The 97,488-nt window shown below is 71.2% G+C and carries 84 protein-coding genes; 36 read left to right on the top strand and 48 right to left on the bottom strand.

The annotated features are described in order from the left end of the window. Positions 1-97: 97 nt before the first annotated feature. On the bottom strand, positions 98-385 hold the full coding sequence (locus tag ACFWYS_RS34450; RefSeq protein ID WP_384777341.1) for a WXG100 family type VII secretion target: 288 nt from the start codon (positions 383-385) through the stop codon (positions 98-100). 244 nt (positions 386-629) lie between these two features. On the opposite strand from ACFWYS_RS34450, the gene ACFWYS_RS34445 reads away from it, so the two are divergent. The 9 genes from ACFWYS_RS34445 (at position 630) to ACFWYS_RS34405 (ending at position 14,903) form a co-directional block, all read left to right on the top strand. Then, positions 630-5,387, top strand: a complete 4,758-nt coding sequence (locus ACFWYS_RS34445; protein ID WP_384777338.1) for an FtsK/SpoIIIE domain-containing protein — start codon at positions 630-632, stop codon at positions 5,385-5,387. Between the two features lie 47 nt (positions 5,388-5,434). Beyond that, positions 5,435-5,755: a hypothetical protein gene (locus ACFWYS_RS34440; RefSeq protein ID WP_384777335.1), complete on the top strand. Its 321-nt coding sequence runs from the start codon at positions 5,435-5,437 to the stop codon at positions 5,753-5,755. 3 nt (positions 5,756-5,758) lie between these two features. Further along, the gene (locus tag ACFWYS_RS34435; protein WP_384777332.1) at positions 5,759-7,051 is read left to right on the top strand and encodes a putative T7SS-secreted protein; all 1,293 of its coding nucleotides are present in this window, start codon (positions 5,759-5,761) and stop codon (positions 7,049-7,051) included. Positions 7,052-7,129: 78 nt separating this feature from the next. Further along, complete coding sequence (locus ACFWYS_RS34430; protein WP_384777329.1) at positions 7,130-7,516, top strand: hypothetical protein; 387 nt, start codon at positions 7,130-7,132, stop codon at positions 7,514-7,516. Next, the gene (locus ACFWYS_RS34425; protein ID WP_384777326.1) at positions 7,513-8,172 is read left to right on the top strand and encodes a hypothetical protein; all 660 of its coding nucleotides are present in this window, start codon (positions 7,513-7,515) and stop codon (positions 8,170-8,172) included. The genes ACFWYS_RS34430 and ACFWYS_RS34425 overlap by 4 nt, the downstream gene beginning before the upstream one ends. Then, positions 8,169-8,828: a hypothetical protein gene (locus ACFWYS_RS34420; RefSeq protein ID WP_384777323.1), complete on the top strand. Its 660-nt coding sequence runs from the start codon at positions 8,169-8,171 to the stop codon at positions 8,826-8,828. Before ACFWYS_RS34425 ends, ACFWYS_RS34420 begins: the two co-directional genes overlap by 4 nt. A gap of 431 nt (positions 8,829-9,259) precedes the next feature. Further along, positions 9,260-13,264, top strand: a complete 4,005-nt coding sequence (locus tag ACFWYS_RS34415; protein ID WP_384777320.1) for an AAA family ATPase — start codon at positions 9,260-9,262, stop codon at positions 13,262-13,264. A 210-nt stretch (positions 13,265-13,474) separates the two neighbouring features. Next, on the top strand, positions 13,475-14,101 hold the full coding sequence (locus tag ACFWYS_RS34410; protein WP_384777317.1) for a UTRA domain-containing protein: 627 nt from the start codon (positions 13,475-13,477) through the stop codon (positions 14,099-14,101). Positions 14,102-14,126: 25 nt separating this feature from the next. Beyond that, positions 14,127-14,903, top strand: a complete 777-nt coding sequence (locus ACFWYS_RS34405) for a glycosyltransferase family 2 protein (RefSeq protein ID WP_384777357.1) — start codon at positions 14,127-14,129, stop codon at positions 14,901-14,903. On the opposite strand, the gene ACFWYS_RS34400 is transcribed toward ACFWYS_RS34405, so the two are convergent. Together ACFWYS_RS34400 and ACFWYS_RS34395 are read right to left on the bottom strand one after the other, a co-directional pair. After that, on the bottom strand, positions 14,893-15,081 hold the full coding sequence (locus ACFWYS_RS34400) for a ferredoxin (protein ID WP_384777354.1): 189 nt from the start codon (positions 15,079-15,081) through the stop codon (positions 14,893-14,895). The genes ACFWYS_RS34405 and ACFWYS_RS34400 overlap by 11 nt on opposite strands. Positions 15,082-15,180: 99 nt before the next feature. Continuing rightward, positions 15,181-16,434, bottom strand: coding sequence for an amidohydrolase family protein (locus tag ACFWYS_RS34395; RefSeq protein ID WP_384777314.1), 1,254 nt, complete (start codon positions 16,432-16,434; stop codon positions 15,181-15,183). Positions 16,435-16,637: 203 nt separating this feature from the next. Between ACFWYS_RS34395 and ACFWYS_RS34390 the strand changes: the two genes are divergently transcribed. The 3 genes from ACFWYS_RS34390 to fxsT all read left to right on the top strand — a co-directional run bounded on the left by ACFWYS_RS34390 (position 16,638) and on the right by fxsT (position 22,769). Beyond that, positions 16,638-16,946 carry a trypco2 family protein gene (locus tag ACFWYS_RS34390; protein WP_384777312.1) on the top strand — a complete coding sequence of 103 codons (309 nt, stop codon included), beginning with the start codon at positions 16,638-16,640 and terminating at the stop codon, positions 16,944-16,946. A gap of 153 nt (positions 16,947-17,099) precedes the next feature. Beyond that, complete coding sequence (locus tag ACFWYS_RS34385) at positions 17,100-18,545, top strand: hypothetical protein (RefSeq protein ID WP_384777309.1); 1,446 nt, start codon at positions 17,100-17,102, stop codon at positions 18,543-18,545. 285 nt (positions 18,546-18,830) lie between these two features. After that, positions 18,831-22,769 carry an FxSxx-COOH system tetratricopeptide repeat protein gene (gene fxsT, locus ACFWYS_RS34380; RefSeq protein WP_384777306.1) on the top strand — a complete coding sequence of 1,313 codons (3,939 nt, stop codon included), beginning with the start codon at positions 18,831-18,833 and terminating at the stop codon, positions 22,767-22,769. A 129-nt stretch (positions 22,770-22,898) separates the two neighbouring features. Here fxsT and ACFWYS_RS34375 read toward each other — a convergent pair whose 3' ends face one another. The 5 genes from ACFWYS_RS34375 to ACFWYS_RS34355 form a co-directional block, all read right to left on the bottom strand. Next, positions 22,899-24,791 (bottom strand): HEXXH motif domain-containing protein, encoded by a 1,893-nt coding sequence (locus ACFWYS_RS34375; RefSeq protein ID WP_384777303.1) that lies wholly within the window; start codon positions 24,789-24,791, stop codon positions 22,899-22,901. A gap of 32 nt (positions 24,792-24,823) precedes the next feature. After that, positions 24,824-24,994: a hypothetical protein gene (locus ACFWYS_RS34370; RefSeq protein ID WP_384777300.1), complete on the bottom strand. Its 171-nt coding sequence runs from the start codon at positions 24,992-24,994 to the stop codon at positions 24,824-24,826. Positions 24,995-25,224: 230 nt separating this feature from the next. Beyond that, positions 25,225-26,295: a trypsin-like peptidase domain-containing protein gene (locus tag ACFWYS_RS34365; RefSeq protein WP_384777297.1), complete on the bottom strand. Its 1,071-nt coding sequence runs from the start codon at positions 26,293-26,295 to the stop codon at positions 25,225-25,227. A 38-nt stretch (positions 26,296-26,333) separates the two neighbouring features. Further along, positions 26,334-27,080 (bottom strand): TIGR03943 family putative permease subunit, encoded by a 747-nt coding sequence (locus ACFWYS_RS34360; protein WP_384777294.1) that lies wholly within the window; start codon positions 27,078-27,080, stop codon positions 26,334-26,336. Then, positions 27,077-28,117, bottom strand: a complete 1,041-nt coding sequence (locus tag ACFWYS_RS34355; protein WP_384777291.1) for a permease — start codon at positions 28,115-28,117, stop codon at positions 27,077-27,079. The genes ACFWYS_RS34360 and ACFWYS_RS34355 overlap by 4 nt, the downstream gene beginning before the upstream one ends. Before the next feature lie 182 nt (positions 28,118-28,299). Here ACFWYS_RS34355 and ACFWYS_RS34350 point away from each other — a divergent pair, with 182 nt between their 5' ends. Further along, positions 28,300-30,219, top strand: coding sequence for an NAD-binding protein (locus tag ACFWYS_RS34350; protein WP_384777351.1), 1,920 nt, complete (start codon positions 28,300-28,302; stop codon positions 30,217-30,219). Between the two features lie 79 nt (positions 30,220-30,298). Here the strand turns inward: ACFWYS_RS34350 and ACFWYS_RS34345 are convergent, their stop codons facing one another. Beyond that, positions 30,299-32,140: a prolyl oligopeptidase family serine peptidase gene (locus tag ACFWYS_RS34345; protein ID WP_384777288.1), complete on the bottom strand. Its 1,842-nt coding sequence runs from the start codon at positions 32,138-32,140 to the stop codon at positions 30,299-30,301. Positions 32,141-32,283: 143 nt separating this feature from the next. Here ACFWYS_RS34345 and ACFWYS_RS34340 point away from each other — a divergent pair, with 143 nt between their 5' ends. Further along, entirely contained in the window at positions 32,284-33,132 is an 849-nt protein-coding gene (locus tag ACFWYS_RS34340) for an SURF1 family protein (RefSeq protein WP_384777285.1), read from the top strand. A gap of 52 nt (positions 33,133-33,184) precedes the next feature. Here ACFWYS_RS34340 and ACFWYS_RS34335 read toward each other — a convergent pair whose 3' ends face one another. From ACFWYS_RS34335 to ACFWYS_RS34315, 5 genes are all read right to left on the bottom strand, one after another. Further along, the gene (locus tag ACFWYS_RS34335) at positions 33,185-34,213 is read right to left on the bottom strand and encodes a hypothetical protein (protein WP_384777347.1); all 1,029 of its coding nucleotides are present in this window, start codon (positions 34,211-34,213) and stop codon (positions 33,185-33,187) included. Between the two features lie 92 nt (positions 34,214-34,305). Continuing rightward, the gene (locus ACFWYS_RS34330; RefSeq protein WP_384777282.1) at positions 34,306-34,911 is read right to left on the bottom strand and encodes a SigE family RNA polymerase sigma factor; all 606 of its coding nucleotides are present in this window, start codon (positions 34,909-34,911) and stop codon (positions 34,306-34,308) included. Between the two features lie 498 nt (positions 34,912-35,409). Beyond that, positions 35,410-36,462 carry an aspartate-semialdehyde dehydrogenase gene (locus ACFWYS_RS34325; protein WP_384777279.1) on the bottom strand — a complete coding sequence of 351 codons (1,053 nt, stop codon included), beginning with the start codon at positions 36,460-36,462 and terminating at the stop codon, positions 35,410-35,412. Continuing rightward, positions 36,459-37,736, bottom strand: coding sequence for an aspartate kinase (locus ACFWYS_RS34320; RefSeq protein WP_272114448.1), 1,278 nt, complete (start codon positions 37,734-37,736; stop codon positions 36,459-36,461). Before ACFWYS_RS34320 ends, ACFWYS_RS34325 begins: the two co-directional genes overlap by 4 nt. 144 nt (positions 37,737-37,880) lie before the next feature. Beyond that, on the bottom strand, positions 37,881-39,962 hold the full coding sequence (locus ACFWYS_RS34315; protein WP_384777276.1) for a tetratricopeptide repeat protein: 2,082 nt from the start codon (positions 39,960-39,962) through the stop codon (positions 37,881-37,883). A gap of 99 nt (positions 39,963-40,061) precedes the next feature. Between ACFWYS_RS34315 and ACFWYS_RS34310 the strand changes: the two genes are divergently transcribed. The 4 genes from ACFWYS_RS34310 (at position 40,062) to ACFWYS_RS34295 (ending at position 44,180) form a co-directional block, all read left to right on the top strand. Further along, positions 40,062-40,832, top strand: a complete 771-nt coding sequence (locus ACFWYS_RS34310; protein WP_384777273.1) for a tRNA-dependent cyclodipeptide synthase — start codon at positions 40,062-40,064, stop codon at positions 40,830-40,832. Next, positions 40,822-42,009: a cytochrome P450 gene (locus tag ACFWYS_RS34305; protein WP_384777270.1), complete on the top strand. Its 1,188-nt coding sequence runs from the start codon at positions 40,822-40,824 to the stop codon at positions 42,007-42,009. Before ACFWYS_RS34310 ends, ACFWYS_RS34305 begins: the two co-directional genes overlap by 11 nt. Before the next feature lie 102 nt (positions 42,010-42,111). Beyond that, positions 42,112-42,813, top strand: coding sequence for a response regulator transcription factor (locus tag ACFWYS_RS34300; protein WP_384777267.1), 702 nt, complete (start codon positions 42,112-42,114; stop codon positions 42,811-42,813). Continuing rightward, a complete protein-coding gene (locus ACFWYS_RS34295) occupies positions 42,810-44,180 on the top strand; it encodes a sensor histidine kinase (RefSeq protein WP_384777265.1) in 1,371 nt (456 codons plus the stop codon). The genes ACFWYS_RS34300 and ACFWYS_RS34295 overlap by 4 nt, the downstream gene beginning before the upstream one ends. Here the strand turns inward: ACFWYS_RS34295 and ACFWYS_RS34290 are convergent. Then, complete coding sequence (locus ACFWYS_RS34290) at positions 44,146-44,661, bottom strand: SgcJ/EcaC family oxidoreductase (RefSeq protein WP_384777262.1); 516 nt, start codon at positions 44,659-44,661, stop codon at positions 44,146-44,148. The two genes, ACFWYS_RS34295 and ACFWYS_RS34290, sit on opposite strands and share 35 nt — an antisense overlap. Before the next feature lie 227 nt (positions 44,662-44,888). Here ACFWYS_RS34290 and ACFWYS_RS34285 point away from each other — a divergent pair, with 227 nt between their 5' ends. Next, positions 44,889-45,620, top strand: a complete 732-nt coding sequence (locus ACFWYS_RS34285; protein WP_384777259.1) for a TSUP family transporter — start codon at positions 44,889-44,891, stop codon at positions 45,618-45,620. Between the two features lie 48 nt (positions 45,621-45,668). Here the strand turns inward: ACFWYS_RS34285 and ACFWYS_RS34280 are convergent, their stop codons facing one another. The 6 genes from ACFWYS_RS34280 to ACFWYS_RS34255 form a co-directional block, all read right to left on the bottom strand. Next, on the bottom strand, positions 45,669-46,082 hold the full coding sequence (locus ACFWYS_RS34280) for a hypothetical protein (protein ID WP_384777256.1): 414 nt from the start codon (positions 46,080-46,082) through the stop codon (positions 45,669-45,671). A gap of 81 nt (positions 46,083-46,163) precedes the next feature. Next, a complete protein-coding gene (locus ACFWYS_RS34275) occupies positions 46,164-46,580 on the bottom strand; it encodes an SsgA family sporulation/cell division regulator (RefSeq protein WP_384777253.1) in 417 nt (138 codons plus the stop codon). Between the two features lie 146 nt (positions 46,581-46,726). Then, positions 46,727-49,189, bottom strand: a complete 2,463-nt coding sequence (locus ACFWYS_RS34270; RefSeq protein WP_384777250.1) for a tetratricopeptide repeat protein — start codon at positions 49,187-49,189, stop codon at positions 46,727-46,729. 122 nt (positions 49,190-49,311) lie between these two features. After that, a complete protein-coding gene (locus ACFWYS_RS34265; protein WP_384777247.1) occupies positions 49,312-49,971 on the bottom strand; it encodes a DUF5063 domain-containing protein in 660 nt (219 codons plus the stop codon). Continuing rightward, positions 49,964-50,563 carry a recombination mediator RecR gene (gene recR / locus ACFWYS_RS34260; protein WP_272114463.1) on the bottom strand — a complete coding sequence of 200 codons (600 nt, stop codon included), beginning with the start codon at positions 50,561-50,563 and terminating at the stop codon, positions 49,964-49,966. Before recR ends, ACFWYS_RS34265 begins: the two co-directional genes overlap by 8 nt. 91 nt (positions 50,564-50,654) lie before the next feature. Then, entirely contained in the window at positions 50,655-50,999 is a 345-nt protein-coding gene (locus ACFWYS_RS34255; RefSeq protein WP_272114464.1) for a YbaB/EbfC family nucleoid-associated protein, read from the bottom strand. Between the two features lie 293 nt (positions 51,000-51,292). Here ACFWYS_RS34255 and ACFWYS_RS34250 point away from each other — a divergent pair, with 293 nt between their 5' ends. Further along, entirely contained in the window at positions 51,293-52,045 is a 753-nt protein-coding gene (locus tag ACFWYS_RS34250) for an SLATT domain-containing protein (RefSeq protein ID WP_384777243.1), read from the top strand. Positions 52,046-52,118: 73 nt separating this feature from the next. Here ACFWYS_RS34250 and ACFWYS_RS34245 read toward each other — a convergent pair whose 3' ends face one another. The 6 genes from ACFWYS_RS34245 to ACFWYS_RS34220 all read right to left on the bottom strand — a co-directional run bounded on the left by ACFWYS_RS34245 (position 52,119) and on the right by ACFWYS_RS34220 (position 59,357). Beyond that, on the bottom strand, positions 52,119-52,997 hold the full coding sequence (locus ACFWYS_RS34245; RefSeq protein ID WP_384777240.1) for an alpha/beta fold hydrolase: 879 nt from the start codon (positions 52,995-52,997) through the stop codon (positions 52,119-52,121). Positions 52,998-53,092: 95 nt separating this feature from the next. After that, on the bottom strand, positions 53,093-54,499 hold the full coding sequence (locus tag ACFWYS_RS34240; protein WP_384777237.1) for a M28 family metallopeptidase: 1,407 nt from the start codon (positions 54,497-54,499) through the stop codon (positions 53,093-53,095). A 119-nt stretch (positions 54,500-54,618) separates the two neighbouring features. Further along, positions 54,619-56,169 (bottom strand): PstS family phosphate ABC transporter substrate-binding protein, encoded by a 1,551-nt coding sequence (locus tag ACFWYS_RS34235; protein WP_384777234.1) that lies wholly within the window; start codon positions 56,167-56,169, stop codon positions 54,619-54,621. Positions 56,170-56,226: 57 nt separating this feature from the next. Next, positions 56,227-58,197, bottom strand: coding sequence for a serine/threonine-protein kinase (locus ACFWYS_RS34230; RefSeq protein ID WP_384777231.1), 1,971 nt, complete (start codon positions 58,195-58,197; stop codon positions 56,227-56,229). 78 nt (positions 58,198-58,275) lie between these two features. Further along, positions 58,276-58,734, bottom strand: a complete 459-nt coding sequence (locus ACFWYS_RS34225; protein ID WP_384777228.1) for a MarR family winged helix-turn-helix transcriptional regulator — start codon at positions 58,732-58,734, stop codon at positions 58,276-58,278. Next, positions 58,731-59,357: a type 1 glutamine amidotransferase family protein gene (locus ACFWYS_RS34220; protein WP_384777226.1), complete on the bottom strand. Its 627-nt coding sequence runs from the start codon at positions 59,355-59,357 to the stop codon at positions 58,731-58,733. The genes ACFWYS_RS34225 and ACFWYS_RS34220 overlap by 4 nt, the downstream gene beginning before the upstream one ends. Before the next feature lie 109 nt (positions 59,358-59,466). Between ACFWYS_RS34220 and ACFWYS_RS34215 the strand changes: the two genes are divergently transcribed. The 5 genes from ACFWYS_RS34215 (at position 59,467) to ACFWYS_RS34195 (ending at position 65,394) form a co-directional block, all read left to right on the top strand. Beyond that, the gene (locus ACFWYS_RS34215; RefSeq protein ID WP_384777223.1) at positions 59,467-59,730 is read left to right on the top strand and encodes a hypothetical protein; all 264 of its coding nucleotides are present in this window, start codon (positions 59,467-59,469) and stop codon (positions 59,728-59,730) included. Between the two features lie 114 nt (positions 59,731-59,844). Further along, positions 59,845-61,200 carry an aspartate aminotransferase family protein gene (locus ACFWYS_RS34210; protein WP_384777220.1) on the top strand — a complete coding sequence of 452 codons (1,356 nt, stop codon included), beginning with the start codon at positions 59,845-59,847 and terminating at the stop codon, positions 61,198-61,200. A gap of 296 nt (positions 61,201-61,496) precedes the next feature. Beyond that, positions 61,497-62,198, top strand: coding sequence for a GntR family transcriptional regulator (locus tag ACFWYS_RS34205; protein ID WP_384777217.1), 702 nt, complete (start codon positions 61,497-61,499; stop codon positions 62,196-62,198). Beyond that, positions 62,195-64,675, top strand: a complete 2,481-nt coding sequence (locus ACFWYS_RS34200; RefSeq protein ID WP_384777214.1) for a dolichyl-phosphate beta-glucosyltransferase — start codon at positions 62,195-62,197, stop codon at positions 64,673-64,675. Before ACFWYS_RS34205 ends, ACFWYS_RS34200 begins: the two co-directional genes overlap by 4 nt. A gap of 68 nt (positions 64,676-64,743) precedes the next feature. After that, positions 64,744-65,394 carry a hypothetical protein gene (locus ACFWYS_RS34195; RefSeq protein WP_384777211.1) on the top strand — a complete coding sequence of 217 codons (651 nt, stop codon included), beginning with the start codon at positions 64,744-64,746 and terminating at the stop codon, positions 65,392-65,394. A 1-nt stretch (position 65,395) separates the two neighbouring features. Here the strand turns inward: ACFWYS_RS34195 and ACFWYS_RS34190 are convergent, their stop codons facing one another. The 5 genes from ACFWYS_RS34190 to ACFWYS_RS34170 all read right to left on the bottom strand — a co-directional run bounded on the left by ACFWYS_RS34190 (position 65,396) and on the right by ACFWYS_RS34170 (position 67,830). After that, positions 65,396-65,686, bottom strand: a complete 291-nt coding sequence (locus tag ACFWYS_RS34190; RefSeq protein ID WP_384777208.1) for a hypothetical protein — start codon at positions 65,684-65,686, stop codon at positions 65,396-65,398. Positions 65,687-65,798: 112 nt separating this feature from the next. After that, complete coding sequence (locus tag ACFWYS_RS34185; protein ID WP_384777205.1) at positions 65,799-66,242, bottom strand: hypothetical protein; 444 nt, start codon at positions 66,240-66,242, stop codon at positions 65,799-65,801. Next, a complete protein-coding gene (locus ACFWYS_RS34180) occupies positions 66,239-66,502 on the bottom strand; it encodes a hypothetical protein (RefSeq protein ID WP_384777202.1) in 264 nt (87 codons plus the stop codon). Before ACFWYS_RS34180 ends, ACFWYS_RS34185 begins: the two co-directional genes overlap by 4 nt. 115 nt (positions 66,503-66,617) lie before the next feature. Beyond that, positions 66,618-67,199: a hypothetical protein gene (locus ACFWYS_RS34175; RefSeq protein WP_384777199.1), complete on the bottom strand. Its 582-nt coding sequence runs from the start codon at positions 67,197-67,199 to the stop codon at positions 66,618-66,620. A gap of 235 nt (positions 67,200-67,434) precedes the next feature. Further along, positions 67,435-67,830: a hypothetical protein gene (locus ACFWYS_RS34170; protein WP_384777197.1), complete on the bottom strand. Its 396-nt coding sequence runs from the start codon at positions 67,828-67,830 to the stop codon at positions 67,435-67,437. Positions 67,831-67,946: 116 nt separating this feature from the next. On the opposite strand from ACFWYS_RS34170, the gene ACFWYS_RS34165 reads away from it, so the two are divergent. Further along, entirely contained in the window at positions 67,947-68,792 is an 846-nt protein-coding gene (locus tag ACFWYS_RS34165; protein WP_384777193.1) for a helix-turn-helix transcriptional regulator, read from the top strand. Further along, positions 68,789-68,995 carry a DUF397 domain-containing protein gene (locus tag ACFWYS_RS34160; protein ID WP_384777190.1) on the top strand — a complete coding sequence of 69 codons (207 nt, stop codon included), beginning with the start codon at positions 68,789-68,791 and terminating at the stop codon, positions 68,993-68,995. The genes ACFWYS_RS34165 and ACFWYS_RS34160 overlap by 4 nt, the downstream gene beginning before the upstream one ends. Here the strand turns inward: ACFWYS_RS34160 and ACFWYS_RS34155 are convergent, their stop codons facing one another. From ACFWYS_RS34155 to ACFWYS_RS34145, 3 genes are all read right to left on the bottom strand, one after another. Continuing rightward, positions 68,996-73,507, bottom strand: coding sequence for a caspase family protein (locus ACFWYS_RS34155; RefSeq protein ID WP_384777187.1), 4,512 nt, complete (start codon positions 73,505-73,507; stop codon positions 68,996-68,998). Then, positions 73,507-73,929, bottom strand: a complete 423-nt coding sequence (locus ACFWYS_RS34150) for a hypothetical protein (RefSeq protein ID WP_384777184.1) — start codon at positions 73,927-73,929, stop codon at positions 73,507-73,509. The genes ACFWYS_RS34155 and ACFWYS_RS34150 overlap by 1 nt, the downstream gene beginning before the upstream one ends. A 147-nt stretch (positions 73,930-74,076) precedes the next feature. Further along, positions 74,077-75,360 (bottom strand): adenylosuccinate synthase, encoded by a 1,284-nt coding sequence (locus ACFWYS_RS34145; protein ID WP_384777181.1) that lies wholly within the window; start codon positions 75,358-75,360, stop codon positions 74,077-74,079. 196 nt (positions 75,361-75,556) lie between these two features. Here ACFWYS_RS34145 and ACFWYS_RS34140 point away from each other — a divergent pair, with 196 nt between their 5' ends. Together ACFWYS_RS34140 and ACFWYS_RS34135 are read left to right on the top strand one after the other, a co-directional pair. Next, complete coding sequence (locus ACFWYS_RS34140; RefSeq protein ID WP_384777178.1) at positions 75,557-76,438, top strand: diacylglycerol kinase; 882 nt, start codon at positions 75,557-75,559, stop codon at positions 76,436-76,438. A gap of 66 nt (positions 76,439-76,504) precedes the next feature. Continuing rightward, positions 76,505-76,876, top strand: a complete 372-nt coding sequence (locus tag ACFWYS_RS34135) for a DUF6086 family protein (RefSeq protein ID WP_384777175.1) — start codon at positions 76,505-76,507, stop codon at positions 76,874-76,876. A 44-nt stretch (positions 76,877-76,920) separates the two neighbouring features. Here ACFWYS_RS34135 and ACFWYS_RS34130 read toward each other — a convergent pair whose 3' ends face one another. Further along, entirely contained in the window at positions 76,921-77,418 is a 498-nt protein-coding gene (locus ACFWYS_RS34130; protein ID WP_384777172.1) for a GbsR/MarR family transcriptional regulator, read from the bottom strand. Positions 77,419-77,521: 103 nt separating this feature from the next. On the opposite strand from ACFWYS_RS34130, the gene ACFWYS_RS34125 reads away from it, so the two are divergent. Together ACFWYS_RS34125 and ACFWYS_RS34120 are read left to right on the top strand one after the other, a co-directional pair. After that, positions 77,522-78,430: an ATP-binding cassette domain-containing protein gene (locus tag ACFWYS_RS34125; protein ID WP_384777169.1), complete on the top strand. Its 909-nt coding sequence runs from the start codon at positions 77,522-77,524 to the stop codon at positions 78,428-78,430. Next, positions 78,427-80,037 carry an ABC transporter permease gene (locus ACFWYS_RS34120; protein WP_384777165.1) on the top strand — a complete coding sequence of 537 codons (1,611 nt, stop codon included), beginning with the start codon at positions 78,427-78,429 and terminating at the stop codon, positions 80,035-80,037. The genes ACFWYS_RS34125 and ACFWYS_RS34120 overlap by 4 nt, the downstream gene beginning before the upstream one ends. Positions 80,038-80,084: 47 nt before the next feature. On the opposite strand, the gene ACFWYS_RS34115 is transcribed toward ACFWYS_RS34120, so the two are convergent. The 9 genes from ACFWYS_RS34115 to ACFWYS_RS34075 all read right to left on the bottom strand — a co-directional run bounded on the left by ACFWYS_RS34115 (position 80,085) and on the right by ACFWYS_RS34075 (position 89,664). Beyond that, complete coding sequence (locus ACFWYS_RS34115; protein ID WP_384777162.1) at positions 80,085-81,302, bottom strand: cytochrome P450; 1,218 nt, start codon at positions 81,300-81,302, stop codon at positions 80,085-80,087. Between the two features lie 52 nt (positions 81,303-81,354). Next, positions 81,355-81,789 (bottom strand): VOC family protein, encoded by a 435-nt coding sequence (locus ACFWYS_RS34110; RefSeq protein WP_384777159.1) that lies wholly within the window; start codon positions 81,787-81,789, stop codon positions 81,355-81,357. A gap of 31 nt (positions 81,790-81,820) precedes the next feature. Continuing rightward, positions 81,821-82,486, bottom strand: coding sequence for a response regulator (locus ACFWYS_RS34105; RefSeq protein WP_384777156.1), 666 nt, complete (start codon positions 82,484-82,486; stop codon positions 81,821-81,823). After that, positions 82,483-83,823 carry a sensor histidine kinase gene (locus tag ACFWYS_RS34100; protein ID WP_384777153.1) on the bottom strand — a complete coding sequence of 447 codons (1,341 nt, stop codon included), beginning with the start codon at positions 83,821-83,823 and terminating at the stop codon, positions 82,483-82,485. The genes ACFWYS_RS34105 and ACFWYS_RS34100 overlap by 4 nt, the downstream gene beginning before the upstream one ends. 135 nt (positions 83,824-83,958) lie before the next feature. Then, positions 83,959-84,633, bottom strand: a complete 675-nt coding sequence (locus tag ACFWYS_RS34095) for a response regulator (protein WP_384777150.1) — start codon at positions 84,631-84,633, stop codon at positions 83,959-83,961. Between the two features lie 16 nt (positions 84,634-84,649). After that, the gene (locus tag ACFWYS_RS34090; protein ID WP_384777147.1) at positions 84,650-86,005 is read right to left on the bottom strand and encodes a sensor histidine kinase; all 1,356 of its coding nucleotides are present in this window, start codon (positions 86,003-86,005) and stop codon (positions 84,650-84,652) included. Continuing rightward, positions 85,998-87,182 (bottom strand): acyltransferase, encoded by a 1,185-nt coding sequence (locus ACFWYS_RS34085; protein ID WP_384777344.1) that lies wholly within the window; start codon positions 87,180-87,182, stop codon positions 85,998-86,000. The genes ACFWYS_RS34090 and ACFWYS_RS34085 overlap by 8 nt, the downstream gene beginning before the upstream one ends. 143 nt (positions 87,183-87,325) lie before the next feature. Further along, positions 87,326-88,420 (bottom strand): alpha/beta hydrolase, encoded by a 1,095-nt coding sequence (locus ACFWYS_RS34080; protein WP_384777145.1) that lies wholly within the window; start codon positions 88,418-88,420, stop codon positions 87,326-87,328. A gap of 272 nt (positions 88,421-88,692) precedes the next feature. Further along, complete coding sequence (locus ACFWYS_RS34075) at positions 88,693-89,664, bottom strand: alpha/beta hydrolase (protein ID WP_384777142.1); 972 nt, start codon at positions 89,662-89,664, stop codon at positions 88,693-88,695. A gap of 219 nt (positions 89,665-89,883) precedes the next feature. Between ACFWYS_RS34075 and ACFWYS_RS34070 the strand changes: the two genes are divergently transcribed. After that, complete coding sequence (locus tag ACFWYS_RS34070) at positions 89,884-90,486, top strand: TetR/AcrR family transcriptional regulator (protein WP_384777140.1); 603 nt, start codon at positions 89,884-89,886, stop codon at positions 90,484-90,486. 12 nt (positions 90,487-90,498) lie between these two features. Here ACFWYS_RS34070 and kynU read toward each other — a convergent pair whose 3' ends face one another. The 3 genes from kynU to ACFWYS_RS34055 all read right to left on the bottom strand — a co-directional run bounded on the left by kynU (position 90,499) and on the right by ACFWYS_RS34055 (position 93,113). Then, positions 90,499-91,683 carry a kynureninase gene (kynU, locus tag ACFWYS_RS34065; RefSeq protein WP_384777137.1) on the bottom strand — a complete coding sequence of 395 codons (1,185 nt, stop codon included), beginning with the start codon at positions 91,681-91,683 and terminating at the stop codon, positions 90,499-90,501. After that, the gene (locus tag ACFWYS_RS34060; RefSeq protein WP_384777134.1) at positions 91,676-92,548 is read right to left on the bottom strand and encodes a tryptophan 2,3-dioxygenase family protein; all 873 of its coding nucleotides are present in this window, start codon (positions 92,546-92,548) and stop codon (positions 91,676-91,678) included. The genes kynU and ACFWYS_RS34060 overlap by 8 nt, the downstream gene beginning before the upstream one ends. A 151-nt stretch (positions 92,549-92,699) precedes the next feature. Then, positions 92,700-93,113, bottom strand: a complete 414-nt coding sequence (locus ACFWYS_RS34055) for a DUF3151 domain-containing protein (RefSeq protein WP_272114505.1) — start codon at positions 93,111-93,113, stop codon at positions 92,700-92,702. A gap of 120 nt (positions 93,114-93,233) precedes the next feature. Between ACFWYS_RS34055 and ACFWYS_RS34050 the strand changes: the two genes are divergently transcribed. The 4 genes from ACFWYS_RS34050 (at position 93,234) to ACFWYS_RS34035 (ending at position 97,390) form a co-directional block, all read left to right on the top strand. Next, entirely contained in the window at positions 93,234-94,031 is a 798-nt protein-coding gene (locus ACFWYS_RS34050; protein WP_384777131.1) for an aldose 1-epimerase, read from the top strand. A gap of 10 nt (positions 94,032-94,041) precedes the next feature. After that, positions 94,042-94,590: an orotate phosphoribosyltransferase gene (gene pyrE / locus ACFWYS_RS34045; RefSeq protein ID WP_384777128.1), complete on the top strand. Its 549-nt coding sequence runs from the start codon at positions 94,042-94,044 to the stop codon at positions 94,588-94,590. Between the two features lie 155 nt (positions 94,591-94,745). Next, on the top strand, positions 94,746-95,768 hold the full coding sequence (fbaA, locus tag ACFWYS_RS34040) for a class II fructose-bisphosphate aldolase (protein WP_384777126.1): 1,023 nt from the start codon (positions 94,746-94,748) through the stop codon (positions 95,766-95,768). A gap of 155 nt (positions 95,769-95,923) precedes the next feature. Beyond that, positions 95,924-97,390, top strand: coding sequence for an MFS transporter (locus ACFWYS_RS34035; RefSeq protein ID WP_384777123.1), 1,467 nt, complete (start codon positions 95,924-95,926; stop codon positions 97,388-97,390). Positions 97,391-97,488: the final 98 nt, after the last annotated feature.

Raw genomic sequence — 97,488 nt, 5'->3', positions numbered from 1 at the left:
CGGCCGATCCAGGCCGACACCACCCTCCCCTTGGCGCTGTACGCAGGAAGGCTCAACCGCGACAGTCGCCGAATTACTCGCCGAATTAACCGACGATTTACTTGCCGAGCTCCATGTCGAGGTTCTCGAAGGAGTCCGCCGCCTTCTCCAGGTACTGAGACAGGCCGTCGAGACCCTCGTTGGTCTTCGACATGCCCTGCTTGAACTCCTCGAAGTCCTGGCCGAACTTCTTCGACGCCTGCCGGGTGACGAAGCCGTTCTCAAGCAGGCTGTCGATGTAGCTCTTCAGGTCCTGGAGCTTCTCCTCGATGCGCTCCTTCTCGCGGTTCATCTTCTTCGCGGCGGCCCGCATGTCCTCATATGTGACATCGAGGTCTTTGGCCATTGCGCTCCCCTTTCTCGGTTGACGACCGCGAGGCTCCCCCTCCCGGCATGCATGTGGCGCGCACCGGTTCGGCACACGCCGCTGGGCATCCTAGTTGCCGACCCTCATGGGTTCACATTAGTGCCGTCACGGTGGTCACCGAATCTCCTTGAATCGGCAGCTCGTCGGGATATTACGAAACCGCAGGCCCAGTTGCCGAGACGATATTCTCTGCGTCGTAGAGAGGCATTCCGAGGAGGAGCAAGTGCGTTTGAAGCTGACGGTCGTAGACCCCCGTGTGAACGCCAGCAAAGACCTCGTCCTCGATGCCGACCCGGAGACCCGTGTCGACGCCGTCGCCCGAGAGCTGGCTGCTCGGGTGCGGGGCAGGGGCGAGGGCGGGGTCGCGGTCGGGCCCGGCTCGCTCGCCGCCGGGCAGCCCGGTCCCGTGCTCTACGTCGACAACCACCAGGTGGACCCCGCCCACACCGTCACCAGCTCCCCGCTGCGCGACGGCGCGGTGGTGAGCCTGGACGACCCCTCCGGCACGCTGCCCGGTGAACAGCCCGGTCTCATCGAGATCCGGGTGGCCGGCGGGCCCGACGCCGGAGCCGTCCACCGGCTCGGCGTCGGCCGGTACGACATAGGCTCCGGCCCCAACTGCCAACTGGTCATCGACGACCCGGAGTTCCCCCCGCGGGCCCTGACGCTCTACGTGGTCTCCGTGGACGACCTCCGGCTGACCGTGCACGACGGAAGGCAGCCGAGCGGGCAGCCGGGCCGGCCCGGTGCGGCGCCATATGGCGGCCAGGAGCCCCAGCTCGAAGTGCGCGTCGACGGCAAGCCGCTCGAAGGGCAGCAGCTGCGCGTCGACTCCCAGCTGGCCATCGGCAACACCCTGCTCGACGTGGCCCATTACACACCGCCGGACGCGGCCCTCAAGTGGTCCGACGACGGCTCCGGGCTCGACTACAACCGTCCGCCGCGGCTGCGCCCGCCGGAGCGCACGACCAAGTTCCGTCTGCCGGCGCCCCCGAAGGAGTTCGAGGCCCGGCCGCTGCCCTGGCTGATGGCGCTGTCCCCGCTCGCCATGGCCGTCACCATGGCGTTGGTGATGGGGCGCATGACGTACCTGCTGATCGCGCTCTTCAGCCCGCTGATCATGATCGGCAACTACTTCTGGGACAAGAAGCACGGCCGCAAGTCCCACGCCAAGCAGGTCAGGGAGTACGAGGAGCACAAGGCCCGGATCGAGCGCGACGCGCAGGAGGCGCTGGTCCTGGAGCGCGGCGACCGACGCCTCGACCACCCGGACCCCGGCACCGTCTGGGCCGGCACCACCGGCCCCCGCACCCGTCTGTGGGAGCGCCGCCGCAGCGACGCCGACCACCTGCTGCTGCGGGTGGGCACCGGCCGGCTGCCCTCCGCCATCGTCCTCGACGACCCCGAGCAGGACGACCACCGCCGCCAGGTCACCTGGGACATCGCCGACACCCCCGTCGCCCTGCATCTGGGCCGGCTCGGGGTGATCGGCTTCGCGGGTCCCGACGACACCGCGCGCGGCCTGGCGCGCTGGACGGTGGCGCAGGCAGCCGCTCTGCACAGCCCGCTGGACGTGCAGTTCTACGTGCTCACCGAGGTGAACGCGCAGGCCGGCTGGGACTGGGTCCGCTGGTTGCCGCATACCCGTCCGACGGCGCAGGACGCCAACGTCCTCATCGGGAACGACGCCGAGACCGTCGGCGCCCGTATCGGCGAACTCACCCAGATCCTCGATGCCAGGCAGAAGGCCGCCCAGGAGAACCGCGGCCAGGTGGGCTTCTCCGACCCCGACATCGTCATCGTCTGGGACGGCTCGCGTCGGCTGCGCTCGATGCCCGGTGTCGTACGGCTGCTGCAGGAGGGCCCGGCCGTATCGATGTACGCGATCTGCCTGGACGCCGAGGAGCGCTTCCTGCCGGGCGAGTGCAAGGGCATCGTGATCGCGGAGCCGCGCAACTCCCGGCACGCCCGGCACGAGCAGAAGGCCGGCGGCGGCGCGAGCGACGCTCTCGAAGCGCTGCGGCAGGCCGCCGAGGCGGAGGAGCGGAAGAAGGCGGCGGCCGAGGGCGGCAGGTCGCGCCGGAAGGAGAAGGGGAGAGGGAAGCGGACGAAGTCGGCCGCGCCCGACAATCCGGAGCTGACCAACACCGCCGCCGTGCTGCTCTCCCTCGACAACCAGAGCGGTGCCCACACGCCCGTGGCGCCGACGGCCCCGGATCAGGTCGATCCCTCCGTGCTGCGGCTGCGCGTGCAGCAGGAGGGCGAGGACAAAATCCTGGGCGTACGGCCCGACTTCGTCTCACCGGCCTGGTGCGCCCGGGTGGCCCGGGCGCTCGCCCCGCTGCGTGACATCAGCGGTGAGGCGACGGACAGCGCGCTGCCGGACGCCAGCCGGCTCCTCGACGTCATCGGGATGGAGCCGCCGACGGCCGGCGCGGTGGTCGCCCGTTGGCAGACCGGCGGGCAGTCCACGCTGGCGGTGGTCGGTGAGTCGTACGACGGGCCGTTCGGCATCGACATCCGCAAGGACGGGCCGCACGGCCTCATCGCTGGTACGACGGGTTCCGGCAAGTCCGAGCTGCTGCAGACGATCGTCGCCGCGCTCGCGGTGGCGAACACGCCGGAGAACATGACCTTCGTGCTCGTCGACTACAAGGGCGGCAGCGCGTTCAAGGACTGCGTCCACCTGCCGCACACCGTCGGCATGGTCACCGACCTCGACGCCCATCTCGTCGAGCGCGCCCTGGAGTCGCTCGGCGCCGAGCTGCACCGCCGCGAGCACATCCTGGCCCAGGTCGGGGCGAAGGACATCGAGGACTACCAGGACCTGGTGCGGCGTAATCCGGGTATGGCGCCGCTGCCCCGACTGCTGCTGGTCATCGACGAGTTCGCGTCCATGGTCCGCGACCTGCCGGACTTCGTCACCGGCCTGGTCAACATCGCGCAGCGCGGCCGTTCCCTCGGCATCCACCTGATGCTGGCCACCCAGCGGCCGTCGGGCGTGGTCTCGCCGGAGATCCGGGCCAACACCAACCTCCGTATCGCCCTGCGGGTCACCGACGGCGGCGAGTCGACGGACGTCATCGACTCGCCCGAGGCCGGCAACATCTCCAGGAACACCCCGGGCCGCGCCTACGTGCGCACCGGCGCGGCCTCCCTCATCCCCTTCCAGTCCGGCCGTGTCGGCGGCCGCCGCCCCGGCACCGTGGACCCGATGACCGTCGCCCCGTGGACCGGGGAGCTGGACTGGGCCGGCCTGGGCCGTGCGGCGCTGGCGAAGCCCGCGGCCGCGAAGAGCGAGGAAGAGGAGATCACCGATCTGAAGGTGCTCGTCGACGCCGTCCGGGAGGCCAACGCGCACCTGGGCATACCGCAGCAGCACAGCCCGTGGCTGCCGGCCCTCGCGGAGACCCTGCTGCCGCAGGACCTGCCGCCAGTGCAGGGACTGGGCGTACTGCCCGCGGCGGCCTACGGCATCGAGGACCTGCCGTCGAGCCAGGCTCGTCGCGCGGTCGCGATCGACTTCGCCACCTTCGGCCACCTGCTCATCGCGGGGGCGCCGCGCAGCGGCCGCTCCCAGGTGCTGCGGACGATCGCGGGCTCCCTGGCCCGCACCCTCTCCTGCGCCGACGTCCATCTGTACGGCATCGACTGCGGCAACGGCGCGCTGAACGCTCTGTCCAAGCTGCCGCACTGTGGCGCGGTGGTGGGCCGCAGCCAGAGCGAGCGGGCCGTCCGCCTGGTCCGCCGGCTGTCGGCGGAGGCGGGCAGGCGGCAGGAGTTGCTCGCTCAGTACGGCTTCGCGGACATCGGCGAGCAGCGCGCCGCCACGGCGGAGGGCGGGCGGCTGCCGCACATCGTGCTGCTGCTCGACCGCTGGGAGGGCTGGGTCTCCTCGCTCGGCGAGCTGGAACACGGCGAGCTGACCGACGAGTTGCTGACCCTGATGCGCGAAGGCGCGAGCGTCGGCATCCACTTGGTGATCACGGGCGACAGGCAACTGCTGACCGGCCGGATCTCCTCGCTTACGGAGGACAAGCTCGGCCTGCGCCTCGCGGACCGTACCGACTTCTCGATGCTGGGCATCAACAGCCGCAAGGTGCCGGACGAGATCCCGCCGGGCCGCGCGTTCCGCAACGAGACGGGTACGGAGATCCAGTTCGCGCTGCTCAGCGAGGACGCCACCGGGCAGGGGCAGAACGCGGCCCTCGTGGCCATCGGAGAGTGGGCGGCCCAGCGGGACGCGGCGGTGCCGCGGGCCCTGCGGCCGTTCCGGGTGGACTCGCTGCCCAGCAGCATCACCTTCAACGAGGCGTGGCAGCACGTCGATCCGGCGACGTCCGCCTCGCGGCTGTGGGGCCTGGTGGGCGTCGGCGGTGACGACTTGACGGCCTTCGGCCCGGACCTGGCGCAGGGCGTGCCGGGCTTCGTGATCGCGGGCCCGGCGAAGTCGGGGCGCTCGACCGTGCTGATGAACCTGGCGGCCACGTTCGTGGGCCGCCGCGCCGCCCGCCTGGTCATCGCCGCCCCGCGGACCTCCCCCCTGCGTGAACTGCGGGGCCACAAGGGTGTGCTGGCCGTTTTCACAGGCAGCGACATCGAGGAGGACGAGCTGAAGGAAGCCGTGGCGACGGCGTCCGTGGAGCGTCCGATCGTCGTCCTGATCGACGACGGCGAGCTGCTGGAGGACTGCGACGCGGAGGACGAGCTCAAGAGGCTGATCTCGCGGGGCGCCGAACGCGGCATCGGCATCGTCATCGCGGGTGACGAGGACGACGTCTGCTCGGGCTTCAGCGGCTGGCAGGTCGACCTGAAGAAGTCCAAGCGCGGTCTGCTGCTGTCCCCGCAGGACACGTCCAGCGGCGAACTGATCGGCGTGCGCCTGAGCCGGAGCGCGGTGGGCGGCCCGGTGAGCCCTGGTAAGGGCCTGCTGCATCTGGGGGGCGGGGAGGCGTTCACGGTGACGGTGCCGGCGGGTTGAGCCGCATCGTGCGCCTGTTGACGACGTAAGGCAAAGGGAGGGGACATATGGGCGGCCACGACCGGCTGGTTGTCGATTACACACTGCTGGGATCTTCGAAGAGCAATCTCCGGGACATCAGGAAGGTCCTGGAGGGCATCGACAGGCACCGCGACGACATACGCGATATCTGGGGCCACGACAGCATCGCCGGAAAGATGGACGAATTCGTCACCAACTGGGACAACTATCGACGCGAACTGCTGGAGAACGTCCAGGACCTGGGAAAGCACGTGGAGGGCGCGCTCAAGAGCTTCGAGAAACAGGATCTCGACCTGAAGAACGCGACCGAGAAGCACGGGAAGAACGCGAAAGCCGGGGGAAAGTAGGCAATGGGAACAGGTAAGGGAAGGCGGCGACCGGTCGACTGGCATCCGCTGGCGGAGAAGGACCCGGTCCCCGGCGATCCGGAGGACATCCGGCACGAGGTCTCGCGAATGAAGAACCTCGCCAAGACTCTCCGCGACCAGGCAGGCATCCTGCGCAAGGCCGCGGACGGCGATGCGCTGCAGGGGAAGTACGCCGACAAGATCCGTGAGAAGTCCGGCGATCTGGAGAAGCACTTTCGCGAGACGGCGGGCCGTTACGAACGCGTCGTCGGCGATCTCGGCCACTGGGCCAATGACTTGGAGGGTTACCAGGAGCGCGCGGACGGGATTCTCAGAGCCGCAAAGCAGGCCGACGAGGAACACGCCGCCGAGGTGAAGAAGAAGGAAGCCGAGGCGAAGAAGGACGGCAACAAGAAGCCGTCGGAGGACTCCGACCCCGACAGCCACCTGGCCTCGTACCGCAAGCAGTTGAACGACGTCGTCTCGGATCGCGACGCCAGCGCCGAGCGGTATGCCAAGAACATCGGCGAAGACATCTCGGACGTCATCAAGGACAGCGGCTGGGAGGACTTCAAGGACTGGGTGCACGAGAACGCGGATACGATCAAATCCGTTGTGGAAGTGCTGAGTTGGGCAGCGACGATCATCGGAATCGCTCTCCTCTTCTTCACGCCCGTCGGATGGCTGGCGACTGCTCTCACCGTGGCCGCGATCGGTCTCACCGCGCTCGTGGGTATCGGACACACGGCATTGGCTCTCGCTGGTGAAGGGAGCTGGACGGACGTCGCCATGGACGTCTTCGCGCTGGCCACGCTGGGGGTCGGCGCCGTCGCCATGAAGGGCGTGAAGGTCGCGTACACAGCGCTCAAGACCACCAGCAGGGCGGCGCGATTCCAGCGGTACACGAATCTGCGCAAGCTGCTCGACAAGAACGTCATGCGGTACGGCGCCGACTCGGCCCGCGGTGCGAAAGCGGTTCGCGCGAAGGACGCGCTGCGCCGGATCGGTTCGAGGGAGACACGGCCCACGACAACCCGACTGGACCGCCTGTTGAGTGGTGAGGGGGAGGTCGCCAGCGCGAGCAAGTTCTCCAGGCAGATGCGGGCCGAATTCGGCGGGAATGACGACGTGCGGAAGGCGGCCGACGCCATGGACAAGGCCGCAAGGAATTTCCAGATGAACTACAGGGCTGCCACTGGGGTGGACCTGGGAGACAAACTCGGGGAAAAAGTCGGCGGGGACGCGTATGGAGATGCAAAGGATGTCCTGACGCGTGAAGTCGGGAGCCGATGGTAGTCAACCCGAGGCGATTCCCGGTCAGTAGTGGCCGGGCATGACGCAATGCGAAGCGAATATCCCTGGGAGGGAAGAGCAGTGGCCGTACGCATGGGGAACAATCCAGAAGAAGCCAGGGCGACGAAAATCCTTGCCGCATGCACGTTGATACCGGTCCTCTGTGCCGCTTTCCAGGACCTCGGCAGCAAGTACGGCGGGATGGACTGGCTCACTACGGGCTACTTCGTGTGGCCGTTCATGATTGCCCCTGTGGCGTTTCTGCTCTTGTTCATCAAGAACCGGGAGCTCATCCGTGACCCACACAGGGGTGCCCACTTCGCCCAGACGATCAAGACGGTTTCCGGCTTGTTCCTGTTCCTGAACCTCATCGCCATCCTCTACAGCTGGCTGGCGGTGATTTCGGTGCTCAGTGCCCTGGCGATCCTGGTAGCCGGCCGACGGCTGAAGAAGCAGGCGTCGCCGTGACTGTGCCTCCCCGTGGCTACGAGCTCGTCCTGCCCCCCGGCTGGGTCCGTATCCCCCTGCGCGACGGCACGAAGGAAGCCCTGGAGAGCGTCCTCTTCTCGCACATGGGGCAGGTCCCGGAGGGCATCCCCCGGGACGAAGCCATGCGGTTCCGTCTGGATGTGCGCCGTCAGATCGAGAAGCAGGCCCGGGCGGCGAGGAGGAACGGCGGCCTTGATCTCTATCTGCCGGTGCTCCCGCGCGGGGGGATCTTTCTCATGGCCTCGTTCATCGTGGCCGAGATGCCGCTCGGCCAGGACCGTGCGGCGCCGCCGGAGGCAGTGCTCGCCCAGCTGGCCGGCGAGGACGGCACCGACGGATCGGCGGCCAGGGTCGAAGTGGCGGGGGCACCCGCCCTCCGTCGTTCCTACCAGTCCGTCCCAGGCACGGAAGAGCCGCGGTCAGCACCCGAAGCCGTACCGCAGGCCGCCGTGCAGCAGGCGGCCGTGCCGGCCCGCAGGATCGAGTACGTGATCCCCGTCGCGGACGACCCCGGTCGCTGGATCAGCATCAACTTCTCCACACCTGGCGACGGCGACCTCGACAGCGAGTTCACCGGAGTGCTGGTCGAGTTGTTCGATGCGGTGGTCGGAACCTTCAAGTGGAGTCATGAATGAGCTGGCTCAACGTCAAGCACGCCATGCAACTGGGCCCCTGGATCCGCGTTCCCCTCATGTGGCCGGAACCAGGACTTGAGGAGGTCGCGGAAGCGCAGACGCCCGAGGCATGGGCACGCTACTTCGCCGAAGCCTGGTGGGAGGATTGCGCGACCGACAAGCCGGAACCGGGCGAAGTCGACCTCCTGGCCAACATCCTCCTGATGTATGCGGACCGGGCCCCTGCGGCGTTCCCGGGTTTCGAGGTTCTCCTGCACCTCCCGCACCCGAGAGAGAACCCGCTTCCGGCGTATGTCGACCTGGTCGAGATCGAGGAGGGCGAGGACCGGGAGACGGCACTGCGCGCCCTGACCCACGCCGATGCGAGCTACGCGATCGAGCCCCCCATCGTCGAGGAGTTCGACTCCCCGCATCTGGGATCCGGCCTGCGAGTGCTGCGCTACTACCAGGACCAGGACGAGGACAGCAACGAGGTCCACGTCGGCCTGCGCTATGCCTGGCGCTACGAGAAGGGCATGGAGGCCGCGGACGTCCTGATCATCCTGGCCGATCCCGACGCCGGCCGGATCCTCAAGGCGCTCGACGATGTCGACACCTTCGCCCGCACCATCCGCATCAGCCCGGATGAGGAACTGGACACCTGGCAGACCTCATGACCCTGGCCGAGCCCGGTGTGGCCCTGGCCGACCCCTCTGCAGATCACTCGTCCCCTCTTCTCGCGTACGAGGAGTCCGCGGCGTCCGGCACCGGTCCCTCCCCTCGTGGGGACCGGTGCCGGACGGCGGGGCGGTGTCGATCCGGGATGTGACGGCGCCGTGTCGGTGATGCGGCGGGTCAGTGTGGATCGAGCGAGTGTGGAAGGTGACCGAGAACTTGCGGCGCCATGAGTGGTCTCCCCTAGCTCCGGGCTGGTGGCCTGCCTGAGCGAGGCGCGAACGTTGCGCTATTGGGTCGTGATCCTGCCATTCGGAAGGTACCGACGAGGAGGTTCCGGTCTCCGGACGCCGACTTAGCCGCAGGTCAGCCGTATAAAGTGAGTTTTCCGGTCCGGATGCCAAGGTGCGGCGGAAGTAGCGGAAGTGAAGGAGTGGAGGCTTTGAGTTCCGACCCCGGGGCGCGTACGGCCTTCGCGGAACGGCTGGCGCTGCTGTACAAGGAGGCCGGCAATCCTCCGCTCAAGAGCGTGGCCGAAGCCGTCGTCCGGTTGCAGCGGGTCGACGAGCGAGGGCGGCCCGTACGTGTGTCCGCTCAGCGGATCAGCGACTGGCGGCGGGCCAAGAACGTGCCCGCCCACTTCGCCGCGCTGGTGGCCGTACTGCACGTCCTGATCCCCCAGGCGCGGCGCGAGCGCCCCACTCCCGTCTCCCCCGGGCTGTACGACCTGGGCCAGTGGCAGCGGCTGTGGGAGCGGGCGACCTCCGGGGAAGAGGAGGAGCACACTCCGGTCGAGGCCCCCGCGGTGTCCGGCGGGGTGTGTCCGTATCGCGGACTCGCCTCGTACCGGCAGCAGGACGCCCGCTGGTTCTTCGGCCGCGAGCGCAGCACGGACGCCCTGGTCGACCAGCTCCGTACGGTGGAGAAGAGCGGCGGCCTCGTCATGCTCGTCGGCGCCTCCGGAGCCGGGAAGTCCTCCCTTCTGAACGCCGGCCTGGTCACGGCCCTGCGGAACGGTGCGCTGGGCTGTGAGGAGGAGAAGGACCGGAACGGCGGGGCCGGCGCTGTCGTGCAGTTCGTGCCGGGCAGTGATCCGCTCGCCGAGCTGACCCGACGTATACCGGAGCTCGCGGACGTCGTACCGGGGGTCTCGGACACCGCCGGTTCCTCCGAAGCCACCGACCTCGACCTCGTCCACGCCACCCAGGACGCCGTCCACACCTGGGCCCGGCGCGAGGCCACCGGCGCCACGCCACCCGTGCTCATCGTCGACCAGTTCGAGGAGACCTTCACCCTCTGCCCCGACGAGGCCACTCGCCGTACCTTCATCCAGGTCCTCAGCGCCGCCTGCACACCTCCCGAACCCGGCGACCCCGCCCCCGTGCTCGTCGTCCTCGGTGTCCGTGCCGACTTCTACGAGCAGTGTCTGGCGCACCCGGAGCTGGCCGACGCGTTGCAGCACCGGCACATGGTGCTCGGGCCGCTCACCACCTCGGAGCTGCGGGAAGCGGTGAACGGGCCCGCCAAGGCGGTGGGGCTGGAGCTGGAGCCGGGGCTGGCGGAGCTGATCGTGCGGGAGGTGAGTGCCGACGGGCCGCGCGGGACGCATGACGCGGGGGTGCTGCCGCTGCTGTCGCACGCGCTGCTCGCCACCTGGCAGCGGCGCAAGGCGGGGCGGCTGACGCTGGCCGGATATCGCGCGGCCGGGGGGATCCAGGGGGCGGTGGCGGCGACCGCCGAGCGTGCCTGGTCCGGGCTCGATCCTGCGGCGCGTACGGCCGCGCGGCTGCTGTTGCTCCGGCTGGTCCGGCTCGGCGAGGACACGCAGGCCACCCGGCGGCGCGGGACCCGGCGGCAACTGGCCGCGGAGTCGACGGATCCCGGCAAGACCGAGGAGTCGCTCGAAGCGCTGGTGCGGGCCCGGCTGGTGACGCTGGACGCGGAGACCGTGGAGATCACGCATGAGGCGCTGCTCCATGCCTGGCCGCGGCTGCGGGACTGGATCGGCGAGGACCGGCAGGGCAATCTGCTGCGGCAGCGGCTGGAGGAGGACGGCCGGGCCTGGGAGGAGTCCGACAGGGATACGTCCCTCTTGTACCGGGGGTCGCGGCTGGAGCAGGCCCACGGGTGGGCCCGTTCCGCCGGGGACACCTTCCTGACCCGCAGTGCCGTGGAGTTCCTGGCCGCCTCGGTCCGGCTGCGCCGGCGCACCGTCTGGCTCATGCGCAGCGCGGTCGCGGCGCTGGTCGCGCTGGCGATGGTGGCCGTCGGTGCGGCGGTGGTCGCCTTCCAGCAGCGGGACGAGGCAGTGTTCGCGCAGGTACTCGCCGAGGCCGACCGCGTCCAGCACACCGATCCGTCGCTGTCCGCCCAGCTCGACCTGGTGGCCCACCGGCTGCGCCCGGGCGACGAGGGCGCCGGCAACCGGCTGATCTCGATCGTCAACGCGCCCCTGGCCACCCCGCTGCTCGGCCACACGGGCGCCGTCTACCTGACCACGTTCAGCCCGAACGGCCGTCTCCTGGCCACCGCGAGCTACGACCGGACCGTACGCCTGTGGGACGTGAGCGACCGCTCCCGCCCCAAGCCCCTGGGCCGCCCCCTCACCGGTCACACCAGCTGGGTGAGCAGTGCCGTCTTCAGCCCCGACGGCCGCACCCTGGCCAGCGCCGGTGACGACGGCACGATCCGGCTGTGGGACGTGAGCGACCCCGCGCACCCTTCGCCCCTCGGAGCGCCCCTGACCGGCCACGAGGGCACGATCTACCTGGTGGCGTTCAGTCCGGACGGCCGCACCCTGGCCTCCGCCGGCGACGACAGCACCGTACGCCTGTGGAATGTGCGCGACCCGGCCCGGCCGAAGTCGCTCGGCGCGCTCACCGGGCACACCGCCGCCGTGCGGTCGGTGGCGTTCAGCCCCGACGGGCGCACGCTGGCGGCGGGCGGCGACGACGACACGATCCGGCTGTGGAACATGGCCGATCCCCGTCGCCCGGAGCCGGTCGGCAAGGCGCTGACCGGGCACACGGACCTCGTGCACTCGGTGGCCTTCAGCCCCGACGGCCGTACTCTCGCCAGCGGCAGCGCGGACGGCATGATCCGGCTGTGGAACGTCTCCGATCCGGCGGACGCGGCAGCGATCGGCGCACCGCTGACCGGGCACACCGGTCCCATCTGGTCCGTGGCCTTCAGCCCGGACGGCGGCCGGCTCGCCGCGGCCAGCGCGGACAGCACCGCGAGTCTGTGGAACGTCTCCGATCCGGCGTGGCCCTCGCAGGTCGGGGAGCCTCTCGCGGGCAGCAGCGGCGAGATGTTCGCCCTGGGGTTCAGCCCGGACGGCCGCACCCTCGCCACCGGCAGCGGTGACAGCAAGGTCCGCCTGTGGTCGGTACCCACGCTGGACATGACCGGCCGCACCGGTGCGTTCCGCCCGGACGGGAAGGTGTTCGCCACGGCCGCGCGCGACGGCAGGGTCCGGCTGTGGAACGTGTCGGCTCCCGACCGGCCCGTGTCCCTGAGCAAGCCGTTCATGCCCGCCGACGGCTACCAGCGTTCGATGACGTTCTCCCCCGACGGCCGCACCCTCGCCGTACGGACCGGACACCACACGCTGTACCTGTGGAATGTCACCGACCCGGCCCATCCGGTCCTGGCTGGGTCGCCCCTGGCCCTGCGCACCCGCTTCGCCGGCGCCGACTCACTGGCGTACAGCCCCGACGGCCGCACGCTGGCTACCGCCTACGAAGACCGCACCATCCGGTTGTGGGACGTCCGTGACCCGTCCCGTGCCGTTCCGCTCGGTGCCCCGCTGACCGGCCACAAGGGTTACGTCAACGCGCTCGCCTTCAGCCCCGACGGCTCCGTGCTCGCCAGTGGCAGCGCGGACAACACCATGCGGCTGTGGAACGTGTCCGACCCACGGCACGTCACCCGCCTCGGCAAGCCCCTCACGGGCCATGAGGGCCCCGTCAACTCGCTGATCTACAGCCCGGACGGCCACACCCTCGCCAGTGGCAGCGACGACGACACCGTACGGCTCTGGGACGTCACCGACCCCCGTACGGCGAGCGCGCAGGGCTCGCCCCTCACCGGGCACACCGAGGCGGTCGTGTCGCTGACGTTCAGCGCGGACGGCCGCACGCTGGCCAGCGGTGGGGACGACAACACGGTCCGGCTGTGGAACGTCACCCGGCCGTCCGACGCCTCGCCCATCGGGCAGGGGATGAGCCCCAACGCCAGGACGGGCAACTTCCTGGCGTTCAGCCCGGCGAGCCACATGCTCGGCGTCTCCAGCGGCTCCGACACCATCCGGCTGTGGAACCTGGACGTCGACGAGGCCATCCGCCGCGTCTGCTCGACCACACAGAACGTCCTGACGCGGGAGAAATGGCACGAGTACCTGCCCCGGCTGTCGTACGAGCCGCCGTGCGAGCCGTAGTTCCCACCGTCGGGACGGTCCGTTTCACTCAGTGACGGTGCCGAAACGGAAGTGGTATGACGCGGACTCGACGGACAGCGGTTTCCGTGATCCCGATCACAACCCCTCCCCACAGCCGATCAGTCGGCTCCCACGACGCAGGCAGCCTTGTTACTGTGGGGCCAGCCCGATCGCTGGTGCATCCCCCGTCGCCAGCGGTCGGGCCTTCGCATGTCCGGCGCCCGAGCGGCGCCCGAGCGGTCGTACGCTGATCAAGTGCGCACCCCGATCCGCCGTGACAACCACCGGCACCAGTGGGAGAAGGACCGGGCCCGCCGTCCGCTCGGCACCCGGGCCGCGACCGGGGCCACCGAGCGCGAGACCGGCCTGGAGCCGTGCGACCTCGTCTTCCATGCCTGCTATCGCGAGGTCCCCGCACCCCCGGACCTCGCGGACGCCTTCGCCGTACCGACGGGCACCCCGCTCCTGCAGCGCAGCTACCGGACCCGCTGCTCGGCCGAGACGGCCCCGTTCAGCCTCGTCACGTCCTATCTGATCCGCGACATGGTCGCCGCGAACCCCGAGCTCCTCGACGCCGCCAGGGAGCCCTGGCCGGGCGGCACCCAGCACCAGCTGCACACCGTCGGCATCGAGCTGGACCGGGTCGAGGAGCGGGTCACCGCGCGAGGGCCGACGCCTGAGGAGGCACGCGAGCTGGAGCTGCCGCCGGGAGCCTCGGTGCTGCTGCTGCGCAAGACGTCGTACGACACCCACGGCCGGGTGGTGGACGTCTCCGAGGCCACACTGCCCGGCGACCGTACGGAACTGCTCTTCACGACCCCGCTGGAAAGGTGGTGAGCGAAAGGTGGTGAGCGGAAAAGTGGTGAGTCCCGCCGTGACCCGGCGCGTCACCGTCGTCACCGCTGTCCACGGCCCTTCGGCGGCGTTCCTGCCGGAGGCCCACAAGTCGCTGACCGCACAGGAGTTGCCGGCGGGCTGGGAGTGGCACTGGGTGATCCGGGAGGACGGCAGGACGGACGAGGTCCGCCCGTACGTCCCCGACGACGCGCGCGTGACCTTCCGTCAGGGCCGCCCCGGGGGGCCCGGCATGGCGCGCACCATGGCGCTGGCGCACGCCGAGGGCGAGTACGTGAAGACCCTGGACGCCGACGACCAGCTCGCCCCGGGGACACTGGCCCGTGACGTGGCCGTCCTCGAAGCCCACCCCGCCGTCGGCTGGACGACCTCCCGGGTCCTGGACCTGCTGCCGGACGGCTCGACCGTGGGCTTCCCGTACGACCCCGCCGAAGGGCCCGTCGAGCGGGGCGCCGTGCTCGACTTCTGGGCGGCGCACGACTTCCGCGCCCAGGTCCACCCGGCGACCCTGTGCGTACGCCGGGACCTGCTGCTCGGCCTGGGCGGCTGGATGGCGCTCCCGGCCTCCGAGGACACCGGCCTGCTGCTGGCCCTCAACTCCGTGAGCCGGGGCTGGTTCTCGGCGGAGGTGGGCCTGCTCTACCGGAAGTGGGAGGGCCAGATGACGGGTCAGCCGTCCCATGTCGACCCGGCGGAACGGGCGGCGCGGATGGCGGTGGTGGAGGCCAGGGCACGGGCGCTGGCCTCGTTCGGGTGGAGCTGTCCGCCCGCCGCTACTCAGTAAGGGTGATGGCCTGGGACGGACAGTTCTCGACGGCCTCCCGCACCCGCGGGTCGTCGCCGCTGTGCTCCCGCCCCGGTCGCACCACCCCGTACTCGTCCACGAAGTCGAAGACCGACGGGGCGCGGTGCACGCACTCGGCGGAGCCGTAACAGAGGTTCGGGTCGATGGAGACCTTCATGACCTTCATCCGCGCTCCCGTCGTGGACCGTGGCCGGGTTGGAGCCTTCACAGGCTCCTACTGGACTGCCCAGCCCGTGAGCGTGCTCAACCCTCGTGCTCAACCCTCCTGGTCGGACTGGTCGGACCGGTCGAAGGGGAGGTCGAGCATCCGGATCGCGTTTCCGCGCAGCAGCTTGTAGGCGATCTCGTCGGGGAGCCCGCCGACGTGCTCCTCGGCGACCCGCTTGGTCTCCGGCCAGGTCGAGTCGACGTGCGGATAGTCCGTCTCGAAGGTGGCGTTGTCGACGCCGACCGTCTCGATCGCCTCGATGCCGTGCCTGTCCCGGAAGAAGCAGCAGAAGATCTGCCGGTAGTAGTACGTCGACGGCGGCTCCGGGATCAGGTCCTTCACGCCGCCCCACGCCCGGTGCTCCTCCCAGACGTCGTCCGCGCGCTCCAGGGCGTACGGGATCCAGCCCATCTGGCCCTCGCTGTAGGCGAGTTTGAGCCGGGGGAACTTCACCAGCACCCCGGAGAAGAGGAAGTCCATCATCGACGCCATGGCGTTGTTGAAGCTCAGTGAGGCCTGCACGGCGGGCGGGGCGTCGGGGGACGCGGCCGGCATCTGGGAGGAGGACCCGATGTGCATGTTGACCACCGTGCCGGTCTCCTCGCAGGCCGCGAAGAACGGGTCCCAGTAGCCGCAGTGGATGGACGGCAGCCCGAGATAGGTGGGGATCTCGCTGAAGGTGACGGCCCGCACGCCCCGGGCCGCGTTGCGGTGGATCTCCGCCACGGCCAGGTCGATGTCCCACAGCGGGATCAGGCACAGCGGGATCAGCCGGCCGCCGCTGTCGCCGCACCACTCCTCGACCATCCAGTCGTTGTAGGCGCGCACACAGGCCAGCCCGACCTCCTTGTCCTTGGCCTCGGCGAAGGTCTGGCCGCAGAAACGGGGGAAGGTCGGGAAGCAGAGCGAGGCCTCGACGTGGTTGATGTCCATGTCCTCAAGGCGGGCCTTCGGGTCCCAGCAGCCGCGCCGCATCTGCTCACGGGTGATGCCGTCGAGCGTCATCTCGTCCCGGCTGAATCCGACGGCCGCGATGATGCGCTTGTACGGGAACAGGTCGCCCTCGTACTCCCACCAGTCGGTGAGCTGGCCGTCCGGGTCGGTGGTGAACCGGTACTTCCCGCCGACGTACGCGAGTTCACCGATCCCCGCGGTGAGGGGCTTCGGGCCACGGTCCCGGTACTTGGCGGGGAGCCAGCTCTCGAAGAGGTGCGCGGGCTCGATCACATGATCGTCCACGCTGATGACCTTGGGCAGGTCCTTGGTGCTGCGGTCGGTGGTGCTGCGATCGGCGGTCGCCACGGCTGGCCCCCTCGTCCCGGCAGGCGGACCGTCCGACCCAGATCTGACGGTCCATCAGATTTGGTTTTCAGGGTAGGGGGGCCACCCGAGGACGGCAAGGGCCCATCCGGTCGGCACGAAGTCCGGCCACAAGGGGCTGTACGGCGGATCGGGCCGGCCGCAAGGGGCTGCCGGGCCGCACGCATGCCGATAGCATCGCCGGGGTGATCGAACTGGCGGAGATGGTGCGGGAGTTGAGGAATGAGCTGAACGCTGCGCTGGCGGACGGGTCGGCCGGGCCGGTGCGGTTCGAGCTCGGGACGGTGGAGATCGAGACGACGGTCATGGTGGGCCGCAGGGGCGGAGCGGGCGGGAAGGTGCGGTTCTGGGTCGTCGAGGCGGGCGGTGACGCGACTGCGGAGCAGTCACGGACGCACCGGATCAGCCTCACCCTGGAACCCAGGCTCGTGGCACCGGACGGAACGCGGCGCACGGTGCTGATCACCGGGGACGAGACCGACACGGAGCGCTGACTCCTCACCCCTTCTCACCCCCTGACGCCGCCGCAGCAGGGGCCGTACGCTGGATCGGCGACTGTCAGTGGGGACTTGATGACGACTGGTGGCGATCGGGAGGTCACGGGGGTGGAAGACGGGCGCAGCCCTGCACGGGTTCGCAACGAACTGATGGCCGAGGTCGCCGACGCGCTCCAGGAATCGGCCGCCATGCGGCACCCGAACAGTGCCGACTTATTGGTGACCATGCTGGGCCAGGAACTGGGCTCACCGGTGGAACCCCCGCGCAACGAGACACTGCGGCCGTGGCTGCTGCAGCTGGTCGAGCGGTGCACCCAGCTGCCCGACGGGCTGCCGTGCCTGGTGCGCTGCCTCGGCTATGTCGAGCAGGAGTCCGCCGCCGTGACGACGCTGCGGCCGCTGGTCGACGAGTGGGAGGCCGTGGACTTCTTCGACGGCGCCGATCTGCATCCGCTGCGGCCCGTCCTGCGGGAGCTGCGGTCGTCGTCCGCCCTCGCGGCCCTGGCGCGCCGTGCCAGCCGTTCGCGCACCCAGGAACTGCCCGCGTGGTGCGACTCGGGGTGGACGGTGTTCCTGCGGCTGGCCGGCGACAACTCCGGCGCGCGGGAACTGCCGGTGAGCATGGCGTTCCTGTCGCTGGCCGCCGACCACTTCATGGAGGACGGACAGGCGGCGGCGGCCGAGGAGCTGCGCCGCTGGGTCCGCCGGCAGGCGCGCGCCTGGGAGCTGGAGGACAAGCTGGCCCAGTGGCAGCGCGGCGGGGCCGCCCAACCGCCGCCTTCGCTGGTGCCGGCGTATCTGATGATCCAGTTCGAGCCGGACGGCGTGGACCCCGACCGCTACTACCTCTCGCACTGGCGGCAGTCGGACGCGGAGGGCTGGCACCCCGTCCCGGGCGAGACACTGCATCTGCACCGCGACGAGCTTCCCTCGGAGGTCGAGAACCTCATCGAGCAGACCGAGGAACGCTGGTCGGACCTGCGCCAGCCCGTGGTGCTCGAATTCATTCTCCCGTGGGAACTGCTCGGAGAACCGGTCGAGTGGTGGCACAAGGAGTCGCAGACCGCCTTCCCGACACCGCTGGTGATGGACTACGCGGTTCTCGTGCGTTCGTTCGAGCGCTTGCGCAAGGCGGCGTGGCACCGGCCGTGGCACAACAAGTGGCGCCAGTTCAAGGAGCGGCCCGCCGACACCCACTCGCACTGGAACCGTCCGGGCAACTCCCACTTCCATCTGGAGCGGGAGCTGAAGGAGGACGAACAGGCGGTCTGCCTGGTGCTCAGTGAACCGCCGGGCACCGACTCCCTGTCGAGCCGTCAGGAGTACCTCGCCGGACTGCGGTCGGGCGTGCCCGCGATGATCTGGCACCGCGGCGACTGCTCCGATCCCGCCTTCAAGGAGGCGGTGGCCGACCTCGTGCAGGACCGCGGGCTGGCCGGTCTGGTGGAGCGGGCCGGAAAATGGCGCAAGGAGGCTCTGGCCATGGGGCCGGAGGGCTGGGACAACCACGTGGGACGGCATCTTGCGATCCTGCTCGACGATCCGGAACGCAGACCCGGCCCGCCGGGTCCCGCCCATCCGCCGGTGAAGCCATGAGCCGGGGCGGGTCACGGCCGGCGCGGGTTCACGGTCCGCCCGCCCGCGGTGAGAGGGGCTGCCCCGACATGCAGCAGTGTGCATCGGCTGGTCCGCGTCTGTTTCGGACCGGCATTCCTGCCTTTACCATGCTCATGCACACACCCCGCGTGTGCCCCCGTACGCACTTGCTTCGGGTGGACACGCACTGCAAGGCTTTGCCCGTGGATGCCACGCATACCGGGGGTCTGCGCGACTCCTCAGCACCCGCACTCTCACCGTCACTTCGACGCCTTGAGAGCACACATGCACGATGACGACGGACGGCGACCGGCACGGGCTGCGCGAGCACGTGATGAGGCCGCTCAGTTCCTGAACCGACTCGGGCGGCCGGAGGGGCCGGAGCCCACGGAGGCGGTTCTCGTCATCGACACCCATCCGACGATGCGGGTGTGGGACTCCACGGCCGGTGAACTGGCCGACGAACTGGAGCGGGCGGGACGGTTCGACCGGGTCCGCGTGGTGCGCCTGCTGGGGACCGACGAGACGGATCCGGCGCGGGTGAGCACGGAGGAGCCGCTCGCCCCGGCCGACCGGGACGTACGCCGACTGGTGCTGGTGCTGACCGACGCCCTGGCGGCCGGCTGGCGGCTCGGTGCCGTACAGCCGCTGTTACGTGCGGCGGGGCGGACGTCGCCCGTCGCCGTGGTGCATCTGCTGCCCCAGCGGCTCTGGTTCCGCACCGGCCTGGACGTGGGCCGGGTACGCGTCCGTACGCCGCATGCCTGGGCGGCCAACCGGGAGTGGGACTGGGAGGAGCGCGAGGTCCCCGCCGGATTACGGGACGCCGAGGAGGCCGAACCCGAGGGCGACGCGGTGATCGTGCCCGTGCTCGCCCTGACCCACCGTTCGGCGGAGTCCCTCGCCCGGCTGCTGTCCGGACCGGCGCCCGAATGGCGGGATCTGCCCGCCATCCAGGCCCGGGAGTGGAAGCGCAGGCCCGACGCGGCCCGTGGCCTGCCCTGGGCGGAGGACGTGCCCGACCCGCACAGCACCGTGCCCGCCGCGGAACGGGTCTCCGACTTCCGGGCCGCCGCGAGCCCCACCGCGTTCATGCTCGCGACCCGGCTGGCGGCGGCGCCGTTGAGCCTGCCCGCCATCCGTGCCATCACCGGGACCGCTCCCGGCACGGGCCCCGTCCATGTCTCCGAACTGCTGCTGAGCGGACTGGTCCGGCCCACCCGGACGGAGGAGGACGGCCCGGCGGACGTGGTGTTCACCTTCGCCCCGAACACCCGTGAGGAACTGCTGGCCCAGGGACGCCGCAGCGCGACCGGGCGGGTCCTGCACGACGTGCGCGCGTTGTTCGCCCGCCACGCCACGACCCGCTCCCTGCTGCCCGACCCCGCCGAGCCGCTCGACACCCTGGCGATGCCGCGCGTCGACCGCCGCAACATCGCCTTCCTCCGCGTCGAGCTCACCGCCCTGAGGGCCCTGTCGGGGCGCTACGGCCAGCGTGCCGCGATGTTGGCGAGGGTGCTGAGCTGGCACGATCGGCGATACGCCGTCAGCCTGGAGAAACCGCCCCGTACTTCGACGGGACCCGCCCCTTCCGGTTCGGCCTCGGCGGCGGTCGAACCGGGTCCTCAGTTCCGGTCCGTTTCCGAAGGAGCCCCTCAGATGTCGACAACACCCCAGCGGACCGTGGAGGAGGACCGCGCGACACGGCCGCGTGTCTGGGGGAACCTGCCGCCTCGGAATCCGAACTTCACCGGTCGCGCCGCCCTGCTGGAACTGCTCGACCAGCGCCTGCAGGAGGGCACCACCACGGTGCTGCCCGAGGCGATCCACGGCATGGGCGGCGTCGGCAAGACGCAGCTGGCGATCGAGTACGCCTATCGCCACCAGGCGGAGTACGACATCGTGTGGTGGATCCCCGCCGAGCGGCCGGGGCAGATCGGCCAGGCGCTGGTGGAACTGGCCCAGCGCCTCGGTCTGGTCACCACCACCGAGGCCAACATCGCCGGACCGGCGGTCCGCGAGGCGCTGCGCGAGGGCCGGCCGTACTCCCGCTGGCTGCTCATCTTCGACAACGCCGACAACCCCGAGCAGGTCCGCCACTACTTCCCGCCGGGCGGCAACGGCACCATCCTCGTCACCTCCCGCAACCGGCGGTGGGGGCAGGTCGGCGGATCCCTCGAAGTGGACGTGTTCACCCGGGAGGAGAGCAAGGAGCTGCTGCGCCGCTCCGGGCCGCCGCTGCAGGACGACGAGGCGGACGCGCTGGCCGAGGCGCTGGGCGATCTGCCGCTGGCGCTGGAACAGGCCGCCGCCTGGCGTGCCGAGACGGGCATGCCCGCCTCCGAGTATCTGCGCCTGTTCGAGAACAAGCGCATGGAGCTGCTGGAAGTGGCCCCGCCGCCGGACTACCAACTGCCCGTCGCCGCCGCCTGGAACGTCTCCCTCGACCATCTGGAGACCCGCAGCCCCGCCGCACTGCGCCTGCTCCAGCTGTGCTCCTACTTCGCCCCCGACCCGATCTCCCGGTCCATCTTCTCGGGCCTCGGCAACAGCAGCATCTTCCCGGAGCTGGACGCCGCCCTGAACGACCCGATGAAACTGGCGCGCGCGATAAGGGAGGTGAACCGTTACTCGCTCGCCCGGATCGACCACCGTACGAACTCCATCGAGATGCACCGTCTGGTGCAGCTGGTCCTGAACAACCGCATGACCTCCGAGGAACAGACCCGTATGCGCCATGGAGCCCACACCCTGCTGGCGGCCGCCGACCCCAAGTCGCCCAACGATCCGGCGAGCTGGGCCCGGTACGCGGAGCTCTACAGCCATGTGATCGCCGCGGAGGCCATCAAGTCCGACCAGCCGTGGGTGCGCCAGCTGGTCAGGAACATCGCCGAGTACCTCTACTACTGGGGCGACCACGAGGTGTCGCTCGACTTCTCCGAGCAGGCCTGGCAGTCCTGGCTCACCATCTTCGGCGAGGAGGACCAGCAGACGCTGCTGATGGGGCAGTGGCTCTGCTACATGTACTGGGTCGTGGGCCGGTTCGACGACGCGGGCGCACTGGTGACCCATCTGCGCGAGGTCTACGAACGCACCGCCCCCGCCGAGGGCGAGGACATCCGGGAGGACGCGCTCGACGCCGTCCAGCTGGAAGCCGCCGTACGCCGGGTCGAGGGCAGGTTCGCCACCGGCGCCGAGCTCGACAAGATCGCGTACGAACGAGCCCGCAGGGCCTTCGGCGAAGAGGACCCGACGACCCTCAACATCGCCCACAACCTCGGCGTGAGCCTGCGTCTGGCCGGTGACTTCCGCCAGGCCCTGGACCTCGACCGGCGCACCCTGAACCTGAAACTGCGCCTGTTCGGCCGGGACGACCGGCGCACCCTGCTCACCGAGAACAGCGTGGCCATCGACGTACGCGAGACGGGCGACTACGTCGGTGCGCGCACCCTGCAGGATGCCGTGCTGGCCGCCTACCGGGACGTGATCGGGCCGGGGAACCCCGCGACGATCGAGGCGATGCGCCAGCTCAGCGAGGCCTGCCGCAAGGAGGGCAACCACAACCTCTCGCTGGAGCTGGCCACCGAGGTGCACGCCAAGTTCACCCGCCGCTACGGCGACACCCACCCCCAGTCGCTGGCCGCCGCGCTGACCCTGTCGGTGGCACTGCGCCAGAACGGCGATCTGCAGGCGGCCCGGACCCGGGGCCTGAAGGCCTGCGAGGGCTACCGGAAGATCTACGACCCCCATCACCCGCACGTCCTGTCCGCCGATGTCGACCTGGCCGTCACCCTGCGCCTGCTCGGCGAGGCCGAGGAGGCGCGGCGCCTGGACGAGACGGCGCTCACCTCGCTCACCGACCGGCTCGGCGCGGACCATCCGCTCGCCCTCATCTGCGCCGTCAACCTGGCCAGCGACCTGGCCGCGCTCGGCCGGTTCGAGGACGCGCGGAGCCGGGGCGAGGACTCGCTGGCCCTGTGCCGCACCACCTTCGGCGAGGACCACCCGACCACGCTGGCCTGCGCCGGCAACCTGGCGCTGGACCTCGTCTCCGTCGGCGCGGAGGCCCAGGGCAGCACCCTGCGCGCGGACACCATGGAGCGCATGGAGCGGGTGCTCGACGCGCCCCGGCTGCGCGCGGAGCAGGGCACTCCGCACCCGGCCACCGTGGAGTTCAGGGACCACCGACGGGCCAACTGCGACATCGATCCACTGCCGTTGTGACCGGGCGGGGCCACGCGGCCCTGTCCGGTTGATCGGTCCGGCTGCAAGCAGCAGCGCGGGGGACGGAGGACGAGCCGGGCCCCGCGGCGTCGGCATGATCCACCGGACGGGCGCCTCAGCCCCGGGGCTTCACCGGCTCTCGGCCGGGCCGGCCCCCAGCCAGGCCGCCAGCCGGACCGGGTCGGTGCCCCGTCCCGTCGTCGCCTCCAGGGCGTCCCGCACGGCTCGGGCGCGCTCCGGGAAGGTGAGCAGCAGGCGGGACGCGGACTCGTGGGCCGGGTCGCCGGCCAGGGCCCGCCCGAGGCCTGCCCAGGCGGCGGCCGGGGCGTCCTTGCCGGTCAGGCGGGCGGTGAAGGCGTCCCGGGCCCCGCTGAGGTCCCCGCGGGCCAGCAGTATGTCGGCCGAGTCGACGCCGTGGATGCCCCCGCCTCCCCCGCCGCCGTCGCCGACCTCGCCGTCCTCGTCGTAGCGGGCGACGCCTTGCCGCCAGGTTCCCTCGGGCTCGCTGAGCCGGTGCCGGGCGAGGACGGCGGCGCTGTCCAGGAAGCGGACCTCGGGGTCCGGGACCGGCACGGGCTCGGCGGCCAGGGTGGCCGGGGGCTGTGCGTCGCCGCGCTGCCAGGCCCGTACGGCGTCCTCGACGGCCGCGGCCTCGGGCCGCAGATGGTGGGCCCGCCAGCGGGCCAGATGGTCGTGGGCGGCGTCCTCGGCGAGCCGCAGTTCCGCGGCGGGCACCTCGTCGGACATCCACGGCGCGCAGCGCTCGGCGAGGCACTCCACGACCCGCCGCCCCAGCGGTGTCAGCCGCTCGTGTCCGCGGACCCGGTTCAGCGTGGACCACACCTGGCCGCGCCAGAGCGCGAACTCGAAGTGCGCCAGCGGGGCGTACTCGGGGTCGGCGGTGTGCCGGTGGGCGCGCCAGAACCTGGTCACCCCGAGGAAGGCGTAGATGCCCTGGAGCAGACCGCCCAGCGGACGGGGGTCGTCGCGCCAGGGGGCGTAGAACAGCTCTTCCGGGGCCTGGGCGTCCCCTGTCGGCACGGTCAGTGGTCCCAGGTGGATCAGGCCGCCCAGTTTGATGTGCTGGAACTCGTGCACCAGAGTCGCGGCAAGCTGGGCGACGTTGTCCGGGCGGGAGGCCACGACCCCGCCGAACGCGGCGGCGGCCGTGCAGCTGTAAGGCCGAAACCTTTCTCTCGCCGGTGTGGGCGCTATCGACAGCAGCCCGTGGCGCATCGCCCCGGCGCTCACCGGATCGTCGCGCCGCAGCACCTCCCAGGCATCGGTGAGGAGCGACTCCCACGTCCGCGCCTCCGCCTCGGACAAGGGGCGCGGATCGCTGGGGCGCGGGAACGTGCGATAGCGGTCCAGTTCCTCCAGCACCAGGGACTTCGCGCTCTCCGCGGGCCCCAGCGTCATCCGGCGCACCGGCAGCCAGTGCGGGCCACGCCGGTCCCAGCCGGGCGCGACCTCCACGGCACCGCTCGCGCCGGTGATCCGTAACCGGCCCGCGCGGCCCGTGACCCGGCCGGTGCTCCACGGTTCGGTGTCCGGCAGGACCGCGCAGCCCAGGGTCGGCAGCGGCAGCAGCCCGCTCCGCACGGGAACGGTGATCGAGAAGTCCAGTCCCGCCCTCGCCCCCGCGGCGGCCGCCAGCGCCGCCAGGTATCCCGTGACCGCCCACTGCGGTGCGTCCTCGTCGGCCGCCCATCCCCTGACCCTGCGCACCGCGAGGGAGACCCACATCCCGGTGTTGGGGGACATCAGCACGTCCTCGAACACCTCGGGCGCCCGCAGTTGGGCGCGCTCCAGCAGGGCCCATGCCTCCGCAGGGGGTTCGGGGAGTCGGGACAGCTCGTCGTTCAGCGCCCGCAGCAACAGCAGGCGGCGGCTGCGCTCCGCGCCGTGCAGTGCCGTCAGCACCGCGCCGTCGCCCTCGCCGTGGGCGAGCGCCAGAACGCCGGCCGCCGAGAGCCGGTGGAAGGGCAGGCGGTCCCGTGTCGTCGTGGCTTCAGCGGCCACGGATGCCCCGTCGCACCGAGGCGGTCATGTCGTCAGGCGTCGAAGCGGGACCCGTTGTAGCCCCCGACGGTGATCCCCTGCGGGCCGTCGATGTCGTGCAGCAGCTCTTCCAGCGACTCGCCGAAGGCGGTGCCGTCCATGCGGCGCAGCGCTTCAAGAGAGACCCCCGAGAGATCGACGAGACCGGACTCGACGGCAGGCATCGTTCGCTCCACGGCTGCCAAGTCCCCTCCCGTATCCACCAGTCAGCGCTGTCGGTGCCTCATCCATGATGGCCCAGCAGGACACATGTCGAAACCCCATGTCCCGGCCGCGCCCACGACATCAAGTCATCGAACGGACCGCGCCATAGGGACGTGCCAGGGGCAAACGGGCGGTCGCTCCACCCGATGCGCCACGTCACCCGATGCGCCACATCACCCGTCGCGCCACGTCACAAGCCGCGCCGCGCCAGCCCGGCCGCCGCCCGGTCCATGCGGTCCACCTCCGGCGACGGCCCCTCCAGCAGACGTACGGCTTCCAGGAGCTGGTCGAGGGTGCCCGGGTAGCGCAGACAGGTGCGGACGATGCCGTAGACGTCCATCCGCAGCCTGGGGTCGCGGGGGCTGTGGGCGGCGACGCGGTCGTCGATGCTGTCCAGCAGAAGGGTCGTACCGGTGCCGCCGCGCAGCATCGGAAGGGCCGTCAGGGCGTCGACGAGTTCCGCCAGTTCACGCAGGGGCAGATCGGCGGGCAGGCCGGTGAGGGCGGGGACCGGGCGGGCGCCCTGGGCGGCGTCGGCGAGGGCGAGCGCTGGGCGCGGGGGCAGTCCGCCGTAATGCCGGAGCAGTTCCAGTTCGGCGGGGGTCAGTGTGTCGTACCAGCGTTCCACCCGTCCGGCCGCGAGCCTGCCCAGGCCGTCCGAGCGGTGATGGGCCCGCACCACGCCGATCACCCGGCCGCCGCACCACACCACGGCACCCGACATGCCCTCCCAGGGCGAGCGGTCCGGCTCGACGTCGGCGGGCGGGGTGACGACGGCCAGCTCCAGGGTGCCCTCACGGCGGTTGGAGAGCACGGAGACCGTGCCCGAGACATGGCACGAGTCCCGGTACTGACTGGGCGATCCGTCGTCCAGCAGGTGCGCGGTGTCCTCGCGGAGCTTGAAGCGGGGGAAGCCCATCGCGCTGAAGGGCAGCGTCACATCGGCGTCGGGCACCGCCGCGTAGGGGGGTGGACCGGCCGGGGGCGCGTCGGCCGGGAGGCCGGTGATCTCCAGCAGCGCCACGTCGGCGGACTCGGCCAGCAGCACGACGCGGGCGGCGGCGCTCCACTCCCCCGGGCGGTCCGCGTCGAAGCGCACCCGGAGCGATGCGAGCGGGCCCGCGACGACATGGGCGGCCGTCAGCACGGTCGCCCCGCCGACCCGGTATCCGGAACCGCGTCGCCCGGGCAGCCCGTCCGGCCGCCGCACCAGTATCTCGGCGACCCGCGCCGCCTCCAGTCCCCGCGCCCGCTCCCCCACAGCGGCCCCCTACCCCTCGGGGGTCAGGGGTACGCGGCTCAGTTGTTCCAGCTCTCGTCGTACGGATCCTTCGGCGCCGTCACCGGCTTCGCCTCCGTGACCTCGATGAACGGGATCGGGCCGCCGTTGACCGGGTCCTCGGCGCGGCGCGCGGTGTAGGTGCCGGTGATCCGCAGCCAGGTGTCCGGTTGCAGGACCGGCGGGACCTGGCCGGTGAGGGCGACCTTGACCGGCTGTGCGTCCGCGGCACAGCAGTTGAGGGCCATGCGGACGAGGTAGGGGGTGCCGTCGTGGTCCAGGGCCAGGAAGCCGGTGAGCTGGACCCGGCGGCCCTGGAGGGTACGGCCGTGGTCGTAGACGGCGCGGCCCGCGTAGTCGACGACGCTCAGGGGCAGGGGGTCAGCGGCGGGGAGCGCCGGGTAGGCGAGGGGTTCCTGGAGGGCGGTGCCGGTGCGGGTGGCGCTGTAGGAGCCGAGGGCGGGTGGGGCGACCAGGATCAGGGCGAAGAGGGGGAGGACCAGGAGCCAGGCGACCCGGGGTTCGAGGTGGGGGTGGGGGTCGTGGTGCCCGTGGCTGTCCTGATGGTCGGCCGGCTGCTCGCGGCGCGCCCGCTTCCGTTCGTACCAGACCGTCGCCACCGCCGCCGCGATCAGTACCGCGCCGGCCGCCAGTACCAGTGGGCGCAGGCCCTGTTTGACGTAGCGCAGGTAGAGGTCGGTGGTGCCGGCGTGCAGCAGGGACGCGCCGAGCAGGAACAGGACGGCCGACTGGGCCTGGCGGTTCACAGGATCACCCACCCCGTGAGGACCGAGACGGCCACCGCGAGCGCGAAGGTGGCCGGGGCGAAGCGCAGGGCGAAGGCGCGGCCGAAGGTGCCCGCCTGCATCGCGAACAGTTTGAGGTCGATCATCGGGCCCACGACGAGGAAGGTGAGCCGGGCCGTCAGCGAGAACTGCGACAGTGACGCCGCCACGAACGCGTCCGCCTCCGAGCAGATCGACAGGACGACGGCGAGGACCGCGAGGGCGAGGACCGACAGCACCGGGTTGCCGGCCGCCGCGCGCAGCCAGCTCTCCGGGGCCACCGCCTTGAGGGTGGCCGCCGCCATCGCGCCGATCACCAGGAAGCCGCCGGCGTGCATCACGTCGTGCCGGACGGAGCCCCAGAAGGCCTCGCCCCTGGTCTGGCCCTCGTGGGACGGATGGGAAGGCGGCTTCAGCCAGTCGGTGCGGCCCAGGCGCAGCCACAGCCAGCCCATCGTGCAGGCCACCAGCAGGCTCGCGACCAGGCGGGCGAGGACCATCTCCGGGTTGCCGGCGAAGGCGACCGCCGTCGCCGTCAGCACGATCGGGTTGATCGCCGGGGCGGACAGCAGGAACGCCAGGGCCGCGGCCGGGGTCACTCCGCGCCGGACCAGCGCCCCGGCCACCGGCACGGACGCGCACTCGCAGCCCGGCAGCACCGCGCCCGCCGCCGAGGCGACCGGGACGGCGAGGGCGGGGCGGCCGGGCAGGGCGCGGGCGAAGAAGGACGGCGGGACGAACACCGCGATCGCCGCCGAGAGCAGCACACCGAGGACCAGGAAGGGCAGCGCCTGGACGATCACCGCGACGAACACCGTCGTCCAGCTCTGCATGACCGGGGCGGAGAGCGCGCGGCGGATCGGGCTCTGCAGCAGCACCAGCGTCAGGAGCAGCATGGTGAGGAAGAGGGGGGAGTTGAGGTGCCGGCCCTCTTCCGCGGTCCGCCGGGGGTCCCTTCGGTCTTCGGTCCCGCCGTCCGTTCCCGGTGGGGACTGCGGGGCCGCTCTGGTGGTCGCCACGGGCGAGGTACCTCCGGTGGTGCGGAAGGGCGCTGGTTTCCCTCCCCTCCGGTACGGCCGGAGGGGCCCGGGCGTTCAGTCGCGGAACCGCCGCTTCTGGAACCACCCGTCACTATCCGGCAGTCTTTCCCCTCGTGGGGAGCGTTCCGAATCAGGGCATGGCGAGTGACACCACCGCGCACATGGTGGTGTGCGGCGACGACGGGCTCGCGCACCGGCTGGCCGCCGAGTTGCGCGGGGTGTACGGCGAGCAGGTCACGCTTGTCGTGCCGCCCTCCCAGCGCACGGAACGACCACCCGTCGTGGGCCGGGCCAGGGCCGCGTCGGCGGCGCTGCTGGACCGGATGGTCAGCGCGGCCGTCAACCGGGCGGGCGGTGGCGCCGTGGGCGGTGCCGAACCGGCCGGGAGCGTACGGGTGGTGGAGGCCGCGGAGGCCACCGAGGCCAAGCTCGCCGAGGCGGGCGTGGAACGGGCCGACGCGCTCGCCCTCGTCTATGACGACGACGAGACCAACATCCGCGCCGCCCTCACCGCCCGCCGCCTCAACCCCCGGCTGCGGCTCGTCCTGCGCCTGTACAACCGCCGGCTGGGACAGCACATCGAGGAACTCCTCGACCAGGCCGCCACCTTGGCGACCGGTGTCGGCGACGCGGGGCTGGACGCCTCCACCACCGTGCTGTCCGACGCCGACACGGCCGCCCCCGCGCTGGCCGCGACCGCCGTCGTCGGCACCACCAAGGTCGTACAGACCGACGGTCTGCTGCTGCGCGCCGTGGAGCGTCCGCCGCTGCGGCCCGGTCAGTCACCTCCGTCCGGGCTGGCCACGCTGGCCGTGCTGTCCAGCAACGAACCGGCCGGAGCGGACGGTTCGGACGGCAACGGGGAGCAGGGGCCGCTGCTGCTGCCGGAGGCGGCGGCGGTGCGGGAGGCCACGGGGCGGGGGACGGTCGTCCTGGAGCAGGTCTCGTACGTTGGTCCCTCGATGCCGTCGAGCGGGGGCGGGCGGGGTCTCCTGCCGTCGTTCGGCTCGCTGTTCTCGCGGCGGTTGCGGTGGTCGCTGGCCGGGCTGGTGGGGTGTGTGGCGGCGTTGGCCGTGGCGCTGACGGTGGTGACCGGTGAACACCCGCTCTACGCCACCTACATGACCCTCCTCGACCTCTTCGCCATCAACGAACCCGCGCTCCACCAGAACCTGGCCCGGCAGATCCTGCAACTCCTGTCCGGCCTGATGGGCCTGCTGCTGCTTCCGGTGCTGCTGGCCGCGGTGCTTGAGGCCCTCGGCACCTTCCGCACCACGTCCGCGCTGCGCAAACCGCCGCGCGGGCTCGGTGGCCATGTGGTGCTGCTCGGGCTGGGGAAGATCGGCACCCGGGTGCTGACACGGCTGCGGGAGCTGAACATTCCCGTGGTGTGCGTCGAGGCCGACCCCGATGCGCGCGGGCTCGCCACGGCCCGCCGGCTGCGGGTGCCGGTGGTGCTCGGGGACGTCACACAGGAGGGCGTCCTGGAGGCGGCCAAGATCCACCGGGCGCATGCGCTGCTGGCCGTGACCAGCGCGGACACCACGAACCTTGAGGCCGCGCTGTACGCACGGTCCGTACGCCCCGATCTTCGCGTGGTGCTGCGGCTGTACGACGACGACTTCGCCACCGCCGTGTACCGCACCCTGCGCGCCGCGCACCCCCATGCGTCCACCCGCAGCCGCAGCGTGACGCATCTGGCCGCGCCCGCGTTCGCCGGGGCGATGATGGGGCGGCAGATCCTGGGGGCGATTCCCGTCGAGCGGCGGGTGCTGCTGTTCGCCGCCGTGGACGTGGCCGGTCATCCCCAGCTGGAGGACAAGACCGTCGGCGAGGCCTTCCGGCCGGGCTCCTGGCGGGTGCTCGCGGTGGACCGGACGCCTCGGGAGGAACGCCGGGAGGAACCGGCGGCGGAGGAGTCCTACGAGGAGAACCGGGCCGGCGACGGGGCGTCGGGGTGGGAATGGGACCTGCCGGACACTCAGGTGCTCCAGAAGAACGACCGGGTCGTACTGGCCGCCACCCGGCGGGGGTTGGCGGAGCTGCTGGGCAGGCGGTCCCGGGAGCGGGCGGGGGCGTAGGCCGAGCGGGCGGGGGGCAGGCCGTTCTCTCCGCCCCCGCCGCTCGCCCGTCCCATCCCTCAGGGACGGGCAGGGACGCTCAGCTGCTCAAATGCCGCTCCGCGAAGTCCAGTTCCAGCCGTACCTGCTTGATCCGCTCGTCCACCACCAGTGACCCGTGCCCGGCGTCGTAGCGGTACACCTCGTGGGTCGCGCCCCGGTTCTCCAGGCGCTTCACGTAGTTGTCGATCTGGCGGATGGGGCAGCGTGGGTCGTTCACACCCGCCGAGATGTAGACCGGGGACGTCACCTTGTCGACGTAGGTCAGCGGTGACGACGCCTCGTAGCGCTCCGGAACCTCCTCCGGGGTGCCGCCGAGGAGCGTGCGGTCCATGGCCTTCAGGGCTTCCATCTCGTCGTGGTACGCCGTGACGTAGTCGGCGACCGGGACCGCCGCGATGCCCAGGGTCCAGGCGTCCGGCCGGGTGCCGAGGCCCAGGAGGGTGAGGTAGCCGCCCCAGGAACCGCCGGTCAGGATCAGACGGGCCGGGTCGGCGAGGCCCGACGTCACCGCCCACTCGCGGACCGCCTCGATGTCCTCCAGCTCGATCAGGCCGACCCGGTGCTTGAGGGCGTCCGTCCAGGCCCGGCCGTAGCCCGTCGAGCCGCGGTAGTTGACGCGTACGACCGCGTAGCCGTGGTCCACCCAGGCCGCGGGGCCCGCCGCGAACGAGTCGCTGTCGTGCCAGGTGGGGCCGCCGTGGATGTCGAAGACGGTCGGCAGCGGGCCCGCCGCCCCCGCCGGCCGCTGCACCAGGGCGTGGATGCGGCCGCCCGGGCCCTCCACCCACACGTCCTCCACCGGGACCGAGCCGGGGGACTTCATGCCGGGCGGGTCCAGGACCACGCGGCCCGTCGTCGAGCGCACCGTCGACGGCTCCGCCGCCGACGACCACAGATACTCCACGCTGCCGTCCGGGCGGGCCGTCGCCCCGGACACCGAGCCGGCCGGGGTCGGGATCCGCTCCAGCTCACGCCGGGCCAGGTCGTAGCGGAACAGCTCGCTGCGCGCCTCGAAGCTGTGCACGATGAGCAGACCGGTCCCGTCCGGGTACCACTCGGCGCTCACGTCACCGGGCAGCTCCAGCGCGAGGTCCGTCTCCTCGCCCGTCGCCACGTCCCACACCAGCGGCTCCCAGCGGCCGCGCCTCTGGTGCCCGATGAGCAGGCGCGCGTCACCGTCCACCGGGGCGAAGCCGAGGACCTCCAGGCCCAGCTCCTCGGTGCCGCCCTTGGTGTCGTCGAGCTCGGCGACCGCCGTGCCGTCGGGGCGCAGCACACGCAGGGCCGAGTGCATCGCGTCGCCGTGCTCGGTGTGCTCGACGGCGATCAGCGTGCCGTCGTGGGAGAGGTCGCCGACGCCCGCCGACTCACGGTGGCGGTAGATCTCCACCGGGGGCTCGGCGGCCCTGGCCAGATGGATCGTCGTGCCGTCCTCGTCCGTCGAGCGGCCCACGACCGCCGTACGGCCGTCCCGGGCCAGGGCCAGGCCCGCCGGGTACGACGGGTCCAGGCCCGGTGCCGCGAGCTCGTCCTCGCCGCCGTCGAAGCGCTGGCGGCGCCAGACGCCGAACTCGTCGCCGTCCTTGTCGTCGAACCACCAGATCCACGCGCCCTCCGGGGAGAGCACACCGTCCGTCGTGCCGTTCGGCCGGTCGGTGACCTGGCGCTGCTCACCCGTCGCGCGGTCCCAGGCGTACAGCTCGTAGGTCCCTGTGGCGTTCGACACGAACAAGGAGCGGTCCGGGGCGTCCTCCGCCCAGTCGGGCAGCGACACCCGGGGCGCCCGGAAGCGCTTCTCCCAGTCCGGCATGCCCTTGTCCCGCACGGCCTCGTCCTGCATGTCGTGATCCCGTGAATCGGACCCGTGGCTCTCAGTCATGGCCCCATAGTGCCTGGCCCGACCGACAATCCGCTGCCGAGGTCCCCAGCCTGTGGATAACTTCGCGGCGTTCCCTTCCACGACCTCCACGGCTTCCGACCCCGCGGCCGAGCCCGGCGCGGCAGCCCCGTACCGTTGAGGGCGTGTACCGGTTTCTGCTGACGCCCCGTTGGTGGGGGATCAACGTCTTCGTACTGCTCGCCATCCCCTTCTGCGTGTTCATGGGGTCCTGGCAGCTGAGCCGGTTCGAGGCACGGGTCGAGGACCATCGCAACGCCGGTGAGCAGGCCGCGGAGAACAAGCAGGAGGCGGCCCGTCCGCTGGCCGAGCTGCTGCCCGTGGACAAGGCGACCGTCGGCAGGCAGGTCACCGCGCACGGACGCTACGACAAGCAGCTGCTCGTGCCCGACCGGGAGCTGGACGGCAAGCGCGGCTTCTACGTCATGACGCTGCTGCGCACCGACGACGGCAGGGCCCTGCCGGTCGTCCGGGGCTGGCTGCCCGGCGACGCCGACCGGGCCGAGGCCCCCGCCGCGCCCACCGGCGAGGTCACGGTCACCGGCGCGCTCCAGGCCTCCGAGGTGCCGGGCGAGAACGGCGTGCCGTCACAGGGTGGCCTGCCGTCCGGTCAGACGGGCGCGATCAGCGCGGCGTCGCTGGTGAACCTGGTGCCGTACGACGTCTACGACGCCTGGGTCACCCTCGCCGAGGCCGACTCCGGCATGAAGCCGGTCCCGGTGGCCGCCGCCAACGACACCGGCCTCGACCTCAAGGCGTTCCAGAACCTCGGCTACACCGGTGAGTGGTTCGTCTTCGCGGGCTTCGTGGTCTTCATGTGGTTCCGCCTGCTCCGCCGCGAGGTGGAGTTCGCCCGGGACGCAGAGCTGGGGCTGGTGCCTCAGGACGCGGACGACGCGGGCGGTGCGGACGGCGGGGACGGCGCGGGCGGCGAGAACGAGGGGCGCCCGCAGGAGCGGGCCAACGCCTCCTAGCAGCCGCTTCAGCCGCCGCCCCGCAGGACCTACACCCCCGTCAGCGCAGGACCTACACCCCCGTCAGCACACCCGTCCAGTAGATGGTTCCCGCGCACGCGTTGGACACCGTCACCGCGGCCGTCGGCGCTCCCGCCTCCGTCGTGTTGGTGATCGTGACGCTTCCGTCGGCCGTGGTCTCGCCCGTCATCAGCTGTGTGGAGGTGCCCGTGTCGCCGCCCGTGGAGGTGCCCTCCGTGGTGCCGGTGTCCTGGGTCGGGGTCGGGTCGGGCGTGGGGTCGGTCGTGGGGTCGGGCGTCGTGGGGCAGGTCTCCGAAGGGACCCAGGCGAACTTCACCGCGTACGAGTCGCCCGGCTTGAGGACGAGCGAGGTGAGTTCCTGGGAGGGGTCGGGCAGACCCGCCGCCGCGTCACCGGCGACATGCCGGGCCACGGAGATCTTCGTGGCGTCGGCCGCGCCACCCGGCGCGAAGCTCACGGTGCCCGGGCTGCTCACGATGCAGTCGGCGGCGGAGCCGTTGCTGAAGCGGAAGGTGCCGTACACCGTGCCGGCCGAGTCGGGGACGTCGGCCGTCTCGGCGGCCTTGACGAGCTGCTCGGCGGTGCACGCCGACACGCCCGCCGGGGTGGTCGCCATGGGGTTGTCGGGCCTGCCGGAGCCGGTGCCCGGACCGGTGCCCGTGCCCTTGTCCTCCTCCTTGTCGCTCCCCTTGCCCTGGTCCTGGGTCTTGCCCGAGGAGCCGCCGGAGGTGCTCTCGCCGCCTTCCGTCTCCTTGCCGTGCCCGGCACCGCCCTGGGCCTGCTCGCCATGGCCGGCGTTGGACGAGTTGACGCTGGCGTCGGTGACGTTGGAGACGTGCACCAGGGCCGGGACGGCGGTGCCGACGAAGAGGCACGCGGCCGCCATACCGACGAGGGCCTGCCGCTTGCGCGCCCGCCGTGCGGGTACCGCCCGCCGCAGATGGTCCAGCGTGCCGTCGCGCGGCTCGATCTCGTCGACCGCGTGCTGCAGCATGCGGCGCAGTGCCAGCTCGTCCGAGTCGAGCCCGTCGGGGCCCTGGTCGTCGGGGCCGTGGTTCACAGTTCCGTTCCCAGCGTGCGATTGCTTCGGCTCTTGCTTGTACGGCGTGTCCGGCCACCCCAGGGGCTCACGCCGGCCGTCATGGTCGTCGCTCATGCCGGTGCCTCCATGGCGACCCGCAGCGCCGCGATGCCGCGCGAGCCGTACGCCTTCACCGAGCCCAGGGAGATGCCGAGCGTCTCGGCGACCTGCGCCTCGGTCATGTCCGCGAAGTACCTCAGGACCAGTACCTCGCGCTGCCGTCGCTGCAGGCCCTTCATGGCCTTGATCAGCGAGTCGCGCTCCAGCTGGTCGTAGGCCCCCTCCTCCGCGCTCGCCATGTCGGGCATCGGCTTGGACAGCAGCTTCAGTCCGAGTATCCGGCGGCGCAGGGCGGAGCGGGACAGGTTGACGACGGTCTGGCGGAGGTAGGCCAGCGTCTTCTCCGGGTCACGGACGCGCTTGCGCGCGGAGTGGACGCGGATGAACGCCTCCTGGACGACGTCCTCGCAGGAGGCGGTGTCGTCGAGGAGCAGAGCCGCGAGCCCCAGCAGCGAGCGGTAGTGCGCCCGGTAGGTCTCGGTGAGATGGTCGACGGTCGTGCCGGCCGCCGCGGCGTTCTCGGCGTGCTCGGCGCCGTCGCGCTGACTGGGAACGCGGGTCGGCCGCGCTGCGGGCATGGGCGCGATCACCGGCATGCCGCCGGCCGTGCCGGACATGCGGGGTCTGACGGGCCGGCGGGGCGGCCGTAGGGCCGTTCCGCGGGTCGCCGCACTGAAGTCGAGTACCTCTGCCACGCCAGTTGGACACGTCTCCCCCCGCGAGGGTTGTACGTGCCGGACGTCACTTTTGCGACAGTCCCCGCAACCGACCCTCCGGCCCCCGCGGCCGGCCGTCTCGTGCCAGGCAGCACAGCTGACCGTGCGTCAAACGCCCACATGCCTACCCGCTCTTCCTTTATGTCCCAGATGAACTGGGCGTCCCCACGCCCGGCCCATGGCGTCCCCACGCCAGAAAAACGCGTCTCCACGCCCCATGAGGGCGACCGCAAAGACGCTCCCCGCCCTGCAAGCGGTTGCAGAGCGGGGAGGAAAATCTTCGGCTGCCGACGGTGCCCGGTTCAAGTGGTCCGGACCATCGATCGGCTCACACTTTTCACATAGATCCTACAAACGATTCCGTCAGGCCCCAGGGAGATTTACGGCACGAGGCCGGTCTCACACGAACTCCGCCGCCACCAGCTCCGCGATCTGCGCGGTGTTGAGCGCCGCGCCCTTGCGCAGGTTGTCGCCGCAGACGAAGAGTTCGAGCGCCGTGGGATCGTCGAGCGCGCGCCGCACCCGGCCGACCCAGGTCGGATCCGTGCCCACCACATCGGCGGGCGTCGGGAACTCCCCGGCCGTCGGGTCGTCGTAGAGCACGACCCCGGGTGTGGTGGCCAGGATCTCGCGTGCCTTGGCGACGGTGACCTCGCCCTCGAAGCGGGCGTGCACGGTCAGCGAGTGCCCGGTCAGCACCGGCACCCGCACACAGGTCACCGCGACCGGCAGCTTCGGCAGCCCGAGGATCTTGCGGGACTCGTCCCGCACCTTCATCTCCTCCGACGACCAGCCGTCCTCGCGCAGCGACCCGGCCCACGGGACGACGTTCAGCGCGACCGGCTCCGGGAACGGCCCGGTGTTGTCGCCGACGGCCCGCCGTACATCGCCGGGGGTGGTCCCCAGTTCCGTGCCCGCGACCAGGGACATCTGCTGCCGGAGCGTCTCCACGCCGGCCCGCCCGGCCCCGCTCACCGCCTGGTAGGACGACACCACCAGCTCGTGCAGCCCGAACTCGGCGTGCAGCGCGCCCAGGGCCACGATCATGGAGAGGGTGGTGCAGTTGGGGTTGGCGACGATGCCGCGCGGCCGCATCCGTACGGTGTGCGGATTGACCTCGGGAACGACGAGGGGCACCTCCGGGTTCATCCGGAAGGCGCCCGAGTTGTCGACCACCACCGCGCCCTTGGCGGCGGCGATCGGCGCCCAGCGGGCGGCCACCTCGTCCGGTACGTCGAACATCGCGACGTCGACCCCGGCGAAGGCCTCCTCGGTGAGCGCCACCACCTCGACCTCCTCACCGCGCACGGCCAGCTTGCGGCCGGCCGAGCGCGGTGAGGCGATCAGACGGATCTCACCCCAGATGTCCGCGCGCTGGGACAGGATCTGGAGCATGACCGAGCCGACGGCTCCGGTCGCACCCACGACCGCGAGCGTCGGTCGGTGAGTCATCGCCCGGTGCCTCCGTAGACCACGGCCTCGTCGCTGTCGGAGTCCAGGCCGAAGGCGGAGTGCACGGCGCGGACGGCCTCGTTGACGTCGTCGGCGCGGGTGACGACCGAGATGCGGATCTCGGAGGTGGAGATCAGCTCGATGTTCACGCCCGCGTCGGACAGCGCCTTGAAGAAGTCGGCCGTGACACCCGGGTTGGTCTTCATACCGGCGCCGACCAGGGAGATCTTGCCGATCTGGTCGTCGTAGCGCAGGGAGTCGAAGCCGATGCCGGCCTTGTTCTTCTCCAGGGCGTCGATGGCCTTGCGGCCCTCGGACTTCGGCAGCGTGAAGGAGATGTCCGTCAGACCGGTGGAGGCCGCGGACACGTTCTGCACGATCATGTCGATGTTGATCTCGGCGTCGGAGATCGCGCGGAAGATCGCGGCCGCCTCGCCCGGCTTGTCCGGCACGCCGACGACCGTGACCTTGGCCTCGGAGGTGTCGTGCGCGACACCGGAGATGATGGCCTGCTCCACCTGCTTGTCCCCTTGCTCGATCGGCTCGCTGCTGACCCACGTGCCCTGCAGCCCACTGAAGCTGGACCGCACATGGATCGGGATGTTGTAACGACGGGCGTACTCCACACACCGGTGGAGCAGCACCTTCGAGCCGGACGCCGCCAGCTCCAGCATGTCCTCGAAGGCGATCCAGTCGATCTTCTTCGCCTTCTTGACCACGCGCGGGTCGGCGGTGAACACGCCGTCGACGTCGGTGTAGATCTCACAGACCTCGGCGTCGAGGGCGGCGGCCAGCGCGACGGCGGTGGTGTCGGACCCGCCACGGCCCAGCGTGGTGATGTCCTTGGAGTCCTGGCTCACGCCCTGGAACCCGGCGACGATGGCGATGTTGCCGTCGTCCAGCGAGTCACGGATCCGGCCCGGTGTGACGTCGATGATCCGGGCTTTGTTGTGGACCGAGTCGGTGATGACACCTGCCTGGCTGCCGGTGAACGACTGGGCGGAGTGGCCCAGGTTTTTGATCGCCATGGCCAGCAGGGCCATGGAGATCCGCTCTCCCGCGGTCAGCAGCATGTCGAGCTCGCGCCCGGCAGGGATCGGGGATACCTGCTCGGCGAGATCGATCAGCTCGTCCGTCGTGTCGCCCATCGCGGAAACCACGGCGACCACCTGGTGGCCGTTCTTCTTGGCTTCCACGATCCGCTTGGCGACGCGCTTGATGCCCTCGGCATCGGCTACGGAGGAGCCTCCGTACTTCTGCACGACAAGGCCCACGTGCGCTCCTCGCTCAGTCCGTGTGTGTCGGCTCAGTTTACCGAGCGTCCGAATTCGACCTTGGGGTTCCCAGATGGTGAGATTCAGTCGCTCGGGGTCGTGTCTGCCCGGTGAGCAGCCCCGCACTCCGGAAAGTGGGGCAGGTCACTCGGGGGGTGACAGGCTCTTTCGGGCCTCCGCCAGGTCGGCGCGGACCTTGCGGGTGTCCTGGTGATCCTCACCGAGGCTGCGCACGCAGTCGTCCAGGACCTGTTCAAGGACGGCGACGGCCTCGCTCGCTCTGCCCGCCCGGTGGTATGCACATCCAAGGTTCTGGCGCGACGCCAAGGTCTGCCAGTGGGACGCGCCCAGCACGCGCGCGTGATCGTCGGCGCTGCGACGCAGCAGCTCGATCGCCCGTTCCATGTCCCCGGAGTCCTGATAGGCCGCGGCAAGGTTGTTGCGGGCGGTCAGCGTCGCCGGATGATCCTCCCCGAGCATGCGTACGGACTCCGCCACGTACTGCCGTAGTGGGGACACCGCACTCGTCGCGTCACCCACCGCGACGAGACTGGTCAGCAAGGCGACCCGGGCTCTGAGCGTGCGGAGGTCGTCGGGGCCCGCGGTGCGCTGCAGCTGACGCAGCGAGCGCGCGTACAGGTCCATGGCGACCACCCAGTTGCCGGCGTCGTAATGCACGTTCCCGAGGCAGCCGTACAGCATCCCGAGCTGGGGGTCGTCCTCGCCCAGGAGCCGCGCGCCGTCCTCGCATGTCCGCTCCAGCAGGGGGATCGCGACGGAGAAGTTCCCCGCCGCCGCGTGTGCCTGGGCAAGGCCCGTTGCCACGACCAGCGTTGCGGGGTCTTCGGGGCCCAACAGCCGTACGAAGGTGTTGAAGGCACGGTCCAGGAGACGTATCGCCTGTCGCGCCTCCCCCTGAGCCATGAGGAACGACCCCGCAACGGTCTCGATGCGGCCCAGTTCCTCCGTGTCGTCGTCCGCCTTCACATGGTCGACCAACGCCTCGACATGAGTGATCAGAGCACGCCAGGTGGGCCACGTGCCGACCTCCTCGGACTGCTCGGGCAGGGCCATGAGGAGCAGCCGGATCGCCTGGTTTCGGTAGGTCACGATCCCCTCGGGCCCCGAGATCGCGTGCTCACCGGGCGTCCGGGCCACGGCCTGCACCAGGCGGTGGACGGAGACCGTGTCCCCCCGCATCGAGATCATGCTGTGGGCGGCGAGGCGGCCCAGTGCACGGGTGAGCTCCACCGGATTCGCCCCCGACTCCAGCAGGCTCCTGGGAATGCCGTCCGGCGCGAACCAGGCAAGGACGTGCAGGAGGACGACCGACGCCCCACCGCCCTCGGCCAGCCGGCTCAGCGTCACCCTCCAGACCCGGGCCACCGTCCGCTCCGGGTCCCCGCCCTCGGCCGCCGTCCCGAACATGTCGGCCGGATACTCGGCCAGCAGCTCCAGATACCGCCGTGCCGAGGTCCCCGCCTCCCGGCAGAACGCCGCCGCCTGCTCCACCGCCAGCGGCAGGTTCCCCAGTTCCCCGACGAGTTCGGACACGTCCGCACCGTCCCCGCCCGGACAGATGCGCTCGAACAACTCCGCCGCGTGCCCGGTGTCGAGCACGTCCAGGTCCACACACGTGGCCATCCCATGCCACCCTGTCCCCCGTCGGCTGGTGATCACGAACCGTCCGCCCGGCGTCCGCTCCAGCAACGGCAGCAGATCCGCCGGTTCACTCACGTTGTCGAGGACGATCAGCCAGCCGTCGTGCGTGGCCAGCCACTGCAACGCCCGCTCGCGCAGGGCTTGCTGAGGCAGTACGTCCACCAGCTCCGGCTGCATGGCCATCGCGAGCCCGGTCAGCCCCGCGTCGATCGCGGCGGGCGTGTCGGCGGTGATCCACCACACGGGATTGAGATCAGCCGCCACGCGCCGCGCCCACTTCGCCACCAGCGTGGATTTGCCGATCCCCCCGAGCCCGTGCACGCACACCACGCCCGACGCCCCGTCCAGCAGTGCGAGTTCCCGGTCCCGCCCCACGAACAACCTCGTGGGAGAAGGCAGTTTGACCAGCCGATTCCCCAACTCCCCCATCGGCACGAGGGCCTCCGCAGGCAATACGGTCGCCTCGTCGATCCGCTGGGAGAACTGCACGGCGTGATCCCCCGTGGCGACATTGGCCGCGCTCCCGCCGACCCCGACCGCCCGCTCCCCCGACACGTCCACCATTGACGCTCTCCGTAGTCGCCCGCTAACTTCGCGTCGTCGTCGCCACACCAGGGGCACAAGGCTCCATCGGGACTTGCGACGCGCAAGGATTCTCCTCCTTTGACGACTGCGACCGCAGCAGAGATCCAGCACGTCACCTCAGTCGATTCGCCGGCCGGCCTCTTCCAGGTCGAGCCCTTCACACCCCACTGCGAAGTCATCCGCACCGCGGGCGATCACGCCGTCATCGGCGTCTCCCCCGGCAACAGCTACTTCTCCGCGCAACGTGTCCACGACCTCGCCCGCTGGGGCCTCGCCCTGTTCGAGCGAGTGGACTTCGTCTACACGGATCTGTACGTGGCCGAGATGTACGCGGCGTCCGGCTATCCGCCCGACGACGCGCGCCGCAAGGCGGTGAAGAACCTGCGTGGTGTACGCGCCAAGGTCCTCGGCGCCGTGCAGGCCTTGGACCCCGGCGGCGACCGTCTCCGGGCCCACGCGATGTCCGACTTCCGCGGCAACCCGGCGTACCGCGAGATCCACGACCGTCTCCAGGCCCGCCTCACCACCGACGACGAGTTCCGCACGACCTGCGCGAAGCTCGTGGACTCCTTCCTGGCCGAGAAGGTGAGCCGGGTGACCGAGGCGCAGCGCGAGGTCTGCCTCGCCTATGTCTGCGCCGAGGCACCCCTCTTCCTGGACACCCCCGCCATCCTCGGCGTCCCCTCCTCCCTGAACTGCTACCACCAGCTCCTGCCGATGGCCGAGCTCCTGTACTCCCGGGGCGCCGGTCTGCGTGCCTCCCGCAACCAGGGCCACGCCATCGTCACGCCGGCCGAGGGAACCGACGCCGAGGGAACCCACACGGACGGGGCCACCGATGCTCACTGAAGACCTGCTCGACTTCCCGTTCTCCTGGCGGGGCGACCAACTCCCGTATGAAGTCGAGGAGTTGCGTACCCGCACCCCCGTGCGCCGGGTTCGCACCATCGCCGGCGACGAGGCCTGGCTCGTGTCGTCGTACGACCTGTGCAAGCAGGTCCTCGAAGACCCCCGCTTCAGCCTGAAGGACACCTCCGCCCCCGACGTCCCCCGCCAGTACGCGCTGACGATCCCGCCCGAGGTCGTCAACAACATGGGGAACATCACCGGCGCCGGACTGCGCAAGGCCGTGCTCAAGGCGCTCAATCCGAAGAGCCCCGGGCTCGCGGAGTGGATGCGGTCGTACGCCGTCGAGCTCGTCGACGGGCTGATCGGCGAGGGCGCCCCGGCGGACCTGCGCGGCGGCTTCGCCGACCCGTACTCGGCCGGCATGCACTGCCGCATCCTCGGCATCCCGGACTCGGACGCGCCCCGGCTGATGCGGAGCCTGGACCTCGCGTTCATGAACTCGGCCTGTCCGGTCGCGGGCGCCCGGCTCAACTGGGACCGGGACATCGCGTACATGGCGCATCGGCTGGACGACCCGGCGACGACCGGGCTGATGGCCGAACTCGCCGCCCTGCGCGCCGACCCGGACTACGACCACCTCACCGACGAGATGCTCGCGACGGTCGGGGTGACCATGTTCGGCGCGGGCGTCATCTCCACCTCGGGCTTCCTGACCATGGCCCTGGTGTCGCTGATCCAGCACCCGGACCTCCAGGCCGAACTCGTCGCGGACCCCGGAAAGATCCCGGCCGCCGTGGACGAGCTCCTGCGCATCAACCTGTCCATCGGCGACGGCCTGCCCCGCCTCGCGCTGACCGACGTACGGCTGGGAGACGTGGACGTGAAGGCCGGTGACCTGGTCCTCGTCCTCGTCGAGGGCGCGAACTTCGACCCGGCCGCCTTCCCCGACCCCCACACGGTCGACCTCGCCCGCGAGAACGCCACCGCCCACCTCTCCTTCGGCGGCGGCCGCCACTACTGCCCCGCCACCGCGCTCGGCCGCAAACACGCGGAGATCGCCCTGCGCACCCTGCTGGAGCGGCTGCCGACACTGCGGCTCGCGGTGCCGATCGAGCAGCTGGTGTGGCGGACCGGGTTCATGAAGCGGATACCGGAGCGGCTGCCGATCATGTGGTAGTTGCTCGGTAGCCACTCGGCAGCCACCGATTTGCCCGCTTATCTCCTGGTCACGGGCTCGGCGACCGGTCGTCTTTAAAGTTCAACCACTATGGTTCCGCCTGTGCGCGTACTTCTGGTGGAAGACGACGAACCGGTCGCCGAGTCGCTCCGGCGAGGACTCCTGCGCTACGGCTTCGAGGTGGCATGGGTCAGCACGGGCGCCGCGGCGCTCAGCCATGACGCCCCCTACGACGTCGTACTCCTCGATCTCGGACTGCCCGACACCGACGGTCTCGACGTCTGCAAGGCGCTGCGCGAGCGCGGTGACGTGCCGATCATCGTGATCAGCGCCCGCAGCGACGAGACGGACCGGGTGGTCGGCCTGGAGCTCGGCGCCGACGACTACGTGTCCAAGCCGTTCGGGGTCCGCGAGGTCATCGCGCGGATACGAGCCGTGATGCGCCGTGTGCAGCCCCGTACCGCCGCTGCCGCCGAGGCCGCCGGCCCGGACCGGTACGGCGACCGCCTCGTCATCGACCGCAAGGCGGCCCGCGTCCGCCTGGACGGCACGGAGGTGGGCCTCGCACCCAAGGAGTACGACCTGCTGGCCTTCCTCACCGAGGAGCCCGGGGCGCTGATGTCGCGCGAGCAGATCATGGAGGCGGTCTGGGACGCGAACTGGTTCGGGCCGACGAAGACGCTGGACGTGCATGTGGCGGCGCTGCGGCGCAAGCTCGCCGGGGCCGTCACCATCGAGGCGGTGCGGGGGGTCGGGTTCCGTCTGGAGATCGTCAAGGACGGCAGTGACGGCGGCGCCTCGTGATCCGCCAGCTCGTCCGCAGCTACATCCTGCTCGTCGCGGTCGCCGTCGCCCTGTTCACCGTGCCGGTGGCCTTCTCGCTCACCGCCCAGTTGCGGAGCGAGACCAAGGGGTCCGTGATGCGGGAGGCCAACACCATGGCGATCCTGCTGGGCAACGGCGACCCCGCCTCCTGCCAGGCCCTCCAGCAGATGGCGACCGCCTACGGCGACAAGACGCCCGGTGAGGTCCAGGTGACCGGCGACCCGGACTGTGCGCCGGGCCTGTCGCGTCCGACCCGCGACGCGGCCCTGACCAAGGCGCTCAAGGAGGGGGAGCCCACGACCGACTGGGGATCCTCCTTCATCTGGGGCCCCCAGATGGAGACCACGGTCCCCGCCCGCGCGACCGGCTCGGAACAGGTCAGCGGTGCCGTACGCGTCCTGTACTCGACCGACGGCATGACCAACCGCCTGTGGCAGATCTGGGGCTTCCGGGCCGGACTCGCGGTGGTCGTGCTCGGCGTGGCCGCCGTGATCGGCGCCGCGGTGGCCCGCCGTATCACCCGGCCGCTGCGCCAGCTCAACGACATGGCGAGCAAGTTCAGCGACGGTGATCTGACCGCGCGTTCCCCGGTGACCGGCCCGCCGGAGACCCAGACGCTGGCGCGCACCCTCAACCAGGGCGCGGAGCGCCTGGACACGCTGGTCGCGGCGCAGCGCATCTTCGTGGCGGACGCCTCGCATCAGCTCCGTACTCCTCTCACCGCGTTGCGGCTGTCGCTGGACAACATCGCGGACGGCGTGGACGACGACTTCGTCAAGGAGGACGTGGAGCAGGCCACGGCCGAGGTCGTGCGGATGAGCCGGCTGGTGAACGGCCTGCTGGTGCTGGCGCGCGCGGAGGCCAAGGTGGCGGCCTCGGAGCCGCTCGCCCTGTGGGAGATCGTGCGGGAGCGGCTGGACGTGTGGAGGCCGGCCGCCGACGAGCGCGGAGTCACCATCGCGCTCAGGGGGAGTGCCGACGGCCGGCTGCTTGTGCTGGCCAGCCCCGGTCATCTGGACCAGGTGCTGGACAACGTGCTCTCGAACGCCCTGGAGGTGTCACCGGACGGCGGCACGATCACCGTCCGGGTGGAGCCGAGGGGCGATGAGGTGGTGCTCTCGGTTCTGGACGAGGGGCCCGGTATGTCGGACGCCGAGAAGTCCCGGGCCTTCGACCGCTTCTGGCGCGGCCAGGGCCTGACCGGGAAGTCCGGTTCCGGGCTCGGCCTCGCCGTCGTCAAGCAGTTGGTGACCGACGACGGCGGGACCGTGGCCCTCGGGGACTCGCCCGAGGGCGGGCTGAAGGTGACGATCAGCCTTCGGGCATCTTCGAGGAGTGGTGGTTGACGATGAGCCACTCGCCGTTCCGCTTCTCGTACTCGTAGGTGTAGCGGGCCTTCACGACGCTCTTCTCGCCGGTCTCGGGGTCGGTGAGCGTGAACTGGTAGACACCGGCGTCGAGCGCGGAGTTCCCGTCGAGGACGTTGACGTGCGTCTCGATCTTCTTGCCGACCGGCTTGTTCGCCAGGAAGTGCTCGAAGTAGTCGACTATGGCGGCGCGGTCGGCGCGGACCTTGTTGGACACGGTCGGCAGCAGCACCGCGTCCTTCGCGTACAGGTCCGCGACCGTCTCCGGGTCGCCGGTCTGCAGTGCCTTGTTCCAGGTGTCGAACAGCCCGACGACCTGCTTCTCGCTCGGCCGCTTGCTCCCGCCCCACGAGGGGCCGGCGACAGCGGCACCGGCGGCGACCGTGCCGACGGTGACCACGGCGGTGGCGGTGACAATGGCTACGCGCTTGCGTACGGACTTACCGGCCCTACGAGTCATTGCATCTCCAGAGGTGGTCTGATGGATTTGCCTCCCTCCGCGTCCTGTTGGGCGCTTGCCTCTGCGGTGGAAGTGACTCCAGATTCGCCGGACACCGGTTAGGGCCCGTGCAGCGGACGTACAGGCCGGGGACAACACGCTTCCAATTCACGCCGGGTAGCGATCGCACTACGCACCGGCCGCGGGCGGACGGTGCCCGCACGGGGCCACGGGGAGGGAGGCCTGCCATGACGACCGGATGGACGGGCGACGCACTGCTCGCGGCCATCGTCCTGCTCGGCTCCTCCGTCCAATGGCTCACGGGGATGGGCTTCGCCCTGGTCGCCGTACCGGCACTGGTCCTGCTGCTGGGCCCCGCGGAGGGCGTTGCCCTCGCCAACTGCGCGGCGGGGGCGATCAGCGTCGTGGGGTTGGCGGGTGGTTGGCGTCGGATACGGGTGGGTGCGATGGTGCCGCTGTGCGTGGCGGCGGCACTGACGGTCCCGGCGGGGGCCTGGCTGACCCGCCGACTCCCCTCCCCCGTACTCCTGTTGACCATGGGCGCGCTGGTGACCCTCGCCGTACTGCTGGTCCTGCACGGCACCCGCGTCCCCGCCCTGCGCGGCAGGCAGGGTGCGGTCGTGGCGGGTGCGGTGGGCGGGTTCATGAACTCCGCGGCGGGGGTGGGGGGTCCGCCGGTGTCCCTGTACGCGGTCAACGCGGGCTGGACGGTGCGGGAGTTCGTGCCGAACGCTCAGTTGTACGGGGTGGTCGTGAACGCGTTCTCGGTGGGGGCGAACGGGGTGCCGGAGCTGGGCCGGGCACAGTGGGGGGCTGTCGTCGGCGCGATGGTCGTGGGCGCCATGATCGGCCGGGGCCTCGCGGAACGCATACCCGAGAAGCGAGCCCGCCTGCTGGTGTTGTCACTGGCACTGGCGGGCGGGGCCACGGCTGTCACGAAGGGGGCGTGGGGGCTGTGACCACGACGAACGCATTCGAACGGCCCCCGGACGCCTCCGCGGACCCGCTCACGCGTCCCCCGTCGACACCGACCCGATGTCACCGCCGGCCGCGACGGAACGCTCCCCGGAGGCGGTGACGGGCCCGTTCGCCGGCCGGGAGGGCGAGGTGGGCATCGTGGGCGGCGGTGCGGCGGAGGTCCCGTCCCCGGTGGAGACCGACCCGATGCCGCCGCCCGCCGCGACCGAGCGGTTGCCGCTCGCGGTCACGGAGGACGTGGGTGCGGGTGCGGGGGTCCGCGCCGGTCCGAGCAGGGCGTAGAGCGTCACCGCCAGCCCGAGCAGCCCCGCCGCTGCCCCGGCCACACTCGCCCACGGATCGGCGGCGTCGACGTCCAGCGCACCGCCCACGACCAACCCCACGGCTCCCGCCACGCAGAGCCCGATTCCCGTCCACACCAACGCCCTTGACCGATTCGCCATACGACCATCATGGAGGAGTACGGACGTCACGACCGCCCGATACGGGCACGCGGCACCGTGCTGCGGGTGCCGAGCCGTGGATCACACCCGCCCCCCGAAGAGCGTGACGAGGCCGTGGTCCAGTTCCGCGCCCACGGTCTCCTCGCCGGGGGCGAGCACGGTGTAGGTGCGGGCCAGGAAGCGGTACAGGTCGGAGGTGGCGAAACGCAGCACGGCCGTGCCCACCGGGGAGTGGAACTCGACGTAGGTGTGGGACGCCCCGCACGGCCGGACGCGCACGGTGCCGAGCCCGGCGGGCGCGTGCAGTCCCTCGCTCAGCAGGACGCGGGCGAACGTCCAGGTCGTGACCTCGCCGTCGAGCGTGACATGGGGCGGGAAGTCGAGGTGGACGGCCAGCGGGTCGGCGGAGGTGTAGCGGAGGGTCGCCGGTATCGCGATGTCCTGGTCCGCGGCGGTTATCAGATGGGCGCCGGTCGGCTGCTCCAGGGTGACGTGCATGGTCGGGCTCCGTTCGGGGGGCGGCGGGGCACCGGTCGGGGGAACCGATCGATGTGCCTGTGAGAGCGCCGGAGGGGGCCTGGCATTACGCCACTTCAGAAGCCTTTTCCTGTAACCTGCGTCACACCCGACGCGCGCGGAACGCCTCACGCATCCGGCGTCTTACCGTCCGGACCTGTGTCCAGGAACGGGCTCAGCGTCGGCATGCCCCCCTTCCGCAGTTCTTCCCTCGCCGCCTCCATCCAGCTCATGAAGGCGGTCAACCTGCCCTCGTCCTCAGGGTCGAGAAGCTCCCGAAAGCCTGCCACCACCTCTGCCGTCGCCTCCGGGCTCGCCTCGCCCTCCGGTCCGATGCTCTGCATCATGGAGAGCGTCGTGGACATCACCCTCGCCACGGTCGCCGCGGGATGGCCGCTCCCCAGGGTCTGCTCCGCGTCGGCCGCACTCCGTCCGGCATGGGCGAGCGCGCTGTCCATGTCCCCGGCCAGCATGTGCGCCTGCACCAGCATCAGCCTGGCATGGACGGTGTCGCCGTGCCCCGGCCCCAGTACGGCCTCGCAGTTCGCCAGATGCTCCTTGAGATTGCCGATCATCCCGCCCGCCCAGGACTTCATCTGATCGGCGGTGACCCCTCGCACGCGCTCGACGTAGGCCGACAACTGGGACCGCATCTCGGTCTCGTTCGACGCGTCCGCCCACCTCATGACGCTTCCCGCGCCGATGACGAGATCCCCCATGCCCGATGCGGTGACCGCCAGTTGTCCGCGCAGGTCCAGAGTCAGGGGGTGCGTCTCGCCCAACTCCCGGGCGGTGTCGTCGTAGACCTCCCTCAGGTCCTCGATCGCCTCGGCGATGCCACCGTCCATGAGGGCCAGCGCGGCGCGTTCCGCGCGGGCGGCCAGGGTGTCGCGGTGCGCCGGTCCCAGTACGTCGGTCCGCCGCCGGATCACCTGGTCGTAGAGGGCCAGAGCCTCCTCGGTGGCGTCCCGCGTGGCGTGCTCCCGACCGACCTCGTACAGCGCCGTGATCGTCTCGGGATCCTCCGCTCCGAGAATCCGTTCACACCTGTCGACATGGTCCATCGCGTCCTGGACGGCCACGTCGGCGACGTGGACGAGACGGTTGCGGGCGACCAGGGACAGCCGGTGCTCCGGGCCGAGGTGCCGTACCAGCCCGGACTCGCCCCGCTCAAGCAGCCGTTCGGCGCGCTCCCCCAGGCCGTATCCGGCGAGGAACTCGCCCATGATGCTGAAGACCCGGGCCAGGTCCACGGAGTCCGCGTCCTGCGGGGCGTGTTCCGCCAGCGCTTCGACATGCGGCAGCAGAGCGCGCCACCGGGGCCAGAGCGCGGGATCACCGGTATCCGAGGGCAGCCCCTCCACCAGGGCCTCCGCCGCCATCTCACGCGCCCGCCCGACCGCGGCCGGCCCGCGGTGCGGATCGCCCGGATCGCTGGTACGGGCCACTGCCTGGACCAGTCGGTGCAGCGACAGGGAGTCTCCGCGCAGCGTCAGCATGCTGTGGGCGGCGAGGCGTCCCAGGGCGCGGCGCACCGCGATCGGGCTGCCCAGCGTGTCCAGGAGGGAGCGGGGGACGTCGTCGGGGGCGTACCAGGCGAGCGTGAGCAGGATGCGCACGGCGAGCGGGTCGTCGGCCAGGCGGTCCAGTGTGAGGTGCCAGACCCGGGCCACGGTGCGTTCGGTGTCGCCGCCCTCGGCCGCCGCCGCGTACATGTCGGCGGGGTAGGAGGCGAGGAGGGCCAGATAGTCGGCGGCGGTGGTGACCGTCTCCGCGCAGTAGGAGGCGGCCTGCTCGACCGCCAGGGGCAGACAGCCCAACTCCGTGCAGAGGCGGCCGACCTCGTCACCGGCGTCCGGGCAGATACGGGTGAAGAGGTCCAGGGCGTCGTCGTGTGCGAGGACGTCGAGGTGGACCGGCTGGGCCAGCCCGTGCCAGCCGGAGGAGCGCCTGCTGGTGATCAGGAACCGGCCGTTGCCCGCCGCGGCCAGCAGCGGCTTCAGGTCGGCCGGGTCGGAGACGTTGTCGAGGACGATCAGCCAGTTTTCGTGGACCGCGAGCCACTGCACGGCCCAGTCGCGTAACTGCTGCTGTTGCAGCGTTCTCGTCAGGTCACGCTCCACCGCGGCCGCGAGCCCGGCCAGTCCGGCATCCAGCGCGGCCCGGCTGTCGGCGGTGATCCACCACGTCGGCGAGTACTGCGGGTGGTTGGCGACCCAGCGGGCGGCGAGCGTGGACTTGCCGATGCCGCCAAGGCCGTGCAGTGCCTGCACGACGGCGCCGCCCGGACTGGCCAGGGCCGCGTCCAGCAGGGCGAGTTCACGCTCACGGCCGACGAACAGCTCCGGCCGCTCGGGGAGGTTCGTCAGACCGGCCGGAGCATCGACGGACTCGGCCTTGGGCGAAGCGTGCGGGTGGCCCTCGGCGGGGGCGATCGTGGCCTTGTCGATGTACTGCGCGATGTGCTGCTGCGTGTACTGCGTGCCGACGGCACCCGCGCCGGTCACGGCCACGCCGATGTCCCCGCCCGCCGCGACCGATTCGTCCCCCGACGCGGCCACACCGGGCCGCCGATCGAACACGCCACTCATGCATCACATGATGACGCCCCGCAAGGGCAACCGTCAGGACAGCGGCGATACTTGACTCACTGTCACGGGACTTGCCGTCAGGGGACTCACCGTCACGGAGCTTGCCGTCACGGGACTTGCCGTCACGGGCTGCGCAGCCCCAGCTGCTCTCCGATCTCCTGCTCCATGACCTGGCCGGCCTCGAACTCCAGCGTCTCGTCGCCCATCACGCCCTGGTCCGTGTCCAGGCCGTCCAGTTCCTCCAACGGCTGGTTCAGCCGCACATGCGCCAGGACCGAGTGCAGCGCGCGCAGGGTCGCGGACGCCGTCGAGCCCCAGTTGGAGAAGTAGGAGAACTGCCACCACCACAGGGCCTCGGCGTGCCGCCCGGAGCGGTAGTGGGCCATGCCGTGGCGCAGGTCGGCGATGACGTCGGCCAGGTCGTCGGAGATCCGGGCCGGGACCGGGGCCTTGCGGGGCTCGTAGGGGTCGAAGACCTCCGAGTAGACGTCCACCGGGTCCAGCAGGCGGGCGAGGTTCTCGCGGAGGTCGTCGACGTCCCCCTCCGGGCCCAGGTCGGGCTCGTAGCGCTCCTCGGGGACGATGTCCTCGTGGGCGCCGAGGCGGCCGCCGGCCAGCAGCAGCTGGGAGACCTCCAACAGGAGGAAGGGCACGGTCGAGCCCGGCTCGTCGCCCTTCGCGAGCTCCGTCACCGCGACCAGGAAACTCTCGATCTGGTCCGCGATCTGGACCGCGAAGTCGTCCGGGTTCTGGCCGGTCGCGTGCAGCGTGGCGTCAGACATCTAGGAGTCGTCTCCCCTCGAAGGCGCGGCCGAGGGTGACCTCGTCCGCGTATTCCAGGTCGCCACCCACCGGGAGGCCGCTGGCCAGGCGGGTGACCTTCAGGCCCATGGGCTTGATCATGCGCGCAAGGTACGTGGCCGTGGCCTCGCCCTCAAGATTCGGATCGGTGGCCAGGATCAGCTCTGTGACCGTCCCGTCGGCCAACCTTGCGAGAAGTTCTCGTATACGCAGGTCGTCCGGTCCGACACCCTCGATGGGGCTGATCGCGCCGCCGAGGACGTGGTAACGGCCGCGGAACTCGCGGGTCCGCTCGATCGCCACGACGTCCTTGGGCTCCTCGACCACGCAGATCACCGCCGGGTCGCGGCGGGCGTCCCGGCAGATGTTGCACAGCTCCTCCTGGGCGACGTTCCCGCACGTCGCGCAGAAGCGGACCTTCGCCTTGACCTCCATGAGGGCCTGGGCGAGGCGCCGTACGTCCGTCGGTTCCGCCTGGAGGATGTGGAAGGCGATCCGCTGCGCGCTCTTGGGACCGACGCCGGGCAGCCGACCCAGCTCGTCGATGAGGTCCTGAACCACGCCTTCGTACAACGGACTGCCGTCCTTCCTGGGGTTCCTTACGGTACGTACGGTAGTTGGCGGCGGCCCCTCTTAGAAAGACAAGTGGGGAACGCCCGTAACGTCAGAACGGCAGGCCGGGGATGCCGCTGCCGCCGCCCAGGCCCTGGGCCAGCGGTCCCAGCTTCTGCTGCTGGAGGTTCTGCGCGTTCTCGTTGGCCGCCTGTACGGCCGCGATGACCAGGTCGGCGAGGGTCTCGGTGTCCTCCGGGTCCACCGCCTTCGGGTCGATCTTCAGCGCCCTGAGTTCACCGGAGCCCGTCACGGTGGCCTTCACCAGACCGCCGCCCGCCTGGCCCTCGACCTCCGTCTGAGCCAGTTCCTCCTGCGCCCTCGCCAGGTCCTGCTGCATCTTCTGGGCCTGCTGGAGCAGCTGCTGCATGTTCGGCTGGCCACCACCGGGGATCACGATCAGCTCCTTGCGTGTCTACGGCTTTCCCGTTCAGCACGAGCCTACGTGGTCTGCGCAGCCGTCGCCCCGGCACTCTTTCGAGTGAGAGGAACGGGAGTCCTATACCTGATCAAGGCCCCCTTCCGGGCGGAAAAGAGGCGAAAGGCATCTCTTCGCCACCCATAGGGCGCTAGGAAGGATTCCGGCGCGTCAGCCTCAGATGTCGCGTGACGTTCCGTGCGCTGCGGGGGGTCGTACCCGGTACGCAGGTGGCACGTGATGTCACGCACCGTGACAGTAGGGAGTGCCGGGTGGGTCAGCCGGAGATGCAGCCCGACAGGTCGCCGATGGACGGGCGGGGCGGCGAAGGGGTGGCCGGACTGCGGCCGGGTGATCTGAGGGGACGGGCGTTTCCGCACGGGGACTGGGGGGAGCCGGCGGTGCGACTGGACGAGCTGTACCGGTGGGTGGAGCGGGGCGCGCTGAACACGGCCGCGTGGTATCTGGCGGACCGGGTGTGGAAGCGGCGGGGGGCTCGGGCGCTGCGGGGCGGTGCGGCGGCGGGAGCGGTCGTCGGTGCCGCGCTGCCGCTGCTCGATCTGACGGGGGTGGCGAGCGGGGTGGCCCCCTGGGGTTATCTGGCGCTGCTGCTGGCCGTGGCCTGTGTGGCGGTCGACCGGTTCTTCGGGGTCACGTCCGGGTGGATAAGGGACGTCGCCACGGCTCAGGCGGTGCAGCGGCGGCTGCAGGTGCTGCAGTTCGACTGGGCGACGGAGAACGTACGGGAGATCCTGGGACCGGCCGAGGGCACGGCCGGTGAGGCGGCGGAGCGGTGCCTCGGGGTGCTGCGGCGGTTCTCGGAGGACGTGACCGAGCTGGTGCGCGCCGAGACGGCCGACTGGATGGTGGAGTTCCGGACCGGGTCCGCGCCGATGGGCATCCAGTCGGCGGTGGCCGGCAGCACACGGCACGATACGGGCGCCGGGGCGGGGCGGCTCGCGGTACCGCCGCCCAACGGGGCCCGCCCGAACATGCCACGCCAACGCCCGCCCGAGCCGCGCTGAACAGCACCCTGCGGTGGACGCCCCGCGCGGGCGGCGCGGGGCGCCTCCATGTTCCGGTCGGGCCGCCCTCGTTTCAGCCGGGCAGACCTCCGACGAACTCCGTGACCAGCGTCGCCACCGCCTCCGGAGCCTCCATGTTCATGATGTGCGTGGCGTCGATCCGGCTGACCTCGATCGTCGGCCGGGTGCGGGAGAGCCCGGCCAGTTCGTCGGAGACCCCTTGTGCGAACCGGGCGTTGAACTCGTCGAACCACTCCATGCCGGGCGCGGTCGGCAGCCGTCGGCCGGCCTGCACCAGCAGCAGCGGGAGGTCGACCCCGTCCAGCCACTTGGTGACACCGAGCGCGCCGATGCCGTGGAGTGCGTCGAGGACCCCCTGCGCCTCCGCCCGGCTCGGCAGCGTCTGCCACCTGCCGTCGGGCAGCGGGCGGGCGGCCGCGCGGGCGGCGGTCTCCGCCCGGTCGGCGGGAATCCCGAACGGGGCGACCTTGGCGACCTGTTCCTCGATGTACCCGGGTGACGCGACGGCCCCCGCCGACGCCAGCAGCCCCTCGGCCACCTGCTCGGCGCCGGGGAACTCGGGCCCCCACCAGAAGCCGTCGAGATTCACGGCCGCACGGGCACGGGCAGGGGAGCTGGAGCGGGAACGGTCCGAGCTCGTCCGCGCGTACTCGACCGCGATCAGTCCGCCGAGGGAATGCCCCACCACGACGGCCTCCGGCACGCCGTGCGCGTCGAGCGTGTCCGCGATGTCCCGGACCACGGTGGGGATGGTCCAGGAGGAGGTGCCGGGCGAGCGGCCGTGCCCGGGAAGGTCCACGGCGAGAACGCGGTGCCCGGCGGTGAGTCGGGCGGCCGAGGCGTCCCAGTCGGTCAACGACCGTCCGTATCCGTGCAGAAGAACCAGTTGCGGGCCATCGCCCCCGTAGTCATGAGCGTGTAGGAGAGTCATATGGGCTTCACCGTAGGCGGCCCCCGCGATTCGAGCACCGGATTAACTGCCCTTGACGAGCACGAGCACGAGCACGGGTACGGGTACGGGTACGACTACGCCTGCGGAGCCGGGAAAGCCACCGGGCTGCGCAGCCCCGCCCGGTTCACCGCCCGCACCCCGAAGAACACGTTGTCCTTCGACAGGTCCACCTCGTGTGTCGTCACGTCGCCCACCGGCACGACATGCGTCCACTCCGCGGCGGTCGTCTCGCGCCAGACGAGTTCGTAGCCCGCGAGGTCCGGTTCCGTGCCCCTCGTCCACACCAGGCGGGTGGAGTTGGTGAGGTCGGTGGTGATGATCCTGGCGCCGGTCGGGGTGCCCGGGGCCTGGGCCAGGGTCCACAGCGTGGCCGCGTTCACCCGGGCCACCCTCGCCGTGAAGTCGAAGTCGCAGAACTCCGGCAGATCGCCGTACTGCTTGCCGTGCTCGTCGACGCGGACGTCCTGGTGCTGGTGGGCGAAGTCCTCGGCGGGCTCGGTGAAGCGGGCTGCCGGGTAGCCGCGTTCGAGGAAGGGGATGTGGTCGCCGCCCCGCCGGTAGCGGTCCCGGCGGTAGATCACGCGGACGCGCATCCCGGTCGCGTCGTTGTCGGCCACATCCCTGACGAAGCGCGCCAGTTGGCGGGTCGCCGAGTCGTTCTCGCCGCCCACCGAGCGGCGGATCGCGGCCTGTTCGGGGGTCTCGGACGACGGGACTCCCTCGGCGAACAGCCGGATCGTGTACGGGGCACGGGTGCCGTCGTCCGCCGTCGAGCTGCCGACTATGTCGTTCGTGAACATGCCCTGCACATCCGCGCCCGCCGCCTTCAGCTGCTGTGCCAGATACGCCGATCCGTACAGCCCCTGCTCCTCCCCCGCCACCGCCGCGAACACGATCGTCGACGCCGGGCGGCGCTTCGCCAGCACCCGCGCCAGTTCCAGTACGACGGCCACGCCCGACGCGTCGTCGTCCGCGCCCGGCGCGTCGGAGACGGCGTCCATGACGTCGGTGACGCGCGAGTCGTAGTGGCCGGAGACGACGTAGACGCGCTCCGGTGTCACCGATCCGCGCAGGGTCGCGAGCACGTTCGTGATGCGGGTCGCGGTGGGGATGCGCGGGGCCGGTTCCTGGACGTACGACTGGAGCTCGACCGTCATCCGGCCGCCGGAGTCCGCCGCGTACGACCTCAGCTCCGCCGCCAGCCAGTCGCGGGCCGCGCCGATGCCGCGCGCCGGGTCGTCCTGGACGGAGAGGGTGTGGCGGGTGCCGAAGGAGACCAGCTTGCGGGTCGTCGCCTCGATGCGGTCCGGGTCGATCTCGCGGAGGAGGGCGCGCAGTCCGCGGGTGGGGCGCTGGGCGGTGGCGGGAGGGCGGCTCGCCGGGCCGTCGGCCGATGCGTCGGCCGTACCGGCTGTCGTCATCGCCGCCGCGCTCGCCGCCGTGGCCGTCAGGACCGTTCTTCTCGTGGCGCTGCGACGCATGTGTCCTCCCGGGGCTGCCGATGTCGGCCGACCCCGGCAATGGTTGTGGACATGGCAACCAACGGCAAGGGCACGTCAGCCGTACGCATCAGCCCGCCGTACCAGCCGCGCACATCACCTCAACTACGGGCGCCTGCACACAACTTGAGCCCCACCGGCGTCCCGCACGGCAGATGCCCCTGCGTGCGGATCACCTGTCGGCTGCTCTCCTCGTCCAGGTACGCGAGGAACCCGGCGGTGAGGGTGTCGTCGTCGGCGGTGCCGTAGGTGTAGGCGTACTCGATGTCGCGGTACGGGTAGCCGCTGTCGCCGCGCTCGATCTCGTCCACGTCGACGCGGTCGCCGTCGAGCGGCACCGTGCGCACCCCCTCGTGCCGGGCGGCGACGCTCAGCTCGCTGTAGCCGAGGGCGCCGGGCTGCTCGGCGACCTTGTCCAGGACGTCACTGGTACCGGCGAGTTCGCAGCGCGTGACGGCGGTGACCGCGCCCTTGGGCGGCCGGCAGTCCAGTGAGGTGCTCTGCGCCTGCTCCCACTGCCCCAGCACCCGGTCCTGGAAGACCTGCCGCGTCCCGGAGCTGTCGCTGCGGCTGACCAGGACGATGGGCAGGTCGGCGGTCGCCTTGTCGGCCCCGCGCAGCACCTCGCCCCACCGCTTGTACCGGCCCTTGTAGATGTCCCGCACCTGCCTCACGGTCAGCCCGTCCGGCCCGGGATCGATGCCGTCGTTGACGACGAGCGTGAAGACGGACAGCGCGACCTTCTTCCCCTTCAGGCCCAGCCGGTCGCCCAACGGGCCGTCGGAGAAGGCGATCACCGACCGCGCCCGCGACTTCGACCGGTCAGCCACGGCGGCGAGTTCGGCGACGCCGGCCTCGCTGCCGCGCGTCTCGACGGAGATCTCGGCGCCCGCGCACTTGCGCTCGTAGCTCTTCGCGAGCGTCGAGATCACCGGCTCGAAGGCGGTCGAGCCGATCACCGTCAACCCGCCCTGCTCGCACTCGATGGGATTGCCGTCACGGAAGACGACGATGCCCGCGAGCGCCAGTACGGAGAGGGTGAGCAGTCCGGTGAAGATCCTGGCCGGGAGGGTGAACACCGGCGCCTTGTCGTCCGGTGTGGCGCTGCGGTTGGGGTGCACCTCGCCGTCCCGGATGCCGCCGCGCAGCCGGATCTCGGCGCCGACGTCGCCGCCGGAGAGCAGCACCAGCAGCTTGTAGTGGTCGCCGGGGTTCAGCGGGACGCGCGGGATGCGCAGCCGGTTGCCCTCGTAGCCGAAGCCGCGTTGCGCGGTGAAGTGGTCCATGAGGTGGTCGATGTCGGTCGGCTGGGTGACCGAGACGCCCCGGATGGTGCGGTCGGTGAACACCGCCGTCAGGCCATGGGGTTCGGGGCCGGTGTAGTCGTCGCGGTCGATGCTCTGCGAGCCGTCGTTCTCGACGCGCAGCAGCACGAGGGTCGCGTCGTCCATGTCCGCGTCGAACAGCCCGAGCCGCACGTTGGCCCGGCCCGACCGCACGTCGTCGCCTATCGGGTTGTCCATCTGGACGCGATAGCCGATCCGCTTCCTGCGCGGCACGCGCCGCTCGTACCAGACCATGACGCCCGACGCGACGACACCGATCACCGCCGTCCCGACGGCCACGATGTTCTCTGCGCTCAGCCACTCCACCGGGGTCACCGTAGGCTCGGCCGACCTCAATGCCCTTACATATACCGGTACTTGGGGTTACTGCCTGGTGTACGTCAGCTTCTCCCCGCTGCCCGTGGTCGCGCGCTGCAACCCGCCGGACGGCAGCAGCGTGATCTCGGTGGCCTCGCCCGGCGAACAGGTCGTCGGCTCGCCGGCCGTCACGGTCGACGGGCCGATCCGCAACGGGCCGTTGCCGCCCGGCTCCTCGGTCAGCTCCGCCTCGAACTCGCAGTGATACCTGCCGGTGCCGGAGGGCCCCTCGGCGACGAGCGACAGGACCGTGTCGCCCACCTCGCCCTGCCGGATGGTCAGCCGACGGGTGTTCACACCGGCGCCGCTGTCGATCGAGGCCCCCCAGGTGCCCAGGTAGGCGGTGGGGATCACGCCGTCCGACGGTGCCGAGGCGCTCGGGGACGGGGTGGGTGTGGGGGCGGAGGCGGTCGGGTCGGTGAGGCCCGGGCCCGTGGGGCCGGTGCCGGCGGTTGGGGAGGAGGTCGGATCGCCGCCGTTCCGTTCACCACCGCCGTTCATGAGGCCGTACACCGAACCACCCGCCCCGAGCGCGACCACCAGCGCGACGAGAACGAGCGCCGCCGTGGAACGCCCGCTCCGGCGGGGCCTTTCGGGCGGGGCGGTGGGGAGGTACGGCAGGGGTGGGTCGTAGGGCGGGGTGGGGCCGTACGACGGAGGAGGCGGCCCGTACGCCGGGTTCTGGTCGTACGGCGGGGTCGGGCCGTAAGGCGGCGTCGGGCCGACCGAGGGACTCGCACCGAACGACGGCCCCGCGCCGAACGACGGACTCGCGCCGTACGGCGAGGGCGAGCCGCTCGGCGGCACAGGCCCCCCCGCCTGCACCGGACCCCCCGGCGTGTCCGGACCCCCCGGCGGGAAGCCGTACGCCGGTTGCTGCGGGTGCTGTTGCGGAGCCACCTCACCGTTCTGTGTGGCGGCCATGGTGGGGAGTTGGTCCGGGGGCGTCACCCCGGCGGCCGGGGCGTGCTCGGGAGACGCCGCGGGAGTCGGCTCCCCGGAACCCCCCGTCACCGCCGAACGGCCCTGCACCCCCGAACGGCCCTCCCCCGGCCCCGCCGGATCCTCCGCATCCAGCAACCGCACCGCATGCCGCCCCAGCTGTGCCACCAGCGCACTCGGCAGCCAGGGGTCCCGGGACCGCCCGCCGGAGACGGTGTCCTCGGCCCCCGTACGCTCCAGGATCCGGGCCAGTGTCGGCCGGGAACCCGGGGCCTTTCGCAGACAGTCCTGGACCAGCTCGGCGATGCCCTCGGGCATTCCCTCCAGGTCGGGTTCCTCCTGGGCGATCCGGAACATCACGGCGTGCGCGCCGCTGCCGACGGAGCCGAAGGGCAGCCTGCCGGTCGCGGCGTACGCGAGCACCGAGCCCAGGCAGAACACGTCGCAGGCGGGCGTGATCCGGTCGCCGCGCACCTGCTCGGGCGCCATGAACCCCGGCGATCCGACGAGAGCGCCGGTACGGGTGAGCCCGCTCTCGTCCACCGTCTCCAGCGCGCGGGCGATCCCGAAGTCGATGACGCGGGGCCCGTCGATGGTGACGAGGACGTTCGACGGTTTCAGATCCCGGTGCACGATCCCCGCGGCGTGGATGTCCTTGAGCGCGTGCGCCAGCCCCGCCGCCAGGATCCGTACCGAACGCTCGGGCAGCGCCCCGTGGTCGTGCCCGACGACCTGCTGGAGGCTGGGCCCGGCGACATACCCGGTGGCGACCCAGGGCACCTCGGCCTCGGTGTCCGCGTCCAGCACCGGCGCGGTCCAGAACCCGCCGACCTGCCGCGCGGCCTGCACCTCCTGCCGGAACCGGGCCCGGAACTCCTCCTGCGTGGCCAGCTCCCGCCGCACGAGTTTGACGGCGACGGTACGGCCGCGGTCGGAGCGGGCGAGATAGACGTCCCCCATGCCGCCCGCGCCCAGCCGCCCCAGCAGCCGATAAGCCCCGATCCGTTGTGGATCCCCCGCCCCCAGCTTCTCCATCGCACGCCCCCAACCAGCCCCCGCCTACGCGTCGGCCCCACGATAGTGCGGCATATGGGGAGGTGAGCGGGGCGGCCTCTACGGTTCCGTAACAGGAACGGCGAGGTCGTCGAGGACCTTCGACAACCGTTCCAGAACCCGTACGGCATCGGCGAGTTCCACCTCCCCGAAGGCCTCCGCCAGCCGGTCCGCGAAGGCCGTGTGACCGGGGTTGATGCGGGAGACGGCCGCCCGCCCCTCCTCGGTCGGCGCGAGCAGCTTGGCCCGGCGGTGGGCCGGGTTGGGCCGGTACTCGGCGAGGCCCTTCTCCACCAGCAGATCGGCGATGCGCTGCACGCTCTGCCGGGTGATGCCCATGGCCCGGGCGATCCCGGAGACGGGGAGGGGCTCGCCGAGCACCGCGCCCAGCACCTGCCACCAGGCCGCCGTCAGCCCGGCCGGCTTGGCCAGTTCCTCGGCGACCGCGAGGAACTGCCCGTTGAGACGGAAGACCCCGAGCGCGCTGCGGCTGAGCAGGTCCTGTCGTTCCCGGCTCACAGGACTCCGGCCTTTTCGAGTACGGCGTACGCCCCGGCGTCGGAGTCGTGGAACAGGCGGTACCAGGCGTCGACGGCCTCGTCGTCGTACACCTTCAGCAGCCGGAGGATCTCCCGGGCGAAGGCGACGGGCTCGGTCGGACCGGCGGTGACGAGCCCTCCGTCGGTGACGGCGTCGGCCTCGACATACCGCTCGCCGCCGCCGTACCCGGTGGCGGCCAGGTAGAAGGAGACCGCGCTGGTGTGGTCCCGGTCGTCGAGCAGACCCTCACGGGCGAGCCCGGCGGTGGCCCCGCAGATCGCGGCGACCGGCACTCCGGCGTCCAGGAAGTCCCGCGCCTTGCGGGCGAAGGGGGCGAGGTCGTCGCCCCCCGCCGCGGTGGCGGCTGATGTCTCGGTCCAGAGGTCGGCGCCCGGGAGGATCAGCAGGGCCGCGTCGGACGGCCGTACGTCGTCCAGGGCCAGGTCGGGCTGGATGCGCAGCCCGCCGATGGTGGTGACGGGTTCGCGAGTCGGGCCGACGGTACGGATCCGGTACCCGGCGCGGGCCAGCTGCGCGGTGGCGTGGCCGGGCTCCCAGTCGGCGAGGGTGTCGTAGACGGCGAGATACACGAATTTCGACATGACAAGATGCTGTCACTTAGACAGCATGCTGTCAACCATGACAGCATGCACGCTGCGCCAAAGGCGCATAACAGGACACCCTGCCGCCGGCCCTCTCGTTGAACCGGACATGAAGATCATCACTACCGCCGCCCTCTCCGGCGCCCTCGCCGCCGCCGCTCTCCTCGCCGCCGCCCTCCCCGCCACCGCCGACGAAGGCCCCCTCGACTTCGGCATCTTCCAGGGGGTCAACGAGTCCAAGGGCACGAACTCCACGAACTCCATGGACCCGAACCCGGCCTGGGCACAGACGGACGGCGGGGCGAGCCAAGCCCGTCCGAAGTCGGCGCTGACCATGCTGATGGACCAGCTGGCCTCGCCCGGCGGGCACTGACCCCGGTCGCCGCCCCCGGTCACCGCCCCTGTCGACAACCTGTCGCGGAAACCCCCCGACCGCAGACAGGACGCCGATATCGCGCCCACGGCACCGGCTCCTACGCTCGCCCGCATGACCCCTCAGCCAAATCCCGAGGTCGGCGCCGCCGTGAAGGCCGCGGACCGTGCGCATGTGTTCCACTCCTGGTCCGCGCAGGAGCTCATCGACCCGCTCGCCGTCGCCGGCGCGGAGGGGTCGTACTTCTGGGACTACGACGGCAACCGCTACCTCGACTTCACCAGCGGGCTCGTCTTCACGAACGTCGGCTATCAGCACCCGAAGGTCGTCGCCGCGATACAGGAGCAGGCCGCGCGGATGACGACCTTCGCGCCCGCCTTCGCCGTCGAGGCGCGGTCGGAGGCGGCGCGGCTGATCGCCGAGCGGACGCCGGACGGCCTGGACAAGATCTTCTTCACCAACGGCGGCGCGGACGCCGTGGAGCACGCGGTGCGGATGGCCCGGCTGCACACGGGCCGTCCGAAGGTGCTGTCGGCGTACCGCTCGTACCACGGCGGCACCCAGCAGGCCGTGAACATCACCGGCGACCCGCGCCGCTGGGCATCCGACTCCGCCTCGGCCGGTGTCGTGCACTTCTGGGCGCCCTTCCTCTACCGCTCCCGTTTCTACGCGGAGACCGAGGAGCAGGAGTGCGCCCGGGCGCTGGAGCACCTGGAGACGACGATCGCCTTCGAGGGGCCGTCGACGATCGCCGCGATCATCCTGGAGACGATCCCGGGAACGGCGGGCATCATGCTGCCCCCGCCCGGTTACCTCGCCGGGGTCCGTGAACTCTGCGACAAGTACGGGATCGTCTTCGTCCTGGACGAGGTCATGGCGGGGTTCGGCCGGACCGGCGAGTGGTTCGCGGCGGACCTCTTCGACGTGACCCCCGACCTGATGACCTTCGCGAAGGGCGTGAACTCCGGGTACGTGCCGCTGGGCGGTGTGGCCATCTCGGGCGCCGTCGCGGAGACGTTCGCGAAGCGGCCGTACCCGGGCGGGCTGACCTACTCCGGCCACCCGCTGGCCTGCGCGGCCGCCGTCGCGACGATCAACGTCATGGCGGAGGACGGCATCGTGCAGAACGCCGCCCGCCTGGGCACCGAGGTCCTCGGACCGGCCCTGCGCGAACTGGCCGAGCGGCACCCCAGCGTCGGCGAGGTACGTGGCGTAGGCATGTTCTGGGCCCTCGAACTCGTCAAGAACCGGGAGACCCGCGAGCCCCTCGTCCCCTACAACGCCTCCGGCGCGGCGAACGCCCCCATGGCCGCGTTCGCCGCCGCCGCGAAGGCGGAGGGCATCTGGCCCTTCGTGAACATGAACCGCACCCACGTCGTGCCCCCGTGCAACGCCGGCGAGGCCGAACTGAAGGAGGGCCTGGCAGCACTGGACGCCGCACTGTCGGCGGCGGACGAACACACGGAGTAGGCACCTCTCAATGCCGGTCACGGCAATTTCAGCCCGTCCGGCGTTTACGGCAATTTCAGCCCGTCCGGCGTTTGAGGCAATTTCAGCCTGTCCGGCGTTTGAGGACAAGGCCCCTCAGGGGCCGGAGCGGGGGTCTGGGGGCGCAGCCCCCAGGGATGGGACGGGTAGGGGCGGCGGGGGCGAGAAAACCGGGCGGGCACAGAAAGGTCGGCCCCCACCCGAACGCGTAAGGTGGCGTGCTCGTAGACATAGACGTGCACACCACCGCATCGCGACGAACAGGAGACGCCCCGACCATGCCCGGCACCGGCGGCAACGGCTCCGTGACCCGGAGCACCCTGCGCCAGCAGCTCGCGGACGCTCTGCGGGACGAGGTGCTGGCCGGGCGCCTCCAGGCAGGCCGGGAGTTCACCGTCAAGGAGATCGCCGAGCAGTACGGCGTCTCCGCGACCCCCGTACGCGAGGCACTCGTCGACCTCTCCGCCCAGGGCCTCCTGGAGGCCGACCAGCACCGCGGCTTCCGGGTCCACGAGTACTCCGTCGAGGACTACCGCAGCATCGTCGAGGCCCGCGGCCTGGTCACCACCGGCATGTTCCAGGTCCTCGCCACCGACCCCGGACGCCAACGCGACCCCGAGGACCCCCGGGTGCACGCCGCCGCCGTCGGGGTACGCCGCCGCGCCGAGGAGGCCCAGCGCGCGGCCGCCGCGGGCGACCTCACCGTCCTGATCGGCTACGACCTCCGCTTCTGGCGCGAACTCGGCGCCCTCTTCGGCAACCCCTACCTCGCCGACTTCCTGCACCGGCTGCGCGTGCAGTCCTGGGTCTGCGCGGTCCAGCACCTGCGCCGTCTGGACGATCTGCGCGGCCATCTGTGGTCCGGGCACACCGACCTGGTCGACGCCCTGATGCGCCGCGACCTGCCCACGGCCCGTTCGATCATCGCCGCACACGACGCGGACTCGCTCGCCCTGATCGAGCGGCTGGCGTCCGGATGAGCGGTGAGGGCGGCCCGCGGCACGAGGAACAGGGCCTGCCGGATCTCTCCGTGGTCATCCCCGCCTACAACGAGGAACACCGCCTCACCCACACCCTCGACGCCATCGCCGACCACCTGGGCGACGGCGACAGCGGCGGCGACTGGGAGATCGTCATAGCCGACGACGGCTCCACCGACGCCACCCGCGCCCTCGTCACCGACCGCGACGACCCCCGTATCCGCCTGGTCACCTCCCCCCGCAACCGCGGCAAGGGCCACGCCCTCCGCCTCGGCGTGGCCGCCTCCCGGGGCCGCCGCGTACTCGTCACGGACGCCGACCTCGCGACGCCGATCGAGGAACTGGAACGCCTCGACAAGGCGCTCTCCGAGGGCAACTCGGCGGCGATCGGCTCCCGTTCGGTCCCCGGCGCCACCATCGGCGACCGCCAGCACCGGATACGCGAACTGCTGGGCCGCGCCGGGAACATGCTCATCCGCCGTACGGTCGTCCCCGGCGTCCGCGACACGCAGTGCGGCTTCAAGCTGTTCGACGGCGACCTCGCCCGCGAGGCCTACGCCGCCTCCCGTGTCAACGGCTGGGGCATAGACGTAGAGGTGTTACGCCATCTGCAGCGCACGGGCGTACCGCTCGTCGAGGTCCCGGTCCGCTGGTCCCACCGGCCCGGTTCGAAGGTCGGCCCCCTCGACTACGTCCGCGTCCTGACCGAGATCACCCGCATCGCACTGCGCTCCGTCCGCCCGGCCGACCTCTACGCCGCGCTCCTCTTCCTGCTGATGTCGGTGGCCCTCTACTCCGGCCGTGTCTTCGACCCGGCCCACCGCTACCTCCCCGACTCCCTGCGCGACCAGAACCAGTGGGAGTGGTTCTTCGCGGTCACGGCCGACAACGTCGCCCACTTCCGCAACCCCCTCTTCACCGACCTCCAGGGCTTCCCGGACGGCGTCAACCTCATGGCCAACACGGTCATGCTGGGCATGTCCGTCCCGCTCACACCGCTCACCCTGCTGGCGGGCCCGGCGGTCACCCTCAGCCTGGTCATGACGCTGGGCCTCGCCGCCACGGCGGCCGCCTGGTACTGGCTGATCGTCAAGTACGTGGCACACGGCAGGATCGCGGCCTTCCTGGGCGCCGCCCTGGCCGCCTTCGCCCCGCCCATGGTCAGCCACGCCCACGCGCACCCGAACTTCGTGGTCCTGTTCATGATCCCGCTGATCATCGACCGCGCCCTGCGCCTGTGCACGGGCACCCGGGTCGTCCGGGACGGCGTGGTGCTGGGCCTGATGGCGGCGTACCAGGTCTTCCTCGGCGAGGAGCCGTTGCTGCTCGCGGCGCTGGGCATGCTGCTCTTCGCCGCCGCGTATGCCGTCGTACGCCCCGACACGGCCCGCGCCGCCTGGCGCCCACTGCTGCGAGGGCTGCTGATCGGCGCCTCGGTCTGCCTGCCCCTGATCGTCTACCCGCTGGTCTGGCAGTTCGCCGGCCCGCAGAGCTACACCGACATCGAGCACAACCCCCGCTCCTTCAACAGCCCCCTCGCCCTGCTCTCCTTCGCCGAGCGCTCCTGGCTCGCGGGCGACGCCGAGCGGGCGAACGCGCTGGCCTTCAACACCACCGAACAGAACGCCTTCTACGGCTGGCCGCTCGCCCTGCTCGCCTTCGCGATCCTGGTACGGCTGTGGAGGCGGCCCCTGGTCAAGGCGCTGGCGTTCACGGCGGTGGCGGCGGCCTTCCTGTCCCTGGGCAGGGAGTTCCGCATCCCGCTCACCGGCGTCACGCTCCCCGGCCCCTGGGCACTCCTCGCCGACAAGCCGCTCTTCGAGGCGGTCATCGAGAGCCGCGTCGCGATGATCTGCGCACCCGCACTGGGCATGCTGCTCACCATCGCAGTCGACCGCCTGCTCCCGGCCCGCCCCCAGACCAGCCCACTGACCGGCCCCCTCACCATCTCCCTGACCAGCCGCTACGTCGGCCTCCTGGGCGTCGCCCTCGCGCTGCTCCCCCTCATCCCGGCCCCGCTGAGGGCGGTGGACCGCGTCGACGTCCCCGCCTTCATCGCGGACGGCACCTGGAAGTCGTACGCCGGCGAGGGCGAGTCACTGGTGCCGGTGCCGCTGCCCGACCCCGGCGACGCGGAGGCGCTGCACTGGCAGACCGAGGCCGGGCTCGGCTTCCGGCTGGCGGGCGGCTACTTCAACGGCCCCTACGGCGAGGAAAGGACCGGCATCTACGGCGCCGAGCCCCGTTTCACCTCCAACCTGCTGCGTGATGTGCGCAACTCGGGCGACGTCCCGCCGGTCAATCAGTCCTGGCGGGAGCAGGCCCGGGTGGATCTGGCGTACTGGAGGGCGGGCGTCCTGGTGCTGGCCCCGCAGCCGAACGACGGTGCGTTGCGTGAGACCGTGGAGAAGCTGGTGGGGGCTCCTGGTAAGTGGGTCGACGGAGTGTGGGTATGGGACCTGCGCAAGGGGAGCTGATCCCGAGCCGCACCGATTACCCTTCCCTGACCGATCCCTGATCGACATGCTGAGCGAGGAGCCCTCTTTTGGCCTGTGACCTGTGGCTGGTACCGCTTGTCGATGTGTTGTGCCACACCCCCGACAACCCGTTCGCCGAGGAACTCGCGCAATACAACAAGGTGCTCGCCGAGGCCGGACTGCCGCCGGTGCCGGTGTACCAGTACATGCCGGGCCTGTCCGGCGACGTCGCCCCGGTCGCCGGCTTCGACTACGACGCGCTGCACTTCCTGCGCCGCGCGTATCTGCTCCAGGTCTGCGGGCTCGCGGTCACGCCGGTGGACGAGCTGGGCGGCGACTACGAACAGCTCCTGGAGATGTTCGAGTCGACGGCCCAGCAGTCGCACCTGGTCTGGCACTACGACCACGCGGGCGCCTACGTCCCCGTCGACTTCCCGGGCCCGCTCTCCAGCGAGGAGCTCCTGGCGGGCGGCGGCCCGCTCGGCTCCTCCCAGGCGCTGCTGCGCGAGCTGGAGTTCGTGGCCCCGGTGATCGGCATCGACCCGGCCAACCCTCCGGCGGCGCCGCAGCCCCCGGCGGCCCCCACGGCCCTGGAGGAACCGGCCGTCCCCGCCCCCTACGACCCGAGCCCCTTCGCCCGCGAACGGCACGTGTGGCTGGGCCTGCACGCGGCGGCGACCCGGAGTCTGGCGCAGGGGTCGATGATCGTGTTCAGCTGACCTACTTGAGCTGGGCCAGACCCTTCTGCAGGTCGTCCGCACTCATCACCGGCGTGTAGTCCACCTCGGCGCCGAACTTCTCGAAGAGCGGCTCGGTGAGCGGCGGCATCTGGGAGGAGTCCTTCATGTCGAAGACCAGGAACATCGTGCGGACGCCGCCGTCGGCCGTGAAGTAGGAGGCCTCGGGCTTGAAGGCCCCGACGATCTCCTGCATCAGCTTCGGCATCGCACCACTGCTGATGATGTCGTTCGTCTTGTCCGTGTCGAGATGGGCCTGAAGCAGCACACGCATGACGCACCTTCTTCTGTCGCAGCTGAGCGGTACGGCTTCACGCTATGGGCGGCACACACAGTTCGCCCGTCCACAGCGCCATCAGGAGGAGAAGGGGTGGGAAGGGGGTGCGTCAGTTCTGCTCGATGATGCGGATGGTGCGGATGCCCGTACCCCGATAACGCGTCGGCGTCCTCGTCAGGACAGGACGCCCACGCGGCCAATCGACGGTGGGCAGCGCGAGGTGCAGTACGTGTGCGCCGCCCCAGTCCGGCTCCTCCTTGCCCTCGTCGTCGGCACCGGCCGTCCGCAGCCGCTTGCCCACGGCGGCAGCGGCCGAGAAGTCGAGCCCCTCGACATTGACGGACGGCAGCGCGCCCAGGTGCTCGGCGACTCCGGCCCGCTCACGCTCGGCGGCGGCGAGGCTGAGCGCGGGGATGTAGACCCTCAGGGCCGGGTCCTTCTCCGCCTCCACGACGAGCCGCGAGGCCATGCTGTTCCCCGCGCCGAGGGCGAGGGCGGCCGTGTCGTCGAAGATGAGGGCACGCGGCAGCGGGTACTTCTCCTCCTGCGTCACTGGACCTCTCCGATCCGCCCGGCTTCGAGGTCGGCCCACAGCTTCTCGCCGGCCCTCTCGTCCTCCTCGGTGTACGGACGCCCCAGGAGCTCCTCCACGTACGCCCTGGTCTCCTCGTACTGCTTCCGCAGTTCTTCCTTGGTGGGAGTGGCCCCGGCCAGCTCCGCCACGAAGTCCCGCATGCTCATCCCGCGCTCCCGAGCGAGTTCCTGGAGACGGTCTCGGACAGCGGGGTCGACCTTGATCGTGGTGTCAGCCATGAGGAGAGTATACCGACGGTATACCACCTCAGGGCGTTCGAGTGTCAGGGTCATCGCATCCCTTTCGATTTGAGTTGACCCGGCCCGCGCATGCGCGACCGGGAGTCTTCCTGGCCTACGCCGCCGCGACCCGCCCCCGGAACCACCGGAGGCCCCGCCGCACAACCGCCCACCCCGACTCGACCTCAACGGCCGTGACCGGCAAGGAAGTCGGGACCTCGGGGCACCCCCGCAGCAGGCACGCCTCGACATGCGCGACCGCCGAGTCCACCGGCCCCGGCCAGTCGTACGCCAGCGCCGCCCGCACCCGCGCACTGCTGACGCCCCGCTCCCACCACCTCTCCACGAGCGGCGCGAGCCGCAGCGCCTCGGCGCCGTCGAGAGTCAGCCGGGGGTCGATGTTCCTGAGCGAGATGAGCAGATGCGCGGCACGCACGGTTTGCCTGCTCGGTGCGCCGGGATCCCGGACTTTTTCGGTTTCACCCGTTCGTGGCTCGACCTCGTACAGGGTGTCGAACACCTCGTAGACGACGGAGAGTCGGCCCGCCGCCTCCACCCGCCGCAGATACCGCAGTTCCTCCAGCTCACGCAGGGCGGCGGCCACCCGTGCCCGCCCCTTCGCACTGGGTGTCGCCAGCGCGCGGAGGGTGACGCGGGTGCGGTTCGGAAGGGCCAGCAGGCACGTCAGTACGCTCACCGCACGCCAGGAGATGCGGCGGTCGCGGAGAAGGGCGGAAGAGAAGCCTGAAAAGACGCGCGCACGCGTCGTACGATGAGAACGCATCGGGTGTCCTTACGCATCGGACCTGGTGCCAAGCCCCCGGGTGTTGGCGCACCGCGGGGGCATTTCGTTTGCTGCCGTGACTCTAAGGCCACGCAAAGCGAGGATTGCAAGCCGAAACCACCTTTTCCCTGGCGGAAGTTCGCGTTCTTCACTCCTGCGAGTGAAGGGCGGCGTACAGGAGACGCGCGTGGACCAGGCGGTCGGGGGTGGTCGGGCGGTAGCGCCAACTCAATGGCCAGGTCAGGCCGTTGAGAGCAGGTACCGGGATGTACGAGACCCGGCTCGGACCGGCGGTGAAGCGGGTGACGTGTTCGGGCCAGGCACGGTGGGACGTACTGCCGACGGCCACGAGGAAATAGACCCCGCGCCTCCCCGTCGCCGTCTCGACGATCGGCCCCGGATCACCGCCGGTCATGCGAGCGAGCCAGTCGGCCACGTCCCTCCCCTCCTCGCCGTCGACTCTGATCGCGTCGAACTGGACGCCCGCTTTGCGGAGTTGAACGCCGGTCTCCGGGACCCAGGTCAGGTCGGTTTGCGTATTCACGGGGCCAGTTTGCGGGTGGGCGGCTAGCTTGATCCATGACTCTGAGTCGCCGGTTGAACACGGTTGAGGGGCGGCGTCCGTGAGTTGTGACCGGTTGAGTTCGGTTGAGTTCGGAGGTGACCGCAATGGCGCGGGCGGAGAACAAGACGGAGGCAGGCGGTACGGCCCATTTGGTCGCCGCCCTGGCAAAGGCGTTGCGGGAGCAACAGGGGCTGACTCAGCCGCAATTGGGCGACAAACTCGGCTATACGGCAGCGGCGGTCAGCGCGATGGAGACGTGTGCGCAGCCCGCGAGTGATCAGATGCTGGTGAAGTTGGAGGAGGAAATCGGTGGTGGGTTGGGGGTCTTCGAGAAGGCCCGCAAATGGATGCTGCTGGAGAAATACCCGGCTCGGTTCCGAGGGTTCTCGGAGTTGGAGGCCGAGGCGGTCACGATCTGCTCCTACGAGACGCTGGTCGTCGACGGTCTGTTCCAGACCGAGGATTACGCGCGAGCACTGATTGGCGGCGGTTATCCGCCCTTGCCAGAGCAGAGGCGCGAGGAACTGATTGAGGCTCGGCTGGCTCGCCGGGCGCTCTTCGACCGGGCCACGGCCCCGCACATCGAGCTGATCCTCGAAGAGAGTGTGCTCCGTCGGCCGTTCGGCAGCTGGGACATCATGCGAGAGCAGTTGCGTTCGCTCGCTGAGAATGCCCAGCGGGAGAATGTCTGCGTGCAAGTGCTGCCCCTGGAACGCGGGTTGCGCGGGACTTACGCAGGGGCCTGCGGTCCTATGCACCTCGTGGAGACCAAGGACCATGAGCACGTCGTGTACCTGGAAGTCGAGGACCAAGGGTTTCTGGTCAGCGATCCGGCCGAGGTGTCCCAACTGGCGCACCGCTATGCGAGGATCCGTTCACAGGCCCTGAGTACCGACGAATCTCTGGCCTTCATCGAGCGGTTGGCAGGAGAGGAACGATGACCGGCACCGGAAACCTTCGCTGGTTCAAGTCGAGCTACAGCGACAGCAGCGGCGGCGCCTGCCTCGAAGTCGCCCCCTGCCCCCACGCCGCCACCGCAACCCCCACCATCCACATCCGCGACTCCAAGAACCCCGACGGCCCCAACCTCACCGCCTCCGGCGAAGCCTGGACCGCCTTCCTCAGCCTTGCGTACCGAGGCTGATCAGTCGCAGGACGACCGATGGTCCAGGTGCGGAAACAGCCGCTCCCACTGGTCCTCCGGCACGCTCAACGGGAACGCCTCGCACAGCTCCGTATAGAGGCGATCGGTGTCGAAGGGGAGCACGTAGAGGCCGTTGGTGGTGACAGCCATCCAGCGCGGCTCCTCCGCCCCTCCCGTCGGGGCCACCTGGACGTCCTCCGCGTTCTCCAGCGTGGCGAACTCCGGTGTCTCCCAGCGGCCGTTCTCGCCGACGCGCCGGATTCGGTAAGGCTCGCCCGTCACGACGTACCGTCCGTCCGAGGTCATGTCGACGGACGCGATCCCCCGGTCGAACCGGACGCTGTCCTTCTTCCTGGGCTCTGCCGGATCGGTGACGTCCCAGAACTCGACGGAGCCGTCGGCCAGGGCGGTCACCAACTCGCCCTTGCCCGTGGGGTAGTAGCCGTCCGCAGCCCCCGGAATCCGGCCCTTGCGGGCGGGGTTCGCCGGGTCGGAGAGGTCCCAGAGGCGGATGTTGTCCCCCGACTCCTCGGCGATGAACAGGTTGGCGGCGGGGAGGAACATCGCACCGTCCCTCAGCGCCGCGTCCTCGATACGCCCGCCTTTGCGTGGCCTGGCCGGGTCCGTGAGGTCCCACAGCCTGACGTGCCAGTCGTCCTCGACCGTCCCCAGCAGCCGCGCCCCGGTGTACCAGGGGGACGTCGCGCGAAGGGGCGTCGGGAAGTCCGCCTCGATCGTGCCCTTGCGTACCGGCGCCGTCAGGTCCCGGATGTCCCACACCTGTAGTTCGTGGCCTTCCCCGACGCGGGTGTTGATCACGAGCTGCTGGTTGTCGGGGCTCACCACCGTGAAGTCGAGGTCCGTTCGGTAGTCGATGCCGGAGAGTTTCCCGGGGGCGCCGTCACCGTCGAACTCCCAGAAGCCCAGTGCAGACGTTTCGCCGCCGTCGACGCGGCGGGCCATCAGGACGGGGTGGTCCCGCTCGGTGAGGAAACTCGCGAACCAGCGCTCGGGCAGGGTGAAGCGCAGCTTCGGTTTCCACGGGTCTGTCACGTCCCACACCCGCGACCCTTCCCTGGCGTCGGTGATGACGAGCCGCCCGTCGGAGCTGAACTTGCCGGTACCCGCGTTGTCGGTGGGCTCCAGCCGGCCGTTCAGCCGGGGGACGGGCGACACCCTGGGCCAGAGGCGGATCTCGCCGCCCACCTCGCCCACGGCCAGATAGTCGCTGTCCGTGCGGTAGGCCAGCGACTGGGCCGGTTCGCCGGCCGGCCGGCCCGTCAGATCCGAGGAGTCGCCGACGATCTCCCGCACCCCGCGGTTCACGTCCATCTGCCGTGCCCCGTTCGCGCCATCCGCTCCGGCCAGCTCGTTGCCGTCCGGGCTGAAGGCGAGCTGGGGCATCCCGTCGTCCGAGTAACCCCATACGTCCTCGTAGTCCTCGCCCTTGACCGCGCGCAGCTTCCGATCGTCCTCGACCTCCCACCAGGCGATCTTCGTGTCGGCGCCGACGGCGACGACGAGGTCGCGTTCGGGATGGGCCGCGACCGCGGTGACCGTGTCGGTCGGTGCGGTGTCCCGGAGCACCGGGCGGTCCGGGTCGGACAGGTCCCAGAGCCGTACCTGGGCGGGCCGGTCGGCGTCCTCCCCGCTCCTGCCGTTGCCGGTGATCAGATGGCGTCCGTCACGGGTGAACGCCAGGGAGACCACCGCGGCTTCGCCGAGCGTCCTGCGCACGCGCAGTTCCGGGTGGGCGGGGTCGCTCACGTCCCACAGCCACAGCCGCCCGTGGTCGTCGCCCGCCGCGAGTGTCCGGCCGTCGCCGCTGAAGGCCACGGTGAGCGTCACGCCCGCGTCGGCCGGGACACGGGCCAGCCGCTTGGGATCGTGGGGATCGGCGGTGTCCCACAGGGTGAGCGCCTTGCCGCTCTGCGCGGCCAGGATCCGGGTGCGCGGCTGGTAGTCGACGGCCGCGCTCCTGCCCTCCGGGTCGATCCGGCCCGCCTCCGCGGGGACGGTCGGCTCGGACACGTCCCACAGCTGTACCCGGCCACCGCGCTGGCTCGCCGCCAGCACCTTGCCGTCGGGGCTGTAGGCGAGGTCGAGGACCGGCTCGCGGTACGGGGTCTTCGGTACGAGGTGCACGGGCGCGGTTGTGGTCGCGGCCGCGTACAGGCTGGAACGGGACTGCGGGGTCTCTGCCGTGCGGTACGCCGCCAGGCTCAGGCGCAGCGCGGTCTGCGGATCCCGTTCGCGCATGATGTCCGCCTGGGTGGCCAGCTCACGGGCGATCGACTCCCTCTCCCGGATCGCCGACTCCCGGTTCTCCGTCAACGCCCAGGCGGCGAGGCCCGAGGCGACCAGCGCCAGCGCCAGAAGCCCGCTGAGCCAGGCCGCGTTCCGGTTGTGACGGTGCCGCTCCGCCCGCTCGCTCGCGGCGACGAAGTCCAGTACGACGGGCCGGAGGGGCACGCGCGGGGCGCGCGTGTTCTCCTGCCGGGCGGTGAGTTTCCTCGCCTCCTTGAGGCTGTCCCCGGTGTAGAGGCCGCTGGACGTCGTCCCGCCCGCCTCCCATCCCTCCGCCGCCTCCGTCAGCCGCCGTAGCCGCAGCAGGTCGTCCCGTACCTCGGTGATCCAGCCGCTGAGCCGGTGCCAGGCGTACAGCAGTGAGTCGTGGCCGAGCTGGGCGCCACCGTCCTCGTCCACCACGACCAGGTGGGCGTCCGCGAGCTGCCGCACCAGATCGCCGGACCCGGCCAGCTCCTGCGCCGGAACCCGGCGCCGCACCAGCCTTCCCTCCCCGTCGGCCACCTGGACCATGGCCAGCATCAGACCACGCAGCCGGGCGCGGCCCGCGTCGTCGAGACGGTCGTGGATCTCGTCGGCGGCGCGGGCGACCGCGTCCCGGATGCCGCCCGCCTGCCGGTAGGCGGCGTGGGTGAGCGTCGCACCGCTGCGGCGCAGCCAGATCTCGCGCAGCGCATAGGCCAGGAACGGCAGCGCGGCGGCGTCACCCGTCCCGCCGCCTCGGCGCTCCTCGTTCACCTCGCGCCGCAGGACCTGCGGTACGCCCTCCTCCCACGCCAGGCCCGCCTGCCGGGCCGGGCCCACGATGGCCTGCTCGATCTCGGTGTCGTTCAGTGCCGGCACGGTGAAGTGCTCCCGCTGCACCAAGGGTGCGAGGCAGGGATCCCGGAGCGCGTCGTCGTGGTAGTCGGCGCGCAGGGCCAGGACGACACGAGGGCCGTCCGCCGCGGTGAGGGCGTCCACGAACCGCTTCCGTTCGGCCGCGTCCGCGCCGTGCGTGAAGTACTGCTCCAGCTGATCGACGACCAGCACGCGCGGCGTCGGCCCGGTCGCGCAACGGCTGAAGCGTCCCTGCTCCAGGTCCCGTACGACCTCGGGAAGCGGCCGGTCCACCGCCGCCGCCCAGGCGCGGGCCAGCTCCCGGAACGGCTGTGCGCCCGGGCCGGGCACGATCCGCACCGGCCCCAGCCCGGCCGGTCCCGCGGCCACGCTCAGACCGGCCCGCAGCAGCGAGGACTTGCCGACGCCCGAGGTGCCGAGCACGACCAGCGGTTCGCCGGGCCGGGTCTCTCCGACGCGCCGCAGCAGGTCGCGGGTCACCTCTGCCCGGCCGAAGAAGAGGTCGTGCTGCTCGGGCAGGAACGGCACGATGCCCGGGTACGGGCACACGGCGTTCGGATCGTCGTCCGTCACGGGCGGGGCATCGGCGGCCGGACGCGACCCGTAGCGGCGGTTGGCCGTGAGGACCAGCTCCGACATCCGCGCGGTGCCGCTGCCGTACGGCCGGGCCTCGGCCCCCTGGAGCCGCTGGTCGAGCAGCCGGTACACCCCGCCCAGCGTCAGCCGGTTCGGGGCGCCCGCGTCGCCCTCGCGCAGCAGGTCCAGCAGATGGCCGGTGAACAGGGTGTGCTCGGCGCCCTCCGGGGCGTACGCCAGGGCGTTGTGCAGGGCCGACCCGAGCAGGTAGCTGCCCTGCGGGCGGGATGCGCCGAACGGGTCGGGGGCGGGCGCGCGGGCCGGTTCCGTCGCGTTTCCGGCGAAGCAGCAGTCGAGGATCACGACCGGGTCCGCGGCCGCGTCGCCCAAGTAGCGTTCGACCTCCGAGTACGGCACCGAATGAGCGGTGTCCGTGAGGGATCTCGTCGCCGCCGTCGCCAGATAGAGGCGCCCGCCCGGCCCGCGCAGACCGTGGCCCACAAAGCAGAAGACGACGATTCCGCCCTCGGGCCGGTCCTCGGTGGGCGCCGCCCGGTCGGCCGCCTCCGCCAGCGCCTCAAGCACCTCACTGGGCGACCGCGGGTCCGGCAGCACCCGCACCCGGTCACCCATCCCGCACTCGGTGCGCAGTGCCTCGGCCAGCGCCCGGGCCGACGGCACGGCAGCCGCGAGGTCGTGCAGCAGGTCTCCCGGATGGCTTCCGGTGCCGACCACCACGGCATGGCAGCCGGGGCCCCGCAGATCCAGCCTCCCCCGTATCGGCGTCATCAGCCCGCGCCCTCCGAACGCCGGGTCTCCCCCTCCCCCTCCGAGGCTGGCCTGTGCTCAAGGGCCCTCGCGACGCGCTGCGCCAGCTCGCTGGTGCCCTCCGCGGTCAGCCCGCGCACCTTCTCGGACGAGACGACGACCTGGGTGCCGTCGGGCTGGTTGATGGTCACGGTCAGATTGCCCCGGCGGTTCTGGAGCCATACGACGACGGCCGCACCCACCGCGGCGGTCGGGCCGCCGGGCGCCAGCAGCAGCGTCACCAGCTCGCTCCACGCCCCCATCGCCCCCGCCGGGGCGCTCGCCGGGGGCTCGCGCCTGACCCGCCCGCGCAGCTCGGGATCCTGACGCAGCCAGTCGTGCAGCTCGTCCATGGCACCGGTGTGATCGCCCGACTCCGCCTCCACGGCCAGTGTGACTCGCACCCTGCTCCTCCCGTGCCTCGGCGTCACCCCACGCGGTTCCGCACCTCTCAACTCCCCCTACCCTCTTCGGAGTTCCACACGCACAACGGCAACGCCCCGGCCCGCCGAAGCGGACCGGGGCGTGAGCGGCCCGGACGGGTACGCGGCCTACAGGAACGAGTTGATCTCGATCGTCTCGTCCCGGCCCGGCCCCACGCCGATCGCGGAGATCGGGGCGCCGGACATCTCCTCCAGCGCCTTGACGTAGTTCTGGGCGTTCTTCGGCAGGTCGGAGAAGGACTTGGCCGACGTGATGTCCTCGGACCAGCCGGGCAGGGTCTCGTAGACCGGCTTGGCGTGGTGGAAGTCGGACTGGGAGTACGGGAGTTCCTCGACACGCTTGCCGTCGATCTCGTACGCCACGCAGACCGGGATCTCCTCCCAGCCGGTCAGCACGTCCAGCTTGGTGAGGAAGAAGTCGGTGAGGCCGTTGACGCGGGTGGCGTAACGGGCGATCACCGCGTCGAACCAGCCGCAGCGACGGTCACGGCCGGTCGTCACACCCCGCTCGCCACCGATGCGGCGCAGCGCCTCGCCGTCCTCGTCGAACAGCTCCGTCGGGAACGGACCGGCGCCGACACGGGTCGTGTACGCCTTGAGGATGCCGATGACACGGCTGATCTTCGTCGGACCCACGCCCGCGCCCGTGCAGGCGCCGCCCGCGGTCGGGTTCGAGGAGGTGACGAAGGGGTACGTGCCGTGGTCGATGTCCAGGAGCGTGCCCTGGCCGCCCTCGAAGAGGACCACCTTGTCGTCCTCCAGCGCCTGGTTGAGCACCAGGACGGTGTCGGCGACGTACGGCCTGATCTTCTCGGCGTACTCCAGCAGCTCTTCCACGACCTGGCCCACGGCGATCGCGCGGCGGTTGTACAGCTTGGTGAGCAGCTGGTTCTTGACGTCGAGGGCCGCCTCGACCTTCTGCTCCAGGATCGACTCGTCGTAGAGGTCCTGGACGCGGATGCCGACGCGGTTGATCTTGTCGGCGTAGGTCGGGCCGATGCCGCGACCGGTGGTGCCGATCTTCCGCTTGCCGAGGAAGCGTTCCGTCACCTTGTCCACCGTCACGTTGTAAGGCGTGATGATGTGCGCGTTTCCGCTGATGAGGAGCTTGGACGTGTCGACGCCGCGCTCGTTCAGACCGCTCAGCTCGGAGAGCAGGACCGACGGGTCGACGACGACGCCGTTGCCGATGACCGGGGTACACCCCGGCGAGAGGATTCCGGAAGGGAGGAGGTGCAGGGCGTACTTCTGATCACCCACGACTACCGTGTGGCCGGCGTTGTTGCCGCCCTGGTAGCGCACCACATAGTCGACGGATCCGCCTAGCAGGTCCGTCGCCTTTCCCTTGCCTTCGTCACCCCACTGAGCACCGAGCAGCACAAGTGCGGGCACGCGCGTACACCCCTTCCGGGCGGGGCATGTCCAAGGTCAGGGGTGTACACGGAGGGTCTCCGCCGTGTACACCACGACAGGTCGCGACCGTCGTTGGCCGTGAACCGTCGGACCGGATGGCCCCGGAATAGACGAAGCCCCTGGCGCAATAGCGCAAGGGGCTCTTGCACAAAGATGCTACCCGAGGAAGCGAGGCATGGCCGAGGTGGCGACTTTCGCGATGTCCGATCAGCTGCTGGTGGTGATCGATCCGATCGCTCGCAGGACGGACGGCGAGTCCGTACGCATCGCGAAAGACGTGCTCAGCGCGGGTGCGGCGACGAAGGTGTGCCTGCCGGACAGCCCCGACGAATTCGCCCGGGCACTGGCCCGGCGCGGCTCGCGGCGGCCGGTGGTGGTCGGCGACGACCGGGCGCTGACGCGTGCGGTGACCCTGTTGCACAGGCAGCGGGAGCTGGCCGAATGCGTGCTGTCGGTGGTGCCGGTCGGGGGCGTGCTGTCGCTGGCCGGATCCCTCGGGGTGCCGACGGGCGCGGTGGCGGCGGCCCGGGCCGTGCTGGAGGGCGTGGAGCGGCGGCTGGACCTCCTCGTGGACGACAGCGACGGGGTGGTGCTGGGCGGACTGCGGATCCCGCCGGTACGGGAGCCCGCCGTGGCGGACGATGCCGGCGAGGTCGACGCGGGGCCCGCACGGCCGTGGCTGCGGACGTGCCAGTCCCTCGTACGGAACCTGGTCCCGGCGCTCGGCACCTCGGCGGCCGGTGTCCCCGGCCCGGCCCGGCTGCGGGTGGAGGTCGACGGGACGACGCTGGTGGACCTCGACCAGCCGGTGGAGGCGGTGTCGGTGACACCAGGAGCCGCCGGGGCGACCGGCGTGGCCGCGGTGGAGGTCCGCCCGGCCTCGGTGGGCGCGGAGGCCTCCCCACTGCTGGCCGAGGGCCGGACGGTGACCGTCTCGGGCGCGCACTTCCGGTACGGCGCGGACGCGGAGGTGTCGGGACCGCTGCGCAGACGGACGTGGACCGTGGGGGCGGGCGGGCTGCGGCTGGTGCTGCCGGGGGCGGGGCCGGGCCATTAATGCCGGGCGGGTCGGGGCGGGGGGTGGTTATGCTGCCGAGCCTTCGATCATGCGGGGGGCGCGTGGATGAGCCAGTACTACGAGGTGGCCGGGGAACCGGTGTGGAACCCCGGGCAGCAGACGTCCCAGCTCTTCCTCGCGTATGTGCGCGTCTACGAGGCGCATCTGGCCGTTCCCTCGGGGTTCGGGCCGATGCTGAGCGACGAGTGCCAGATCGATCCGGACGCCTTCGAGGAGTTCCTGAACGCCCTGCTCAACTGGTACGACCACACCGGCAGCAACGTGCTGAGCTCCCTGGTCGAGGGCTTCCTCGCCCCGCTGCTGGCCCTCGCGGAACGCGTCGGCGTCGAGCCGCGGTGGCCCGAGCGCGGTGAGCGGACGTGGGCGCCCAGGGTGCGGGGACTGGCGGCGGAGCTGCTGCGGTCCGTGACCCCTTGAGGTCTTGAGGTCTCGAAGTCATGAGGCCTGGCCGGGTCAGTCGGTCAGCCCTGGCCGAACGTCTTCTCCCGGTGTGCCCGCCAGCGCTCCATCATCGCCGCGATCTCGCCCTCGATGAACTCGAAGAAGGCCAGCGTCTCGGCCAGCCGACGGCCCGCCGGGGTGTCGGCGCCGAGGCTGGTGACGCCCTCGCGCAGGGCGCCCTCCCAGCGCTTGAGGACGGCCTCGCGGTTGGTCAGGGCCTCGTACCACTGGTCGCCGTGCACCCGGTAGCGCTCCCGGCGTGAACCGGGCTCCCGCTCGCGCGACACCATGTGCGTCTGGGACAGGTAGCGCACCGCGCCGGAGACGGCCGCGGGGCTGATCTGCAGCTGTTCGCCCAGCTCGGCGGAGGTCAGCACACCCTTGTCGGAGGCGAGCAGGGCCGCGAAGACCCGGGCCGCCATCCGCTGCATCCCGGCCTCGACGAGCTGCGCCGCGAAGGACTCCACGAACTTCGACACCGACTCCGCGTCCCGGCCGGCCCCGGCTGATTCCGTCATGCGCCCATCCGTGTCCGTGTGCCCATCCATGAACCCATCCTATCGGGGCTTCATACGCTTCCTTAACTTCACAAATTTCTGAAAGAAGCGTACGTTCTGAAGCATGACGAAGGCAATCACCGTCTCCGGACTGCACAAGTCGTTCGGCAAGACGCATGCGCTCGACGGCCTCGACCTGGACGTCGCCACCGGTGAGGTGCACGGCTTCCTCGGCCCCAACGGCGCCGGCAAGTCCACCACCATCCGCGTCCTGCTCGGCCTGCTGCGGGCCGACTCGGGCGCCGCGCAGGTGCTCGGCCGCGACCCCTGGGCGGACGCGGTGGAGGTGCACCGCCGGATCGCCTACGTACCGGGGGACGTGACGCTGTGGCGGAACCTGTCCGGCGGTGAGGTCATCGACCTCTACGGCCGTCTCCGCGGCGGCCTCGACGCCGGACGCCGCGCCGATCTGATCGACCGCTTCGAACTGGACCCCACCAAGAAGGGCCGCACCTACTCCAAGGGCAACCGGCAGAAGGTCGCCCTGGTCGCCGCGTTCGCCTCGGACGTGGACCTGCTGATCCTGGACGAGCCGACCTCCGGTCTTGACCCGCTGATGGAGGAGGTCTTCCAGCGCTGCGTGGAGGAGGAGCGGGACCGGGGCCGGACGGTCCTGCTGTCCTCGCACATCCTCAGCGAGGTCGAGGAGCTCTGCGACCGGGTCAGCATCATCCGCAAGGGCCGTACCGTCGAGAGCGGTTCGCTCGCCGACCTGCGCCATCTGACCCGGACGAGCGTCACCGCCGAACTCGTCGGCCCGCCCAACGGACTGTCACACCTGCCCGGGGTCCACGACCTCGACGTACAGGGCCGTCGCGTCCGCCTCCAGGTCGACACCGACAAACTCGACGCCGTACTGCGGTCCCTGAGCGAGTCCGGCGTGCGGTCGCTGACCTCGACGCCGCCGACGCTGGAGGAGCTGTTCCTGCGGCACTACCACGAGGACGTCCACGAGGGGGTGGCCGCGCGATGACCGCCACGACGACCGAGTTCGCCGTACGCCCGGGAGGCTCGCGCCAACTGGCGGGCACCGGAACCCTGCTGCGCTTCGCCCTGCGCCGCGACCGCCTGATGATCCCGGTCTGGGTGGGCGTGAACGCGCTGATGATCCTCTCCATGCCGAACACCCTGGAGAACCTGTACGCCACCCCCGCCGAACGCGCCGACGTCGTGCAGGACACGGCGGCCAACGCCTCCTTCCGCGCCCTGATCGGCCCGGCCTTCGACGACTCGATCGGCGCCCTGACGGCCTGGCGGGTCGGCGTCTACGCGGGCGCGCTGGCCGCCGTGGTCAGCCTGCTCCTCGTCGTACGGCACACCCGCGACGAGGAGGAGAGCGGCCGCCAGGAGCTGGTGGCGTCCGGCATGGTGGGCCGCAGGGCCTCCCTCACGGCCGCACTGCTCACGGCGGCGGTCACCAACGCCGTACTCGCCCTGCTGGTCACGGCCGGACTCGCGAGCCGGGGCACCTCCGGGGCGCTGGCGCTCGGGCTGGGGCTCGCCGGGGTCGGCATGGTCTTCGCCACGCTGGCGGCCATCGTCGCCCAGTTCACCGAGAGCGCGCGGTTGGCCCGGGGACTGACGGCGGGGCTGCTGGGCGCCGCGTTCGTGCTGCGCGCGGCGGGCGACTCGGCGTCGGACGACGGTTCGTCGGCGCTGACGTGGGTGTCGCCGCTGGGCTGGCTGGAGAACCTGCGGCCGTTCGCGCAGGAACGGTGGTGGGTGCTGCTGCTGTTCGTGGCCGCGGCCGTGGTCCAGGGCGTGGTGGCCTACGAACTCGCCGGGCGCCGTGACGTCGGCATGAGCTTCCTGCCCGCCCGACCCGGTCCTGCCATCGGCCGCCTCGGCACGGCGGGCGCACTGGCCTGGCGGCTGCAACGCGGCAGCGTGCTCGGCTGGTCGATCGGCTTCTTCCTCGCCGGGGTCATCTACGGCGGACTCACCGACGGGGTGGCCGACCTGGTCGGCGACAACGACAAGGCCCGCGAGATCTTCGAGCGCATGGGCGGCCAGTCGGGCCTGACGGACGCCTTCCTGGCCTCGATGATCGGCATGCTCGGCCTGATCGCCGCGCTGTACGTGGTGGGTTCGGTACTGCGCCTGCACGGCGAGGAGACGTCGGGACGGGCCGAACCGATCCTGGCGAACGCCGTGGGCCGACTGCGGTGGGCCGCGGGCCATCTGGTGGTGGCCTTCGGCGGTTCGGCGCTCATCATGCTCCTGTCCGGCCTCGGCTTCGCCGTCGGCTACGGCAAGGAACCCGGCCCCATCCTGGGCTCCTGCCTCGTCCAGCTCCCCGCGGTGTGGGTCATCGGCGGACTCGCGGTCCTGCTGTACGGGGTGCTGCCGCGCGCGGCGATGGCGGCATGGGGTGTCGCCGGGGCGGTGCTGCTGATCGGCTGGGTGGGGCCCGCGCTGGATGCTCCGCAGGCGGTACTGGACCTGTCACCGTTCGGGCATCTGCCGAAGCTGCCGGGGGGTGGCATGGAGTGGGGGCCGGTGGTGGTCCTGCTGGGGCTGGCGGTGGTACTGGCCGCCGCAGGGCTGGCGGGGTTGCGGCGGCGGGACATGACGACGTGACGGTGACCCTCCTGGTTGGCAGGAGGCGGCGCGCGGACCTGGGGCGGTCAGACCTCGACCGCCAGCCCTTCCAGGCCTCGGATCACGAAGTTCGGCTTGCGCTCCGGCTCCGCCGCCAACCGCAGGGTCGGGGCCTGCTCCAGCAACGCCGTCATCGAGGCCGCCAGTTCGATACGGGCCAGCGGTGCGCCGATGCAGTAGTGGATGCCCGCGCTGAAGGAGATGTGCGGGTTGTCCTTGCGGGTGAGGTCGAGGCGGTCGGGGTGCTGGAACACCTCCGGGTCATGGTTCGCGGAGCCGAAGAGCATGGCGATCTCCGCGCCGGGCGGGATCGTCGTGCCGTCGATCTCGATCTCGTCCAGGACCCAGCGTTCGAAGAGCTGGAGGGGGGTGTCGTAGCGCATCAGCTCCTCGATCGCCGAGGGGATCAGGGAGTGGTCGGCACGCAGGGCCGCCAGTTGTCCGGGGTTGCGGAACAGGGCCCACCAGCCGTTGACCGTGGCGTTCACCGTGGCCTCGTGGCCTGCGTTGAGGAGGAGGACCGCCGTGGAGATCATCTCCTGCTCGGTCAGCCGGTCGCCCTCGTCGTGGGCCGCGATCAGGCCGGAGATCAGGTCGTCACCCGGTTCCTTGCGCCGGGCCGCGATCAGCTCCTGGAGGTACTCCGAGAACTCGACCGAGGCACGGACCGCCTTCGTCGCCGTCTCCTCGGACGGGTTCAGCTCGTACATCCCGCAGATGTCCGCCGACCAGGGGCGGAGCGGGGCCCGGTCCGACGCCGGGATACCCAGCATCTCGGCGATCACCGCCACCGGCAGCGGCTCCGCGACATCCGTCAGCAGGTCACCGCCGCCCTTCTCGACCAGCCCCGACACCAGGTCCCTGGCCAGCCTCCGCACATACGGCTTCAGCTGCTCCACCGTGCGCGGCGTGAACGCCTTCGAGACCAGCCGCCGGATCCGGGTGTGGTCCGGCGGTTCCAGGTCGAGCATCCCGTGGTCGTTGAGGACGTGGAACGGCTCGTGCTCCGCGGGCGGTGCCGTCCGTCCGAAGTCCTCGTGCGTGTAACGGTGCTGGTAGGTGCGGCCGAGGCGACGGTCCCGCAGCAGCGCCGAGACATCCGCGTGGTGCGGCACCAGCCACTGGTTCGTCGGCTCGAACCAGTGCACACGGCCCCGGGCACGCAACTCGGCGTAGGCGGGGTACGGGTCGGCCAGGAACGCCGCGTCCCACGGGTCGAAAGCGAGGTCGGTAGGAGCTGCCATGCACGGACGTTAGACCGGCTTACCGCTCCCTGACCAGGGCAGGCCCTGTCGCCTAGGCCGTGCCGAAGTCCGGCAGTGTCATCGTGCCGTCCTCGGCCAGTGGGAAGCCCGGGTTGTGGGCGACCTCCCAGGCGTGGCCGTCGGGGTCGGTGAAGGCGCTGGAGTAGAACCCGATCGCGTTGACGGCCGCCGGCTTGGTGACGGTCCCTCCGGCCCGTTCCACCGACGCGAGGAGTGTGTCGACCTCGGCCTCCGAACGGACGTTGTGCGCGAGCACGATCCCGCCGAAACCGCCCGCCCGCCCGGGCTCCAGACCGCAGTCCTCCGCCAGCTTGTCCCGGCCCCACAGCACCAGCCCCAGGCCGCCCGCCTGGAAGAAGACGGTCTCCTCGACCTCCTGCCCCCGCCAGCCCAGCGCCTCGTAGAACGCCTTGGACCTGGCCAGATCGGCGACTCCCAGCGTGATCAGAGTGATGCGCTGTTCCATCCCCTCACCGTAGCCCCGGCGGCTCAGGCTCTCAGCCCGGTGTGACCAGGCGAGCCTCGTACGCGAACACCGCCGCCTGCGTACGGTCCCGCAGTCCCAGTTTCACCAGGATCCGGCTGACATGGGTCTTGATCGTCGACTCGGCAACCACCAGCCGCTCGGCTATCTCCGAGTTCGACAGGCCCTGCGCGATCAGCACCAGCACCTCCGTCTCCCGCTCGGTCAGCTCCCCGTACGCCGCGTGCGCGGAGGACATCACGCGCGGGGAGTCCGACAGCTTCGAGAACTCCGTGATCAGACGCCGGGTGATCGAGGGGGCCAGCAGCGCCTCGCCGGCCGCGACCACCCGCACACCGTCGGCGAGCTGGCGGGCCGAGGCGTCCTTCAGCAGGAACCCGGAGGCTCCCGCGCGCAGCGCCTGGTACACGTACTCGTCGAGGTCGAAGGTGGTCAGCACCAGCACCTTCGCCGAGCCGTCCGCCGCGACGATCTCGCGGGTCGCCTCGATGCCGTTCAGCTCCGGCATACGGATGTCCATCAGCACGACGTCCGGACCGAGCTCACGGACCCGCTCCACCGCCTCGCGCCCGTTGACTGCCTCGCCGACGACCTCGATGTCCGGCATCGCGTTCAGCAGGACCGAGAAGCCTTCGCGCACCATCATCTGGTCGTCCGCGATCAGCACGCGGATGGTCATGATCCGTCCTCAGTCGTCGTGGCCACCGGCAGGAACACGGCCACCTCGTAGCCGCCGTCCTCCGTCGGGCCCGCCGTCATCTCACCGCTCAGCATCGAGACCCGCTCCCGCATCCCGGTGATGCCGTGCCCGGCGCCCGGCGAGGGCTTCACCAGAGCCGGCGCGGGCGGCGGGCCGTTGACTATGCGCACACCGAGCCCGCCGAGGACGTACCCGATCTCCACCTTCGCACTCGCCCCGGGCGCATGGCGCAGGCTGTTGCTGAGCGCCTCCTGCACGATCCGGTACGCCGACAGCTCCACGCCCTGCGGAAGGGCGCGCACCGCTCCCGTCACCGTCTTCTCGACGTCCAGGCCGGTGTCCCGCACGTTCGCCAGCAGCGCGTCCAGGTCGGCGAGGGTGGGCTGCGGGGCGTCCGGGGCCTCGTAGTCCTCGGCACGGACGACGCCCAGGACCCGGCGCAGCTCGGTGAGTGCGGCCACCGCGTTCTCCCGGATGGTGGCGAAGGCCCGCTCCAGCTCCGGCGGCGGGTTCTCCACCCGGTAGGGCGCGGCCTCCGCCTGGATGGCGACGACCGACATGTGGTGCGCCACCACGTCGTGCAGCTCGCGGGCGATGGTCGTGCGCTCCTCCAGCAGGGTCCGCCGGGAGCGCTCCTGCAGGGTCACCGTCTGCTGGGCGGTGACCTCCTGCCGGGCCTCCCTGCGGGTGTGCCAGATGGCGACCACCAGCAGGATCAGCGCGGAGAAGACCAGGAAGGGGGCGGTGTCGTCGCCGTAGTAGTAAGCGGGGCCGAACATCACGTCCGCCACGAAGCCGTAGGCCGCGGTGACGACCCACATGTACAGGGCCGTGCGCGGCCTGGTGCGTATGGCCACGACCGTCAGCACGGTCAGATGGCAGGCGAAGCTCGCCGGCTGCCAGGGGTAGCCGTCAACGGTGTTGGCGAAGACCTGGGTGACCGGGGTGGCCGCCATGGACAGCCAGAACGCGCCGACCGGCCGGATCATGGTCAGCAGGATCGGGATCACGGCGAGCGGGCCGAGCACCAGAACCGCGCCCTCGTTGTCGACGGCCGCCATGAACAGTGTGAACAGGGCGGCCGTGGAGATCACGGCGTGTGGTGTCCAGGCCACGTAGTCCCGCAGCCGGCCCGGCAGCCGACGGGTCAGCGGGCCGTCGACACTCATCCGCGGCAGCGGGCGGTAGGCGAAGGCGTCGTGGAACAGGTCCTGCCGCAGCCCCTTGAGGGCGCCCGCGGCCAGCCGGAGCTCGGGGCTGCGCTGCTTGGCCCCGTCCCCCGGCGGCGGGGTCGGCATCTGAGTCGTCTCGGTCACGTACAGAACGGTAGGCGCAGGGCCGTGTCGCGGTCGTCCCCAGTGAGAGGGGTTCCCTCACATCCATCTCAGGTACTACAGGTATCCCCGCTGGTCGGGCCCAGGATGCCCGGGCGGCCGACTCGGGGTGGCCGCTCAGTACCCGGAGGGCCGCACCAAGCCCGACTCGTACGCGAAGACCGCCGCCTGGGTCCGGTCCCGGAGCCCCAGCTTCACCAGGATCCGGCCCACGTGGGTCTTCACCGTCTGCTCGGCCACGACCAGCCGCTCGGCGATCTCCGCGTTCGACAGGCCCTGCGCGATCAGGGCGAGGACCTCCGTCTCCCGTTCGGTCAGGCCGCCGACGCGGTCCTTGAGCGGGGCGCGGGGACGCCCGTCCATGCGGGAGAACTGGGCGATCAGGCGGCGTGTGATGCCGGGCGCGAGAAGCGCGTCACCGGCCGCCACGACCCGTACCGCCTCGGCCAGTTGGTCGGCGGAGGCGTCCTTGAGGAGGAAGCCGGACGCTCCCGCGCGCAGGGCCTCGTACACGTACTCGTCGAGGTCGAAGGTGGTCAGCACCAGCACCTTGATGTGCGGTGTCGTGTCGGTGATGCGGCGGGTGGCCTCGATACCGCCCAGCTCGGGCATGCGGATGTCCATCAGGACGACGTCGGGGGCGAGTTCGGCGACCTTCTCGATCGCGTCCAGGCCGTCGACCGCCTGCCCGATGACGTCGATGTCGGGCTTGGTGTTGAGCAGCACGGAGAAACCCTGCCGGACCATCTGCTGGTCGTCGGCGATGAGTACACGGATGGGGCTGCTCGTCATGGAGTCGATTCTCCTGTCAGGGATGGGGAACGGGCGGGGCGTCACCCCGGGGGAGGAAGGCCGAGACCGCGAAGCCGCCGTGCTGGGTCGGGGCCGCGGTGAGATGACCGCCGAGCATCGCCGCGCGCTCCCGCATGCCCAGCAGACCGTGTCCCGCGCCCGCGGAGGGTGGAACGGGGCGCTGCGGGCGGGAGTTGACGACGCCCAGATGCAGCCCGTGGAAGTCGTGGGAGACCTCGACGCGCACCTCCGAACCCGGCGCGTGCCGCAGCGCGTTGCTGAGCGCCTCCTGGATGATCCGGTACGCGGACAGCTCCACACCCGTGGGGTACTGCTGGGCCTCGCCGCGGATGTCGGTGACGACGTCCAGTCCGGCGGCACGGGTGTTCTCTATGAGCGCGTCGAGCCGGTCGAGCATCGGCTGGGGGGCGTCGGGGGCGGTGCCGGTGCCCGGTTCGCCGAGGCCGTAGGGGTCGTCCGGGCCCTCGGGGTTCTCGGAGCGCAGGACGCCCAGCACACGGCGGAGTTCGGTGAGCGCGTCCAGGGCGTTCTGCCGGATGCCCGCGAGGTTCGTCCGCAACTCCTCGGAGGGGTTCTCCACCAGGTGCGGGGCGACCTGGGCCTGGATGGAGATGACCGACATGTGGTGGGCCACCACGTCGTGCAGCTCGCGGGCGATACGGCTGCGCTCCTCCAGCAGGGTGCGCCGGGCCCGCTCCTCGGCGGTGATCGTGGTCTGCCGGCCGAGCTCGGCACGGGCCTCCCGGCGGCCGCGCAGAGCGATGCCGAGGACCACGACGACCGCGAACAGAATGATCGCGAGCACTCCGGTGGGCTGGTAGGCGCCCGCCCCCCACAACCCCTGCAGGACGTAGGTGACGAGCGCGCTGAGGGCCAGCACCTCAAGGGACACTCGGGTGCGCACCCGCAGAGCGACCAGCAGCAGCACGGCCATCTGCCCGATGATTCCGGCCGCTGACCAGGGCCAGGTGAAGTCGTGCGCACTACCGGCCAGCAGGTTGCGACGCACCTCGACGGCACCCGCCACCATGCCCGCCATCGAGAGCCACCACCCGGGAACCGGCCGCCACAGCGCGAGGACCACCGCCCCGCCCTGCGCGAGCCCGATCCCGAAGGCGACCTGGCCGCCCGCCCCGCCGTTGTCGTTCAGTTGGGCCACGGCGCCGATGGTGACGCCGAACGCGACCAGGCACAGCACGCCGTGCGGCAGCCAGCGCAGCCACGTGGAGGGCGGCAGCGGATCCACCCTGACGGTCCACAGGTCGTCGCGCAGCACCCGCAGCCAGCGCCGCACCCAGCTCATGAACGCGTGCTGGCTCCCCGTCTCCGTCACATGGCCAACCCTAGGCATGGTGGTGCGCCTTCGCTTCGGTGCCGCGGGAGGCACGGTGGGACAGGACGACTCTGGACCGGCGGCCGCTCGGGCGGCGCGGTCCCTGTTCGTAGGCGCGAAACGCCGTCCAGCAGACGGCCAGCGCCAGCGCGAACAAGGGGAGCCACACCAGACGGGCCGCCACCCAGCCGAGGCTGTCGGGAACGGTGTGCAGGCCGGGAAGGTGGCCCGCGGGCAGGGCCACGGCCGTCGTCGCCATCAGGGCCGTCTGGTGCCAGAGGAATATCGTCATCGCGGAGAGATTGAGCAGCGCCACCGCCGCCCAGGCCGGCGGGCGGCGCATCGAACGGCGCAGTGGCCCCCGCAGGAGCAGGGCCAGTCCGCACTGGGCCATGCCGAAGGTGACCGCGGCCAGCGTCGGCGGGTTGAGGTTGGAGATGCCGGCGCCCGGGACACCGACCATGGACGCCGGATAGCCCGCCCAGGCGACCAGCCCGGCCGTCGTCACCGCGCCGCCCGTCAGCAGGATCCAGCCCGCGCGACGGCGCTCCAGCTCACCCCGCGTCCAGGCCGCGCCCAGAGTGAACGGCACCAGCCAGCCGGCCGCCAGGTTGATCCAGCCGAGCCAGGCCGGGCCGCCGAAGCCGAAGCGGAGGAGGTCCACATGGAGAACGACGGCCAGGGGCCACAGGGGGTTCAGTCGCCGCAGGAGGGGTGTCGCCGCCGTCAGCGCGGCGAAGACCAGCAGGAACCACAGGGGAGACAGGGCCAGTTTGAGCACCGTGTGGACAGTGCCCGTGTCCGTGCCCGAGAGAAGCAGCGACGCGGACGCCACCGTCCACAGGATGAGGACGGCCATCACCGGTTTGAACAGGCGGGACAGACGGGACGCCAGCCACTGCCCGTACGTCGCGCCGCGGGCCCGGGCCGAGGCGTAGCCGCGGGTCGCCACATGGCCGCCGACCAGGAAGAACACGGCGAGGGTCTGGAAGACCCAGGAGATCGGGGCCAGCCAGGGCATGTGGTGCAGCGGGCTCGCGGTGCGCAGCCCCCCGCCGTTGCCCTCCGCCACCAAGGCCGTGACCAGCCAGTGGCCCAGGACGACACCGAGGATCGCGAAGGCCCGCAGGGCGTCTACCGCCCGGTCCCGACCGGCGGGAGTCGCGGCATCTACACGGTCGGCGCCCTGGCGTATGCCCTGCCATATGCGATGCAGGCGGCCTTCCGTGCGGGGTTCGGCCGAGGAACCGGTCGAGGAACAGGATGAGGCACCGGCCGGAGAGGAGGGCGACGAAGAAGAGGGCGATGCAGTGCGCACGGGCATAGGTGTCGGCTCAGTCATCGGGTCACCTCCGGGGTCTCGCCCAGGACGATGCGGGTCATGTTGGCCAGGGACGTCGAGCCCGGCCTGAAGTAGTCGCTGTGGCCGCCGTCGCCCGCCGCGAAGACGCGGGCGCCGAAGGACGGGGACACCGGGTCGGTGCCGAAGCCGACGGTCGTGCCGAGCAGGTCGATCTTGATGTGCGGGACCTCGCCCACCCAGTCGTCACTGCCCCGGGCCGCCCAGACGCGGGCCGGGGTGTGCAGGGCCGCGACGGTGTCCGCGCCCGTACCGGGGCTGCCGACCAGCACGATGTCGTCCACGTCCAGCCGGGAGGCGGCACGGCCGCACACCACCGAGCCGTAGGAGTGGCAGAGGAGGGAGATGCGCGGCTCGCTGTTGAGGGCACGCAGCTGCCGTATGAACTCCCGGAGCTTCGGGGCCGCTTGCTCCGCGCGGTCCGGTGTCGCGACCGTCGTGCTGACCGTGCCCGGGGTTTCGTAGCCGAGCCAGGCCACGACCGCGGTGCGGGTGCCCTGCGGAGCCTCCCGGGTGAGCCGCTCGTGCAGGGCGCGGGCGGCGTCGCGGAAGCGGCCGTATGTGTCGATGGACGTGTCGGAGCCGGGCACCAGGACCGCGATGCGGTCGGCGTGGGCCAGGTCGCCGAAGACCTCGGTCGCGAGGCCGGAGCCGCGGCCGTCGAAGGCGAGGTAGTGGCGGGACCGGTCGGCCATCGCGCGGTCTGCGGCGGCCCGCTCCCCGTAGCCGTGGGCCTCGGCCATACGGGACGCCTCGGTGGCGTTGGCGCGGTTGGCCGCGTACGCCTCGTCCAGCGTCGCCGCCGTCACCCGGGCGACCACGGCCGGGGCCGGGGCGGGGGCCTCGGGGCGGGTGGCACCGGACAGCGGGACGACGACGGCGCCCGTGATCAGGGCGGCGAGGAAGGCTCGGCGCCATCGGTGGGTGCGGGGAGCTCCGCGGGTACGGCGGGGCTTCTTCGGCTCGCCCGCCCCCTGTGCCGTGGGCACTTCCTGCGCCTTGCCCGGCCCGCTGTGCTCCGCTGCGGACGTCTCCGACGCGCTCGCCCCGGCTGCCCCCGTCGTCCGCCCCATGGTCGCTTCCCTTCCAGTCCGCCCGGCCATCGGGCTTGTCTGGATGGGAAATTACGGATCCGGACTCGTCGTCCGCGTCCGCCCAGGGAGCTCACCTGCGACGTAGCTCTCAGGTACTACGGGTATGAAGGGGCCGCCCCCTACGCGCCCCTATGCGAGGCAGCTGCCAGGCGGCTCTCCCGGCTGCACGAGGTAGCTCTCGCGGCTTCACGAGGCGGCTCACCCCTACCCGAGGCGGCTCACCCCTAGGCAGCTCAATCGCACCGCCCACGTCACCACGCCAACTGCGCGATCTCCTCCACCACCACCGCACACGCGTCCGCCGCCGGGTCGATCAGCGGAAAGTGCCCGACGTCCTCCAGCAGCGTCAGTCCGACGACCTCGCCCGCCTTCGCTGCCGCGTCCGCGTACGAGTCGGCGACCGCGTGCGGGACGACAACGTCCGTGCGGCCCTGGACGAGGGTCGTCGCGATACCGGTCGGGAGCAGGAGCGCGGGGTCGGCGTACGGCTGCCGTTCTGCGAACTCCGCTTCCCCGCCCAGGAGTTGGCGTGCCGCACCCCCGCAGACGTCCAGCTTGTCGGCGACCGTGAAGTCGGCGATCGGCGCGAGGGCGACCACCCCCCGCAGGAGCGCGGGCCGGTCGGTACGCCAGGGCGCGTCCGCGGGAAGGCAATGCCGGGCCGCCCCCCAGAGGGCCAGGTGGCCGCCGGCCGAGTGCCCGGTGAGCACGATCCTGCGCGGGTCGGCCTGCGGCAGCGCCTCCCGCACGAGCGCGGGCAGCGCGTCCAGCGCGGCGGCGACGTCATCGAAGGTCTCCGGCCACCGCCCGGCGGCCGTACCCGAATCCGAACCCTCGGCCCCAGCCGAACCCGAACCCGAGCCCGAGCCCGCAGCCACCGAATCCGCCGCACCCCCCGCCCCCGAGGCCCCCGCCCCCGCACCGCTCACATCCGCCCCCCGCCGATACTCCACATTGGCCACGGCAAACCCCCGCCGAGCCAGAAAGTCCGCGAACGGCGTCACATGCCGCCGGTCATAACGCGCCCGCCACGCACCGCCGTGCAGCAGGACGACCAGCGGGGCCTGGCCGCCCGGGCCGGACTCGCCGCGTGGGGCGTAGAAGTCGATCACCTGGTCGGGATGGTCGCCGTACGAGGCGATGGCGTCGGGGTCGACGGGCGGGTGCGAGAAGGCCGACTCCTCCTCTGCGGCGGCCTGGGCTGCTGCGACGTCGTGCGGCATGCTCCAACCTCTCAGCGACATAACGGTTTTGGACGGAAGCGGGGGTGGCGGACCAGGTGGGAATCGGCCGTTGGCGGGGACGGTACCAGGGAGTTGACGTGCGCGGACACGGGGATGTCACGCTCGGTGAGGGTTAAACGGTTCTGCTGTTTCGTTACGCTGGCACCGTGGAGCACCCCACACCCCGCACCTGCGGTTACGTGTACCAAGGAGGCCGATATGTCCGCCGAACCCGGCACCGTACGTCCTGGAGGACGCACCGCGCGTGTTCGTGCGGCCGTGCTGCGGGCGGCCGGCGACGTGCTGGCGGAGCAGGGTTTCGACGGCCTCGATCTCGCGGACCTCGCCCGCCGCGCGGAGGTCGGCAAGACGACCGTGTACCGGCGGTGGGGCTCGGTGACCGGTCTCGTGGCCGATCTGCTCGCCGACATGGCCGAGCAGTCGCTGCCCCGCGAGGAGACCGGGACCGTGCTGGGCGATCTGCGGGCCAACGCCGCGCTGGTGCAGCGGACGCTGGCCGATCCCCGGCAGGGTGCGCTGTTCCGCGCCGTCATCGCCGCCGCGGCCTGCGACGAACGGACGGCGCAGGCGCTCCGCCGGTTCTACGAGGTGCGGGTGGCGGAGTGGGCGCCGTGCGTGGAACAGGGCGTGGCGAGAGGGGAGTTGCCCGTCGGGACGGATGCCGACGCCGTCGTACGGGCGGTGTCGGCCCCCCTCTACTACCAGTTGCTGACGACCGGGGTGGCCCCCGCCGCCCCCGACGCGGAGCGCGCCGCGCGCGCCGCACATGCCGCTGCCGTGGCGGGGGCGTACGTCACCTAGGGCCCCTCGGGGTCAGCCCAGCACCTCCCCCAGCACCCGCGCCGCCCGCTCCACATCCGCGAACCCCACATACAGCGGCGTAAAGCCGAACCGCAGCACATCGGGATGCCGGAAGTCGCCCACGACCCCCCGCGCGATGAGCCGCTTCATGACGTCCCCGGCGTCCTCGCAGCGCAGTGCCACCTGGCTGCCGCGCTCCGCGTGGGCGACCGGGGTCACCGACTCCACGCGCCCCTCCCCCGCGTACACCGCGACGCACTCCAGGAAGAAGTCCGTCAGCGCGAGGGACTTGGCCCGCACCGCCTCGATCGGCACGCCGTCCCAGACCTCCAGAGCCGCCTCCAGGGCGAGCATGGAGAGGATGTCGGGCGTGCCGACGCGACCGCGCAGTGCGCCCGCCGCCGGTTCGAAGTCGCTGCGCATACCGAAGGGCTCGGCGTGCGAGTTCCAGCCGGGGAGCGGGGAGTCGAAACGGTCCTGGAGCCCCCGTCGCACATACAGATACGCCGGTGAACCCGGGCCACCGTTCAGGTACTTGTACGTGCAGCCGACCGCGAGGTCGACCCCGTGCTCGTCCAGCCCCACCGGCAGCGCGCCCGCGCTGTGGCACAGGTCCCAGACGGCCACCGCGCCCGCCGCGTGCACGGCGGCGGTGAGGGACGGCAGGTCGTGCAGCCGTCCGGTGCGGTAGTCGACGTGGTTCAGCAACACCGCGGCGGTACGGTCGCTCAGCGCGCCCGGCACCTCCGCCGGCGTCACCGGGCGCAGCGTACGGCCGGTCATCCGGGCCGCCGACTCGGCGATGTAGCCGTCGGTGGGGAAGGTGGTCGCGTCCACGAGGATCTCGTCGCGGCCCTCCCCGGCGATCCGCACGGCGGCCACAAGTGCCTTGAAAACATTGACACTTGTCGAGTCGCCGACCACGATCTGGCCCGCCGCCGCGCCGACCAGCGGGGCGATCCGGTCGCCGATCCGCTCGGGCGCGGTCCACCAGCCGCTCTCGTCCCAGGACCGGATGCGCAGCCGGCCCCACTGCCGCAGCACGACGTCCTCGACCCGGCCGGGCACGTTCGCGGGCAGCGCGCCGAGCGAGTTGCCGTCGAGGTAGACGACCTCGTCGAGCACGAACTGCTTGCGGACACCGGCCAGTTCGTCGGCGGCGTCCAGCGCCGCCGCCCTGGATGCCAGCTCAGACATGGGACCTCGCCGTCCACAGCTCGGGGAAGACGTTCTTCTGGGCCCGCTTCTCCAGCCAGGCCACCCCGGCCGAACCGCCCGTGCCGGCCTTGGCACCCATCGCGCGCCGGGTGGCGACCAGGTGGTCGTTGCGCCAGCGCCACACGAGCTCGGCGACATCGGTCAACGCCTCGCCCAGGCGGGTGAGTTCGGAGTTCTGGTCGCCCGCGTAGATCGCGGTCCAGACGGCCTCGACCTCGTCCGACGGCACGTACCGCTGGGAGACGTCGCGCTTGAGGACGGCCTCGGGGATCTCACAGCCGCGCCGGGCGAGGAAGCGGAGCACCTCGTCGTACAGGCTCGGCTCGTGCAGCGCCTTCTCCAGTTCCGCGTGGACGCGCGAGGCGCCGCGGTGCGGGACCAGCATGGACGCGGACTTCTCGGCGAGCAGGAACTCCATCCGGCGGTACATCGCCGACTGGAAGCCGGAGCCCTCGCCGAGGGCGCTGCGGTACGCGTTGAACTGGGCCGGGGTAAGCTGGCCGAGCGGCTTCCAGGAGGCGTTCAGGGCGTCCAGTTCCCGTACGGAACGCTTCAGGGCGTCGATCGCCACGCCCGGCCGGTCCTCGCGCAGGGCCCGTGCCGCGGTCTCCCACTCATGGACGATGACCGTGAACCACAGCTCCATCACCTGGGTCGTGACCAGGAAGACCATCTCTCCGGGATCGTCGGAGAGGGTGTGCTGGAGGTGGGTGAGCACGTCCGCCTTGACGTAGTCCTCGTAAGGCGTCGTGCCTGCGAAGTCGAGATTGGGGGTCTCGGGCTCGTGGGTCTCCGTGGACGTCTGCGCGGACGCCGCCACGGGTGGGTGAGCCGGCTGGGACATCGCTGTCTCCTGTGTAACTCCGGGTAGCGGTCCGCCCTGCCGTTATCGGCAAAGGGGCCCCGGTCCCCACCCGGCATACTCCGGGATGTCCCCCGGACCTCGCAAGGCCCGCCTGGTCACACCGACCGGGCGGGCCACGACGAGCGTCCGGTCAGCCCAGTGTCTGGGCGGCCGTCGGCGAAGAGTCCTTCAGGAACTGCGTGCAGCGCTCGTACTCCTCCTGCTCGCCGATCGACCCGGCGGCGCGGGCGAGGGCGTGCAGGGCGCGCAGGAAGCCGCGGTTGGGCTCGTGCTCCCAGGGGACGGGGCCGTGGCCCTTCCAGCCGCTGCGGCGCAGGGCGTCCAGGCCCCGGTGGTAGCCCGTACGGGCATAGGCGTACGACTCCACGACGCTGCCCCGCTCGAACGCCTCGTCGGCCAGCTGGGCCCAGGCCAGCGAGGAGGTCGGGTACTTCGCGGCGACATCCGCGGGGGCGGTGCCACCGGCGAGCAGCTCGCGCGGCCCGGGGTCGTCGGGGAGGTGGGTCGGGGGCGGGCCCCCGAGAAGGTTTTCGTGAATGGCCATGGGGTCCAGTGTGAGGGATCCCTGCGGGGGTCACCCCGATGTGCTGCGCCGCTCGGTGCCGGGTGCGTGCTGCCCGTGCGGCTCTTCAGGGGGTCTTGATCGCCCCAGTAGGGTCGTCCCGTGAGTAACGAACACATCACGCTGACCGCGGGTGACGCGGAGGTGGACGTGCTGCCGGGGAACGGCGGGCGGGTCGGGGGGCTGCGTGTCGGGGGCACCGAGTTGCTGCGGCAGGGGGAACGGTTCGGGTGCTTCCCGATGGTCCCCTGGTGCGGACGGACCCGGGACGGCCGGTTCCTGGACGGCGCCGTGGTCCGGCAGCTGCCGCTCAACGCCCCGCCGCACGCCATCCACGGCACCGCCCGGGACGGGGAGTGGAGCGTCGCCCGGGTCACCGGTGACGAGGCCGTCATCACGTACGACCTGGTCGAGCCGTGGCCGTACGCCGGTCGCGTCACCCATGTCGTCGCGCTCACCCCGGACAGCCTGACCCTCACCATGTCCGTCGAGACGTACGAGACGTCCTTCCCGGCCCAGATCGGCTGGCACCCCTGGTTCAACCGGAGCCTCGGCGGCGACGGCGCCGAGGACGTCCGGCTCGACTTCAGCCCGGCCTGGCAGGAGGAGCGCGGGGACGACCACCTCCCCACCGGCAACCGCATCGACCCCGAGCCGGGCCCCTGGGACGACTGCTTCGGCATGCCCGGCGGCGTCGACGTCACCCTCACCTGGCCGGGGCAGCTGGAGCTGAAGGTCGGCAGCCGCGAGGAGTGGGTCGTGGTCTACGACGAGCAGGACGCCGCCGTCTGTGTGGAGCCGCAGACCGGGCCGCCCAACGGGCTGAACACGCTGCCCCGGCTCGTCACACCGCTGGAGCCGCTGGAGGCCACCACCGTCTGGAGCTGGCGGCGCCTCTAAGCTGGGCGGCATGACTGACGTACGCGGTGAGCTGCTGGAACAGATCAAGAACAAGGCCGTGGTGCACGGCAAGGTGACCCTGTCGTCGGGCAAGGAGGCTGACTACTACGTCGACCTCCGCCGCATCACCCTCGATGGTGTGGCCGCCCCCCTGGTCGGCCAGGTCATGCTCGACCTGACCGCCGACATCGACTACGAGGCCGTCGGTGGTCTGACGCTCGGCGCTGACCCGGTGGCGACCGCGATGCTGCACGCCTCCGCCGCCCGGGGGAAGGTGCTCGACGCGTTCGTCGTGCGCAAGGCGGGCAAGGCCCACGGCCTCCAGCGTCGTATCGAGGGCACCGAGGTCAAGGGCCGCCGGGTGCTCGCCGTCGAGGACACCTCCACCACGGGCGGCTCGGTGCTGACCGCGGTGGAGGCGCTGCGTGAGGCCGGCGCGGAGGTCGTCGCCGTGGCCACGATCGTGGACCGTGCGACGGGGGCCGCCGAGGCGATCGCCGAGCAGGCCGGGGTGCCGTACGTGTTCGCGTACTCCAAGGATGACCTGGGTCTCGACTGAGGTATCCACAGGTTGGACACGGGGGCGGGACCATCCGGCCAGTTCTGGAAAGATGGGGCCGACGACGACGTCACACACCCCCCAAGGTCTAGGTCAGGGCCGTAAGAAGAACGCCGTACGCAGTACGTCAACCCGCAGACTCAAGGAGCGGACAGATGCCCATCGCAACCCCCGAGGTCTACAACGAGATGCTCGACCGGGCGAAGGCAGGCAAGTTCGCCTACCCGGCCATCAACGTGACCTCGACCCAGACCCTGCACGCGGCCCTGCGCGGTTTCGCTGAGGCGGAGAGCGACGGCATCATCCAGATCTCCACGGGTGGCGCCGAGTTCCTGGGCGGTCAGCACAACAAGGACATGGTCACCGGCGCCGTCGCCCTGGCCGAGTTCGCGCACATCGTCGCCAAGAAGTACGACATCACCGTCGCCCTGCACACGGACCACTGCCCGAAGGACAAGCTCGACGGGTACGTACGTCCGCTGCTCGCGGTCTCCGAGGAGCGCGTCGCGCGCGGCGAGAACCCGCTGTTCCAGTCGCACATGTGGGACGGCTCGGCCGAGACCCTCGCCGACAACCTCGCCATCGGGCAGGAGCTGCTGGAGCGCGCCCGCGCCGCGAAGATCATCCTTGAGGTCGAGATCACCCCGACCGGCGGCGAGGAGGACGGCGTCTCGCACGAGATCAACGACTCCCTGTACACGACGGTCGACGACGCCATCCGCACCGTCGAGGCCCTCGGCCTCGGCGAGAAGGGCCGCTACCTGCTGGCCGCGTCCTTCGGCAACGTCCACGGCGTCTACAAGCCGGGCAACGTCGTGCTCCGCCCCGAGCTGCTCAAGGAGCTGAACGAGGGCGTCGCCGCCAAGTACGGCAAGGCGTCCCCGTTCGACTTCGTCTTCCACGGCGGTTCCGGGTCCACCGAGCAGGAGATCGCGACCGCGCTGGAGAACGGCGTCGTCAAGATGAACATCGACACCGACACCCAGTACGCCTTCACGCGTCCGGTGGCGGCCCACATGTTCAAGAACTACGACGGCGTCCTGAAGGTCGACGGCGAGGTCGGCAACAAGAAGACCTACGACCCGCGCACCTGGGGCAAGCTCGCCGAGGCCAGCATGGCCGCGCGCGTGACGGAGGCCTGCGCCAACCTGCGCTCGACGGGCACGAAGATCAAGTAGCCGTACCTGTTCGGTGAGCCCGGCGCCTGTCTACGGCGCCGGGCTCGCTGTACTGCATTATTCCGGGGGACAACCCCCGGACCCCCAGCAGAAAAGCAGGCCGGCAGCGGTGGCCGATGCGGACAGCGCGAGGCGAACTGGGTATACCTGGGGGCATGCCCGACGTCCGGCTGGCCTCACCGCAGGGCAAGTGGATCCTGCTCACCACCGTCCTCGGCTCCAGCATGGCGATGCTGGACTCGACCGTCGTCAACGTCGCCCTGCCGCGCATCGGCCGCGACCTCGACACCGACCTCGCCGCGCTCCAGTGGACGGTCAACGCGTACATGCTGACGCTGGCCGGGCTGATCCTGCTGGGCGGTTCGCTCGGGGACCGGTACGGGCGGCGCCGGGTCTTCGTCATCGGCGTCATCTGGTTCGCCGCCGCCTCACTGCTGTGCGGGCTGGCCCCGAACGCCGGGGTGCTCATCGCCGCCCGGGCCCTGCAGGGCATCGGCGGGGCGCTGCTCACGCCGGGGTCGCTCGCGCTGATCCAGGCGTCCTTCCATCCCGACGACCGGAGCCGGGCGGTCGGCCTGTGGTCGGGGTTCGGGGGCGTCGGCGCGGCGGTCGGCCCGTTCCTGGGCGGCTGGCTGGTGGACGGGCCGGGCTGGCGCTGGGTGTTCCTGCTGAACGTCCCGCTGGCGGTGCTGTGCGTCCCCGTCGCCCTGCGACATGTCCCCGAGTCGGGGGACGGCACCAAACACGGCCGCTTCGACGTGCTCGGCGCGGCCCTCGGCGCCCTGTCCCTCGCCCTGGTGACGTACGCGCTGATCGAGGCCCCCACGGGCTCCTTCGCCGTCGCACTCACCGCGATCCTCGGGGTGGCCGCGGGCATCGCCTTCGTGGTCGTCGAGAAGCGGCGCCCCGACCCGATGATGCCGCTCGACATCTTCGCGTCCCGCCAGTTCACCGCGGTCAACCTCGTCACCCTGTGCGTGTACGCGGCCCTCGGCGGTTTCTTCTTCCTCGCCGCGCTCCAGCTCCAGGTCGTCTCCGGCTACTCGGCCCTCGGCGCCGGTACGGCACTGCTGCCCACGACGGTCCTGATGCTGCTGCTGTCCGCCCGCTCGGGTGCCCTCGCGGACCGGATCGGGCCGCGCATCCCACTCACCGTCGGGCCCCTGCTGTCCGCGGCCGGCATGCTGCTGATGCTGCGCGTCGGTCCGGACGCGTCGTATGTCGCCGACGTACTGCCCGCCGTCCTCGTCCTCGGTCTCGGCCTGGTGACGCTGGTGGCCCCGCTGACCGCCACCGTGCTCGCCTCGGTGGATGTCGCCCGGGCCGGGCTGGCCAGCGGTATCAACAACGCGGCGGCCCGTGCGGCGGGGTTGGTCGCCGTGGCTGCGCTGCCGCTGCTGACCGGCATGGGCGAGGACGCATACCGATCGCCGGCCGCCTTCGACGACTCCTTCGACCGGGCGATGACCCTGTGCGCGGGCCTTCTGACGGCCGGCTCGATCCTCGCCTTCGCGACGGTGCGACGCCTGCCGCCGGACTGCACCCACCCGGAGTGCCACACCCACGGCGGCATCACAGCACCCCCACTGGAGGGCCGCCCGACCCGCCGCCGCCTTTCCTAGCCGCCGGGCTTGTCTCGCCCCCGCCGCCCCTACCCGTCCCATCCCCAGGGGCTGCCGCCCCTTCGACCCCGCTCCCAGGGGGCTCCGCCCCCTGGACC

Origin of the sequence: Streptomyces sp. NPDC059010 (assembly GCF_042740355.1) — a bacterium.
GTDB lineage: Bacteria > Actinomycetota > Actinomycetes > Streptomycetales > Streptomycetaceae > Streptomyces.
This window is presented reverse-complemented; position numbering and strand designations above follow the sequence as displayed.

Coding starts and splice junctions, on each gene's coding strand:
- ACFWYS_RS34315 (WP_384777276.1), bottom strand. CDS start 39,962: ATGGTGGACGTGTCGGGGGAGCGGGCGGTCGGGGTCGGCGGGAGCGCG.
- ACFWYS_RS34035 (WP_384777123.1), top strand. CDS start 95,924: ATGCCCGACGTCCGGCTGGCCTCACCGCAGGGCAAGTGGATCCTGCTC.
- ACFWYS_RS34345 (WP_384777288.1), bottom strand. CDS start 32,140: ATGACTGAGAGCCACGGGTCCGATTCACGGGATCACGACATGCAGGAC.
- ACFWYS_RS34135 (WP_384777175.1), top strand. CDS start 76,505: ATGAGCCAGTACTACGAGGTGGCCGGGGAACCGGTGTGGAACCCCGGG.
- fxsT (WP_384777306.1), top strand. CDS start 18,831: ATGCACGATGACGACGGACGGCGACCGGCACGGGCTGCGCGAGCACGT.
- ACFWYS_RS34435 (WP_384777332.1), top strand. CDS start 5,759: ATGGGAACAGGTAAGGGAAGGCGGCGACCGGTCGACTGGCATCCGCTG.
- ACFWYS_RS34400 (WP_384777354.1), bottom strand. CDS start 15,081: ATGAAGGTCTCCATCGACCCGAACCTCTGTTACGGCTCCGCCGAGTGC.
- ACFWYS_RS34240 (WP_384777237.1), bottom strand. CDS start 54,499: ATGCGTCGCAGCGCCACGAGAAGAACGGTCCTGACGGCCACGGCGGCG.
- ACFWYS_RS34155 (WP_384777187.1), bottom strand. CDS start 73,507: ATGACGCCGATACGGGGGAGGCTGGATCTGCGGGGCCCCGGCTGCCAT.
- ACFWYS_RS34280 (WP_384777256.1), bottom strand. CDS start 46,082: ATGGCGAATCGGTCAAGGGCGTTGGTGTGGACGGGAATCGGGCTCTGC.
- ACFWYS_RS34265 (WP_384777247.1), bottom strand. CDS start 49,971: ATGTCTGACGCCACGCTGCACGCGACCGGCCAGAACCCGGACGACTTC.
- ACFWYS_RS34080 (WP_384777145.1), bottom strand. CDS start 88,420: ATGGGGCGGACGACGGGGGCAGCCGGGGCGAGCGCGTCGGAGACGTCC.
- ACFWYS_RS34285 (WP_384777259.1), top strand. CDS start 44,889: ATGACGACCGGATGGACGGGCGACGCACTGCTCGCGGCCATCGTCCTG.
- ACFWYS_RS34075 (WP_384777142.1), bottom strand. CDS start 89,664: ATGCCGCACGACGTCGCAGCAGCCCAGGCCGCCGCAGAGGAGGAGTCG.
- ACFWYS_RS34330 (WP_384777282.1), bottom strand. CDS start 34,911: ATGTCCGGCACGGCCGGCGGCATGCCGGTGATCGCGCCCATGCCCGCA.
- ACFWYS_RS34305 (WP_384777270.1), top strand. CDS start 40,822: ATGCTCACTGAAGACCTGCTCGACTTCCCGTTCTCCTGGCGGGGCGAC.
- ACFWYS_RS34125 (WP_384777169.1), top strand. CDS start 77,522: ATGACGAAGGCAATCACCGTCTCCGGACTGCACAAGTCGTTCGGCAAG.
- kynU (WP_384777137.1), bottom strand. CDS start 91,683: ATGTCTGAGCTGGCATCCAGGGCGGCGGCGCTGGACGCCGCCGACGAA.
- ACFWYS_RS34210 (WP_384777220.1), top strand. CDS start 59,845: ATGACCCCTCAGCCAAATCCCGAGGTCGGCGCCGCCGTGAAGGCCGCG.
- ACFWYS_RS34140 (WP_384777178.1), top strand. CDS start 75,557: ATGGCCGAGGTGGCGACTTTCGCGATGTCCGATCAGCTGCTGGTGGTG.
- pyrE (WP_384777128.1), top strand. CDS start 94,042: ATGACTGACGTACGCGGTGAGCTGCTGGAACAGATCAAGAACAAGGCC.
- ACFWYS_RS34160 (WP_384777190.1), top strand. CDS start 68,789: ATGACCGGCACCGGAAACCTTCGCTGGTTCAAGTCGAGCTACAGCGAC.
- ACFWYS_RS34440 (WP_384777335.1), top strand. CDS start 5,435: ATGGGCGGCCACGACCGGCTGGTTGTCGATTACACACTGCTGGGATCT.
- ACFWYS_RS34350 (WP_384777351.1), top strand. CDS start 28,300: ATGGTGGTGTGCGGCGACGACGGGCTCGCGCACCGGCTGGCCGCCGAG.
- ACFWYS_RS34200 (WP_384777214.1), top strand. CDS start 62,195: ATGAGCGGTGAGGGCGGCCCGCGGCACGAGGAACAGGGCCTGCCGGAT.
- ACFWYS_RS34215 (WP_384777223.1), top strand. CDS start 59,467: ATGAAGATCATCACTACCGCCGCCCTCTCCGGCGCCCTCGCCGCCGCC.
- ACFWYS_RS34385 (WP_384777309.1), top strand. CDS start 17,100: ATGGCCGAGGTCGCCGACGCGCTCCAGGAATCGGCCGCCATGCGGCAC.
- ACFWYS_RS34220 (WP_384777226.1), bottom strand. CDS start 59,357: ATGTCGAAATTCGTGTATCTCGCCGTCTACGACACCCTCGCCGACTGG.
- ACFWYS_RS34275 (WP_384777253.1), bottom strand. CDS start 46,580: ATGCACGTCACCCTGGAGCAGCCGACCGGCGCCCATCTGATAACCGCC.
- ACFWYS_RS34090 (WP_384777147.1), bottom strand. CDS start 86,005: ATGCCTAGGGTTGGCCATGTGACGGAGACGGGGAGCCAGCACGCGTTC.
- ACFWYS_RS34205 (WP_384777217.1), top strand. CDS start 61,497: ATGCCCGGCACCGGCGGCAACGGCTCCGTGACCCGGAGCACCCTGCGC.
- ACFWYS_RS34290 (WP_384777262.1), bottom strand. CDS start 44,661: ATGACTCGTAGGGCCGGTAAGTCCGTACGCAAGCGCGTAGCCATTGTC.
- ACFWYS_RS34190 (WP_384777208.1), bottom strand. CDS start 65,686: ATGCGTGTGCTGCTTCAGGCCCATCTCGACACGGACAAGACGAACGAC.
- ACFWYS_RS34130 (WP_384777172.1), bottom strand. CDS start 77,418: ATGACGGAATCAGCCGGGGCCGGCCGGGACGCGGAGTCGGTGTCGAAG.
- ACFWYS_RS34180 (WP_384777202.1), bottom strand. CDS start 66,502: ATGGCTGACACCACGATCAAGGTCGACCCCGCTGTCCGAGACCGTCTC.
- ACFWYS_RS34095 (WP_384777150.1), bottom strand. CDS start 84,633: ATGACGAGCAGCCCCATCCGTGTACTCATCGCCGACGACCAGCAGATG.
- ACFWYS_RS34105 (WP_384777156.1), bottom strand. CDS start 82,486: ATGACCATCCGCGTGCTGATCGCGGACGACCAGATGATGGTGCGCGAA.
- ACFWYS_RS34055 (WP_272114505.1), bottom strand. CDS start 93,113: ATGGCCATTCACGAAAACCTTCTCGGGGGCCCGCCCCCGACCCACCTC.
- ACFWYS_RS34270 (WP_384777250.1), bottom strand. CDS start 49,189: ATGAGTGGCGTGTTCGATCGGCGGCCCGGTGTGGCCGCGTCGGGGGAC.
- ACFWYS_RS34120 (WP_384777165.1), top strand. CDS start 78,427: ATGACCGCCACGACGACCGAGTTCGCCGTACGCCCGGGAGGCTCGCGC.
- ACFWYS_RS34420 (WP_384777323.1), top strand. CDS start 8,169: ATGAGCTGGCTCAACGTCAAGCACGCCATGCAACTGGGCCCCTGGATC.
- ACFWYS_RS34110 (WP_384777159.1), bottom strand. CDS start 81,789: ATGGAACAGCGCATCACTCTGATCACGCTGGGAGTCGCCGATCTGGCC.
- ACFWYS_RS34410 (WP_384777317.1), top strand. CDS start 13,475: ATGTCCGGCGCCCGAGCGGCGCCCGAGCGGTCGTACGCTGATCAAGTG.
- ACFWYS_RS34325 (WP_384777279.1), bottom strand. CDS start 36,462: ATGACTCACCGACCGACGCTCGCGGTCGTGGGTGCGACCGGAGCCGTC.
- ACFWYS_RS34370 (WP_384777300.1), bottom strand. CDS start 24,994: ATGCCTGCCGTCGAGTCCGGTCTCGTCGATCTCTCGGGGGTCTCTCTT.
- ACFWYS_RS34450 (WP_384777341.1), bottom strand. CDS start 385: ATGGCCAAAGACCTCGATGTCACATATGAGGACATGCGGGCCGCCGCG.
- ACFWYS_RS34115 (WP_384777162.1), bottom strand. CDS start 81,302: ATGGCAGCTCCTACCGACCTCGCTTTCGACCCGTGGGACGCGGCGTTC.
- ACFWYS_RS34245 (WP_384777240.1), bottom strand. CDS start 52,997: ATGACTCTCCTACACGCTCATGACTACGGGGGCGATGGCCCGCAACTG.
- fbaA (WP_384777126.1), top strand. CDS start 94,746: ATGCCCATCGCAACCCCCGAGGTCTACAACGAGATGCTCGACCGGGCG.
- ACFWYS_RS34230 (WP_384777231.1), bottom strand. CDS start 58,197: ATGGAGAAGCTGGGGGCGGGGGATCCACAACGGATCGGGGCTTATCGG.
- ACFWYS_RS34060 (WP_384777134.1), bottom strand. CDS start 92,548: ATGTCCCAGCCGGCTCACCCACCCGTGGCGGCGTCCGCGCAGACGTCC.
- ACFWYS_RS34070 (WP_384777140.1), top strand. CDS start 89,884: ATGTCCGCCGAACCCGGCACCGTACGTCCTGGAGGACGCACCGCGCGT.